Here is a 108745-nt window from a genome sequence, read left to right as displayed (position 1 = left end):
TGCAGCGCATCGCCCGGGCCAATCCCCGTGGTCCTGTCTACGTCATCGCCGATAACCTCTCCAGCCATACCAGCGTCAAGGTCCGCTGGTGGCTGGCCCGCCACCCGCGCATCCAGCAGGTGTTCATCCCGAAGAGGGCGTGCTGGCTCAACCTGGCCGAGGGCTGGTGGCGGCTCCTGCGCAAGCAGGCGTTGGCCGGGCAGTCCTTTGCCGACACCGCCGAGATCGCCTACGCCGTGCAGACCGCCACCGCCCAGCTCAACGCCCACGCCCGGCCCTGGATCTGGGGACGGCCACCGCCACCGACCCGCAAACTCCGCCGCAAGTTCGTGTACCGCCTTTGAGGAACCGAGCATTAGAACTCCTAACGGAATGGTCATTTGCTGAGTCGGCGGTAGCAGATGATGGCGCAGGCCAGCGTCAGGAAGGCTTCGTGGATGTCGTCGCGGATCTCCCAACGGATGCGCAGCCGTCGAAACCAGTGCAGCAGCGCGATGGTCTGCTCCACCACCCAGCGATGGACGCCCAGACCGGAGCCGTGCGGGGCGCCACGGCGGCCGATGACCGGCCGCACGCCCTTGCCGCGCACCTGCCGGCGGTAGCAGTCGTGGTCGTAGCCGCGATCGGCGTACAACCGGTCGGGCCTTCGCCGGGGTCGGCCCCGCCGGCCACGTACCGGTGGAATCTGGTCGATCAGCGGCAGCAGCTGAGTGACGTCGTTGCGCTGAGCGCCGGTCAGGCCGACCGCGAGCGGAACTCCGGCCGCGTCGGTGAGGACGTGGTGTTTGGAGCCCGTGCGGGCGCGGTCGACCGGGCTCGGCCCGGTTTTGGGCCGCCCTTGAGCGCCCGGACCTGCGAGCTGTCGATCACCGCCCTCGACCAGTCGAGGCGGTCGGCGCCGTGCAGTTCGGCCAGCAGCAGTTCGTGCAGCCGCTGCCACACGCCGGCCCGGTTCCATTCCTCCAGACGCCGCCAGCAGGTCATCCCGGACCCGAACCCCAGCTTCTGGGGCAGGAACTCCCACGGGATCCCGGTGTGCAGCACGAACAGGATCCCGCACAGCGCCTTGCGGTCATCCAGGCGTTTCCGGCCGGGGTACCGGTAGCGGCGTGGGTGGGTGGGCAGGAGCGGTTCGATGCGCTGCCACAGCCCGTCCGGCACGATCCACGGCGGCTGTTGGCCCTTCCTCATGCTCGAGCCGACTACCCCCGGGCTGGCTCGCCAACCTCATTCCGTTAGCAGTTCTTAGCCGCTTGCATCGTCTCGCCGTGACCTGTGGTCCCTCGTATGTGTACAGGTCAGCGCAAGATCGGATTTTCTTTCTTTTGACACGGAAGAGGTCACTGGTTAAAACCCAGTATCGCCCACCAGAGAAACAGCAGGTCAAAGGCTCGTTACCGAAGGTTCGACAAGGAGCCTTTCACTTTGTGCCCATTACATTGGGAGCAAAATGGGGGCACGTGATCGTCTACTTCTCTGGGATCCCGATGGGCGTGCGTCGGTGGCGGTGGGCGGGTTTGCCGCGCGTCGGCGCGTGTGGCCGCCGGTGAGGGTGAACGGCGGCGGGGCGGCGCCGTGCTGGCGCCGGCCCGCAGAACCGGTGCCGAGGGTTACGCGGCGGGCAGGTGCCGCACCGCAGCGGCGGGGGCGGGTTGGGTCGATAGTCAGCGGTCCTGGAGCGCCTCGGTGATGCGCCGGCGCATGGCGGGGGTGACGTGGCTGTAGCTGCCGCGGACGCCGGGCAGTCGGAGGCCGAGTCGTTGGGCCTGGGCGGCTTCCGGGATGTCGTCTTCGATGAGCCAGGTCTTGTGCGTGTGCCGGAGGTCGTGGAAGTGCATGCCTTCGATGACCGGCCCGGTGTGGGCGCGCTCGCTGCCGGTGACGGCTGGCCCCCAGACGCGGCGGGACATGCTGGATCGGCGCAGGAAGGCGCTGCGGGCGCCGCAGAAGACGATGTCGTGGTCGTGGCTGTCGGGCACCTCCTGCAGCAGGCCGATCAGGAGCGGCGGTAGGTGGATGTCGCGGACGGAGTTCGCCGTCTCGGGTGGGCCGAGGTAGAGGCGGCCTTGGACCTCGTGCAGGGCGCCGACCTCGGGGTGCACGCGGATGAGTCCTGTCCGCGTACTACTTGGCGGTGCATGGCCCGGTTCTCAGCATCGACCGGGCGAGCCTGTGCATTCCGCCGGCTGACCGCGACTGCTTGTTCATCAATACTCGCGCACGTATAGTCGTATACAAGTAACCGCAGGCGAGGACAGGTGAGTGGCATGGCTAAGCGACGCAAGGTCAACAACCTGTTGGCGCTTGCCGTGCTGTCCGCTCTTGCCCAGCGACCCATGCACCCCTACGAGATCGCGACGGCGCTACGCGGCTGGGGTAAGGACCAGGACATGGGGATCAAGTGGGGGTCCCTCTATACGGTTGTGCGCAACATGGACAAACACGGCATGATCGCGGCTGTGGAGAGCGTTCGCGAAGGTCGTCGGCCCGAGCGCACGGTCTACCGCATCACCGATGCCGGCCGTGCGGAGCTGGTCGATTGGACGCGCGAGTTGGTCTCGACTCCCGTGCACGAGCATTCGCGCTTCCGGGCCGGCCTGTCGGTGCTCGCCGTGCTTCACCCGGACGACGCCACGCATCTCCTGCGGCAGCGGCTGGACCTGCTGGAGGGCGGCATGACGGCCGCACGCGACGCGCTCGCGCAGTATGCGCAGCACGTCCCGCGGCTGTTCCTGGTCGAGTCGGAATACGACCTGGCCATGCAGGAGGCAGAAGCGGCCTGGATTCGCACTCTGCTCGCCGAGCTCACCTCGGGCGCCTACCCGGGGCTGGACGTGTGGCGGGCGTTCCACGAAACCGGCGAGATACCGCCGGAGCTAGCCGAGCTCGCCGAAAGGGCCAGCTCTACGGAGTAATGGACGGCCCTGGCGCGGTGCGCCAACACCACACCAGGGCCCTTACCTCGAACCACGCCTGGGAAGGCGCTCGGCCCGAAGCGGCAACTACGAGGATAGCCGGGTTGTCTCCCAGGTCGGTTCGCACGTACGAGAACCGATCACCAAGGGAGAAGACCGTGACCGAAGTAAAGACAGCCATCGTCATCGGCGGCGGCATCGCCGGCCCGGCAGCGGCGTTGGCGCTGCGCATGGCCGGCATCGAAGCCGCCGTCTACGAGGCGCACCCGAGCACCGCCGATGGCCTCGGCGGTACGCTCGCGCTCGCACCGAACGGCGTCGCGGCCTTGCGCGTCGTCGGCGCCGACGAGGCCGTGACCGCGATCGCCACGCCGATCTCGCGCCAGGTCATGGCCGTGGGTGGCAAGCGCATCGCGCTACCCGGACTGGCCGGCCTGCCACCGCTGCAAGTGGTCAACCGCAGCGATCTCTACCGCGTGCTGCACGACCAAGCCGTCGCCGGTGGCGTGGCCATCGAGTACGGCAGGCGCCTGGTTGGTGCCGAGGAGACCGCAACAGGCATCACCGCACGGTTCGCCGACGGCAGCACCGCCAGCGCGGATATCCTCGTCGGGGCGGACGGCGTCCACTCGACCGTGCGTCGCCTCATCGACCCGAACGCGCCCGGACCGCAGTTCACTGGACTTCTCGGCTTCGAGGCGGTCGCGCGGCATGAAGTGGACGCCCAGCCCGGCACGATGACCTTCGCCTTCGGCAAGCGCGGCTTCTACCTGTACTGGCCGGAGCCCGGCGGCGGCACGCGATGGGGCGTCAACCTGCCCCAGGAGCGGCCGATGAGCATCACCGAGGCCCGCGCGGTGCCCTCAACCGACTGGATGCGTACGCTGCGCGCCGCCTACGCCGACGACGATCCCGGTCGCGATCTGATGCTGACCAGCAGTGCGGACGAACTCCAGGTGGTGGGGTCGCTGCACATCATGCCGCCCGTCCCGCACTGGTACCGCGGCCGCATGGTGCTGGTCGGCGATGCTGCGCACGCACCCTCCAACAGTTCGGGCCAGGGCGCGTCGCTGGCGATCGAGAGCGCGGTGCAGCTGGCCCGCTGCCTGCGCGACCTACCCGACGTCCTGTCGGCGTACGCCGCCTTCGAGCGCATGCGGCGTGGCCGCGTGGAGAAGATCGCCGCCCGCGCGGCGCGGATCAACCACGCCAAGGCCCCCGGCGCGGTGGCCAGAGCGCTGATGTCGCTGCTGATGCCGCTCATGGTGAAAGTCGCCATGAACCCGGAGAAGAGGCTCGGCCCCGAGCTGCGCTACGTGATCGACTGGGACGCCCTGGTAACGGCGGAGTCGACGCTGCGCTGAGCTCGCGGTGCCGCGGCCCGTGGTGGCGGTGGGCGGGGGAACCTTGCTGCATGACTACCAGCGCCGCCACGGGCCGAGCGTCACCGGCGAGCGCGTCAGCTTCTGCGTACCGCCGCCCCGGCTCGGATCACGCGGGGGATCTCAGCCACCTCGTCAACACGATCCAACAGCCGGGCAAGTTCCTCAGTCGACGCGGGCGAACGCAACTCGACGTGGTACGTGATGCCGGTCGATGTCCAGGTCTGAGTGTCGAAGCCTCCCGAGGCCGTCACTCGCGCGCCGTCGATCTGGATGCCGAGTTCGCCCGCCTCCCGGTAAACGTCGTTGAGGACGCAGCCGGCCGCAGCAAGGTGCAACAGGTGCGCCCCGGTGAAGTCCGTCTCGACCGTGACGCCCTCGGGCGTCCACTGATGGGGGAGCCGGACCGCGCGGCTGTTGTCCGATCTGAAGGAGCCGGCGCCAACCACAACTCCGAACCGGTCCACCGGCCGCCCCTTTTCCGCTTCCGCCCTACCCGACCGGATCATTGTGGCCCCGAATCATGCTGACCACCAGGTGTCCGGCCATCCACATCAAGCCGTGAGCCGCGTGGTCCGTGGTGACGACATGGTGGCTCGTTATCCCTTGTCGGTTAGCCGTTGTCGGCGCGCTGGCGTCAATCGGTGGGGGAGCAGAGTGGGAGCAGCGGGGCGCGTCCAACGGCGCTGAACCGCGTCCGACCGGGTTGAGCCGCTCGTGCGGACCCGGACCAGGCGCGCGCCGCCCGGACCCCGGATCGGTACGCCGACATGGAGGTCCATAACTGGGCGTTTGGCGGGCGGCCGTCATGACCCGAGGATGGCTTGGGACTGCCACGGTGCGTCGAGAGACGTGGATGCGACCACCGCCGGGTAACCGTCCATCGTCGAGAAGCGGGTAGTCTGGCGGTGGCTGCGGCGCTCAGCGTGGTCGTTGGCGGCCGGGTGCGGCCGGGTGCGGCCGGATTGCGCAGTTCGCGTCGGGTTTCGCGCGGATCGCGGCGGGGCTTGTCGAGCTGGTGCTGCAGGACGGTGAGCCGGTGACGCCGTGCGGGAGTGTCGACGTTCTTGTCCACGTCGCTCATCGGCAGCGTCCGGTGTCGCAGCATGGCTGATCTGCTCAATTTTGTGCTGGCCCTGCCGATGTACGCGCCGTGGGTGGTGCGTTCGACCGGGTGGCGGTGCGACGGCGAAAAATGCTGACCGGCGCGGCGTTGACCGTGCTCGGTGATGGCTTCGCCGTCGCCTACTGTCTGATGACCTGGTCGGAGCCGAACCGGCCGACCATGCTCGTCGGCTATAGCCTCGGAATGGCGATTGGCGTCGTCGGCGTCTGGGCAGCGGTGCGGGGACCCGCGAAAGCCACGGGATACGGCTACGCATTCGCGATGCTCTGCAGCGCCCTCGTCATCATGGCGCTGGGAGCGTACTGGGACGGTGGCGCGCGCTCGCCGCTCACCCTGGGATTCCTGCTTCCGGTGTTGTTCGTCGCCAGCTCCACGGCACGTGTAGGCATGATGGCCGGCCTCGAGACAGTCGTCATCGGCACGTATCTCACGGTCGTCGCTACCGGACGGCTGGCATCGCCGGGCTTCGTCTTTCTCCTTCTCGGCAGCATGCTAGGCGTGGTCGGGGTGTGTACCACGCAGGCACGGGCCATTGCACGGCAACGCTCCCAGCTGCGAGCCCTCGCGGAGGCGGACCCGCTCACCGGTGCGCTGAACCGGCGCGGCTTGAGCGCGTCCGCTGAACAACTGTTTCCCGGGACGGACGCCGGCCCCGCTGTGCTCTGCCTGGACCTCGATGATTTCAAGTCTGTCAACGACAACCTCGGGCACGCCGCCGGTGACGAGTTGCTGCAGTGGGTGGTGGCGACGACCCGCAGCGTGGTGCGTCCCACTGACATCATCGCGCGCACCGGAGGTGACGAGTTCGTGGTGGTCCTCGTCGGCGCCGACCCGACTACGGCAATGGTGCTCGCCGACCGAACCGGCCAGGCGCTTCGTGAGCGCACAGACGTGAGCATCGGCTGGGCCTGCGCACCACACGCCGGCAACGACCTCGACTCGCTGATGCAGGCCGCCGACCGGTGCCTCTACCAACAAAAGCAGGAACGCCGCCGCGTCGGCGGCCGATACATTCCCGACGTTGCTCCTGATCTTTTCGACGCTCGGCCTCCCGGCCAGGCCGGAAGGATAGCTGGCCTGGGAAAGGAAGGCTCATGATCAACGGTTGCAGCGAGGGCGATCCAGCGAGGGCGATCCGACGACACCGCAGTGTGCTCAGCGCTGCGGTTTGAGGGGTGGGCCGAGCCCGGGAACGGCAGCGCCGGCTGGCAGCTGTCGTCGGTCCGGGATGTCTGAGGATGCTGCCGCAGCATCAGTCGCGATACACGGCGACGGCGTCGGCGGTGGTCATCGGGCTTCCGCATGGAAGGCGGCGACAAGCTGGTGGAGCAGGTCGGCGCGGGTGGCGGGGTGGTGGCGACTGCAGGTCGCGCAGTAACGGTCACTGGCCTGGTACATGAGGCAGCAGGTGCGGCGGGCATGGCCCTGCCAGGTGCGCCCGGCGTGGTCGACTGGCTGCGGGTCGCACAGGCCGGTCAGCCTCGGGTCGGCCAGCAGGTCGCGGGTCACCCGGGTCAGGTCCGGGTCAGGCCGTGACCAGGCGATGCGGTGCATCGCGGTCGAGATGGCGGCCTTGCCGCCACCATTGGGCGAGGACGGGGCCGGTGAGCCGGTTGGCGTACTGGCAGAACAGCAGCGACGCGGCCGCCGCCGGCTTGCCGATCCCGTGAACTGCCCGGTACGCCTCGATCGCGTCGGCCAGCCCGACGGCGAGGAAGTCGACTGCGGGGATACCGTCGCCGGCGAACGTGCCGACCTGGTCAGGACGCCGCCGCGGGCGCCCCGGGCGAACTGCTACGCCGAACGGTTCGTTCGCAGCGTCCGCGCCGAGTGCACGGATCGGATTCTGGTCTACCACGAGCGGCACGCCCGCACGGTGCGTGGCGGATACGCGGCCCACTTCAACGGGCACCGCCCACACCAGAGCCTTGCCCGACATCCACCCACCCATGATCCGGCCGTTGTCGTTCCGATCGATGCCCCGGTGCGGCGGCGACGAATCCTGGGAGGCGTGATCAACGAGTACCGGCGAGCGGCGTGACCCGGTCAATGAAGCCCAAGGTCAGAGGCCATGCATCGAGTTCTGGCACGCTACAACGGATCGGCCGAGGTAGGGGCTTGGCGCCAGGCGGCGGGAAGGTGCGAGTCAGTCTCGGTCGAGGAGCGCCAGGAAGCGTTTGGCAAACAGGTACGCGTCGCCGGGCCAGCGAGCGGACAGGTAGTTGCCGTCTTCGACGACGAAGGCGGGACGATCATCGGTCATCGTTCCACGGGTGGTCGTGCGGGGTCCGCGGTGGAATTGGGATGGGTCGTCCAGCGCGGCGGTGACCTCGTCCTCGACGTACTCGGGGTAGGTGCGGTAGTACCGGCCGAGTCGCCAGGCGGTCAGATAGTAGGCGCCGCGCTCCAGGTACTTCGGTAGGCACGTCGTGCGCCGGTCGGCTATGACGCTGCGTCCGGTGGCGGGGTCCTGGGTCCTGGCCAGAACCAGTACTCCGTGACAAATGGCGCCCATCGGTCGACGCAGCGCCCAGAACCGGGCGACCTTGTCGCGTAGCACCTTGCTGTCGAGGTATTGCCGCATGCCGGGCGCATGCCCTCCGGCGAGGATCATTCCGTCATACTCGTCGGGTTTGAGATCTGCCCAGGCGATCGGCGACCGGAATGCCGCTGTCTCGGTCAGGTCGCGGTAGTACTGCTTGGGTTCGGGTTCGGCGCCGAGTTGGCCGAGGATGACGCCCGTGAGCAGCTTGGGGTCAGCCGTCAACGGTGTGCCGGCCTGCTCGCTGGCGAACACGACGTCGTGCCCTGCCGTAGTCAGTAGCTGCCAGGGCACGGCCACTTCGGTGACGTCGAAGTCGCGGTCCGGCAACGGCAGGAGAACGCGCATCGCCACAGCCTAGCGGTGATCGATGTCCGCCTCTGCCGCGATCCGCGTCCGCCCCTGCCACGATCCGCGTCCGGTTCGCCGGACCAAAATTGGAAATCGTCTTTACAGTCAACCCTATTTTAGGGTATGAACTAAGTCACCAATTCGAAGTTTCTCGATTTAGTGTCGCCTTCCGGCGCCCCCACCTGCAGGAGAACCCATCATGGACGCTCGACGACCGGCGCACCTGCGCCGGATGCTCGTGGCAGCAGCTGTCGTACTCGGCGCGGTCATCGCCTACCCGGGCGCCGCGACCGCCGCCGGCACGGGCGTCATCGCCGGCTACGGCGGCAAGTGCGTAGATGTCTCGGGGGCCAACAGCGCGAACGGTACGCAGGTGCAGCTATGGACCTGCAACGGCACCAACGCGCAGAGCTGGACCGTCGGCAGCGACGGTACGATCCGCGCGCTCGGCAGGTGTCTGGACGTTTCCGGCGGCTCGACGGCCAACGGTGCCAAGGTGCAGATCTGGGACTGCAACGGCACCGGCGCGCAGCAGTGGACGTACACCGCCGGCCACGACCTGGTCAATCCACAGGCCAACAAGTGCCTGGACGCCACCAACGTGAGCTCGGCCGACGGCACGCCGCTGCAGCTCTGGGACTGCACCGGCGGCGCCAACCAGAAATGGACCGTCCCCGGTGGCCCCAGCGGCGGCACGCCGGGCGTGATGGCCGCGCCGTACTACTACAACGGCTGGGGTAACCCGCCGAACATCACCACGGTGATGAACGCGAGCGGGATCAAGCAGGTCACCATGGCGTTCATGCTCTCCGGTGGCGGCTGCGTGCCGATGTGGGACAGCTCCCGACCCCTGACCGGCGGCGTGGACCAGGCGACCATCAACACCATCCGCGCCAACGGCGGTGACGTGGAGATCTCCTTCGGCGGGTGGAGCGGCAACAAGCTCGGTCCGAACTGCTCGTCGGCGAGCGCGCTGGCGGGCGCGTACCAGCAGGTGATCAACGCCTACAACCTGAAGTACATCGACATCGACATCGAAAACACCGACGAGTTCGAGAACGCGGTCGTGCAGGACCGGATCCTCGGCGCCCTTAAGATCGTCAAGCAGAACAACCCGGGCATCAAGACGATCGTGACCTTCGGTACGTCGACGACCGGCCCGAGCTCCTGGGGTACCCGCCTGATCAACCAGGCCGCCGCCCTCGGCGCGAACATCGACGTCTTCACCATCATGCCGTTCGACTTCGGGGGCGGCGCCGACATGTACGGCAACACCGTCAACGCCGCCAACGGCCTGAAAAACCAGCTGAAGACGGCCTTCGGCTGGACCGACGCGCAGGCGTACGCCCACGTCGGCATCTCCGGCATGAACGGCTACTCAGACCAGTCCGAGATCACCACGACGGCGGTGTGGACCAACGTCCGCAACTGGGCAAACGCCAATCACATCGCCCGGCTCGCGTTCTGGTCGGTCAACCGCGACCGCGGGTGCGCCGGCGGCGGTGTACAGGAGACCTGTTCCGGCATCGCCCAGCCCGACTGGGCCTTCGCCCAGATCACGGCCGGGTTCACCGGCTAGGGCCGGCCCGATCGCCGCCAGGTCATCACCACACCACGGACTCGGCCCGGCCGAGCGCAGACCCGGTCGGGCCCCGTCGCCCCAGCTCAGGCGAGGACCTGAGCGCGGCGAAGGCCTGACACGCCCGCGCCCGCCGGTCGCTCCACCCCCTACCCGAAGGAAGATAACGTGCGACTCTCCGCGTCACCCCCGCGACGTCGACGCGCCACACTCATCGCGGTCGGCGCATCCGCCGTTGTGGTGGCCGCCGTCGGCGCGTTCAGCGTCACGGCCGCCCTCGCCGCCACCACCGGCCCGATCGTCGGGTACGGCGGTAAGTGCGTCGACGTCGCCGGGGCCAATTCGGCCAACGGCACCCAGGTCCAGCTCTACACCTGCAACGGCACCGGCGCGCAGGCCTGGAGCGTAGGCAACTCCGACGGCAGCATCCAGACCCTGGGTAAGTGTCTCGACGTCACCGCCGCCGGCACGGCCGACGGCACCAAGGTCCAGCTCTACGACTGCAATGGCACCAACGCCCAGAAGTGGACCAGCGCGAACGGTCAGCTCATCAACACCGGCTCGGGTAAGTGCCTGGACGCCACCGGAGTGAGCTCCGCGGACGGCACCCCGCTGCAGATCTGGACCTGCACCGGTGGCGCCAACCAGCAGTGGACGCTGCCCGGCGGCGGCACCACCCCGCCACCCACCACCCCGCCGGGCACCGGCAATCCCGACCTCGGCCCGAACGTCACCATCTTCGACCCCTCGATGTCGCAGGCGACGATCCAGAACAAGCTGAACGCGGTGTTCAACCAGCAGGTGACCAACCAGTTCGGCGACCAGCGGTACGCACTGCTGTTCAAGCCCGGCGCCTACAACGTCGACGCCAATGTCGGCTTCTTCACCCAGGTCGCCGGCCTCGGCCTCACCCCGGACCAGGTGACCATCAACGGCCACGTACACGTCGAGGCCGACTGGTGGCCGGACGGCTCGCAGAACGCCACCCAGAACTTTTGGCGCTCCGCCGAGGGCCTGTCCGTGGCCCCGCCCGACGGACTCGACCGGTGGGCCGTCTCCCAGGCCGCACCGTACCGGCGCATGCACCTGCGGGGGAGCCTGGCACTGTCGGACGGCGGCTGGTCCTCCGGCGGCTTCATCGCCGACAGTCGGATCGACGGCCAGATCGACAACGGGTCGCAGCAGCAGTTCCTCTTCCGCAACACCCAGATGGGCAGCTTCACCGGCCGGAACTGGAACCAGGTCTTCGTCGGCGACCAGGGCGCGCCGGCCAACAGCTTCCCGAACCCGCCGTACACGACGGTGGGAAGCGCGCCGGTGATCGCGGAGAAGCCGTACCTGTACGTCGATGGCAGCGGCGCCTACCAGGTCTTCGTGCCGTCGGTCCGCACCAACGCCACCGGCACCACCTGGGTGAACGGTGCTCCGGCCGGCACCTCGCTGCCGATCAGCACGTTCTACGTCGTCAAGCCCGGTGACACCGCGGCCGCCATCAACGCCGCCCTCGCGGCCGGCAAGAACCTGCTGGTCACCCCCGGCGTTTACCACCTCAACCAGACGCTGAACGTGACCAGGGCCAACACGGTCGTACTCGGGCTGGGCCTGGCCACCTTCGTCCCCGACGGCGGCATCGACGCGATGCACGTTGCCGACGTCGACGGGGTCCGGATCGCCGGCCTGCTGTTCGACGCCGGCACCACCAACTCGAACATCCTGCTGCAGGTCGGCCCGTCCGGGTCGACGGCCAGCCACGCCGCCAACCCGACCGTGCTGTCCGACGTGTTCGTCCGCGTCGGCGGCGCCATCGCCGGCAAGGCCACAGTCAGCGTGCAGGTCAACAGCAATGACGTGATCGGCGACCACAGCTGGATCTGGCGCGCCGACCACGGCAACGGCGGCACCGTGGGCTGGACCGTCAACACCGCCCGCAACGGCCTGGTCGTCAACGGCAATAACGCGACGTTCTACGGCCTGTTCGTCGAGCACTATCAGCAGTACCAGACCATCTGGAACGGCAACAACGGGCGCACGTACTTCTACCAGAACGAGATGCCCTACGACCCGCCCAACCAGGCCGCGTACTCCAACGGCGGCACCCAGGGCTGGGCCGCGTACAAGGTCGCCGACTCGGTGACCAACCACGAGGCCTGGGGCCTCGGAAGCTACTGCTTCTTCAACGTCAACCCCTCGGTGGTCAACGCCCACGCGTTCGAGGTTCCGGTGAAGCCCGGCGTGAAGTTCCACGACATGGTGACCGTGTCACTGGGCGGCACGGGCACGATCTCGCACGTCATCAACAACACCGGGGACGCCGCCAACAGCGGCCACCAGGTCACCAACCTGGTCAGCGGCCCGTAACCCGTCCGCACGTGGTGGCCCGCCCCGTGCGGGGCGGGCCACCACCTGGACCACCGGCCGCCGGCTCCGGATCGGAACGGGTCAACGGCAGGGGAGCGGGATGGAATCAGCGGGGCAGGTGGCCAACGGATTTGGACCGCGCCGTACGGGGTTGAGCTGCCCGCATCCTCTCGGCGTTCGTGTGGTTGCGCATCAGATGGGCGGTGCAGCGCGCCGTGCTCCCCGGCGAGGCCCATCAGGGACCGGCGGTCCAGGTCGCCGTGGATCAGAAATCCGTGCTTCTCGAGTGCGTCGGCCACCTCGAGCACGGTTTGCCATCTGCCGGTGTCGGCTTCGAGTTGGTCGAAGCGTGCGGCCGGGTACCTGGGCACAGCGGCCTCATACCGCGTGATGGCGTCGTCGAACGAGTCGTCGACCGCGATTGCCAATCGGCGGACCCACCCAGTACACCGGGGCGGGCTGCGGTTGGGTCACGGCGTCCGCCCGACGGTTGGCCGCGCGAAGAGCGTGGCGTGATCGGCGACCCAGTCGCGGACGCTGGTCGGTTGCCGTCCGGTGACGGCCTGGACGTCGTGGGTCAGCCGGTCGTAACGGTTCTCGCGGTGCAGACGCGCCATGGTGGTCAGGTGCTCGCGCAGGTGTTCCGGCAGATTGAGCGGGTTCAGCTCCTGGGCGACCCATTGCTCGAGAGGAACGTCGACGTAGGTGACGGGGCGGCCCAACGCGCCGGAGTACTCGGCGGCCATCGCGGTCATATCCTGCGACCGCGGCCCGGTGAGCTCGTAGGTCTTGCCGAGGTGCGATGCGGGGTCGGCGAGCACGGTGGCGATCACCTCGGCGACGTTTCCGGCGGCGATCGGTGACGTGCGTGCGGAGCCGAATGGCAACCGGAGGGTGTCGCTCCTGGTGATCGATGAGGCGGCGATCGTCATGAAGAGGGGGTTTTCGAGAAAGACGGTCGGCCGTATGTCTACGACCGGAAGGCCGGACCAGTTGAGCACGTGCTCGCCGAGCCAGTGCTGGCGCTGTTGGTCCGACTCCGTCGTGCTCGTCAGCGTCATCTGGGAGACCGTCATCTGCGACATGTTGACCAGGGCTGCCAACTCTCCGTACTCGCGGGCGGCGGCCGCCACGGTTACCGTCGCCTCCAGATAACGAGACGACACGCTCATGCCGAAATACATGCGGCGGCAACCGGTCATCGCGTCGATCACGTCGGATGCCTTGGTCAGGTCGCCGATCACGACCTCGGCGCCGGCCGCGCGTAGGGCCTCGGCACGTTCGTCCTCGCGGTGCACGAACGCACGGACCGGCACGTCCCGGTTGCGCAGGATTTCCACCGTGGCCCGGCCGACGGCACCAACGCCTCCGGCCGCACCGGTGACGAGAACGGGTGACCCATCCGGCATCGACACGTCCCTCCGCTGGGTTTGCGTCGGTGCAATGCCTGCCCGATCCACCGGGCGCTACACGTTCTTTTAAGTAGGTCAGCCACTGTCGCGCCAGCCGCGATCACCGCCCCGGCGTTCACGGAGAAGAACGCGGGGCCGAAGGCCAGCCGGCGGTACACGGTGATCAGTCGGAGCCGGACGATGGCGGCGAGGGCGGCGGTGAAGCCGCCGAGCGCCAGGCGACGGCGTCGACCCTGCCACGGGTGATCGCCAGGTAGGCGAGGCCGGCCACGCCACGAGCTGTACGTCACCCGGTCCGACCGTCGCCGCACGCATCGACCCTGCAACGGCTCACCAGCGAACGCTTCGGATGACGTCCGGAGCAACCGTAGCCGGCAGGTAGGACGCCTCCCCGCTGGGCGACCTAAACTGGTAATTGACGACGATCTGTCAGAATCAGTGACTTTGTTCTGATCCTCTGCCGGAGCGCCGGGCGACCGGCTTCCCGGCCCTGGTTATCCAGGGAGGACCCGATGCCCGCGAACAGGTTCACCGAGCGGCTCACCCGCGACAACACCGCCGTGGTGATCATCGACCACCAGGTCGGCCTGTACAGCGGCGTGCGCGACATCCCCATCGGGGAGCTGAAGCACAACGTGGTGGCTCTGGCCAGGGCCGCCCAGGTCCTGAGCTTGCCGTTGGTGGTGACCACCACCGCGGCGGACAGCATGTGGGGACCGGTCATCCCTGAGCTGGCCGCGGTGCTGCCCGACGACCTCGACATCATCGACCGGTCGACGGTCAACGCCTGGGACGACCCCCGGGTGAACGCCGCGATCCGGGCGACCGGCCGGAACAAGCTGATCATCACGGGCATCTCCACCGAGGTGTGCCTCGCGTTCCCCGCCATCAGCGCGACGGCCGAGGGGTTCGACGCGTACGCCGTGATTGACGCCTCCGGTACCTTCTCACCGGCCAAGCGCGAGGCGGGGCTGCTGCGCCTGCAGCAGGCCGGCGTGGTGCCGATCGACTACTCCAGCGCCATGGTCGAGATCCTCGCCGACAACGCCGACCCCCTCGCCAACGCCGTCTACGCCGCGCTCGACATGCCGTTCGCGGTGCTCGTCGGCCAGATCACCTCGGCGCTCACGAAGACCTGACCACACCCGCGATCGGACGGGTCCGCGCGCCTCGCCGCCCACGCTCAGGCCGATGATGTCGACGCCGATCGGCTGGTGCCAGGGGGCGCCGGCTGATGCCGTGACCGGATCCGTTCACTCGTGGTGGCACCGACTGTCGTCGGTGTCTCGACTCCGTCTGGGGGAGCGGTCTTGGCCTGGATGTACCCAGCGATGTCCCGGGTCGGCGCGTGCCCAGCCGGGCATCGGCACCGTCTGCTGCCGTCGGGCACCGCGGAATGTCGGGCTGGGCGACCGAGCGGTCCCCGGCACGCGTCGGTCAAAGGCCGCCGGAGACGGTGATGTCTGTGCCGGTCACGTACGATGCCGCAGGCGAAACCAGCCACGACACCGCTGCGGCGATCTCGCCGGGCCGGCCCGCGCGACCGATCGGGCTGCTCGCGGCGGCCTGCTTCGCTCCGGGGGTCGCCGCCGCCATCTCCGTGTCGATGACGCCCGGCGAGACGCTGTTGACCCGGATCCCTTCTGGGGCGACCTCGTTGGACAGGCCACGGCTGAACGACACCACGGCGCCCTTGGTGGCCTCGTACGGCACGAATCCATTTATGCCGGGGGGCGCCTGGGCGCCGATCGAGGCGATGTTGACGATCGAGCCACCGGAGCCGCCGTGCGCGGTGGACATCGCCTGCACGGCGTGCTTGGCGCACACCATGGGGCCCACGACGTTGATCTGCATCAGCCGGGCCAGGTGGTCTGCGTCCTGCTCGTCGATGCGGCCCCGCTCGCCGGTCGTCCCGGCGTTGTTGACCAGCGCGGCCAGCGGCCCCAGCTCGCGTTGCGCCCGGTCGAACAGGCCCGCGACGTCGTCCGGTGCCGTCACGTCCGCGCGCACGGCCACCGCCCGACCGCCGCGGGCGCGGATGGTAGAGACCACCGACTCGGCGCCCTCGGCGTCCGTCGCGTAGTTGACCACCACGCCGTACCCGTCCTCGGCCAGCCTCTCGGCGATCGCGGCGCCGATACCCCGACTGGCGCCGGTGACGATCACCGCGCCTTGTCCCTGCTCAGCTGTCGTCATGTCGACGACCTCCCGTCGTCAGCTTGTTCGCCGCCTTGATGAATGCCTCCAACTCGCCCGCGATGTCGGGCCCGGTCGGTTGGTAGACGATCTCCGTGATGCCGTCCTCGGCGAACGCGGACAGGCGCTGCCGGAGCTGTCTCGCCGACCCGGTGACCGTCGTGGTCGGGATCGCGGTCCAGCTTCCCGCCGCCCAGGCGGCTTCGTCGGCGGCGTTGAGCGTGACGAGGTGCTGATCGTGAACCGCGAGATGCCTGTCGCGCTCCGGGACCCGCTGGATCACCGCCAGCCACGCCTGCCCGTCGGGCAAGGCCGCGACGTCGGCACCGGCCTCGTAGGCGAAGTGGAAGGCCAGCGCGTTACCTGGGCCTGCGGCCGCCTGTACCCGAGGTGAGTCCAGCGCTTCGCCGTCGGCCAGGACGGCGCCGTGCACGCCCAGGGCGGCCCAGGTGAACTCGCGGGCGGACGCCGTCTCGCCGTTGACGGTGAACAGGCCGTCGGTGAGCTCACGCGTAACAGCGAGTCCCTTCGGTCCCAGCGCCGAGATCAGCACCGGCACCTCGACCGATCGGGGCGCAGCATGACCGGTGGGGTGGAGCATGCGCATTCGACCGCCGTCCCACTCGACGGTCTTGCCTCGCAGCAGGCGCCGGAAGGCGTCGATGTAGTTGCTCATATACGACCACGTGCTGGGCTTGGCGCCCATCGCCCGGGCGCCGGTGGAGTCGGTACCGAAGGCGACCGCGGTCCGCCCCGGCGCCAGCGCCTCCAGCGCCGCGGCGCCCGCCGCGTTGACCATCGGATGCCGCAACGCGGGCACGAGCACCCCGGGGCCCAACCCGATCCGCTCGGTGTGTTCGGCCGCCAGCGCCAGCATCATCCACACGTCCGGATTTTGCTGCGGGGTGTCGAACAACCACGCCCGCGCGTAGCCCAGTCGTTCGGCGACAGCGATATGCTCCGGCGAGTCCAGCGAGGTCGCAAACTGGGCAGAGATCTTCACTGGTTACTCCGCTGTTCGAACGTCCGGATGGCCGACGCGGTACGCCGCCGCACGAACGCACCGACCGGCGCGTCCCGGTGCCGCGGGAGTTCCATCGTGCTCCGGCCGGCCGCTCCCACACCTCCCGCTGTACCGGTGGCGAGAACGGGTGACCCATCCGGCATCGGCACGTCCCTCCGCTGGGTTTGCGCCGGTGTAATGCCTGCCCAATCACGTGGGTGCTACACGGCCTTTGGGCAGGTCCGCCAGTGTCCCGCCAGCCGCGGTCACGGCGCCGGCGTTCACTGAGAATGTGCAACGGCAACGCCCGCTGCGCGTGCCCTACCGCAATCAAGAACTGGCATCCCGCCGCCGCGCCGACGGTGAAACGGCTGGTACTCACGGCGCGGGCGTCGAGCATGACGGTGTCGACCTGGTCCAGGCGCCGCAGGACGTTGCCGTCGAGCGGCGTGGTTCCCCGACCATCGACCGGGCAATGTGCCGCCTAAGCGTGTTCACCATATGTTCACCGAGCGAAGGAGCGCGCTTGCTAAGACGCGCCCAGCAGCAACCGATCCGTGTTGACGCGCAAGAGACCCAGGGTCAGTCGAGTCGGTGAGAGAGGCATGAGCGAGCAGGCGCGATGCCCGAACCTGAACTGCGGTGAGGCGTTGGCGGTGACAACAATGCCCGTGAACCGCTCCGGAGGGTACACGGCGAGGTTTGTCGTCGTCTGCGGCCCCGATGGGACCGGGCACATCGTCAAATAGGGTGATCATGTGCCGGCTACCGGGGCTCACGTGAAGTGCCGTGCTGTCGCTGCAGGTCGCGCCCCACGGCCATAATCGAGCGCTGACCTGGCTGCCGTCGGGCGATCCTCACCGGGCATGGGTTTGCGTTCTTGTTCGCAATGGGGGCGGCAGGCTGAGCTGACCGGGCGTGGTTGGGCACCGCCGGCGTAACGCGAATCCGCGTGGTCGAGGTGGACGCTGCGTTTCGGTCGTGCCCGTTGCGTGCCCGATGTGGCGGCCAACGGCGATAACCACGGTGACCGGGTCGTGACCGGCGGGGAAGCGGGTCACCGGGTCACCGCCGGCTGTTGATCGGCAGTTCCTAATGCCGTGTGTCGCAGGTGCTGAGCCTGTGGGGGTCACCTATTGGGGTTAAGGCGACGAGGGGTCGGGTAGAACTCACGTCTTCGAGGCACAGCTGGTGGCCCCGAAGGGAGCGGGAGTGCACGCAGTACAGGTGCCCAAGCCTGGGGCGGACTTCGAGCTGGTCGAGCGGGCGGTCCCGCAGCCCGGACGCTGGCAGGTCCTGGTGCGAACCGCTGCCTGCGGCGTCTGCCACAGCGACGCTATGGCCAAGGACGGCATGGCCAGCACCTACCCCCGGGTGCTCGGGCACGAGGTAGCGGGCACGGTCGAGGCCGTTGGTGAGGGCGTGACGCAGTGGCACGTCGGCCAGCGTGCCGGTATCGGGTGGTTCGGCGGCGCCTGCTTCACGTGTACGCCCTGCCGAGAAGGCGACTTCATCTCCTGCAGCGCCGGGAGGGTCACCGGGCTGTCGGCCGATGGTGGCTATGCCGATTACGTTCTCGCTCCGGCCGACGCTCTTGCGGCCGTGCCGGACGAGCTATCCGACATCGAGGCCGCGCCGCTGATGTGCGCCGGGGTCACCACTTTCAGCGGGCTACGCGAAAGTGGCGCGCGGGCGGGCGACCTGGTCGCCATCGTCGGGTTGGGTGGGCTCGGCCATCTCGGCGTGCAGTTCGCCAACAAGATGGGCTTCGAGGTGGTGGCCGTCGCCCGCGGCGAGGAGAAGGCCGAATTCGCCCGGCAGCTCGGCGCGCATCATTATCTGGACAGCAGGCGTGTCGACGTCGCTGTCGACCTGATGCGGCTGGGCGGCGCCCGCACCGTGCTGTCCACGGTCACCAGCTCCGTGGCCACGACGGCGGTCGTGGGTGGCCTGCGGCCACGCGGCCGGCTGGTCGTGGTGGGCGTTCCCGCCGAACCGCTGCAGATTTCCGCGGGCGACCTCATCCAGGACAGTCGGATGGTCGCCGGCCACGCGTCCGGCACCGGCAAGGACAGCGAGGACACGCTACGCTTCGCCGCCCTGACGGGCGTGCGGCCGATGGTGGAGACGATGCCCTTGGAGGAGGCGGACCGTGCCTACGAGAAGATGATGGCCGGGCAGGCGCGTTTCCGGATCGTGCTCACCGTATAACCTGGATCTTTCGTTCCGCCTGAGTACGTTTCATTCGGACGGGTGGACGGTGACGCAGCGGGCATCCGAGAGGTGCGACGGCAAGGTCCGCCGCTTCCGGGAGTTTCCCGACACCCCTACCGCAGGTGAGGCGTTGCGGACGTAGGCCGTTGAACAAGAACCGGTGCGGCCGCTCGGATCCCCGCCCGGTCGCCACCGTTCACGGCCGCTGGCTTGGCTACCACATCCCACTCCCTGGTCACAGCCCGCATCATCCCCAGCGGCATGAGGCCGTGGAGAGCCGGATGCGGTGAGAGTCGCATGTCCGGTTCGGGCGGGCGGCCTGGGGAAGCGGGCGGGCAGCAATGCGGCACCGCGCCCCAGGCCGACCCCACCGACACACGATCCAGCCGGCTGGATCGGCGGCAATTCCGGTAACGGCACCCGCGCCAGGACCGTGCTCACCGAGGTCCGGCCAATCGGGTGCCCAGATCGAGTGGATCCCGTCACGGCTGACGGCCTGAGTCGGTTCTCTGAGGTCTGGCTGACCGTCGTCATCGGTACGGACAGACGCAGGGTTCCGCGTGACGCGGACCACCGCAGGTATTTCGACATACGGAGTTGTCGGGTCTCCACAACTTCCGCTCTCCTCAAATGGTGGGTCCAACGGTTTCCATACCGGGCGGTAGTGGTGAAGGTTGTTGACGGGGATCCCTGCCCGGAGGTGGTCCCCGTTCAGTTGTGAACGAACCCTGTGGAGGCTTACTCGGTGTTCAGCCGCATCGCCATCGTCAACCGGGGAGAGGCCGCGATGCGGCTGATCCACGCCGTCCGCGAGCTCAACGCCGAGACCGGGGCCCCGCCGATCGAGACCGTCGCGCTCTACACCGACGCCGAGAGCACCGCCACGTTCGTCCGCGAAGCGGACCACAGCTACTGCCTCGGGCCCGCGTCGGCGCGCCCCTACCTGAACCACGACCTCCTCGAACGGGCGCTGGCGGAGACGCGTGCGGACGCGGCGTGGGTGGGCTGGGGCTTCGTCGCCGAAGACCCGGCCTTCGCTGAGCTCTGCGAGAAGATCGGGGTCACTTTCATCGGCCCGAGCGCCGACGCGATGCGCGCGCTCGGTGACAAGATCGGCGCGAAACTGATCGCCGAGGAGGTCGGCGTCCCGGTGGCGCCCTGGAGCCGCGGCGCGGTGGAGAGCCTGGAAGCGGCCAGACGCGCGGCAGCCGAGATCGGCTACCCGCTGATGCTCAAGGCGACCGCGGGCGGTGGCGGGCGGGGCATCCGGGTCGTCCGCAGCGACGAGGAGCTCACCGACGCCTACGAGCGCACCAGCCTGGAGGCTGAGCGTGCGTTCGGCAGCGGCGTCGTGTTCCTGGAACGCCTGGTCACCGGCGCGCGGCACGTCGAGGTGCAGGTGATCGCCGACGGCCAGGGCACCGCCTGGGCGCTCGGGGTGCGGGACTGCTCGGTGCAGCGGCGCAACCAGAAGGTCATCGAGGAGTCCGCGTCCCCCGTGCTCGCCCCCGAGCAGACCCGCGAGCTGAAGGCGGCGGCCGAGCGGCTCGCGCTGGCCGTGGACTACCGCGGCGCGGGCACCGTCGAGTTCCTCTACCACCCGGGCGATAAGCTGTTCGCCTTCCTCGAGGTCAACACCCGGCTGCAGGTCGAGCATCCGATCACCGAGGCCACCACCGACTTCGACCTGGTCAAGGCCCAGATCCACGTGGCCGCCGGCGGTCGGCTCGGCGACCTGCTCGCGCAGCCTGCGGAGCGAACCGGCTGGCAGGGTCCGGCCGAGGCCGGACATGCCGTCGAGGCCAGACTCAACGCCGAGGACCCCGACCGCGACTTCGCGCCGTCGCCCGGCCGGATCGTCCGGATGACGCTACCCAGCGGCCCTGGCATCCGGGTGGACACCGGGGTCAGCGAGGGCGACGTGATCCCGGCCGACTTCGACTCGATGATCGCCAAGATCATCGCCTATGGCCGCACCCGCGACGAGGCGCTCGGCCGGCTGCGTCGCGCGGTCGCCGACACCACCGTGATCATCGAGGGTGGCGCCACCAACAAGAGCTTCCTGCTCGACCTGCTCGACCAGCCCGAGGTGATCGACGCCAGCGCGGACACCGGCTGGATCGACCGGGTCCGCGCGCAGGGCCGCCTGGTCTCCACCAGGCACTCCGGCATCGCGCTGGCCGCAGCCGCGATCGAGGCGTACGAGGACGAAGCAATCGTCGAGCGGCAGCGGCTGCTGTCCACCGCGCACGGCGGCCGCCCGCAGGTCCAGCACTCCAGCGGCCGGCCGATCGACCTCAAGCTCCGCGGCGCGAGTTACCGGGTGACCGTCGCGCAGACCGGACCGCGCCGCTTCCGCGTCGGCATCGGACAGGCATCCACCGTGGACGCCGAGCTCGAGCGGTTCGACGAGCACACCGGCCGGATTCTGGTCAACGGCCGGCGGTACCGGCTCGTCACCGACACGCACGGGCCCATCCACCTGGTCGAGGTGGACGGCGTCACGCACCGGGTCAGCCGCGACGAGGGCGGCGTGCTGCGCTCCCCCGCGCCCGCGCTGGTCGTCGCGACCCCCCTCCAAGTGGGGGACGAGGTCGAGGCGGGCGCGCCCGTGCTCGTCCTGGAAAGCATGAAGATGGAGACCGTGCTGCGCGCGCCGTTCAAGGCGCAGCTGCGGGAATGTCTGGTCTCCGTCGGTAGCCAGGTGGAGACCGCCGCGCCGCTGCTGCGCCTGGAGCCGGTCGGCGACGCCGCCGCTGGGGCCACGGGCGGAGCCACGCAGAACGCGGCCGTCGACCTGGCGCTGCCGCCCGAGCCGACCGGCCTGTCCGCCGAGGCCCGGGTCGCGCGCGGCATCGCCGACCTGCGCAGCCTGCTGCTCGGCTACGACCTCGACCCCCGCGACGAGCGCCGGACGCTGTCGGACTACCTGGCCGCGCGGGCCGAGCTCACCCACCGTCCGTTCGAACAGGAGGTCGAGCTGCTGCAGGTGTTCGCCGACCTGTCCGAGCTCAGCCGCAACCGGCCGGCAGGCGAGGAGACCAAGGCCGACACCCGGGTGCACAGTCCGCGCGAGTACTTCCACACCTACCTGCAGAGCCTCGACGTCGAGCGCGCCGCGCTGCCGGACGCCTTCCGCAACCGGCTCGCCCGGGTACTCGCCCACTACGGGGTCGAGGACTTCGAGCGCGCGCCCGCGCTGGAAGAGGCCGTGTTCCGGATCTTCCTCGCCCAGCAACGGACTTCGGCCGATGTCTCCGTGATCGTCGCGCTCCTGCAGCGGTGGCTGACCGAGCCGCTGCCCGGCGGCGGCCTGCGCGAGTTGGTCGGCCAGGCGCTGGAGCACCTGGTCTTCGCCACCCAGCGCCGGTTCCCGGTGGTCGGCGATCTGGCCCGCAGCATCGTGTTCCGCTGGGCCGCCCAGCCGATGCTGCGCCGCAAGCGTGCCGAGGTGTACGCGGACGTCCGTCGCCACCTTCGCTACCTCGACGCCAACCCCGGCGCGGCCGACCGCGCCGAGCGGATCGCGAAGATGGTCGCCTCGCCCGAGCCACTGGTCCGGCTGCTCGGCCAACGCATCGGCCAGCCGGGCGCTGACCACGGCCCGATGCTCGAGGTGCTCAGCCGCCGCTACTACGGCAACCGCGGCGCGGGCGACACGCGATCCGTCGAGGTGGCCGGGCATGCGTTCTTCACCGCGGAGTACGACCTACGACCATTCCGGCTCGGCTCTCGACTGCTCCGACCCGGAGCAGTCGCTGACGCCGCGCCGCGACCCGGAACGGTCGACGGCGAGCGCATCCGGCTGATCGTGACGGCCACGGACTTCGGCGAGTTGCCAGCGACCCTGGAAACGGTCGCCGGACTGGCCGGTGACCGCTCCGACGCGGAGCCGTCGGTCGCCGATGTGTACCTGACCTGGACCGACCAGCCCGATGCGGACACGATGGCCGCGACCCTGCGGGAGCACCTCGACCGCGCCGGGCTGCTGGACGGGCTCCAGCGGGTGACGATATCGGTGGCCGGGCGAAACGGCGCCGAGATGCACCACCACTTCACGTTCCGGCCGGGCCTGGGGGAGGACCGGGTCATCCGCGGGCTGCACCCGCAGATCGCCGAGCGCCTGCAACTGCCGCGGCTGCGCAACTTCGACCTGACCCGGCTGCCGTCGGCGGACGAAGAGGTCTACCTCTTCCACTGCGTCGCCCCGAACAACCCGGCCGACGAGCGGCTGGCGGCGATGGCCCAGGTCCGCGACCTGACCCCGCTGCGCGACGCCGACGGCCGGATCCTCGCGCTGCCCGCCGTCGAGGGCGCGCTGGAGGCGTGCGTCGACGCGATCCGCAAGGTCCAGGCGCAGCGGCCGACGAAGAAGCGGTTCGACACCAACCGGATCACCATCTACGCCTGGCCGTCGAACGAACTGAGCATGGAGGAGCTGGACGCGGTCGCCCACCGCCTGCTGCCGATCACGGCCGACGCAGGTCTGGAGGAGGTCCTGTTCCTCGGCCGCCAGCGCGACGTGGCCACCGGTGAGCTGACCGACATCGCGGTCCAGGTCTCCTACGACGCGGGCATGCAGATGTCGGTCACGCAGCCGTCGACCGAGCCGATCCAGCCACTCGACGACTACCGCCAGAAGGTGCTCTCGGCACGGCGGCGCGGCACGACGTACCCGTACGAGCTGACCGAGATGCTCGCCGGCCAGCACGGCAGCTTCACCGAGTACGACCTGGACGACACCGGCGAACTGGCCCCGGTCGAGCGGCCGAAGGGGCAGAACAAGGCGGGCATCGTCGCCGGTGTGGTGAGCACGCCGACCGAGCGGTACCCCGAAGGCGTCACGCGGGTGGCGCTGCTCGGCGACCCGACCAAGGCGCTCGGCGCACTGGCCGAGCCGGAATGTGCACGGGTGATCGCCGCGCTCGACCTGGCCGAGCGGATGCGCGTACCGGTCGACTGGTTCGCGCTGTCGGCGGGCGCGCGGATCTCCATGGGTTCGGGCACCGAGAACATGGACTGGGTGGCCGCCGCGCTCAAGCGGATCGTGGAGTTCACGCAAGCCGGCGGCGAGATCAACATCGTGGTCGCGGGCATCAACGTCGGTGCCCAGCCGTACTGGAACGCCGAAGCCACGATGCTCATGCACACCAAGGGAATCCTGGTGATGACCCCGGACTCGGCGATGGTGCTGACCGGCAAGCAGTCGCTGGACTTCTCCGGCGGGGTGTCCGCCGAGGACAACTTCGGCATCGGCGGCTACGACCGGGTGATGGGCCCCAACGGCCAGGCCCAGTACTGGGCGCCGGACCTGCGGGCCGCCCGCGACCTGCTGATGGCGCACTACGACCACACCTACATCGCGCCCGGCGAGACCCGGCCGCGCCGGGCGGCCACGTCCGACCCGGTCGACCGCGACATCTCCAGCTACCCGCATGCGGTGCCGGACAGCGATTTCACGACCGTCGGCGAGATCTTCTCCCGTGAACACAACCCCGATCGCAAGAAGCCGTTCGACATCCGCACGCTGATGCGAGCCCTGGCCGACCAGGATCATGTGATCCTGGAGCGCTGGGCGGGCATGGCCGACGCCGAGACCGCCGTCGTGCAGGACGTGCACCTCGGCGGCATCCCGGTGTGCCTGCTCGGCATCGAGTCCCGGCCGGTGCCGCGGCGTGGATTCCCGCCCACCGACGGCCCGGACACCTACACCGCGGGCACCCTGTTCCCGCGCTCGTCCAAGAAGGCCGCGCGGGCGATCAACGCGGCCAGCGGGAACCGGCCGCTGGTCGTGCTGGCGAACCTGTCCGGGTTCGACGGCTCGCCGGAGTCGATGCGGAAGTTGCAGCTGGAGTACGGCGCGGAGATCGGCCGGGCGATCGTGAACTTCGACGGGCCGATCGTCTTCTGCGTGATCTCGCGGTATCACGGCGGCGCGTTCGTGGTGTTCTCCAAGGCGCTCAACCCGAACATGACCGTACTGGCCGTGGAGGGCTCGTTCGCGTCCGTCATCGGCGGGGCGCCCGCGGCGGCCGTGGTGTTCGCGGGCGACGTCAACGCGCGCACGGCGAAGGATACCCGGGTGGCCGAACTGGAGGCGCGCGTCGCCGCGGCGACCGGCGGGGAGCGGGCGGCACTGGTCACGCAGCTCATGGATGTCCGGGCCACGGTCCGGGCGGAGAAGCTGGGCGAGGTGGCCGCCGAGTTCGACGGCGTGCACAGCATCCAGCGCGCGGTCGAGGTCGGCTCCGTGGACGCCATTATCCGGCCTGAGGAACTGCGCCCGCAGATCATCGCGGCCATCGAGCGTGGCCTCATGAATGCGTGACGCTGTCAGTAGGGCAGTGACAGCCGTGATCCAGGTGTACCGGTGAATGGGCGGCCGAGGGGGCATCCATGCCCCCTCGGCGCTCACACTATCCAGAACCTCACGAGTCGATAGCTGACGTCCCCCGATGTCGGCCACGTGCCGCAGCCGTCAGTCGCGGCGCCGGGGACGTCGCCGGGCGGTTGTCGACACTGGCCTGTGGGGTGTCAAAACCCTGGCATCGAAGGCGGCGGCGAACCCGGCGGCCAGGCGGGTGTAGGTGGCGCCGTTACGCGAATGCGCGAGGGCGAGCAGGGCGTGGCGGCCGGGTGGGAGGCGCCGCCACCGGGTGCGGTCGTAAGACTCGGGCGTTCAGGTCACCAGCCCTCGACGATACGCATAGACGACCGCCTGCACGCGATCCCGCAGATCCAGCTTGGTAAGAATCCGGGACACGTATGTCTTGACGGTCTCCTGGCTGATCACCAGGGCCGCGGCGATCTCGCGGTTGGACAGGCCGTTGGCGATCAGTCGGAGCACCTCGAGCTCGCGAGGAGTGAGGGAGGCGTCGGTCGACATCGGATCGGCGGGGCGGATCCGGGCCGCGTACCGGCCGACGAGCTGACGGGTAACGTCCGGATCCAGCAGCGCGGCTCCGGAGGCCACGGTGCGGATGCCGTGCAGCAACTGGGCCGGCGGGGCGTCCTTGAGCAGGAAACCGCTGGCCCCGGCGCGCAGCGCGTCGTAGACGTACTCGTCGAGGTTGAACGTGGTCACCACGAGCACCTTGACCGGGTCGGCCACCCCGGCGCCGGCCAGCAGACGGGTGGCGTCGATGCCGTCGAGCACCGGCATCCGTACGTCCATCACGACCACGTCCGGGCGCAGCCGGGCGGCCAGGTCGACCGCGGCCCGGCCGTCCCCGCACTCGCCGGCCACCTCGAGGTCGGGCTGGGCGTCGATGATCGTCGCGAACCCGGTCCGGATCAGCGCCTGGTCGTCGCAGACCAGGACCCGGATCGGCGCCGTCACGACGCGCTCCCGACGGGGATCCGAGCGGTCACGACGAAACCGCCGCCTTCCCGCCGGCCGGCGCTGAACTCGCCGCCGAGCACCGCGACCCGTTCCCGGAGCCCGGCCAGGCCGCGACCACTTCCGCCGGGCGACGCGGCGTGCGTGCTCGACCCGTCGGTGCTGACCTGCACGCTGATCTCCCTTGCGCCGTGCTGGAGGTGGACGGTGGTGCGGCTGCCGTGGGCGTACTTGAGCGCGTTCGTAAGGGCCTCCTGCACCACCCGGTAGATCGTCGCCTCGGCGCTGCCGATGTGCTCGGCCGGCCCACCCTCCTCGACGAACTCCACCGGCTGCCCGGCCCGCCGGGTCTGCTCCACCAGGTCGTGAAGCTCACCGACCGCCGGTGTGCGTGGCTCGGTTCCATGGTCGGGGTTGAGCAGGTCGAGCAGGTGCCGCAGGTCGGTGACGGCCCGCCGGCCGGTGTCGGTGATCGCGCTCAGCGCCTGGTCCAGCCGTCCCGGGGCGGCGGTCAGGTAGCGCGCCGCCTCGGCCTGCACGACCATCGCCGTCACGTGGTGGGCCACGACATCGTGCAGTTCACGCGCGATGCGGGTGCGTTCGGCGGTCCGAGCGGCCTCGGCGACGTGGCTCCGGCGCTCGGCTTCGGCGGCCCGGGACAGCCGCAGCCAGGCCCCGGCGCCCCAGGCGATGGCGAGCGCCAGAAAGAAGGTCGTGAACCCGGCCAGGCCCTCCGACGAGCCGCGGCGGTCGAGAGCGACCGCCAGCAGGACGTACGCGGCGGTGGCCAGGACCATCGTGCGCCGCCGGTGGCGTTCCGCGTGCAGACCCGCGTTCAGCAGCGCGATCGGTAAGGCGATCGTCGCCACGGTGTGGTAGCCGCGGAGTTGGTCGACCGCGAAACCGATCGACACCAGGGTGAGACAGACGACCGGCCAGCGCCGGCGTAGGGCGAGCGGGAGCGCCTCCAGCGCGACCATCCAGACCGCGAGTGCGTCCAGCGGCCGGGTCGGCAGCTCGCCGAGCTGGGTCCCGTGACTGTTCACCGACGGCATCAGCGACGCCACGGCGATCAGCAGGGCAAACGGGAGATCCCGGACCGTGACGTCGAACTGCCGCCACCGGTCCGGGATGTGCCGGAGGCCGATCACGCGACGAGAGTAGCGTTCGCCGGGGCTGGAACCGCGCGCTTCCGCAGCGGCACCACGTGGCCACGCCGACGGGCCAGCCACATGAAGGCGACAGTCAGCAGTACACCGGCCACCAGGGTGTACACGCTCGCCTCGGGCCCGAACTCGCCACCGCTGAGCGCCGTCGGGCCGGAGAGCGCGCCGTGCAGCAGACCTTCCGGGGCGCTTTTGCCGGAGACATCGGTGCCGAAGATCGCACCCTCGGCGAAGTTCCAGCCGAAGTGCAGGCCGATCGGCACCCACAGGTTGCGGGTGGCGGCGTACGCGGCGGCCAGCATGCCGCCCGCCTCGATCGCGATAGCGAGCGCGCTCCAGATCGTCGCATGCGGGTTGAACAGGTGCGACAGCCCGAACAGCAGGCTGGTCAGGACCAGCGACAGCCAGGTGCCGAAGCGTCCCTCGACGATCCGGAACAGGATGCCGCGGAAGATCAGCTCCTCGGTCACCGCCGCCCCGGCGGTGAAGCCGAACAGTGCCACCGCTCCTGCCGCCGACCCCCACCCGACCACCGTGTAGTCGCCCAGGAACGCGATGTTGACGATGACTGCCAGGAACATGCCGACGCCGACCAGCAGGCCACGGCTCAGGGCGCCGAGGGCGCCCTTTCGCGAGACTTCGACCGGGTCACGGCGCTCGGTTCGGCGCACGATCCAGGCGTACGCGAAGACCGACAGCACCGCCGTCGCCGCCCCCAGCACCAGGGTGAGGGGAGTGTTCCAGTGGGCGGCGGCGACGGCCTGGCTACCGATGAGGGCGACCACCGCGACGGCCGCAAGCTGCTTCACCAGTCGCATGACAACTCCTTCGTCCGAATTCCCCGCGGCGCTTGCGCGGACACGTCGAACGCTATGGATCAGCGGACCGGATATCGTCACCACGCGGTGGACACCTGCAGGTAGCTCGCACGGGGGACCGGCTGCATGTGACAGCCCCGCTGGGCGGCGATAGCGCTGGTGCGGGCGCCGTGGGGTCGACGGCAGTTGTAGCCGAGGTGGCATCGGGGATGATCGCTTGTGCAACGGTGAGCCACCGTTGCACGCGCTCGCTCTGGCCGCCGGGCCGCACCACGTGCTGCGGGAAATTCTGAGCGCGACCCGTCATCGACACCGGCGGGAGTTGAGCCGGGCGGCCTGGCGCGTCAGGTGGTCGCGCTCGGCGAGGTTAGGTGACTTCTGGGCCGCCTCGGCGTACAGCCGTGCCGCCGTCGCCAGGTCGCTGTCGCGCTCGTGGAGGTACGCCGCCACCGCGGTGTGGCGGGGCAGTGAGTCGTCCAGCGCCGCGAGCGCGGCCAGGCCGGCACGCGGTCCGTCGGCCTCGCCGACAGCCACCGCGCGGTTGAGCCGGACGACCGGGCTGTCGGTCAGGCGCGTGAGCTCGTCGTACCACTCGACGATCTGCACCCAGTCGGTCTCTTCGGCGGTGGGCGCGTCAGCGTGGAGGGCCGCGATGGCAGCCTGGGCCTGGAACTCGCCCAGCCGGTCCCGGGCGAGAGCCGTCTGCAGGACGTCGACGCCCTCGGCGATCAGCTGGGTGTCCCACCGGCTGCGGTCCTGGTCGGCGAGCGGCACGAGGCTGCCGTCGGGCGCGGTTCGGGCGGCGCGCCGCGCGTGGTGGAGCAGCATGAGGGCGAGCAGCCCCGCGACCTCGGGGTGGTCGATCGCGGCCGCGAGCTGCCGGGTGAGCCGGATGGCCTCGGCGGCGAGGTCGACGTCGCCGGAGTAGCCCTCGTTGAAGACCAGGTAGAGGACGCGCAGCACGGTGGCGACGTCGCCGGGCTGGTCGAACCGCACGCCGGAGACGGTCCGCTTGGCCCGGCTGATGCGCTGCGCCATGGTCGCCTCGGGCACCAGGTAGGCCTGGGCGATCTGGCGGGTGGTCAGCCCGCCGACGGCGCGCAGCGTGAGCGCGACCGCGGACGACGGCGTCAGCGACGGGTGGGCGCACAGGAAGTAGAGCTGGAGCGTGTCGTCGGCCGCGGGCGCGGGCCCGGGTGCCGGCTCCGCGTCGACGAGGTCCTCACGCCGGCGGCGGGCGGCGTCCGTTCGGGTCGCGTCGAGGAACTTGCGCCAGGCCACGGTGACCAGCCAGCCCTTCGGGTCTCGCGGCGGATCGGCCGGCCAGACGCGCACCGCCTCGACCAGCGCGTCCTGCACGGCGTCCTCGGCCGCCGCGAAGTCGGCTCCGCGGCGGACGAGGATTCCGAGCACGCCTGGCGTGAGGCTCCGGAGCAGGGCCTCGTTCACCTGTGGAGTCACTCCGTGATGGTGGGCGGCGCGGTCAGGAACGGGCGCAGCTCGAGCCACTCGTGGATCGGCTTCCCGCCCGCCCCAGGAGCGGCCGACAGGGCACCGGCCAGTTCGACGGCGCGTTCGTAGCTGTCGACGTCGATCACCATCCAGCCGGCGATGAGGTCCTTGGTCTCAGCGAACGGACCGTCCGTGACCGGCGGGCGGCCCTCGCCGTCGTACCGGACGAACGTGCCCTCGGGGGCGAGTGCCTGACCGTCGACGAACTCGCCGGTCGCTTCGAGCCGGGCCGCGAAGTCGTGCATGTACTGCACGTGGGCCGAGATCTCCTCCGGCGTCCACTGGTCCATCGGCACGTCGTTGACCGGAGCCGGAGCGCCGCGGTAGTGCTTGAGCAGCAAGTACTTAGCCATCTTGGTTCTCCTCGATGCTGGTGCGACCCATTGTGGTCGCGTTCACCGCGGGGACGGAGCCAGTCACGGGTTCTCGACATCACCGTCCGAACTTTTTTGGGGCTCTGATGGATGAGCCCGGGCGAGCCATCTCGTGGTGTCCGGGTCCACCGCCTGGCGCGAAGGGTGAGGGCGGTTTCAATCCGTCGTTGCAGCGCTCCCGCTGAGAAGCGGTTGAGCTTCTCAGCGGGAGTCTGCCATCCCAGGGTCTGGCGGGGCGGCCGTTGAGTTCGACGGCGACGGCGTCGAGTTGACGCTGGGTGACGGCGCGGACGTCGAATTTGCCTTTGGGTAGTACTGGCGCAGGAGGCCGTTGGTGTTTTCGTTGCTGCCGCGCTGCCAGGGCGAATGGGGGTCGCAGAAGTAGACCGGGCAGCCGCTGGCGATGCTGAATTGGGCATGGCGGGCCATCTCGATGCCCTGGTCCCAGGTCAGCGACCGGCGCGGTTGGTCCGGCAGGCCGGCCATCGCCGCCGACAACTGGGCGATGCGCGATCGTCCGGGTCGCGTAGGCGCACGCGGCCGCCGGGCGCGGGGTCTGCGTCGTCACCGGCCACCCGCCGCCGAGCAGCAGGAAGCAGCCTGCACAACGGCAGCCCGGGCGTCCGCGCCGGCCGGCGGGCGTCGGCCGCGGGAAAATTTTGCTACGAATCTCTTTCGCTGCGCAACAAAAGTGTGGCAGGTTTGGAGGGTGCACGTACGTCTCAGTGGGGGATGGTCATGACTGCGTCCAGCGCCTTGTTGCTCGGTGGAGCGGGCGGTATCGGCGCTGCGGTGAGCCACCGGCTGGCCCGGACCCATGCGGTCGCCATCGGCTACCTGCAGCACCCGGACCGCGCCGAGTCCCTTGCTGCGGAGATCCGTGCGGACGGCGGAGTGGTCGCGCCGGTCAAGTCGGAGGCCACCACCGAGGAGGGCGTCCTCGCCGCGCTCGCCCCGACCAGGCACAGCACGTACGCCGCGGCCAAGGCCCACGCCCTGCTCGTACGCCTCGTCGAGCAGGGCCATCTGGGGCGAAAGACCGGCAAGGGCTGCTATGACTGGAGCGAATCGTGAGCATCGAGACGTTGCCGAGCTACCTCGAGGGCACCTGGCGCAGCGGTGGCGGCGAGGGTGCCCCGGTCGCCGACGCCGTGACGGGCGAGCGCGTCACCCGGGTCAGCAGCGAGGGGCTCGACCTCGCCGCGGCCGTGGCGTACGCGCGCCGGACCGGCCTGGCGGTGCTCGGCGAACTCACCTTCCCCCAGCGGGCCGCCGTACTCAAGTCGGTCGCGATGGCGCTGCAGGAGCGCAAGCAGGAACTGTACGACCTGTCGGCGCGGGCCGGCGCGACCCGGCGCGACGCAGCCGTCGACGTCGACGGAGGCATCGGCACCGCGCTGGTCTACGCAAGCCTCGGCCGCAAGGGCCTGCCCGACCACACGCTGATCGTCGAGGACGACCCGGTGCCGCTGGGCAAGGGCGGCGCGTTCGCGGGCCGGCACATCCTGACCACCCCGCGCGGGATCTCGCTGCAGATCAACGCGTTCAACTTTCCGGTCTGGGGCATGCTCGAGAAGCTCGCCCCCGCGCTGCTCGCCGGGCTGCCGACCATCGTCAAGCCGGCGACGCCGACGGCGTACATCGCCGCGCACGCCGTGCGGATCATCGAGGAGTCGGGTGTGCTTCCGCCGGGCGCGCTCCAGCTCGTCAGTGGCGGCATCTCCGGCGTGTTCGACCTGCTCGGCGGCCAGGACCACATCGGGTTCACCGGATCGGCGGCCACGGCCGCCCGGCTGCGCACCGACCCCACGGTCACCGTCCGCTCGGCGCGCTTCAACGCCGAGGCCGACTCGCTCAACTGCTCGATCCTGGGCCCCGATTCCGTACCGGGACAGCCGGAGTTCGAGCTGTTCGCCGACGCCCTCGTCACCGAGATGACGGTCAAGGCCGGGCAGAAGTGCACCGCTATCCGCCGCGCGTTCGTACCGGCGAACCTTCTCGACGCCGTGTCGCAGGCCGTCGAGGCCCGGCTCGCGACGGTGGTCGTGGGCGCGCCGGGCGCGCCGGGCGTGACCATGGGCGCGCTCGTCGGCCTCGCCCAGCGCGACGACGTGCGGGCCGCGGCCGCGCGGCTCGCCTCGGCGGGATCGATCGTGTACGGAGACCCGGACAAGTGCGACGTGGTCGGGGCCGACGCCGAGCGCGGCGCGTTCCTCTCACCGCTGCTGGTGCGGGTGGACGACGTGGCCCGCCCGGAGCCGCACGAGGTGGAGGCGTTCGGGCCGGTGAGCACGCTCCTGCCGTACCGCGGCGTCGGCGACCTGCTCGACCTGGTCGCCCGCGGCGAGGGATCCCTGGCCGGCTCGGTCGTCTCCTACGACCGGGACTTCGTCCGCGAGGTCGTGCTCGGGGCGGCCGCCCACCACGGCCGCATCCTCGTACTCGACCGCGACAGCGCGGGGGAGTCCACCGGGCACGGTACCCCGATGCCCCAGCTCGTCCACGGTGGACCAGGCCGTGCCGGTGGCGGCGAAGAGGAGGGCGGCCTGCGGGCCGTCTACGCCCACCTCCAGCGCACCGCCGTACAGGGCGGCCCCGCTGTCCTTGAGGCGATCGCGGCGATCGAACGATAGCCGACGTATTACGTGCACCACCGCCAACTGATCGTAGAACTTTTTCGTACCTCCAGTGACAGGAGAGCAACGATGAGCATCGACTCCCGTACCGGTGCCGCTCCCACGCCTACCGGTCCGCTCAGCCGGGTGGACTACAGCGAGCGCATCCCCAACAATGTCGACCTCGCCAGTGACCGGCGCCTGCAGCGCGCGCTCGAAGGGTGGCAGCCGAAGTTCCTCGACTGGTGGAAGCAGCTCGGGCCGGCCCTGCCGACCAAGGACGTCTACCTGCGCACGGCCATCGCCGTCGGCCGGGACGGCTGGGCACACTTCGACCACGTGCCCATGGACGAGTACCGCTGGGGCATCTTCCTCGCCGAGCGCGACCCCGACCGCAAGGTCAACTTCGGCAAGCACAAGGGCGAGCCGGCCTGGCAGGAGGTCCCGGGCGAGCACCGGGCCGACCTGATGCGGCTGATCGTCGTGCAGGGCGACACCGAGCCCGCCTCGGTCGAGCAGCAGCGCATCCTCGGCCGTACCGCGCCGAGCATCTACGACCTGCGCAACCTCTTCCAGGTCAACGTGGAGGAGGGGCGTCACCTGTGGGCGATGGTCTACCTGCTGCACGCCTACTTCGGCCGGGAGGGCCGTGAGGAGGCCGAGCAGCTGCTCAAGCGCAACTCCGGTGACCTCGACGCGCCGCGCATCCTCGGCGCGTTCAACGAGGAGACCACCGACTGGCTGCAGTTCTTCATGTTCACGTACTTCACCGACCGGGACGGCAAGTACCAGCTCGGCACGCTCAAGGAGTCGGCCTTCGACCCGCTGGCGCGCACGTGCGAGTTCATGCTCAAGGAGGAGGCCCACCACATGTTCGTGGGCACCACCGGCGTGCAGCGGACGGTGGAGCGCACCGCCGAGCTGATGAAGGAGCACGGCACCACCGACATCTTCCCGTACGGTGGCATCCCGCTGGACGTGATCCAGAAGTACCTCAACTTCCAGTTCTCGGTCTCGATGGACCTGTTCGGGTCCGAGCAGTCGACCAACGCGGGCAACTACTACACCTCGGGGCTGAAGGGCCGCTGGATGGAGACCCGGCGCAAAGACGACCACGTGCTGCTCGACGCCACCCGCGAGATGCGCTACGTCGACGGCGGCCAGATCAAGACCAGGACCGTGCCGATGCTGAGCGCGCTCAACCTCGACCTGCGCGACGAGTACGTCGCCGACTGCGCCAACGGCGTCCGCCGCTGGAACCAGGCGCTCGAGGACGCGGGCCTCGACGAGCGGCTGTACCTGCCGCACGAGGGCTTCAACCGCAAGGTCGGCGGCTACGCCGGGCACCGGGTCACCCCGCAGGGCGAGGTCGTCGACGAGGCAGCCTGGCAGGCCCGGGTCGGCGGGTGGCTGCCCACGCCGCAGGATCGCGAGAACGTGGCGGCGCTCATGGTCCCCGAGTACGAGTACGGCAAGTTCGCCGGCTGGATCGCCCCGCCGAAGACCGGCATCAACGACCAGCCGGTCGAGTTCGACTACGTCCACCTGGCCGAGGAAGGGCTCGTCTGACCCTGCCGCTGTGGTCTCGCCCCCCTGTGCCGACGGCGGCGCAGGGGCGGCGGGTCGGTGCGCCCGAAGCGGGCATGTCTTCCCCGGCGGCGGGCGTGGTCGCCGGCTATGGCGCCCGCAACGGGTCAGTTCCGGGCGGCCGCGCTGTCGTCCATGCGGTTCCACTCGTCCTGGGCGCGCCGGTGCCACCGGTCGTGCAGGTCGTGGAAGGCGGCCGCCGCCCGCGGGCCCGGCCAGTCGTGGTCGAGCAGTTCGGCGGGGAGGTCGGGGTCGAGGAACGGGAAGCGCCGCCACTCCTGGATGAGCAGCACCTGGTTGACGAACGCCTCCCGGTCCGACGACACCGTCAGCCCCTCGAAGCGTTCGACGAAGCTCAGATACCGCTTCTCCACATCGTCGAGATCCCAGGCGTCCGTGATCAGCTTGGCGGCGTCGCCGATTCCGGCGGACGGGCCCGTCCAGGCGTACGCGCGGTCGGTGAGATCGAGTTCGCGGATGATGTCACGGACCGCGGCCTCCTTCGACGCGTCGGGCACCACCCACAGACTGGGGGCGGGCGAGCCCAGGCCGAGCCAGGTCAGTCGGGTGCGCAGACGGTGGCGGAGCTGGCGCTGGGTCTCCGGTACGCCGACGGTGAGGACGAGCCAGCGGCCGTCCCACGTGTGCGGGCCGCGCATGAAGCCGTAGATGCGGTCGGTACCCTCCCGCAGTAGCCGGTCGCCGGCGGGTGTCAGGTTCCAGCGCACCCTCCGGCCGTGCCGGGTCGAGGTGAGCAGACCCTCGGCGGCGGTGCGGGCGAGGGCCTGCCGTGCGGACTTCTCCTCGATGTCCAGGGCGCCGAGCGCGTCGACCAGCGTGCCCGTCCAGACCTCGCCCCCACGTGGAAGCACGAACTCGCCGAGGACCGTCAGCAGGATCGAGCGTGCACTGGCGGACACCTTCTCGCGTTGGCGTTCCGCCGGCTCGGCCGCCCGGCCGGTCGCCGTGCGCGGTGGGCGCGAGGCCACGTCTGCTCTCCTGTCGTTCGACATTTTCGTGACGCGCATTCTTCCAGGTTAGGTCGCACCTGTGGGTAAAGGGCGCGGATCGGTCCCTCCCGAAAGGTGGGCCACCCATAAATGCTACAAACTCTTGACGCACCACTGAGATTGCGTCGAACATAAGGGCCGGAACCCTCAATCCATCCATCGCCCACGGAGTGCACATTGACTGTCACCGAGAGTCCTGGAACTTTGCGGAGCACGGCGAGTGCGGAGGCTTCACCGGTCACGCCTCCAGTGGTCCACTTCGCGACCTCGCCAGATCGCTACCGCCACTGGAAGCTCGAGGTGGACGGAGAGGTCGCCACCGTCACGCTGCGTGTCGACGAGCAGGGTGGCCTGGTCGGAGGCTACGAACTCAAGATGAACTCCTACGACCTCGGGGTCGACATCGAGCTGTACGACATCGTCCAACGGCTGCGGTTCGAGCACCCGGAGGTCAAGGCGGTCGTGATGACGGGCGGTCTGGAGCGGATGTTCTGCGCCGGCGCCAACATCAGGATGCTGGCCCAGTCCTCCCATGCCTGGAAGGTGAACTTCTGCAAGTTCACCAACGAGACCCGCAACGGCATCGAGGACGCCACCGCGAACTCCGGCCAGACCTGGATCGCCGCGCTCAACGGCACCGCCGCCGGCGGCGGGTACGAGCTGGCGCTCGCCTGCGACCAGATCGTCCTCGTCGACGATGGCTCCTCGGCCGTGTCGCTGCCCGAGGTGCCACTGCTCGGCGTGCTCCCGGGTACCGGCGGCCTGAGCCGCGTGGTGGACAAGCGCCACGTCCGAAAAGACCGCGCCGACCTGTTCGCCACCAAGGCCGAGGGCTACCGGGGCAGCACCGCCGTCGAGTGGGGCCTGGTGGACGCGACCGTGCCGCGCAACGCGTTCGACGCCGAGATCGACCGGCGCGCCCGGGAGGCGGCGGCGTCGTCGGAGCGCCCGTCCGGGGCCACCGGCGTGACGCTGACGTCGCTGGACCGCAGGGACTCCGGCGACACCATCACCTACCCCTACGTTTCAGCGACGATCGACCGTTCGGGTAGGCGTGTCGAGATCACCGTCGAGGGTCCGAACGCGGCCCCGCCGGCCGACGCTGCGGCCGTGCTCGCCCAGGGCGTGGAGTACTGGCCGCTCGCCGTGACCCGCGCGCTGGACGACCTGATCCTGCACCTGCGCACCAACGAACTCGAGCTCGGCATCTGGGTCCTGCGCGCCGTCGGCGACGCCGAGCGGGTGATGGCCTACGACGCCCAGCTGCGGGAGCTGGCGGACGACTGGTTCGTCAACGAGGTGCGGCACAACTACAAGCGCACGCTCAAGCGCCTCGACGTGACCAGCCGCAGCCTCATCGCCGTCATCGACCCGGGCACGGCGTTCGCAGGCCTGCTGCTCGAGCTGGCGCTGGCCGCCGACCGGCAGTACATGCTCGACGGCGTCTACACCGACTCCGACTCCGACGCCGATCCGGCCACCATCCGGCTGAGCGAGTCGAACAACGGCGACTTCCCGATGGGCAACGGCCTGTCCCGGCTGCAGTCGCGGTTCTGGGGCAATGACGACGACCTCGCCGCGGCCCGGGCCAGGATCGGCGAGCCGCTCGACGCCGCCGCCGCGGTCGAGCTCGGGCTGGTCACCATGGCCCTCGACGATATCGACTTCGAAGACGAGCTGCGCATCGTGCTGGAGGAGCGCGCCTCGCTGTCGCCCGACGCGCTGACCGGCATGGAGGCCAACCACCGCTTCGTCGGCCCGGAAACGCTGGAGACGAAGATTTTCGGACGGCTCACCGCCTGGCAGAACTGGATCTTCATCCGGCCGAACGCGTCCGGTCCTGACGGCGCCCTGCGCCGCTACGGAAGCGGCCGCAAGGGCGACTACGACCTTAAACGGGTCTGACCATGAGCGAGCGAATCGACGAGCACAGCCTGTTCACGCGCACCCATAAGCACGGCACGCGCGCGTACGCGAGCGACGAGCCGCTAGGCGAGGAGCTGCTATGAGTGACACAGAGTTCAATGCCGGTACCTGGCTCGTCCACCGCCACGTGCGTGACGGCCTCGGTGACCGGGTGGCGGTCCGCAGGGGTGCGGTCACGCTCACCTATGCGGAGCTGGAGGACCTCGTCGGCACCGTCACCGCCGCCCTGCGCACCCTGGGCCTGCGGCGCGACGACCGCGTCGTGTTCGCCGCCAACGACGACATTCCCCTCTTCGCCGGCATCCTCGGCGCCTTCTGCGGCGGGTTCGTGGCCGTGCCGGTCTCCACGATGCTGGGAGCGAAGGAACTCGGTCAGATCATCGCCGACTCCGGCGCCGCGGTGGTGGTGGCGAGCGCCGAGTACGCGCCGCAGTTCCAGCAGGCGGTCGCCGCAGCGCCTGAACTGCGGCACCTGGTGTGCGATGGCGACACGGTGCTCGCGGCTCCCGCCGGCGTCACGTCCTGGACCTGGGCCGAGCTGTTAGCGGCGGGGGAAAGGCAACCGCAGCAACAGCGCGAGCCTGCCAACACCGGAGAGGACGCCTGGGCGCTGTGGCTCTACACCTCCGGCACCACCGGATCGCCGAAGGGGGCGATGCACCGCCACGCCAACATCCGTTACGTCTGCGAAACCTACGGCCGGCAGGTCCTGGGCATCCGGCCGGACGACGTCTGCTTCTCCATCGCCAAGCTCTTCTTCGCCTACGGCATCGGCAACTCGCTGTTCTTCCCGCTGTCCGTGGGAGCCTCGACGGTGCTCGAGCCGCGTCGCCCGACACCCGCCGTGACCGCGGAGCGGATGGCCGCCGACAAGCCGACCCTGTTCTTCGGCGTCCCGACCTTCTACGCGGCGCTGCTCGGCAGCGCCCTGCCCGACGACACCTTCGCCTCCGTGCGGCTGGGTACCTCTGCCGGGGAGCCGCTGCCCGCGCCGCTGCAGCAGACCTTCACCCGGCGCTTCGGCGTCGAGGTCATCGACGGCATCGGCTCCACCGAGGCGCTGCACATCTTCGTGTCCAACCGACCCGGCGAGATCCGCCCGGGCACCACCGGCCGCCCGGTGCCGGGCTACGACATCGAGCTTCGCGACGGTACGGGCGCGTGTGTGGCCGACGGCGAGCCCGGCGCGCTGTACGTGCGTGGAGAATCGATCGCCCTTGGCTACTGGCGCCGTGCCGGCGCCAGTCGCACCGTGTTCGCGGGGGAGTGGCTCAACACCGGCGACACCTACGTGCGCTCGCCGGACGGCTTCTACACCTGTATGGGCCGCAGCAACGACCTGCTCAAGGCGGGCGGCATCTGGGTGTCGCCGGCCGAGGTCGAAAGCCGCCTGCTGGAGCACCCGGCGGTCGCCGAGGTGGCCGTCGTCGGCGTCACCGACGCCTACGGTCTCGACAAACCGGTCGCGTGCGTCGTCGCCCGCGGTGAGGTCACCGCCGAGGAACTCATCCAGTGGTGCCGCGACGGGCTGGCCGCGTTCAAGCGGCCCCGGCAGGTCGTCTTCGTCGACGCGCTGCCCAAGACCGCCACCGGCAAGCTCCAACGCTTCCGGGTCCGCGAGCTCGTGACGGACCTCCCGACAGATCAGCAGTCCACCGTCATGCAAGGAGCGGGCGGATGAGCTCCCTCGACGTCGACGTGCTCATCGTCGGAGCAGGGCCGGTCGGCCTCTTCGGTGCCTACTACGCCGGCGTTCGGGGCCTCAGGACAGCGGTCGTCGACTCGCTGAGCCAGGTCGGCGGCCAGGTCAGCGCGATGTACCCGGAGAAGCAGATCTTCGACATCGCCGGGTTACCCGCGGTCTCCGGTCGGCGGCTCATCGCCAATCTGGTCGAGCAGGCCGCGCCGTACGACCCCGGGTACCTGCTGGGCCAGGAGGCACAGCAGCTCGACCGCGTGCCCGCCGACGGGCGGCCCGACCTGCTCAAGGTCAAGACCAGCGCCGGGACCGAGATCACCGCCGGGGCGATCGTGGTCACCGGAGGCATCGGCACCTTCACGCCGCGCCCGCTGCCGGCGGGCGAGGAGTTCCTCGGCCGGGGTCTGGAGTACTTCGTACCGGACAACGCCGACTACGCAGGCAAGGACGTCGTCGTGGTGGGCGGCGGCGACAGCGCGGTGGACTGGTCCCTCATGCTCCAGCCGATCGCCAAAAGCGTCACGCTGGTGCACCGCCGCGCCGCGTTCCGGGCTCACCACGGCTCGGTCGAGCGGCTCAAAGCGTCCCCGGTGGAGATCATCACCAACGCCCAGGTCACCGCGGCCCGTGGCGACGGCCGGCTCGAACGGGTAGAGATCAGCGTGACCGGCGAGGAGAGCCCGCGCATGCTGCCGTGCGACAGGCTCGTTGCGGCCCTCGGCTTCACCGCCAACCTCGGACCGTTACGCGAGTGGGGCCTTGAGTTGCACGACAGCCGCCACCTCGTGGTCGACTCCGCGATGCGCACCAACGTGCCCGGCATCTTCGCCGCCGGCGACATCACCGACTACGACGGCAAGGTCCGCCTGATCACGGTCGGCTTCGGCGAGGTGGCCACCGCGGTCAACAACGCCGCGGTGCACCTCGACCCCGATGCCCAGCTGTTCCCAGGCCACTCGACCGACAGCCCGGCGTCGGCCCCGCTGCCCGTCCCGGCCTAGGCCGCACATCGTCCATCAGGAGATCCACATATGCCGTACGTCATCGCCGAACCATGCATCGACGTCATGGACAAGTCGTGCGTGGAGGAGTGCCCGGTCGACTGCATCTACGAGGGGGAGCGCAAGCTCTACATCAACCCCAAGGAGTGCATCGACTGCGGTGCCTGCGAGCCCGTCTGCCCGGTCGGGGCGATCAGCCAGGACCGGCGGGTCGCCCCGGAACACGTCGACTTCGTCGAGGACAACCGTCGCTTCTTCATCGAGGTGCTGCCGGGCCGCGACGCGCCGATCGGCGCACCCGGAGGCTCGCACAAGACGGGCCGCATCGGCGTGGACACCCCGATGGTCGCGGACCGGTAGGAGTACGACGACATGCTCGACGGCACCCCGCTCATCGATGCGCACGTCCACGTGCCGATGCTGGACACACTGCGGCCGGCTTGGCTGCGGTGGGCCCGGGACTTCGGCGCCGACGGCATCCTGGAGGACGTCTGGGACGGCGATGGCGTGCCGCGCCCGGCGCGCCTCGACGAGCTCTTCGCCGCCCAGGGCGTCGACGTGGCGCTCCTGTTCTGCGAGTACAGCCCCAAGGCGACCGGCATGCAGACCTTCGAGGACCTGCTACCGATCGTCGAATACAACCCCGCCAGGTTCCGGCCGGTAGCCAACGTCAACCCGCACCTGCATTTCCCGATCGCCGCCGAGCTACGCCGGCAGCTCGACCTCGGAGCAGCCGCGCTGAAGCTCCATCCCGTGCACGGCGGTTTCCGCTGCGACGACGCGGCGCTGTATCCGGCGTACCAGGTACTCCAGGAGCGGGGCGTCCCACTCGTCGTCCACTGTGGCACGAGCTCCTTCCCCGGTGCGGCGAACGAGAACGCCGATCCGCAGTTCATCATCCCGGTCGTACGGGACTTTCCCGGGCTGAACGTCGTGCTCGCACACGGCGGGCGGGGCTGGTGGTACGACGCGGCCGCCTTCCTCGCGCTGTCGAACGACACCGTGTGGATCGAACTGTCCGGGCTGCCACCCAAACGGCTGCCCGAGTACTACGCCACGTACGACCTCGGTCGCCTGGCCCGCAAGTGGATCTTCGGGACCGACTGGCCTGGTGTGCCCGGCACGGCGGCCAACGCCCGCGCCGTCGCCGGACTGCTGCCCGACGAGACCGCCGCGGCCGTACTCGGCGGGAACGCGCTGAAGGTATACGCCGGCTTGTCGATGGGGGAGTGAGGAATGGCCGTCTACGCGCTCGGTGACCTGGTGCCCCGCATCCATCCGGACGCCTATGTCCATCCGGACGCCGTCGTCATCGGCGATGTCACCATCGGCGCCGGGTCGTCGGTGTGGCCGACGGCGGTGCTGCGGGCCGACTTCGGGCGCATCGAGATCGGCGAGCGTACATCCATTCAGGACGGCACGATCCTGCACACCACCGAGCAGTGGCCGACCGTGGTCGGCAGCGACTGTGTGGTCGGGCACAACGCTCATCTGGAGGGGTGCACGATCGAGGATCGCTGCCTCATCGGCTCGGGCTCGGTGGTTCTCAACCGTGCCGTCGTGCGCGCGGGATCGGTGATCGGCGCGCAGGCGCTCGTACCCGAGGACCTGGAGGTCCCGGCCGGGCACATGGCGCTCGGCGTACCCGCCCGGCCCCGGCCGATGGACACCGCCGTGCAGGCCGAGTGGATCGACTACGGAGTGCGCGAGTACGTCGGCAACGCCAAGCGCTACCGGCACGAGCTGCGCAGGCTCGATCGGTGAGGATCGACCTCTGAGGAGAACCTGACGGCCAGCGCACCCTCGGCGGACACCGTCTTCCCAGCAAGCAGGATCTCCTTCGCGAGGGGGCTCGCCGACCAGCTCGCCCAGGCGCCGGCAGGCACCGGCGGCGGCCATGATGCCGAGCCCGCCCCAGGATTGCCGGCCGCGGCGACCCGGTCGCCGCGGCCGGTGTCGCGGTCGTTCGTCGCTCCCGGATGGCCCGGCCGGCCAGGTTTGTCGCGGGATGTCCGGTGATTTTGTCGCGGGCTGTCCGGTGATCAACTGGGAGGTCGTCCCGCCCGGGGGATCAACGGGGATTGACTGCCTGTTGCTTCCATCGCTCGTTGTTCACGCCGGCCACGAGCAGCCACAGGCACAGCGATCCTTCGCCGAGGAGCGCAGGCAGCTGGATCCAGGGGACCAACTCGGCGGCAAACCCCGGTGCCAGGATGTCGGCGAAGCTGTAGATCAGGTAGGCGAGGCCGTCGATCGCCAGCAGGACACCGATCGTCGTGGGCAGGAACCTCGACCGGAGGAGCAGATAGCCCATGCAGAGGAGGTCGAAGCCGAAGAACACCGTGTGGATGGTGTAGTCGATGCCCGACAGGTCGCCGGGCAGGTACGCCAGCGCCTGCAGCTGTGCCGCCGGAAGAGCCTTGCCGTACGGTCCGCCGCTCAGCAGGACCAGCGGAGTGAACTGGTTGACCAGGCCGGCGGCCTCGATGGCGGTGCCGACCAGGATGAAGAACACATCCAGCTGGGCGATCCGCCGGTTCACCACCTTGAGCAGGTCATAGAAGATGATTGCCAGGCCGACGTTGGTCACGGTGACCACGACGTGGGCGGCGAGGCCGGACCGGTAGAGCAGTTCGTGGGTCGCGATGTTGTGCGCCGTGGCCGCCGGATCGGCCGTGACCAGCATGGCGGGAACGACGGTGATGGCGAAGGCGCCCCCGACGATGTTCATGAGGTAGAGCAGGCCGGCGATCCTGGCCAGCCGGCGCGGTGAGGTGCCCGCAACAGAGTTCATCACAGACCGTCCTCCACACGCGGGGATGACGATGGTTCGACGGTCGGTGTCGACTGCAGGGTGATGACCTCGTGGCCGCGCAGCGCCTCGAGGAACGGTTGGAAGCTGCCGGTGACGAGGCAGCGCACGACCGGACCGGCGGTCTCGACGGCGCTGACTCCGGACGCCGCTTCGATCTGCCGCACGGGGGGTGTGCCGACAAAGCCGACCTCCACGCGCCAGGTGGGATGTTCCGTAGTCATGATCAAAATCTAGGGAGCGCATGACGCGCCGCCATCAGTGCAACCACTGAGCCGGTACTGAGTGTTTGCGCCGTGAAGATCACGGCGCGTAGTACGGTCGGTCGGTGCCCAAGCCCACCGACCGATCGGGCAATCTGCCCGCCCAGGCGACCAGCTTCGTCGGCCGTCGCCATGAGCTGGCCGAGGCCCGCAAGAAGCTGGCCACCGCGCGGCTGGTCAGCCTGGTCGGGCCGGGCGGGGTGGGCAAGACACGCCTGGCGGTCCGCGTCGCGACCGACCTCCAGCGAAATTTCGGCGACGGCGCCTGGCTGGTCGAGCTCGCCGAACTGGCCGATCCGGCGCTCGTCGGCCACGCCGTCATGACCGCCCTCGGCCTACGCGACCAGGCCGCGACCGAGCCGGTGGCCCTGCTCCGTTCGTACCTGAAGGACAAGCAACTCCTACTCGTCGTCGACAACTGCGAGCACCTGCTCGACGCGGCCGCCCGACTCGTCACCGACGTGATGAAGGCGGCGCCGGGGGTGCGCGTGATCGCGACCAGCCGGGAGCCGCTGTCGGTTGCCGGTGAGCACGTGCTGCCCGTTCCTCCGCTCCAGCTGCCGTCACCGCACGCCGACGAGTCTCTCGCCCAGCTGCGCCAGAACGAGGCGGTCACGCTCTTCGTCGAGCGGGCCGCGGCGGCGTCGGGCAGCTTTGACCTGACCGCCGACAACCAGGCGGCGGTCGTCGACGTGTGCCGCCGGCTCGATGGGCTGCCGCTGGCAATCGAACTGGCGGCGGTGCGCACGCGGGCGTTGAGCCCCGAGCAGATCCGCGACCGGCTGAGCAGCCGGTTCGACCTGCTCACCGGCGGTAGCCGGGCCGCGCTGCCGCGCCATCAGACGCTGCGCACCGCGATCGGGTGGAGCTACGACCTGCTGGCGCCGGCCGAGCGGACGCTGCTGGCGAGGTTGGGCGGGTTCGCCGGTCGGTTCACCCTCGACGACGTCGAGGCGGTGTGCTGCGGCGACGACCTGCCGGCGACACATGCGCTCGACCTGCTGTCGTCGTTGCTGGACAAGTCGCTGGTGACCAGGGAGGACGTCGCCGGCACCGCCTGCTACCGGCTGCACGAGACGATGCGTGAGTACGCCCGCCACAAACTGCGCGAGGCGGGCGAGGAAGAAATCGTCGAGGAGCGCTGCGCCGATCACTACCTGGCGCGGTGTCGGCAGTTCGCGGCGGAGGGACGCTTCCGGCTGCTCGACTGGCTGGCCTGGGCGGAACTGGAGATAGACAATCTCCGAGCAGTCCTGCACAGCTGCGCCGACCGCAACGACTCCCGGCGCGGAATCGACCTCGCTACCGCCCTGATCTGGTACTGGCTCACCCGCGCGACGACCGAGGGGGTGCGGTGGCTCGACGAGCTGCTCGCCCGCACTGCCGAGCCGGTCGCGCACCCGTGGGCGTACTTCGTCCGTGGGTTCCTCGCCGTGCTGCAGAACGACCCGTCGGCGGCTCTGCCGGCGCTCGACCGCGCTGTGGTGGCGGCCCGTTCGGCGGGGCAGCCGGATGCGCTGGCGCAGTCGCTGGGCATGGCGTCGATCGCGGCGAACCTGGCCGGCGACCGCGCGTCCGCCAGGCGGCTGCTCGACCAGGCTCGTGTCGCCGCCGCCGACCTGGACGACCTGGGCACCGCCCTCATGCTGCACCAGGCCCCGGCGCTCAACGGTCTCCTCGACGGCGACCTCGACACCGTCAGGTCCGCCGCAGCCGAGGGTGCCCGGCTCAGCCGCGAAGCGGGCGACCTGTACAGCCTCGACATGATGCTGATGAACCAGGGTTTCGCCGCGCTGCTCTCCGGTGACCTTCCCGAGGCCGAGCAGCGGTTCACCGAAGCGCTGCGCATCGCCCACCAACTCGACGACCGGGTGGCCCAATGCCACCTGCTCGGCGCGCTGGGCTGCTGCGCGGCCGCCTCGCGCGAGTCACGGCTGGCAGCACGGCTCCTCGGGGCGATGGAGAGCCTGCGCGGCGAAGCGGGCGCCCGCATCAACGCGGGAATGGCTCCGGCCCTGACGCAGGCCACCACATCGGTGACGGCCGCACTCGGCCCGGCGACATTCGGGGCGGAGTTCACCGCCGGACAGCAGTTGAGCCGCGAGGCCGCGGTACGGCTCGCTCTCCGCGAGCTCCCTCCTCCGGCCGCCGCAGCCCCGGACTATTCCAGCGTGGGCATCCTCGGCCAACGCGAAACCGACGTCGCGCGGCTGGTCGCTGACGGTCTGAGCAACAAGCAGATCGGCGCCCGCCTGTTCATCTCCGAACGCACCGTCGAAAGCCACGTACGCAACATCCTCAACAAGCTCGGCTTCACCTCACGAGCCCAGATCGCCGCCTGGATGGCCACGCCGGACCACGAATAGCAGGACTGGACTTCCGCACATACTCCCGACCGAGTGGGTCGTGCCGAGGCCCGGCTCCGTTATCGTTGGCGTTCGATGCCCCGCCATCACTGAGCCTTTTCATCATGGGTAGCGGTTGGCGGCCTTCTGCCGGCGGGACAGCCGTGGACGCGGGTGGTGACGCTCGAACGGGAGGTCGCTGAGCAGCATCGCGAGGTGGTGTGCTCGTTGCACCTGGGTCTGATGCGTGGGGTGTTGGCGGAGGTGCGGGCCCCGAGGGGTGTCGACCAGGTGGAACCGTTCGTCGAGCCGTCGCTGTGCCTGGCCCGTCTGGGTCCCGCTCCGCGCCGGCCGGCCGGCGCGGACGGCACGTCCTCCACGACAGCCGTCGGCAGACCCGACGTCCGCGGTGACGAGGGTCGACGACAGGGCGTGCCCGCGACCGTTCCCGTTGATGACGGTGAACATCTGTCTGGGCTGCCGCAACGCGGCTGATGCGGACCTTCCGGACCTCCGGGCCTTCGTGGCGGTAGTTCTCGTGTCCTGCGCCTGAAATTCGCCTGGTGCTGTGCGTGGACGGTTCAGGCGCTCGGCCGATCTCAGGTTGGCGATCAGCCGGCCCAGGTCGGCCGCGTCCCAGGTTGAGCCCGCGCCACCGCGCCGGATTGTCGGCACGCGGCTGTCGTCGTCTCCGGTCGGCTGTTCAAAAAGGTGCTCCCCGTCCGTCTCGATCGTCTGGGTTCATGCCGTCAACAGGCCTCGCACCGGCCCGGATGCCGCGCAGCCGCATCGGTCACGGACCTGCCCGGCCGGCACCGCCGTCTCCCACCCGTGTGCGGCGTTGATTGATCTGTCGTCGCAGAGGTTTCGGTCAATCAATGCGGCCCGTAGCAATAGGGGCCGACACGTGGTCGACCCGCTGGTCCCCATTGCGGGGATGGCGCTGCACCGCAGACACGCGACGGCCGCAGACACGCGACGGAAGAGAGGCCGAGCGACATGAAGCCAGCGAGCGGTTACCTGGCGGCTCTGATCGCAGGTCCGGTCAAGGCACCGGCGACGGGCTAGCCCCGCCGGCGCGGCACCCGGGTGTCCGGGCGCCGTCCAGATCGGCAGCACGGCCTAGGTGATGGTCGGTGGCCAGACCGCGGCGTCGATGAAGCAGTTCAAGGGATGCGGCAAGAACGACGGCTACACCGACGTCCGGCAGTCATCACAGCACGCACAGCGGATGGACCGGGTGCGCGGGCGTCGTGAATCGCCACGACAGCCGGTGCTGGCCCCCGACCGCGGCCGGGGTGCGGCAGACCGTCAGCCCGACGACGTACGGAGGAAGCAAGGCATGACGATGACAAGGATCCGGGCCGCCGTCACGGGGTTGCTCGCGACCGCCGCGGTGGTGGGTGGCGTGGCGTCGAGTGCGGCGTCGGCGTCCGCCGCGACCTCCGGACCGGTGTGGTCCACCGCCGCGGCACTTCCGGCCACGGCCGCTGCGCTGCCTACCGTCGACATGGAGGCGACCGTGCTGGCCGCCCAGATCGACCCCCGGCGCGCCGACCACACGCTGACGCCGGGCGCGCGGGTCCCGCGCGACGGGTACGTCGTCGACGCCCGTACCCAGGCGATGCTCACCGAGGCCGAGCGTGTGCTCGGCTTCCGCCTCGTGCTCGAGCAGGGCTCGTACAACCCTGGCGGCGACCCGACCTCGGCCGGCACCCACGACGGCGGCGGCGTGGTCGACGTCGCCGTCACCGGGATGTCCGCCGCCACCCGTACCGCCGTCGCCCGCGCGCTGCGCCAGGTCGGCTTCGCCCCTGGGTCCGTGACCCGAGCCAGGGCGACTGGCCGTGGCACATCCACGCCGCGGCGATCAGCGACACCGACCTGTCCAGCCAGGCCCAGCACCAGACCGGTGACTACTACCTCGGCCTGAACGGCCTTGCGAACCGGGGCCCGGACGACGGGCCGCGGATCCCGATCCACACCTGGGAGGAGTACCAGCGCACGCACTGACCCCGGCGCCCGCGGAACACCGACAGGCGCACCCAGTCACCGATCACCGATCACCGCTCACTATCCGAAGAGGACACATGCTGAACCTACGCAAGGCTCTCACCGTCGCCGGCGTCGCGCTGGCCATCACCACCTCGTCCTTCCTGACCACCGGTTCGCCCGCGCTCGCGGCGTCCCGGGACGGCGTCTGCGACAGCGGCGAGTTCTGCTACTACTACAACAGCGACGAGGCCGGTTCGGTCTCGGACTTCACCGACTCCCTGGACGACTACGGCACGACCCAGCCGTCCTGCTACGAGTTCAAGGGCGCCGGCAACGGCCAGGGCGTGTGCGTGAAGAACAACGCGGCGTCGGTGTGGAACCGCAGCAGCAAGACGGTGCGGGTCTACTACAACAGCAACTTCGCCGGAAGCTACCAGGACTTCGCGGCCGGCGCGAAGGGCAACCTCAACGCCACGCTGAAGAACAACAACGCCTCGCACGAGTTCCTCGGCAGTACGGGCGGTGGGCAGACCCCGCGCGACGACTACGACGGTAACGCGCGCGGCTTCGTGCAGGACAACTGCACCGCTTTCGCCGCGTGGCGGATCGCGAGCCGGCTCGGCGTCCCGAACTTCAGCAACAGCTGGAAGACGACCTGGGGTAACGCCGGTACCTGGGACGACGCCGCCCGCCGGGTCGGCGTGAAGGTCGACACGACACCAACGGTCGGCGCGATCGCCGTCAACGACGTCCACAAGGTCGGTCACGTCGCCTACGTGAACAAGGTCTACTCCGACGGCTCCTTCGACGTCGAGGAGTACAACTGGAACAACCCGCTGCACTACGGCACGCGTTCACACGTGCACGTGAGCAGCGCCCAGGCCGACTTCCAGCACATGCTCCACTTCTGATCGGGACGTGGAGATGTTCTTCCGCAGGAAGGTACTCGGCATTCTGGCCGTGGTTGTGGCAGCGCTCGCGGGAGCGACGGTGGTGGCCGGTCCGGCCTTCGCCGCCGGCCGTGACGGGACCTGCGACAGCGGCGAGTTCTGCTACTACTACAACAGCAACGAGGCAGGTTCGGTCTCGGACTTCACCGACTCCCTGGACGACTACGGCACGACCCAGCCGTCCTGCTACGAGTTCAAGGGTGCCGGCAACGGCCAGGGCGTGTGCGTGAAGAACAACGCGGCGTCGGTGTGGAACCGCACCAGCAAGACGGTGCGGGTCTACTTCAACAGCAACTTCGCCGGGGCGAGCCAGGACTTCGCACCCGGCGCGAAGGGCAACCTCAACGCCACGCTGAAGAACAACAATGCCTCGCACGAGCTACTGGATGGGACACCCCCGACGGGGTGCAAGACCGACGGCACCAACACCACCCTGCCGACCTCGATCCTGGTCTACCGGGTCGGCCTGGGGCGAGTGGACCGGGTCGATTTCAAGACGTACGTCAAGAACGTCCTCCCGAACGAGTGGGTGCCGAGCTGGCCGAACGCCTCATTGGACGCCGGCGCCGTCGCCGTCAAGAGCTACGCCTGGTACTGGGCGCTGCATTCGACCCGCAAGACCCCGGGCGGCCAGTGCTACGACGTCCGGGACGACACCGGCGACCAGGTGTACAAGCCGTCGTCGGCGCAGTCGTCGACGTCCGCCGCCGTCGACCGGACCTGGTCGACCCGGATGACCCGCAACGGAAACATCCTGGCGGCGCAGTACTGCTCGACCACGACCGCCTGCGGTGCCTGGGTGGACGGGAACTGGATGTCGCAGTACGGCTCGCGTGACCTCGCCAACGCCGGCCACGACTTCCGGTACATCCTGCGCTATTACTACACGGACATCGCTCTGTCCTGACGGTCACCTACCCCACCGGGTGGTCCGCCGTTCATCTCGGGGTGCCGGTACGCCTTACCGGCACCCCGACCTCGCTATCTGTCTACCCGAACCGCATCTCTCATCCTGTACGGACGTTAGAAGGGATACCTGGCGGGCTCGCCGCGCATGGTGATCCATCGGGTCTCGGTGAACGCCTCGATGTTGGCGGGGGCGCCGCCGAACCGTGATCCGGTGCCGGATGCCCGTACGCCACCGAACGGGGCGTTGGCCTCGTCGTTGACGGTCTGGTCGTTGATGTGCACGATGCCGGTGGGGATCTGTTCGGCGACCGCGAGCCCGCGCATCACGTCACGCGTGACGATGCCCAGCGAGAGCCCGTACTCGCTGGCGGTGGCCAGCGTGATGGCTTCCTCCACTGAGGACACCCGGGTGACCGGCGCGACCGGGCCGAACACCTCCTCGGCGAAGGCCGGGGCGGTGAGCGGTACGTCGGTCAGCACCGTGGGTTTGTAGAACAGCTCCTCGTAGGAGCCGCCGGCCGCGAGCGTCGCGCCCTGGTCGACGCTGGCCGTGACCATGCGGTGGATCTTGTCACGCTGTCCCGCGTCGATGATCGGGCCGAGCGCGACCTCCTCGGTCGCCGGATTACCGACCGGGAGTTGCCCGGCCTTGTCCGCGAGCCGCTCGACGAACTCGTCGTACACCCGGTCGGAGACGAGGTGCCGGCCGGTGGTCATGCAGATCTGGCCCTGGTGGAAGAACGAGCCCCAGGCGGCCAGGTTGACCGCCGCGTCCACGTCGGCATCATCGAGCACCAGCAGCGCGGAGTTGCCGCCGAGCTCGAGGTGTGCCCGCTTCAGGTGCTTGCCGGCGAGCTCGCCGATCCGGCGGCCGACCGGGGTGGAGCCGGTGAACGAGATGACCCGGATGTTCGGGTCGGTGACGACCGCCTCGCCGACGTCGGCGCCGCCGGGCAGCATCTGCAGCACGCCCGGCGGCAGCCCGGCCTCCTCGAAGATGCGCGCCATGAGCGTGCCGCCGGTGACCGCGGTGCGCGGGTCCGGCTTGAGGATCACCGCGTTGCCGAGCGCGAGCGCGGGAGCCACGGACCGGATGCCCAGGATGATCGGCACGTTGAACGGCGAGATGACGCTGACCACGCCGGCCGGCATACGGCGCGCCATCGACAGCCGCGGCTGCTCGGACGGCAGTACCTCCCCGAGCGCCCGGCCGGGCAGCGAGGACGCCTCGTAGCACTCCTCCGCGGCGACGTGCAGGGCGAACCCGGCCATCCCGGGGACCGCGCCGACCTCGCGGATGTTCCAGCCGCTGATCTCCGCGGCGTGCTGCTGCCACAGATCGCCGGCCTTGCGCAGCACCGCGGCCCGAGCGGTGTGGGGCAGGGCCGCCCACTCCTTCTGGGCCGCGACGGCGCGGACGCCGGCCTCGGCGACATCCTCAGGTGTCGCCAGACCCATCCGGCCGAGCTCGGCACCGGTGGCCGGCTCGACGACCGGGTAGTCGCCTCCCCGGCCGGCGGTCCACTCGCCATTCTTGAAGATCTTTCCCTGCCAGTCGACGCCGTCGAGCAGTCCCACAGCGTGCTTCCTTCCTCGTGTCCTTGTCAGTGGTTCATCCGCAGAACGGGCTTGAGCACGCTGCCCCGGTGGCTGTCCTCGAGCGCCTTGTCGATGTCTGCGAGGTCGTAGAACCGCACCAGCCGGTCGAACGGGAACCGGCCCTGCCGGTGCAGCTCGACCAGGGTGCCGATCAGCGTCTCGCTGCGGCCGCTGCCGCCCAGGGTGCCGACGATGCGCTTGCCCCACAGCGTGGTCAGGTGGTCGACGCTGAACTCCGCGCCGGCGGGTGCGCCGCCGATCAGCACGCAGGTGCCGAGCATGCCGACACTGTCGACGGCCTGACGCACGACGGAGATCACGCCGGTGCATTCCAGGGAGAAGTCGGCCGGACCGCCGCAGCGGCGGTGTACCTCGGCGACGGGGTCGACCTCGGCGGCGTTCACGGTGTCGGTGGCACCGAGTTCTTCGGCGAGCTTCAGGCGCTCCGGGTGCCGGTCCACGGCGATGATCCGGGTGGCCGGGGAGAGCCGGGCCGCCATCACCGCGGCCAGACCCACCGCGCCGACGCCGTACACCACCAGGCTGGCGCCGGGACCGGGGCGGAGCGTGTTCATGACGGCTCCCGCCCCGGTGGAGATCCCGCAGGCGAGTGGGCCGAGGATCTCCAACGGAGCGTCGTCGGGTACGACGACGAGGGCGTCGGCCCAGGTGAGGGCGTAGGTCGAGAAGGACGACTGTCCGAAGAAGTGGCTGTGTACTCCCGATCCGTCCGGGCGGCGCAGGGCGCTCTCACCGGCGCGCGGACCGAGCAGACGACCGCCACCGCAGAGCGCCTCGCCGAGGCGGGCACAGTAGCGCGGCTCGCCGTCACGGCAGTTGCGGCACTGTCCGCAGGACGGCCACCCGATCACCACGTGGTCGCCCGGGCGTACGGCCGTGACGCCTTCGCCGACGGCGACCACCTCGCCCGCGCCCTCGTGGCCGAGCACGCTAGGGAACGGCATCGGGAGGTCGCCGTGCCTGGTGATGGAGTCGGTGTGGCAGATACCGGACGCGACGATCTTCACCAGGGCTTCGCCCGGGCCCGGCTCGTCGAGCTCGAGTTCCTCCACGCGGAACGGGCCGTCGAGCTCGTCGACGACGGCGGCGGTCACCTTCATCGAGATCCTCCCTGGCTGATGGGTTGGGGAATGGCGGGCCGGGGCAGCGGGGGACACAACTGCTCCACCAGCCGGGCCGCCTGGAGTACGAGAGCGTCGCCGCGCGCGGGTCCGGCCAGCTGCAACCCGACCGGCAGACCTCCGGCCAGCGCCACCGGCAGGGACAGCGCGGGCAGCCCGGCGGCGTTGAACGGTGAGGTGAGCCGCGTCAGGACGAACTCGACCGGCCAGTCCTGGCCTGCTACGGACAGCGTGTGCGCGCCGATCTGCGGCGCCGTCACCGGCACGGTGGCGCTGGCCAGCACGTCGTATGAGCGCAGCGCCGCCAGCAGGGCGGCGACCAGCCGGCTCAGGGCAGCTTCGTTTCGGTCGACCTGCTCCTCGCCGGGTGCCGGCAGTCGCATGAGCTCGGCGATGTCCGCACCGAACAGGGTCGGGTCCTGCTCGAAAGCGGCGCGGTGGAAGGAACCGGCCTCTCCGACGATCCGGGCGAGCAGCGCCTCCGGCATCAGCGGCTCGTCGGGAATCGTGACGTCGTCGACGTGCAGGCCCTCGTTTTCGAGGAGGGCCCGGGTCGTGGCCAGGGCGGCCCGCACCTCGGGGGCCAGGACCGCGTCGTACCAGCCGCCGAGCCAGCCGATCCGCAGCGGCCTTCCCGGCTCTCGCTGCGCCGCCGCAGGTGTCGAGGCGGCGAGCCCGTCCATGAGCAGCGCGGCGTCGTCGACCGTCCGCGCCAGCACGCCGAGGTGATCCAGCGACGGTGCCAGCGGCAGCACCCCGTCGAGCGGGATCCTGCCCCGGCTGGGCTTGAAACCGACGCAGCCGCTCAGCGCGGCGGGAATCCGCACACTGCCGGCGGTGTCGGAGCCGAGCGCCCCGAGGGAGCTGCCGGCGACGACGGAGGCGGCCGAACCGCCGGAGGACCCACCGGGGATGTGGCCGTGCCGGTACGGGTTGTGGGTCGGCCCGAAGAAGGCGCTGTCCGTGCGGCCGCCCCACGCGAGTTCGTGGGTGGTGTGCTTGCCGAGGATCACCACGCCCGCGTCGCGTAGCCGCGAGACGGCGGTGGCGTCGGAATCCGGAACGTGCCCGGTGAAGCGGGGCGAACCGTAGCTCGTCGCGATGCCGGCGGTGTCGATCAGGTCCTTGATGCCCACCGGGATGCCGTGCAGCGGGCCGCGGCGGCGGCCCTGTGACAGTTCCTCGGTGAGCTGGTCCGCCTGCTTACGGGCCGGGTCGGCGGTGACGGTGGCGTACGCGTGCAGCGACGGCTCGGTGGCCGCGATGCGTTCGAGTAGAAGCTCGGTCAACTCGACCGGTGTCAGCTCACCGCTCGCGATCGCCGCCGCGGCCGCCGTCGCGGTGTCAGTGGGAGTCGGCATTGGCGGCCCGGGTCCGGACGAAGTACCCGACGGGGAACAGGCTCAGGCCGGTACGGTCGCGCACCACGCCCCACAGCCCGCGCGGCAGCCAGAGCGCGGCCGCCATGCCGACGGCGCCGAGCAGCACCAGGTACCACGACCCGTAGTCGGAGAGGAGTTGCTGCAGCGCGAAGAAGACCACCGCACCCAGCAGCGGGCCCTCGATGAACCCGATACCTCCGATGACGACGATGAAGATCATGTACGCCGACCACTGGACGCTGAAGATGGCGTCGGGGTTCACACTGAGCGAGCTCACGGTGATCACGCCGCCGGCCGCGCCGCAGCCGGCCGCGGAGACCAGGTACACCAGGAGTTTGGCCCGGCGTACGTCGATCCCGACCGAGCTGGCCGCGGTCTCCTCGTCGCGGACCGCCATCAGCGACAGGCCGAGCCGGCCTCGCAGCAGCAGGTAGCCGGCCGCGATCGAGGCAAGGGCGAGCCCGAGCGCGATCCAGTACGTCAACGCGCCGCGCAGCGTCTGGTCGATGCCGGACAGTCCGGACAGGCTCTTGCCGCTGGCGCCGCCGAGGCTGTCGACGCGTACCACGAGCAGCCGGTAGACCTCCGCGATCACCCAGGTGCCGACGGCGAAGTAGTCGCCGCGCAGGCGGAAGGCCAGCCACGACGTGGGTACCGCGAAGATCGCGCAGGTCACCGCGGCGAGGACCACCGCAAGGTAGGGCTGGACGCCCTGATCGGCGAACGCGATCACGCTGTAGGCGCCGATCCCGATGTAGGCCTGCTGGCCGACCGAGACCAGGCCGCCGAAGCCCGCGAGCAGGTTCCACATGCTCGCCAGCGCGATCAGCACGAACAGGTTCACCAGCGTGTCCGTCACCTTGGCGAACACCAGGAACGGCAGCGCGCACAGGACCGCGACAGCGGCCAGCATCACCAGCGCCGACAACTTCGACGACCGTGCGGCCCGGCTCACGTCGACCGCGGCGGCGGCCCGTGAGGTCAGCGTCTCGGAGATGGTCATGCTTTCCGTCCTGCGATGAGGCCCTGCGGCCGGAAGGCCAGCACAGCGAGGAAGATCAGGTGGCCCGCGAGCAGCGTCAGGGCCGGATCGATCTGCGCACCGACCGACTGGGTGACGCCGAGGACGATGCCGCCCAGCAGGGTGCCCCACAGCGACCCGAGGCCGCCGATGACGACCGCCTCGAAGGCGAAGATCAGCCGGGAGGGACCGATCGACGGATCGAACGACGAACGCATCGCGAACATCAGCCCGGCGATCGCGACGGTCGCGAACGCGATGGCCGTGGCGATGCCGTAGATGTGCCGGCTGTCCCCACCGACCAGGTTGGCCGTCTCGGGGTCGTCGGAGGACGCCCGGAGCATGCGGCCCAGGCCGGTGCGGGACAGGAACAACTGGATCCCGGTCAGCACTACGACAGCCAGTCCGAACGTGGCCAGCGACAGGTACCCGATGGAGATGGAGCCGGTGAGCTTGAACGAGCCGGTCGCGAACGATCCGCCGTCCAGGGTGCGGGTGTCGGCGGAGAAGATCTCCAGCAGTACGTTCTGCAGCACGATCGACAAGCCGAAGGTGACCAACAGCGTGGCCAGCGGACCCGACTTGAGGCTCTTCTGAAGAAGTACCCGCTGGGTCAGGTAGCCGAGCACCGCGAACAACGGAACCGTCACCACCAGCACGAACCACAGGGGTAGGCCGGTGCCGCTGATCAGCGCCACCGCCAGGAACGAGGCAACCACCGCGAGGTCGCCGTGGGCCAGGTTGACGATCCGCATGACGCCGAACATCAACGACAGGCCGGTGGCGAACAGTGCGTAGAGACCGCCGATGAGCAGCCCCTGGACGAGGGCGTTGAGAAAGTCCATGTCAGTGTTGTCCCTCTCGTGCGCCCCCGGCGGGGAGCGCCTCTCCAATGCCGAAGTAGGCGTGCTCCACCTGCTCAGGGGTCAGATCCTGCGGCCGTCCCTCGAGCACCGACCGGCCCTCCAGGAGGCAGTGCACCCGGTCCGCGACGCGCATCGCCTGGGATACGTCCTGCTCCACGATCAGCGCCGTCGTCCCGTTGCCCACGATGCCCGGCAGGACCTCGTAGATGCGGCGCACGATCACCGGTGCGAGGCCCAGTGACAACTCGTCGATCAGTAGCAGGTCGGGGTTCGACAGCAGGGCGCGGCCGATGGCCACGGACTGCTGCTCGCCACCGGACAGCTGAGCGGCGTTCTGCTTGCGCCGCTCGGCCATCCAGGGGAAAAGCTCATAGACGCGGGCCAGCGTCCATGGGCCCGGACGCTTACGGTAGGTGCCGGTCAGCAGGTTCTCTTCTACCGTCAACGAGCGGAAGAGCCGCCGTCCCTCCGGTACGAGCGCGACGCCGGCAGACACCCGCTTGTGGGCCGGCAGCCTGGTGATGTCGCGGTCGCCCAGGTGGATGCTCCCCGACGTGGGCGGGTTGAGCCCGGCGAGGGCACGCAGCAGTGTCGACTTGCCGGCCCCGTTCGCCCCGATGACGGCCAGAACCTCGCCCTGTTCGAGCTCCAGGCTGAGTCCGTCCACGGCACACAGCTGCCCATGGTGGACGGTGAGGTCGCGGATCGAGAGCAGGGTCATGACGCCACCTCCTCGGGCAGGTCGGTTTCCGGCCCCGCACCGAGATACAGCTCGCGTACCTTGGGGTCGGCGAGCACCTGGGTCGGTTCGCCGTCGGCGACCACGTCTCCACCGGCGAGACAGACCATCCGGCCGACGGTCTTCACCAGCGCGTGCACGACATGCTCGATCCAGACGATGCCCAGACCTTCGGCGTGCAACTGCTTGACCATCGTCACCAACTCGAGTACTTCGGGCTGGGTCAGACCACCGGCCACCTCGTCGAGCAGCAGCAGTCGCGGATTGGTTGCCACGGCCCGCGCCACCTCGAGGCGCTTGCGCTGCAACAGTCCGAGCCGCCCTGCCGGGGTGTTGGCGAGGTCGGCGAGACCGGTGCGTTCGAGCACGCCCATGGTGTGCTGCCAGGCCTGTCTGCCCTTCAGCGCGGCGCCCTGGTAGCCGCACACCAGCACGTTTTCGAAGGCCGTGAGATGCTCGAACGGGCGTGGCACCTGGTAGGTGCGGCCGATGCCGGCCCGGGTCCGGGCATGGGGCGGGACGTCGGTGACGTCCCGCCCCTCGAACCACACCGCGCCGCTGTCCGGACGAAGGTCACCGGAGATCATGGCGAACAGGCTGGACTTGCCGGCTCCGTTCGGGCCCACGATGCCGAGCGCCTCGCCGGGGGAGACGGAGAGCGTCAGGTCCTTCGCGACGGTCACCCGGCCGAAGCTCTTGGTGACGTCTTCGAGGTGCAGCAGCTGGTTCATCAGGCGTTGGTCGCAACGAGGTCGCCGCCGACCGGGACGGACTTGTTCGGCGTGTTGTCGACGATGACGACGTCCCACGGGAACTTGCTGCCCTTGCGCCACTGGCCGCCCACCGGGTGCTGGATGGCGATGCCCGGCTCCGGTCCAGCGGTGAAGTCCAGGTCACCGCTCATGCAGTTGATCTTCATGGTGCGCAGCTTGGACGCGACCTCATCGCGGTCCTTCGGGTCGCTGGCGTCCTTGAACGCCTGGATCGCGATCTCGAACAGCGAGTACACGGAGCCGAGCGCCTGGGTCCACTGCTTGCCCGTCGAGGCGGCGAAGTCGTCGGCGAGCTGCTTGGCGCTGCGCCCGTCGAGGATCGACTTGTACGGGTGCGCCGGGCTCCACCAGAAGTCGGTGGCGATGTTGTTGGCGAGGGGGCCGAGCGCCTCGGCCTCCGACGGGAACAGCATGACCTTCGCGACCGTGGCGAGTTTCGGCCGGAATCCCTGCTGCTGGGCCTGCTTCCAGAAGGTCTGGAAGTCCGGCGGGATCGGCGTGCAGGTGAACAGTTCGGCGCCGGAGTTCTTGAACTTCGCGATCTGCGAGGTGAAGTCGGTGGCCACGTCCTGGTACGCGCCGCCGTCGACAGGGGTGTAGCCCGCCTTGCTCATCATCGGCGCCAGTCCCTGCCGGAACGCGTTGGCGTCGGTGTCGTTGGGCCACAGCGCCGCCACGTTCTTGTTGGAGACGCCGATCCGCTCCCACATGGGGAAGAAGCAGTCGGCGAACTGCTGCATACCGAAGAAGAACAGCGTCGTGTACTTGAATCCCTGGCCGGATTTGCCGTTACGGCCGTGAAACCAGGCCTCCCAGGGCGCGATCGTGGTGACGTTCGGGATGCCGTTGGCCTCGCACTGGTCGGCCACCGGGTTGGTGGTGTCCGGCGTGGACGAGCCGACGATCAGGTCCACCTTGTCGCTGTTGATCAGCTGCCGGGTGACCTCGGTGGCGCGGTTCGGGTTGGACTGGGTGTCCTTGACGACGATCTCGATCTTGCGCTTCTTGCCGCCCGCGGTAAAGCCGTTCTTGACGGCCTCCTGGATCTGCTTCACCACGAAGTTGTCGGCGGTCGCGAATCCGGCGAGGGGGCCCGTCTGCGGGCTGACATAGCCGATCTTGAGTACGTCGGACGAGGAACTTCCCGCGCCCTTGAGGCCGCCGCAGGCACTCAGCAGGGGGGTGCTGCCGACGGCGGCGGCTCCCAGGCCCACCGCCTTGAGGAGGGAACGACGGTTGATACCGCCCATGGAGGTGTCGCTCACGCCCGACTCCTTTTATCGACCCGGGTAGGTCAGGTCTGTCGCATGACCTGCCCGGGGTGTGGATGAAGCGGTCCGAGACCGCGCGCCGCCCTTCGCAGCGAGCAAGTGGGCGCTGGCGCGGGAGGAATGTAAAAGGCCCGGTGTGACGCAGGCAACAATGCGTTCGGTTTTCCGGAACGGAAGTTCAGCAGTCCGAACGATCACTCCGGGCTTCGGTACCCGAGCCTGCGTGAGATCTCCCGTGCGGTCCGCCTGAGGTGGGGCTCTATCCGGGCGGCGAGCGACTCGATCGAGCTCGGCGCCGCGCTCAGGTGAACCGCCACATTCAGGGCGGCGACCACCTCGCCGGTCCTGTCCCACACCGGTGCGGCGAATGACCGCAAACCGGGGGTGAGTTCCTCATCATTGACGGCCACACCGCTCTGCCGGACCTTGGCCAGGGCCGTCATGAGCTGTTCGCGGTTCGTGATGGTCTTCGGACCGCGGCGGGCCAGGTCCGAACGCTCGAGGATCTGCCGGAGGGTCTGGGGGTCCTTATGGGCAAGGATCGCCTTGCCCATCGCCGTGCAGTAGGCCGGCAGCCGTGAACCGACCTGCAGGTTGAGGTCCATGGCGAGGGCGTTCCGACGCCCGCTGCGCCGCCGGTCGACGTACACCACGTCCGGTCCGTCGCAGATGGCCATGCTCACGGTGAAGCCGGTCTGGTCGGCGAGGCTCTGCAGCAGCGGAGCCGCGACCCGCGTGAGGTCCATGGACTCGATCGCGGAGAAGCCCAGGTCAACCACTCGTGGACCGAGGAAGTACTTCTTCGTCTCGGTGTCCTGCTGCAGGTAGCCCAGCTTCGTCAGGGTCGTGACATACCGGTGCGTGGTGCTCTTTGTCAGGTCGACCGCCCGAGCGAGATCGGCGATGCCCAGCACGGACCGGCTGCCGTTGAACGCGGACAGGATCTTCAGGCCGCGCTCCAGCGAGACCGAGAAGTCCCCGGACTTCGAGGCCTCCCCTCCCGGCTCACGTACGGGCTTGTTCTGGTCAACCATCGATCCAGAATAAGGGGGTGCGTTCGAACAGATCGAACGACACGTTGACCATACGGAGGATAGAGGAAACTCTTCTTTCGTTCCTGGCAATCTGTCACAAGGCGGCGGCCTACTGCGGCTCGACGCACCGGTACCGATCAGAAAGCGAGTGTCATGGCGGGGGAGAAGCCGGTCGACGCGTTCGCCGGAGTACGGCGACCCGTGCGTCACTTCATCGGCGGGTCCTGGGTCGACGCCGTCTCGGGGCGTACCTATGACAACCGCTCACCGTGGTCCGGGGATGTGCTGAGCCAGGTATCAGCGGGTGACGGGGAAGACGCCCGCCGGGCGATCGAGGAAGCGCAGTCCGCGTTCACCGGGTGGTCACAGACCGGGCCGGCACAGCGCCAGGCGGTTTTCCTGAGGGCCGCCGACGTGCTCGAGGCCGAGCGGGGGCGGGTCATGCAGGCGCTCGCGCTGGAAACCGGCTGCGGGGTGCATTTCGCACACGTCCAAATCGACTTCGCCGCGAACCTGCTTCGCCAGGCAGCGCAGCTGGCCTACCGGCCGACCGGCGAACTCCTGCCTTCGGACATACCGGGGACTCACGCAATGGCGGTCCGCCGTCCCGTCGGGGTCGTCGGTGCCATCGCCCCGTGGAACGCCTCCCTGACGCTGAGTGGTCGTGCGATCGTCGGGCCGCTGGCGCTGGGCAACACCGTGGTCCTGAAGCCCTCGGAGGAGTCCCCCTACACGGGCGGTGCGCTGTGGGCCGAGATCCTTCACGAGGCGGGCCTGCCCGCAGGTGCGCTGAACGTGGTGACCCACGCTCCCGGTGACGCCGGTCTGATCGCCGACGCGATGCTCGCCAGCCGCTCGGTCAAGCGCCTGAACTTCACCGGTTCAACCCCCACCGGCAGGCGCCTTGCCGAGAAGGCCGGCACCTACCTGAAGCGCATCGTGCTTCAACTCAGCGGTCAGAACCCGATGATCATCGCCGAGGACGCCGACCTGGACTACGCCGTTGACGCCGCGGCCTACGGCGCCTTCCTGCACCAGGGACAAATCTGCATGTGCGCCCGCCGCATCTACGTGGCTCGGCCGATCGCGGAGCGGTTTCTGGAAAAGTTCGCCGCCAAGGTGGCGTCTCTTCCCACCGGGGATCCGACCGACCCGGCCACGGTGGTCGGCCCGGTGATCAACGAATGGGCGTTGGCGCTCCTCGAGCGTCGAGTCAAGGAGGCAGTTGACGCCGGAGCCCAGATCCTCGCGGGTGGAGAAGCCCGGCCGCCGTGCTATCCCGCAACCGTGCTCATCGACGTGCCGGCCGAAACGGAGATCGCCCAGGGTGAAACCTTCGGGCCCGTTGTCACTGTGGAGATCGTCGAGTCCGCCGAGGAGGCGGTCGATCGAGCCAACCAGTCGGATCTGGGTCTGGCCGCATCCATCATCTCCCGGGACGTTCCGCGAGCCCTGCGGCTGGCATCGCGACTGGAGGTGGGCATCGTGCATGTCAACGACCAACCGGTCAACGACGAGCCGCACATGCCTTTCGGCGGCGTGAAGGACACCGGCTGGGGACGATTCGGTGTGGGTGTCGCCGCCGAGGAATTCTGCGAGCTCCAGTGGGTCTCCGCACGTGAACAGAACCGGAGCTTCCACTTCTGAACTCCCGTGCTGCTCAACCGGCGGGCCGAGAAGATCCAGGCTCCCGATCGTCGTCCAACCCTCCCAGGCTTCGACGGTCGGAGAGGGACATCTCTACTGATGGTGCGCCCGACAAGCCGCACCGCCCAGCGGACACCCCGTCACGGCGTGACGGGGTGTCGCGGTCCCGTCCGCCGGACCGCGTCGCTGCTCGGCGGGGTCGTAGGAGCTGATACGCACTGTCCTTAGTGGCGCACATCGCGTTATTCGGGCGCTACTCCCTGAAGTTTCAGCCACTAGACTCGTTTCGGTGTTGCGGTGGGAAAAGCCACGATCCGGACTGGCACGGCCATCTCTGGAATCATGAGCCACTTCATGCATTCCGCGCCCCGACTGCTACCCGGACGCGGACGCGGACTCATGGCCGTCACCGACCTCCTCGACGCCCTGTCCACGGGCCGTGGCGCGGCGCTGCTCGTGGAGGGGGAGCCCGGGATAGGCCGCAGCGCGCTGCTGGCGAGCGCCGCGGACATGGCTGAGGTGCGCGGGTACGCCGTCGGGCGTGCCGCGGCCGACGTTCTGGAGCAGAACGCGCCGCTGGCCGCCGCGCGGCAGGTGCTTCAGTCTCTGCCCGGGGACGGGTTTGACCTGCGCTGGGGCTGCCCCTCCGGTGCCCTGGAAAGCAGTGATCCGGACAGTGGTGCCCCGGACAGTGGTGCCCCGGACAGCGGTGATCCGCAGGGTGGCCGGCTGTATGCGATCTTCGACCGGTGGCAGGCGGTGGTGGCCCGCCGCGCGTCGGAGCGTCCGCTGCTGGTCGTGCTCGACGACCTGCACTGGTGCGACGTACTCTCCCTGCGCTGGGTCGCCTACCTGCTGCGCCGGTGCTCGTCCATGCCGGTCGGTGTGCTCGCCGCGGTACCCGCCGGGCAGCGCACGGCGACACCGGTGCTCGGCGAGTTGATCGCACGACTGCGCCGGCTGCCGCTGACCGGCCTGGACCGCGAGGCCTGCGCCAGCGTCATCCGGGACGTCCTGGCCGCATGGCCGGATGACGCGTTCGTCGAGGCGTGCCGGCACGCCACCGCGGGAAACCCCCGGCTGCTCCATGAGCTGCTCGGCGAGCTCGCGGCCCGGGGCGCCGGGCCCACGGCCGGAACGGCCCGACGGATCGGCGAGTTCGCCACGCCGGCGATGGCGCACGCCTTGCTCACCGAGGTGTACCGGACCGACCCGGCCGCGACCTCGCTGGTCCACGCCATCGCTGCGCTCGACGGCGCCGCCGAGCCAGACCTGGCGGCGGAGCTGGCCGACCTCGACCCGGCCCAGGCGGTGAAGGCCGCGGACGCGCTCGTGCGCCAACGGATCCTGCGGGACGGGCCACCGCTCGCGTTCGTCCACCCGCTGCTGGCCTCGGCGGTCGCCCGGGAGATGGGGGCCGGTGCCGTCCGCCGCGCCCGCGTCCGTGCCGCCGAGTTGTCGTACCGGGCGGGGCGCGACGAGTCGGAGGTCGCCGACCATCTCATGCGCGCGTCGCTGGCCGGTGAGCCCTGGGCCGAGCAGGTGCTGCGTCACGCGGCCCGGTCCGCCCTCGCCCGCGGCGACGCCGGGACGGCCGTCGGATACCTGGAACGGGCGCTCCGTGAGCCGCGGGCGGCGCGAACACGCCCGGCGGTGCTCGCCGAGCTGGGCACCGCCCTGCTCTTCGTGGACCTGCCCGCCGGCATGGAACGGCTGACCGCGGCGCTGGCGGCGGCCGACGACGACACCGTCCGGGGCACGGTGGTGTCCGGATTGGCCAACGGACTGCTGGCAGGCCGGGTCGACACGGACACCCTGCGGTTGCTCGACGAGGCGGCCGAGCGGGTCGGCAGACGCGATCCCGACCTCGCCCGGAGGCTTCAGATCCGGGCCCTGTCCGTCACGCTCCTGGACCTGTCCCGGGCATCGGAAATGGACCGCCGACTCGCGACACTGGCGCTCGACGAAGACAGCCACCCGGCCGTGCGCCGGGCGATCCTCGCAGCCCGCGCCGAGCAGGAGGGGCGCTTGGGCGCGTCGGCGGCCCGTACCGCGGCCCTGGCGCGGGAGGCGGTCGCCGCCGGGCCGCCCCGCACCTACGAGGAGGTCGTGCCGTACTGGGCCGCCGCCGTGTCGTTGACCCGGGCCGGGCACCTCGACCCGGTACCGGCGCTCTGTGCGGCCGCCGACGGGACGGCGAAGGCGCTGGGGTGGCGGCTCAACCAGGCGGCAGCCGCAGCCGTGCACGGCCGGGTCTCCTACCTGGCCGGACGGCTGATCGAGGCCGAGCAGCACGCGCGCCGGGCGTTCGCGTTGTTGACCGAGATCGGCGCGGACCCGGACCAGTGCTCCTGGCTGCTGCCGGTGTCCATGCTCGTGTACGTCCTGATCGACCGTGACCGGCTGGATGAGGCGCAGGCGCTGCTTGACCGGGCGGGCGTGGCCGACAGCCCGGTGGTGGCACCGCGTCCGGTGGAGCTGCTCGCGGCGCGGGGCCTGGTACGGCTGGCCCGGGACGACGTTCGCGGTGGGCTGGCCGACCTGCACGAGTACGGCAAGGGGCTGGATGACGCCGGAGTTCGAAGCGCCGGGTACGACCCGTGGCGCGCCTGGGCCGCGCTCGCCCACCACCGCCTGGGCCAGGAGGCCGAGGCCCGGTGGCTGGCCGCCGAGCAGCTTGAGCTGAGCCGGCGCTGGGGTACACCGCGTGCGCTGGGAGTGGCGCTGCGCGCCAGCGGGATCGTGACCGGTGGCGCCGAGGGGCTGCGGCTGCTGGGGGAGGCGGTGGCGGTGTCGGAAGCCGCGCCGGCTCGTCAGGACCTCGCGCGGGCGCTGATCGACCAAGGCGTCGCGCTTCGCGACACCGGGCAGCGGGCCGACGCGCGTGAGCGCTTCAGTCGGGCGGCCGCGCTCGCCACCGCGTGCGCGGCCGAGTCCCTGGCTGGGCGTGCCCGGCACGAGCTGCGGTCCACAGTCTCGGCCCAGGCGGCCGGCCACGCCCGGCCGGCGCGGGCCACATCCGCTGAGCCCACCCTCGTGGTGCGCTGCTTCGGCGGCTTCCGGTTCGAGTTGCCCGACCGCCAGTTGGAGTGGGCGGCGATCCGGCCCCGGGTACGGGCGCTGCTGCGGTTTCTCGCCGTGCACGCCCAACGGCCGGTGCACCGGGAACGCATCCTCGCGGCGCTGTGGCCGGACCTGCCCACGCAGGCCGGCATCCGCAACCTCCACGTGGGAGTCTCCACGTTGCGCACGTTCCTCGAGCCGGGAGTGGGCCGGGGCGCTTCGCGGTTCATCCGTCGGGACGGCGAGTCGTACATGCTGGTCATCCCCGACGGGGGCGGGTGCGACGTGCGGGCCTTCGACGAGGCCGTGGCCGGGGCGCACCGGGCCCTCGCCGCCGGCCAGGCCAGGGGGGCGGCGGAGGCGCTGCGTCAGGCGCTCGGCCATTACGCGGGCGACCTGCTGCCGGAGGACGGCCCGGCCGAGTGGATCGTCGCGGAGCGGGACCGGTACCGTGCCGTCGCCGCGGAGTCGGCGGCGACCCTCGCCGGCCTCGAACTCGACGCCGGCCGGGTGGAGGCCGCGGTCGACGCGGCGCGGCGCGGCGTGGAGCTGGACGGTTTCCGCGACGATGCCTGGCGGACGCTCGCGTCGGCGTACCGGCGCATCGGGGACGCGGCGGCCGCCGAGCAGGCGTCGCGGGCGTACCAGGCGATGCTGTGGTCTCTGGGAGTCGACCAGGCGGCCGGCGTCGACCAGGCCGCCGGAGCCAACCGGGCGGCCGAGGTCGACGGTGCGGAGCGGGCGCGGCGAGCCGGGGGCGCTCCCCGGCGGTTGCTGGGCACTCACGGACGCTTGAAGAACTCGACCTCGCCGACAGCCACCCGTCGGCCAGGCGCGTCACCGTAGGCCGCCGCGATCGTGAGGCGGACACCGACCACGTCACTGACGGCCCAGCGGAACTGCTGCGCCCCCGGCCGGTCCGCCAGCTGGAGCGTCGTGTGCGCCTGCTGTCCGCCGCTGGTCCAGACGGTGAGCTCCAGTCGTGCCGGGCGTGCCTGGCTGAGGAACACCTCCTGCTCCGGCGCGGCGCCGGCGTGCACGATCAGGTCGAGCAGCCGGATCGGCGCGGCGAACGTGAACTCGACGTTCTCGCCCGTCGCCGGGCCGGTCGCCGCCGGCGCCCAGTACCGGTTGCTCAGTCCGTCGACGGCCGAGGTCGCCGGGTGCCCGGGCGCCTCGCTGGAGGCACGCGTCGAGACCGGGTGCACCGGCTCCGGCTTGGCGAGCCGGTCGCGCACCGCGTCGGTTGCCCGGCGACCGACCACGACCGCCGCGTACCCCAGCCCCGCGACCAGCGCGAGGACGAGCAGCCAGGTCAGCAGCCGGCCGAGCGGGCCCCAGCGGCGACGGCGTCGAGGCAGGCGGAAGCGCCGCCACCACGGTGGCGCGGGCGCGGCCGTGGTGGCGGCGAGCGCCGCGCCGCATCGGCGGCAGAAACTGCGGCCGGGCATGGTGGCGGTCCCGCACGCCGGGCAGCGCACGCCGTCCGCGCCGGGATCCGGCTGGTCGGTGTAGCCGCGCACGGTGGGCCGGCGTGCGACCGGACGGCCGGGCTGCACCGCCCGCGGCTGGTCGGCCGGTCCGGCGTCCGGGTCGGCCGGCGCTCCGCCCGTGCGGTCCGCCGGTACGGGGCTGGCCGCCGGCGCCGAGACGGGCCGCGTCGACACGGTCGCGGCGGGTGTGGCCGCCGGGGGAGTGGTCGCTTGAGGTGGGGCCGCGGGAGGAACGGGCGCCCGCGCGGGAGCGGGTGTGGCCGCCGGGAGGTCCGCGGGCGCCGGGCGCGGCGAGGCTGCCGGAGGTTGGCCGTCATCCCAGGCCAGGAATGCGCCGCAGGCGCCGCAGAACGAGTCTCCGGCGGTCACCTGGGCGCCGCACTCCTCGCAGACAGTTCGGGACACGCTCACTCCTCGGTGGGATCGGGATCGGCCGGCAGCACCTCGACGGTGTACGCGACGTGCGCCGGGCGGATGGCGTCGACGAGCTCCCGCAGCCGGGCCACGGACACCTCCCGGCCGGCCTGCGGCCTCACCCGTACGGTCACCGCGGGCTCCGGCGAGCCGGGCAGGTCCGCGCCCGGAGTCTGTGACCACGCCGTACCTCCGGTGTCGGTCACCTCGACCGTCACCCCGAACGTCATCCGCACCTGTGCGGCGAGACCGCGCAGGGTGCCGCGCAGCCGGTGCTGCTCCACCGCGCACGCCACCGCCTCACGGCGGCGTGCCACGGGCCAGTCCACGTCCGAGTCCGCGGCCACCCAACCGGCGAGCCAGTCGACGAAGTCGTCGGGGGCGAGCGCCGGATCCAGGTACGCGGCCAGATTGTCGAGTGTCGCGTAGACCGGAGCGACCACCTCGTCCAGCGCGGCCAGCAGGCGTTGGGCGAAGTCGTCGTCGGCGTACATCGCCGGCAGCCGGAGCCCCAGCGGATGCGGTGTGCCGAGCCCCGGCACGGCCCTGCGCATGGTGTCGACCCCTTCCGTCAGCGCTCGCGCACGCGGACCTGGTGCTCGTACGAGAACACGAGCGCGTGCCGGTCCAACTCGATGCGGGGCACCGGCTCGCCGCGCCGCCCGGTGAGCGGGTCGGCGGGGAAGAGCCGGACCTCGTCCACCAGGTCCACCCCGGGCAGGCGGTGCAGCACCCCGAACACCTCGCCGGAGTGCACCGGCCGCCCGAACGGCCATCCGGTACCGTCCGGCCCGCCCCGCAGCGGGTCGAGGTAGGAGTACAGGGCCGCGAGCGCGTCGGCGCGCAGCCGTTCGGCGGCTACGTCGGGGTGGGCGACCAGCCGGGCCACGACGGTGACGCCCTGGTAGTACGGGGGCTCCACGACCAGCCGGGCGCCGATCGGGCGGCGCTGGTCGAGCTGCCCGGCGATGGTGGCGAGCATGTCGTCCGGCGGGACGAGCTGCTCGAAGCGCAGCGGTTCGCCCGCGTCGGCCGTCGCCTCCGGCACGACGAGCACCCGTACCCCACCGGCCTCGGTGCCGTCGTCAGCGGGCAGGCACCTGATCCGGGCGGCGGCCGGGCACGCCTGACGGGCGATCAACTCGTAGTCGCGCGCGGTGACCGCCCGGTCCTGGGCCCGCAACTGCACCGGGCCACGTAGCTTGGCGCTCTCGACCGTCTCGCCGTCCACGCCGCCCGCGGCAGCCTCGCGGTTCTCCACCCGGGTGATGTACGGAACGGAGGTGCGCAGCACCGAGAGGGCACCGCGAGCGACGTTGCCGTCGCGGCCACCTCCGGTGCGGTAGCGGCGCACCCGCAGCCGGGCGCCCTTCGGCGGCACCGCTCCGTACCGGCGCAGCCCCCCGTCCGGCAGCCGGACGGCGGGGCCGAAGGCGACCTCGCCGGCCGTGCGGTCCACGACCACGCGCCGCTCATCCGGTCCGCAGTGGCCGAACGCGTCGGTCTCGGGCCACTCCTGCCATCCCTCGCCGTCGGAGACCTCCACCACGAAGGGCTCGTCGTCGGGGATGACCGGTGGGCGGGCCACCGCGAACCGTTGCCCCGGCACACCTTCCGACTCGCCCAGCTCCTCGCCGACAATGATTTCGGCGTGGACGGCGTCGACCGTGCCACCGATGGTGAACGCGGCGGCCGACCGCACCGTGGGCGAGGCCGAGTAGAACGGCTGCCCCGGCCGGGCGGGTACCACCCGGCAGCGCAGCCACCCAGCGTACTGGCCGGCGACGATCGACGTGGTGTGGGTGGCGGGCACGTGCAGCACGACGTCGCCGGGCCGGTTCAGCCCGCCGGTGTCGTCGTGGTCGACGTCGCACGCCGTCCAGTCCGCGCCGTCCCACGCCTCCCACACCAGCGGCGGCTGGCGCGGGTCGACGCCGATGCCCTCGACCCGGCTGTCCAGGCTCAGCACGACCACGCACGACGGCACGGCCGCGGACAGGCCGATGAGCATGGCGTCGCCGACCGCTGGCTCGGGGGAGAAGCACCCGACGTCGCGCTCGTCGAGCAGATCCTCGGTACGGTCGGCCGGGTGGCCGTCGGCGGGGTGCGTCCGCAGTCGGGTGAGCTCGCACGGCACGATGGTGAGGTCGGTCGAGGTGGCGAAGACGACGGCCTCCTCGGTCTCGGTGCGCTCGGTGCCGACCTCGGTGCCGGCGCGCAGCACGACCGGCTGCGGCTGCGGCGCGGACAGCCAGAACGTGACGTCGGCGCGGGCCGCCGTCGGCGGGAACAGGGTGACGCCGATCAGGTCGAGGAACGCCAGGTAGTTCTTGTCGGGCACCCGGTTGAGCCGGTAGAGCAGCTGGTCGACCATGTGGGCGAAAGCCTCGATCAGCGTCACGCCCGGATCGGAGACGTTGTGGTCGCTCCACTCCGGACAGCGCTGCTGGACGAAGCGCTTGGCCTCGTCGACGAGCTGCTGGAATCGGCGGTCGTCAAGGTTCGGGGCGGGCAGGGGCATCAGGCGGCACTTTCCTCGGCGGGCTCGTCGTGCGAGGGGATCACGTAGAACGGGAAGACCAGGTTGCGCGGGTCGTTGGTGCCGCGGATGACGTACCGGATGTCGATGTACAGGGTCCCGGCGTCCTCGGCGTCGAAGTCGACGAGCACGTCGCGGACCTCGATGCGCGGCTCCCACCGCTCCAGCGACTCGCGCACCTCGAAGGCGATCTGCCCGGCGGTGTTCTCGTCCGCGGGAGCGAACACGTACTCGTGGATGCCGCACCCGAACTCCGGACGCATCGGCCGCTCGCCCGGCGCGGTACCGAGGATGAGCCGGATCGCCTCGATGATCTCGCGTTCGCGGGTGACGAGTGCGATGCCGCCGGTGGCGTCGGTGCGCAACGGAAACCCCCAACCCGCCCCGATGAACTGTTCGGCCACGGCTAGCCCCCGATGGTCACGTTCGGGGTACCGGTGCTGATGGTCGCCTGGCAGGTGATGCGGTCGCCCTTGCGTGCCGCGGGGTAGCCGCCGATGAGCACGGCGCCGGTCAACGGCGGCGGCACCGGGGCGATGACGACGTTGCCCGGCCCCAGCTCCGCGTGCAGGGCGCACACGCACAGGCTGCCGACGACGGCGGCGGGCTGGCCGGCGATCCGGACGCTCGGCACGCCCATCAGCGGCGCGCCGGCACCTGGGGGCAGTCCCGGCACGGCCGCGCCGCCCGGTACGCCGACCGTGCCGTTGGGTACCCCTGGGGTCAGCGGCGTGGCGGTGTGGCTGATCTGGTCGTTGATCCGGGCCGCTGGTGGCATGGCGCCCCCTTTCGCTGCTAGAGCGGTGAGTTGATCCGCACCATCGGCGCGTCGATGTCGACATCGGTCTTGCCTTTCACGGATACCGACCGCCCGCTCAGCTTCAGCGGGCCCGTGCCGGCGTCGAGGGTGATGCCGTTACCGCTCACCACCACCTCTTTCTTCGCCTCGATCACGACGCTGCCGTCGCTGCGCACCACCACCGACGTCCCCGCCCGGTCCAGGTGGACGACCAGCGTGTCGGCGCCCTTCTGCGTGGTCAGTCGGATGCCCTGGGGGGCCTGCGGCGAGCTGCCGTCGAGCAGTTCCAGCCAGTTGCCCCGCCTGCCCCTGGCACCCCGGGACCTGCCGCCCCGGGAGGCGAGCGAGCGCCGGTTGACCGTGCCGTCGGCCGGGTTGACCAGCGGCAGGTCGTGCCGGCTCGGCCGGTCGACCCCGTTGTACAGGCCACCGATGACGTAGGGTCGGTCCAGCAGGCCCTGCTCGAACCCGACCAGCACCTCGTCGCCGACCTCCGGGCTGATCACCCCGCCGCCCCCGACCCCGCCGAGCTGCACGGTGCGGACCCAGTCGGTCACGTACTGGTCCGACAGCCACGGGAAGCGCAGCTTCACCCAACCCTGGTCACGGCGCTCGGGGTGCCGGTCGTACCCGGCCTTCGTGTCGGTCACGATGCCGATGGCCAGGCCGGGTACGCGGGCGGCCCGCGCGGGCGCCGACGCGCCGCTCGCCAACCCGAACGACGAGCGGTCCTGCCGCCCGCTGACGGTCAGCCAGGTCTCGTAGAAGCTGGCCGGGCCGAAGACGTGCCGGCTGGCGGTCGTCGTGTACTTGCCCTCGAAGGGCGGCCCGACGTCCTCGAGGGTCAGCGGGGTGCCCGCTCGCAGCCGCGGGTTGCCCCGGATGCCGACCTCGAGCTCGGCGAAGGCCGACGTCACGTCCGCCGCCAGCGCGGAGGCCACCGCCTTCACCTCGGCGTCGGTACGGTAGGGCACATCGGCGACCAGCAGCGCGGCCTTCCCGAACGGTTTCACGACCTCGCGCGGGGTGACCGACAGCGCGAGCTCGTCGCTGGCCACCGTCGGGGCCGCGCTCACGAGTGGCTTGCGTCGCTGGACGTCCCAGCCGCGCACCGTCACCCGGGAGAGCTGGCCGACCGACGTCACCGTGGACCGCACAGCGAGGAGGTTCTCGTTCATCTGTACCACGAACGGGCTCTGCCGGGCCGGCGTCGCCGTGCCCGGCGCCGTCGCGGCCCGCACCGGCCGCCGGAACGAGAACTTCCCGTCGACCATGACCACCTCGGCGTCGTTGTCGACGGCGAGCATCCGCAGGAACTCCCAGTCGGTGATGTTCGGCTGGGTCACCATCTCGTACACCGTCTTGGTCGGGTCGATCCGCCCGATCGGCAGCTTGGCCTTGCTGGCGATCTCCGTCGCGATGTCCGACGCCTTGGTGTTGACGTAGCTTTTGACCTGCCGGCCGCGCATCAGCCGGTGCGACAGGTCCAGAGCGCGGATCGTCGTGAAGGTGCCCGTACCGTCGAACTCGGTCTCGATCGTGACGACCTCTCCGGTGAACAGGCGCACCGGGGCCGGCTGGTCGCCCGTCCGCACCGACGCGGTGAGCTTCGTGCCGATGGTGATGCCCGTGTCCCGCAGCAGCCGGCTCTTCTGGTCCCGGTAGCGCAGCGTCGCTGCCGCGGGCAGGTTCGTGCTGTCCTCGATAGCGGCGTGTTCCAGCCGGTTCTCCCACAGTCGTGGCAGCTGCCTCGGCGCCGCGACGACGAGGGAGTAGGTGTAGTTGCCTTCGGACACTGCGCTCTCCTACCCGAGTACCGGCAGTTCGTCGGCGGCGGGCAGCAGCAGTTCCGTGCCCGGCCGCAGCCGCATGGGGTCGTCGATGTCGTTGGCCTCGGCGATGACCCGCCACATCGTCGGGTCGCCGTATTCGCGGTGCGCCAACAGTTCGAGGCAGTCTCCGTCCACCACCCGGTGCACCCGATTCGCCGACCGGCTCCCGGACGTCGGGTTCTGGCCGGGCGTGCTACCGCTGATCTCGGTGAGTGTCAGTGAGCACGTGGCGCGCAGCGGCGTGCCGTTGGCCTCGAACAGCGTGTACGAGGCGTTGACCTGGCTGACGTACGCATAGAAGGAGACCGTCCGGAACTGGCCCCAGGCGAACTTCACCCACGGCGGCGACGGCGCCTTCGCCGCGATGCTCGGCGCGGTCGGCACCAGGCATGTCAGCAGTTCGTCGACCCGCTGCTGCACGGTGCGCGCGTGGGTGTCGGTCACGTCGAGGAAGACGTCCAGGCTCAGGGTCCGGGGCCCGGAACCGCTGAACTCGGGGATGCCGACCTCCTCCGCACCGCGCACGATGTGCGGGATCCAGGCCGCCGACTTGGTGAGCGTGAGCTGGTTGGGGTTGAACATGAACGTGATCGGGCCGCCCAGCGGCCCACCCGGCCGGCTGCCGCCGTTGGTCGGTGGCTGGTACCGCTGGAGGAACGCGGCGACCTTCCCGGACGGTGCCTTCACGCGCCCACCTCCAGGAAACCGTGGTACGCCAGTTCGATGGCCTCCGTCGCGACCTCGGAGCGGCTCGGGTCGAACGACGGCCCTTCCCAACTCGCGAGCACCACTTCGGACAGTCCCCACTGCACCAGCACCGCCCGGTCCGGCCGTAACGCGGCGATCTGGGCGGTGCCCCGCTTCACGCCGCGGGGCAGTTGGGTCAGGAACCGCGCCACCTTGGCGGTGTCGGGAGTGAGTGGCCTGGTCAGGCGGACGTTCGAGTACGTGATGCGCGACGGAAGCTGCCATACGAAGCTGTTGTTCCCGCCTTCGGAGTGCTGCTCGACCTCCACCGAGCAGCCGAGCCCCTGGCAGCTGTTCCAGTCGCCCAGGTCGATTCCGTCGATCTTGAGACGAAAGTGGACGCTGGTGCCGGGATCGACGTTCGCCATGATCTTCCTTCCGTATGCTGCGTGCCAGTCGCGCCGCGTGGGCGGGCCGTGCCGGCTGTGCCGGCCGTGCCGGCCGTGCCGGCTGTGCCGCGCCGCGCTGCCCGGGTCCGCCGGTCACCGGCCACCGTCCAGGAGCCGCCCGGCCCGTTCCCGGCCGAGCCGCAGTTCGGCGCGCAGCAGCCGACCGAGCGGGTCGACCAGCCGGTGGGCCAGTTCGTCGAGGTGGCGTCGGTCGAGCGTGCGGATCCACTCATCGATGTCGCCACCCGCTCCGGTGGAGTGCGGGCCGGTGGCGGACGGCGACGCAGCCGCCCCGGAGCGCTGCACGGGTACGGTGCTGGCCCTTGCCGCGCCGCCTGCGGTTCCCGCTGGTGCTGCCGTGCCGTGGGTGGACCGCCTCGGCGGCGCAGGGGGCCCCGGCTGCGCACCGCCGGTCGCTCGGATCGCCGCGCCCGTCGGCGCTGTCGAGGTGGTGCTCGGCGTCGGCGGCGCGCGGTGCACCGTGGGCCGCGGCCCCGTGGCCGCCGTTCCAGACGTCGCAGGCGCGGCGGCACGCTGTACGGGTAACGGCCGAACAGGGCCCTCCGTCGGGACTCGGGTGGGCGGCTCGGTGGGTGGGCGCGAGGGGAGCGTCGATGCGGGCGGGATGCGCGGGTGTGGCACCGGTGTCGGACCCGGTGGGCGGCCTCGACCGCCGGCGGCGCTCCCGGCGTTCCCGTTGCCGGCGGCGGGGTGTGGAGAGGCATGGGCAGGGGTGATGCCGACCGGCGCGGGCGTCTGGACGTACCGCGTCGTGCCTGGTTGCCGTGTGGTGCGACGGCCGTCGGTGCTGCCGCGCCCCTCGCCGGATGTCGTGGTACCGCGCTCCGGCCACTGGATCGGCACCGCGTGGGGTGTGGCCAGGGCGGTCGCAGATGCCGCCGGGAGGGCTGCGGTTCCGCCCGTCGTACGCAGTGGGCGCTCGGCGAGCGTATGTACCATGTGGACGGTTCGTCCAGGTGGCGGGACCCGGGAAGCGGTGCGCTGGACCACGCCGGCGCTACTCGGTGTACGTGTCCGCGTCGAGGCCGGTGCCGATGGGGCGCCGGTGGCCAAGGGCAGGTTCGGTCCCGGTGCGGGGGCCGCGGTTGCGGGCATGGGAGCCGCGCGGGGCGCTTCGGCAGCGGTCGCGGACCCAGGGGTACCGGACGGGACGGCACCGTCCGGCGGCGCGATGTCGGTCTGGGAGTTCCTGCCACGCGCCAACCGCTGCACGGTTGGCGCCGACGGCATGGCGGGTACGGACGGCGGTACCGGCGCGGCTGGTCGGGTGGGGCTTGGATCGGACAGGCTCCCGGCCTTCGTGCGGGTGTCCGGCGCGGTGGACCGTTGCGCCGTCGGCCGTTGCGGGGTCGGCGTCGCGGCGGGGGGTCCAGCCGCCGCGCCGGCCAGGGGTAGTGCGGGTACCGGGCCCTTCCCCGCCAGGAGCGGTGCGACGCGAGTCGTGGCGTCCGCGCCGGCGTCGCCCGTGGCGGACGGCTGAGCCGCGGGTACCTGCGGCGCCGGCGCGACGTGCGGCGGCGGTGCGACGCCCGGCATGCCGATCTCGGCCGGCGAACGCTGCGCCCGCACAGGTGACAGCCCTGAGGTGGAACCTGGGGTGCCGGAAGGTGAAGGGGCCGGACTGGACGGCGGCCGCGCGGGCACGTCCGCCGTGGACGGCGTGGGCGGTGAGGGTGTCCTGGACGCGGCACCGCGGGGAGGTGGGACGGGCCCGACCGCCGTGGTGCGGGGCCGCGCACCGGCGCTGCGTGTGGTCGGCGGCAGGGCCGCAAGTGGCTCGCCCAGCCCCAACCGGACGGCCGGACGGGGGGATGGCGCCGGGTCAACGGCGGGCGGCGGTACGGGGGTTGTCGCCGAACGCCCCGGTTGCGGGGGCGGCGCTCCTGTCGCGAGCCGCTGTACCAGATGTGGAGTCGTCGCCGTCGAGATCGGTGCGGCACGTGCCGGGACCTCGGCCGAGGCGGTGGTGGCCGGCGATCGCTCGCCGACGGTGGGCCGCTGCGGCTCCGCAAAGCTGTCCGGTGACGGCGCGACCGACGCCTGCGGCTCCGGTACCGAGGCGTCGGTCCCGACTGGGGACCCGGCCGTGGTCCCGGCGGCGGGTCTGGACCCGGTCGGCGTGCCGGGCAGGGTCCGCCCGGTGCCTACCGCCCGCTGGACGGCAGACAGCCGCCGCGCCGACTGACTTACGCGAGCGGTGGTCAGGTCGGCGTGCCGTAGCCCGGTCGCTGACCTCGGCGCGGGGGACCTACCGGCCGGCGGCGCCGTGTCGGCCTCGGCAGCGGTGAGCGACGCCGTGTCGGTCCCGGCAGCGGCGAGCGGTGCCGTACCGGTCCGGGCGTCCGCCGGTGGCGCTGCCGGCCGGGGCCCGGCCAGTGGCAGGCGCGGCACCGCCGGTGTGGCAGTGACCGGATACCCGGCCGGAGGAGACGCGGCGCGCAGCACGCCGTGCACCAGCCCGGCCGGTGCCTCGGGGCTGACCAGATGGCCGGGCGCGGTGTACAGCGTCGGATCCTGACGGGTGCTCAGCCGGGCCTGGAACCGGTACGGCTCGGTGAGCAGTGCCGGCGCGGGGTCGACCGTCCGCTGCAGCGGTGGCAGCGAGCGCCAGCCGGGGTCGGCGGGCGTGTCCCCCGACGACGGGCTGCCCGCTGCCGGGCTCTCGTCGGCCGGGGACGTCTGCGGACGCCTCCGGCGTAGTCGGTCGCGCAGCCCCACCGTCAGTCACCTTCGTTGATACGTGTGTTGATCCGTGCTATCTGCTCGACGTAGCGCAGCCGTTCGGAGTGCGTGAGGTCGATGATCTCGTCCTTGGGCCAGTGGAAGTGGTAGGCGACGTACGCGACCTCCTCATAGAGACGGTCGGCCGCGTACGTCACGATTCCCCCGGGCGACCACCGGCGATGTCCACCTCGAAGCTCGCGTCGCACTCGGGACAGGTCACGGCGGCCCGGGTGTGCCCCTCGGCGTTGATCCGCCGGTAGAAGTCCTGCAGGAACGCCAGGTCCGAGGCGAACAGCTTCTCGACCAGCTCGGCGCGCACCTCGGTGATCGTCCCGATCCGGGTGATGACGAGACTGAGCAGCACGATCGAGAGGTACGCCGGGTTCTGCTTGACGCGCAGGTCGATCAGCGGCGCAAGCTCGTCGCGGGCGGTCGCCAGCCGCATGCTGCCGTACCGGTGCACGGCGCCGGATTCGTCGACGTACCCGCGCGGCAGTTCGAACTCGAACTCGGTCTGCAGCCTCGGCGGCTGCGCGGCCGGGACCGGCGCCGCGCCGGACTCCGCGTCCGGACCGAAGTCGCCCTCGAACGGTTCGCCGAGCGCGACCCCGGATACCGTACGTCGTCTCATGAGGTCGTGATGTCCTCGAACACCACGGTGACCTTCTCGGTCGCCGCTGAGGGGTCACCGGCCTTGAGGCTCGGCCCCTCCCACCTGCTCACCCAGGCGTTCTTCATGTCGAAGCGGCGCTGGTTGGTGTTCTCGGCGTCGACGAGGATGACGCTGATGTTCTTGCGGGCGGCCGAGATCGCGCCCTTCTTGAACACCTGCTCGATCCACTTCGTGAACGCGCTGCTCTTGTCCAGCCCGCGGGTGATGGTGACCTCGCCGCCCTTACGGGCGCCGGGGAGCTTGCGGATGATGTACTCCCCCTTGGGGGTGACCTGGGTGACCTCGATCGCGTCCAGTTCCACGGTCAGGCCGCTGACCTCCTGGACGGATTCCACCTGGATGCCGCCCAGTTCGACCTGGAACTTGTGGACGATGAGGGTGTCGCCGGTCTCGGCCATGTGTCGCTACCGCCTTTCGGGAGTCATTCGCTGACGAGGCTGGTGCTGTCGGAGAACTGCGCCAGCCGGAACACGACGAACTCGGCGGGCTTGACCGGGCAGATCCCGATCTCACACACGACCTGGCCGCGGTCGACCACCTCCGGCGGGTTGGTCTCGCGGTCGCACTTGACGTAGAACGCCTCGTCGGGGGAGCTGCCGAACAGCGCGCCCCGCCGCCACTCCTCCATGAGGAAGGCCGAGATGTTGCGGCGGATCGTGCCCCACAGCCGCTCGTCGTTGGGTTCGAAGACGACCCACTGGGTGCCCAGCAGGATCGACTCCTCCAGGTAGTTGAACAGGCGGCGGACGTTGACGTACCGCCACTCCGGGTCGGAGGAGAGGGTACGGGCGCCCCACACCCGGATGCCACGACCGGGGAAGGCCCGCAGACAGTTGACCCCGGCCGGGTTGAGCAGGTCCTGCTCGCCCTTGGTGACGTTGTTCTGCAGCTCGATCGCGCCGCGCACCACCTCGTTGGCCGGTGCCTTGTGCACGCCGCGCTCGGTGTCGGTGCGCGACCACAGGCCGGCGACGTGGCCGCTCGGCGGCATGAACCGGTTCTGCCCGGTGGCCGGGTCGAACACCTTGATCCAGGGGTAGTACAGCGCCGCGTACTTGGAGTCGTAGCCCGCCTCCTCCTGCCGCCACGTCAGTACCTGCCGTGCCGTCAGGCCGGGCAGCGGGTCGAGGATGGCCATCCGGTCGCCCATCTGCTCGCAGTGCGAGATGACGGCCAGCTGTACGGCCTTGACGTCCTCGGCGGTGATGAGCCCCTGCTCGTACCCGCTCATCAGGTCGGGCACCGCGACCATGGTGATCTCGTCGATCGCCTCCAGCCCGCCGAATCCGGTGCGCGCGTCGGCGTCGCCCACGTACTCCTCAGTGGACAGCTTCGCCGGCACGACCTCGGCGGGCGGCAGTGGCGCCGCCAGGGTCACGGTCTGCTTGGCGGGGCGGGCCAGGGCGTTCGCCGGCGTCGCCTCCTCGAGGGTGATCAGGCGGGACCGCTCCTTGACCTGCGTCACCACGTACGACTTGGTGTTCTTCTTGAAGGAAACGTCGTCGAACGTCTCCACCACCTTGCCGTTCTGGTGGACCAGCAGCCGGAAGCGGTCCTCGCCGACGCCTTCGCCCGCGGCGTCCGTCACCTCGACGGTGATGTCCCCGGTGGCGCCAGGTAGGGCCGCGACCTTGAACGTGCCGAGCGGAGCCGGCTCAGCGGCGGGCAGTGCGCGGGGGTTGCCCTTGCCGGCCGTGGTGCCGTTGCCGTTGCCGTTCGTGTCACCTACCCGGACGACGTAGCAGATGCCGCCGCCGTTGGCGAAGTAGCCGTACACGGCCCGCGACAGGTAGGTGCCCTCGACGACGTCCCCGAAGATCTGGACGTACTGGCTCCACGTGGTCACCAGGGTCGGAGTGTGGAACGGTCCCTTCTCCGCGAGGCCCACGAAGGCGGCCACCGAGGTGCCCACGCCCTCGATGGGGCGGGAGCCGCTCGGGACCTCCTCGACGTAGACGCCGGGGGACAGGTACGACGGCATGAATGCTCCTCTTCGCGGAAGGTCGGTGCCCGTTCAGGCTTCCGGTAACCGGGTGGGCATGGAAACGGTCCGACGGGCCCGGGGCCGGGCACGATCGCCTTCCCGAAAGGGCAGCCGCCGGCACGGCTGGAGGTCGACCGCCCTCCGGGCCCGTGTCTATACCTGACAACTCGTCCCGGTAGACGGGCCCCACCTGGTTGCCCAGGCACCGGATCACTGGCGTTGGGGGCCCGCCTCGTGACACAGCCCTTGTCCCCGGGGACAGGATGGTCAGGGCGCCGCGCCGACCGTCCGGCGCCCCCCGGTGACAGTGGTCTGCAGATGCTCCGGGCGCAGGAACCGCCGCAGCCAGTCTTCCATTTGGGCGATGACGGTGTCGAAGTCGGACGGCAGTTGATTGTCGCTCATGGCCAGCACCTCCTGGGCGAGGCCGGTGGCCAGGACGTTGCGGACGACGGCGGCCTGGTCCGCCAGGCTGCCATACGTGCTGGAGGTCTCGTCGCCGCCGGTCACCGGGATGTCGACGTCGAACGAGTCGGCGATCGACTGGATGAACTTCCGCGCATCGGACGCCTGCACATTCTCCAGCGTGTCTCGCACCCGGGTCCACACCATCTGATCTTCGTTTTGCGTCTCAGCGCCCTGCTCTGCCCGTGCGCGAGCCTGGTTGAGCAGTTCGCTGTCATCGCTGTACTCGCCGAGCCGGGACACCAGCTGCTGCCGCACCCGATTGATCGACTGGTTCGCGAGGGACTCACCGGCCCACAGGTTGAACGGATTGTTCGACAGCAGGTTCAGCACCCGGGTGACGGTCGCCGTCAGGTTGCTGCGCAGCTGCTCCGAGGTCGTACTCCCGGTGTCCGACATCGAGTCGACGGGGCTGTTCGGCACGGGACTTGCCGAACTCGCCCGGGGCGGTGTGTCGAGGTCCATCGCACTGGTCGACGGCGACGGCTGATCAGCGCCGATGACACCGCTCATGGTGTCACTGCCGCCCGTGCTGGCCGTATCACCCTCCTCGGCCTCATCGAGGCTCGCCCAGGTCTCGGTTCGCTCCAGAACCTCGATGAGGCGACGCATCCGTCCCCTGATGTCCTCGCCGTCGGCCAGGGCGGTGTTGAAGACGTTCAGGAATGCGTCGCGCATCGTGTGCCAGGCGATGATGTGCCGGCGGTCCTCGTCGTAGCCGGTGACTATCTGGTTGGCCCGATCGTCCCAGCCGGGACGCCCGCCAATGGTGATCCGTGTTCCGGAGCCGTCGTCGGACGTCGTCGCATGCGTCGCAACCTCCACGTTTCCACTGGAGTTGCTCCGTTGCCGCACGAGCCACTGCATGAGGGCTGTGGTGAAACCACCCAGATCCGGATCGTTGGTGACCTCAGAATCACTCATCAGGCCACGCAGGTCGTCCACTGCAGCGCCGAGGACGGAACCACTGTGAGGCCGCACGTACACATCGAGGGAACCGTACGCCATGCGGATCACGTCGCCGCGGATCAGCTGATCCCAGGTGATCTCGGCGAAGCCTTCGCGGTCATTGACGGGGTGCAGCCGCGAGTCGATCTGCCGGCCCGCGTTCCGTGCCTGGCTTCTGGTGGGCATGCTGCCCTCGGGCAGCACTACCGGCACGATCAGCGACAGGTTTTGTAGGCGTTCCATGATCCTGTTCACCTGAGCGCTGTTCAGACCGGATTGGATGTCCGTGATCCTGGCGCGTTGAATCGGCCGGCCGTGCCGATGCCCGCCAACCGAGTGTTCCGCATGCGGGTGTACCTCCGGCGCCAGAGCAGCCTGTACGGGCACGGGCTCGCTGAGTGCCTGCCGGGCCGACTCCTCAGCGGCGCGCTCGAAGGAATCGGACGGATCGCTGACTGCCAAGCCGGCGCCGTTGTCGGTGCCGGCCACCGGCCCGGACCGTTGCTGAATCACGTGGTGGAGCTCATGTGCCAGGGTGTGGCGATCGCGGCCGCCCGCGCCGAGCACGATGTGCTCTCCGGAGGTGTATGCCCGCGCACCCAGCTCAGTGGCCGACTCCTCGGCTTCCGCGCCGGTGTGTACCCGTACGGTGGAGAAGTCGGCACCCATCCGGGCCTCCATCTCGGCGCGGATCGGCCCTGCCAGCGGCTGACCCGAACCGCGGAGCACTTCCTGCGCGGTCGAGCGTTGCACCTCCGGTATATCCGAGCGTTGCGCCACCGGATCCCTTGCCAGCAACGCCGCCATAGCCGCGTTACCGATCGCCCGCTGCAGGGCCAGCACCTCGGAGGCGGTCCGAGGCGGCACCGACAGTGCCGCCGCGGCATCAGACGACCGCGGTCGCGACGGGTTCGACGGAGCTTCCACGGTCTGAGGCGGTGCTTCCTGGGTCTGGTCGCGATGCTTCGCTCGACGCATCAGCATCCCTTTCCACGCGAGGCGACATTGCTGCTCCTGCCGGTCCCTTGACGATCTCCCCGCAGCCGACGCCGTACAAGGGGGCATATGGACCTCACCGCGGGCATTCCATATGGCCGTAAGGGCAGGAGACCTCAGCGACGACGAACGAACAGCCGCCGAGTACCGCGTCGCAGGACGATGGACATCGTCGTGGTACACAACGGGCCGGGCGACCGCGGCATCACCGGGTGCGCGCGTACAGCCCGAACTCGCTGTCCAGCAGCAGTCGTCCGAGCTTGCGGTACTCGCTTCGCACGGCGTCCGCCAGGTCACCGGTCGTCACCGGTCGGCCCGCCTCGGCGGCGAGGTACGCGGCCGTCACCGCGCACGCCCGGATGCTGCCGCCGGCCAGTTCGAAGGTGCGGGCGCAGAAGTCGAGGTCGAGGTCGTCGGCGCGGGGTAGCGCGGTACCGAGGCACCGGTCCCACAGGGCACGCCGCTGCGCCTCGTCGGGAACCGGGAAGTCCACGATCAGGTCGAGCCGGCGGATGAACGCCTCGTCGAGGTTGGCCCGCAGGTTGGTGGTGAGGATCGCGACGCCGTCGAAGGACTCCATACGTTGCAACAGGTAGGCGCTCTCCAGGTTGGCGTACCGGTCGTGGGCGTCTTTGACCTCGGAGCGCTTGCCGAAGATGGCGTCGGCCTCGTCGAACAGCAGCACCCCGTTGACGCCGGCGGCTTCGGTGAAGATGCGCTCCAGGTTCTTCTCGGTCTCACCGACGTACTTGTCGACCACGGTGGACAGGTCGACGACGTACAGGTCGAGGCCCAGGTCGGCGGCGACCACCTCGGCCGACATCGTCTTGCCGGTACCCGAGTCGCCGGCGAACAGCGCCGTCACGCCCCGGCCGCGCCCTCCGCCGGGGCGCATCCGCCAGCCGCCGAGCACCCGGTCGCGGTGGCGTACCCGCAGGGCCAGCTCGCGTAGCTGGGCCAGGGCCGGCTCGGGCAGGACCAGGTCGGCCCAGCCGACCGCGGGTTCGACCCGGCGGGCGAGTTTCTCCAGCCCGGCGGCGTTCTGCGACCGTACCCCGGCGCGCAGGTGCGCCGTCCCGACCCGGGCCGCGCCGTCGAGCAGCGCCTGCTGGCCGGCCGTCTCCGCCGCGCGCCGGACCTGGTCGGGGGTCAGCAGGTACGGGGCGAGTTCGCGGTCGGCGTCCAGGCCCGCCGCGCCCGGCCGGTCGCCGAGCCCGGCCCGCCACAGCGCGGCCCGATCCCGGGTATCCAACGGCTGCGCCGATAGCAGCAGCGGGGAGCGGTCGGCCCAGTACGGGTCCCAGCCGGTCCGTCCGGTGAGCAGGACCGGTACGGGCAGCGCGGCGAGCCGGCGCAGCAGCCGGGCATGCGCCGGCGCTCCGGCCGGGTCCAGGACGTCGACGGGGCCGGCGACCAGCCCGCCGCCGCGCAGCCGGGCCTCCCGCGCGGCCGCCGCCAGCGCCTCCTCCGGCGCGGGGTCGGCGGCCAGCGCGTCGAGGTCCAGCCGCAGTGCCGGCGCGCCGCAGGCGGCCAGCGCCGCCGTGGCGAGCGCGGCTCCCGCTGCGCCGGGGCGCTCCCGCAGGTACACCAGCCGGACGCCGGTGCGGATCGCGGCGGCGAGCCGTTCGGCGCTCGCCGGCCGCCACCGCGGATCCGGTTCGTCGTAACGGGCCAGGTCGGCCAGGCGGGCGTCGCACGTGTCGTCGCCCAGCAGGTGGGCGACGACCCGGTCGGGCACCCGCAGCCCGCGCGACAGATACGGCCGTTCGGGCTCCTCCACCACCAGCAGGCCGCCCGCCACGAGCGGCGCGGAGGCGGCGAAGCGGCCCCGCGCGGTGGCCGAGGACGCTGCGGCCCCGCACAGCTCCAGCGCCAGCCCGATCGACGGCCGCCGCCGGGTCACGTCGTCGTTGAGGTAGCCGTAGAGCCGCTCGAACCGTGCGTCCACATCGGGCAGCAGGGCGACCAGGAGCAGTTCGACGTCCAGCGGCGCGAGCGCGAAGTCGCGGGCCAGCCGGCGCAGTCGGGGCTCGGTCGGCTCCCGGTCGGCGTCCGCCTCGACCGCCGCCAGCCACTCGGCGTCGACCTCGTCGGGGCCCGGCAGCGGTGGCACGCCGTCCAGCAGTCGGACGGTGTCCTCGTCGGACACGTACAGGCCCCGGAACGCGTCGTCGGGGGACGGATCGGTGCGGCGGCGTTCGTCCACCGCGCGCCGCACCCGCCGCTCGACCAGGGCGAGCCGGGCGAGCAGGTAACCGGTGCCGGTCGCGGCCACCGTCGCGGCGGTCACCGTCGGTGTCCCCGGATGGGGGTGCCCGACGCGTCGCGGTCCCGGCCTGCGCCCCGGGTACGGCGTACGCCGACCGTCGTCACCGGGGCGTCCGGTTCGGTTTCGGCCGGGCCGGCTGGCGCGGGAGCCGGGTCGGTGTAGCGAAGGGCGCTGGTCTCGGCCGGATCGGTGGTCCGCAGCCGCAGGCCGTCGACGACCGGCGGGGCGGCGGCCACCCGCCGGGCCGACAGCGGCGCGACGACCACCAGGTCCAGCGACGGCTTGAGCTCGCCGCCGAGCGCGCTCCACACGTCGGCGAGCGCGCGGTTGTCCCCGGGTGGGCCGGCGACGGTCATCGGTACGGTCAGGTTGAGCGTCGCCAACGAGCCCGTCAGCCGCGCAGCCGGCAGCGCGTCGTGCCGCAGCAGGCCGGCGAGCAGCACCGACAGCAGCCGGTGCTCGTCCTGAGTGTGGTTGGTCCAGGCGGTCACCAGGTACGACAGGGCGAAGAAGCGCGGTGGGTCGTGCAGCGCCACGGTCGCGCCGCGCTCGTCGTACTCGGCGACGCTGCCCTGCCGGCGGCGCGCGACGTCCTCGCGGATGTCGTACAGGAACAGGCTGACCGTCGGAGCGTTGCGCCGGGCGGCCCACTCCTTGGTGGGCGCGTCGAACGACACCTCGACCCCGGTGCCGGCCAGCGGTTCCTCGGTGACCAGTCCGCGCAGCGCGTCGTCGACCTCGTGGATCACCGGTCACCACCTCCGGTCGTGGTGGCCGGGGGGCTGCTGCGCCGGCAGGACGACCCGGAACGGGGTGGTCACCGGTGAGAACCCGGCGCCGGACGCGACGATCAGGCGGGGCCCGAGCCGATCGTGCGGCAGGACCAGCAGCTGCGCCGCGAACGTGCCGTCGACGGCGGGTACCACCGGCGCGGCGGCCGCGGTGATGCCCACGCTCCAGGCGAGGGCCACCGGCGCGCCGGGCGGGAAGTCGGTACCGCGCACCGACGTGACGAAGCCGGGCGGCCCGATCGCCGGGACGGCGACGATGCGCGGCTGGAGTACCCGCAGCGGCGCGGTGGCGGTGTCGTTGCCCGGGTCGGCGTCGGCGCCCGTGGTGGTGACCGTGCCGGCGACGGTCGTCGCCACGGCCGCCGTGGGCGCCAGTGTGAACGTCACCGTGGCCGCGGCGCCCGGGGCCAGGTCGGGTACCGGGCAGCCGGTGACGGCCTGGCAGCCCGGCGGCGCGGCCGCGACCCGGACGCCGGCCGGCAGCGCGGGACGCAGCCGCAGCCCGGTGGCCGGCTGCCCGCCCGCGTTGCGTGCCGTGTACGTCACCGTCGCCGGGCCGCCGACGTAGGCCGGCGTGGGGGTGACGGTGACGGTCACCGTCGGGTCGGCCGGCGCGGTCGGCGGCGGTTCGGTGACCCGGACGTCGGTGCCGGCCCGGTTGTCCGCCGGTATGGCGTCGATGACCCCGCCGTCGACCGACCAGACCAGCGGGAAGGCGCCGGCGGCCAGCCCGGTCAGTTCGACCCGTACCGTGACCGTCCGGCGAACGCCGACGGCACCCAGGTCGCAGCCGGCCGGGTCGAGCGCACACGTGCCCTGCTGGGCAACCAGGCCGGTGACCTGAAGACCCGCCGGTACGGTGAGCGCGAGCCGGACATCGGGCGCCGGACTCGGCCCCCGGTCGGTGACCGAGAGCGTCAGCGTCGTGCGGCCGCCGACGGTCGTCGCCGGGGGCGGGGTCACCAGGGCCGTGGCCACGTCGACCGAGCGCTGCCACGTCGGCTCCTTCTGCCGCCCCGGCAGCCTGTCGGTGAGCGGCGTGACGGCGCGGGTGGCCAGGTCGTAGCCGTACAACGCCTCCAGGGAGTTCTGGTCGCGGTCGCGCCGGGCGGAGAAGACCAGCCGCTTGCCGTCCGGCGACCAGCTCACGTCCCGGGGCTGGAACGGGCCGGTCGGCTGTGGCGGCACCGGGGCCGCGCAGGAACCGCCGGAGGCCGGGAACAGCAGCCGGCAGCGCGCGCCGGTGACCTCGGTGAGGACCAGGCCGTCGTCGCGGCGGTTGAACACGATCTGACGGCCGTCTCGGGAGAACGCCGCACTGTCGTCGACGACGTCGCAGTCCCGGCCGCACACCGCGCGGGTCAGGTCGTGCTGGTCGAGGCCGTCGGCGGCGGACGCGGTCCAGATGTGGCTACGGCTGGAGTCGCCGTTGTATCGGCCGCGGGTGAACGCGAGCACCGTGCCGTCGGGCGACCACGCGGGCTGGCTGTCGCCGAGGTCGGCCGATTCCGGCGGTACGGGCAGGGCCAGCAGTTCCGCGCCGGTGTCGGCGTCGACGACCACGATCCGCGAGGGGCCACCGGCCCGGCTGCGCACAAGTGCGATCCGGTGGCCGTCGGGCGACCACTCGGGGTCGGTCTCCCGGTCGTCCGGGCCGCGCCCGGTCACCGGCAGCAGGCGCGGCGACGTGCCGTCGGCGCCGACCGTCCAGATGCGCTCGACGCGGCGGCCGTCGACCGTCTCGAACCGGCTCACCGCGATGCGGCGCCCGTCCGGCGAGTACTCCTGGCGCTCGGTCCACGGGTCGCCGTCGGTCGGCAGCCACATGAACCGGGAGTCCTGCTCGGCCTTGGGGTCTTCGCGCAGGATCGGCAGGCGCAGGTCGCGCGGGTCGACCCCGTCGGGCCGGATGTCCTGCAACGTGGCGGTGCGGCGGTCGGGCGCGCTGTCGCGGATGACGATCAGGGACGGCGTAGACGCGCCCGGCGGCGTGTAGAAGCCCGGGAAGCTGACCTGGCGGTCCTCGGCCAGGCGGAGCTGCGCCGTGCAGGGGCAGGGGTCGTCGCGGGGTGCGCCGCTGTAGACGAGGTCGACGGCGCCGAGCGCGCCGCCGTCGGGCGGGGTACGGCTGACGAACGCGAGCGTGCCGCCATCCGGCGACCAGGCCGGCTCGCGGCTCTGCCAGTTCGCCGGCAGCAGCAGGTGGTCGCCGGTGCCCGTCGAGCTGACGAGGTGGATCTTCTGATCGGTCGCGCTGTCCGGGTCGCAGGTGAACGCGATGCGGTCGTGCGCCGGGTTGGGGTCCCAGGCCGGCTCGCCCGCGCCGGTCGGCTCACTGGTCAGCGGCGTGATCGCGCCGCCGGCGGCCGGTACCCGGTAGACCTGCGGGACCGTGCCGCCGCGCCGGCCCTGGAAGGCCAGGGTGGCGCCGTCGGGCGACCAGGTGGGCCACCGGTTGTCGCCGGACCCGTCGGTGACCCGGCGCAGCCCCTTGCCGTCGACGCCGACAACGAAGATGTCATGGTCCGACCCGCCGCGGCCGGCCCCGGAGTCGAACGCGATCTGTCTGCCATCCGGCGAGAGCACCGGGTGCGCCTCGCTGGATGTGTTGGCCGTGACCCGGACCGCTGGGCCGCCACCTCGGCTCAGGTACACCTCGGTCGTGACCGCGTCGCGCAGGCTCACCCAGGTGACCGTGTCCCCCCGCGCCGATATCTCGTCGTCGAAGTGGTCCGGCCCGGTGGGGAAGAACGGCGTCGACACCGCCGCGGCGCCGTCGCCGCTTACGACGCCGATGCTGCGGTGTTTCGTGCCGGCGTACGCGATGCGCTCGGCCGCCACCGGTGCGACGGCCGCCGGGGAGCGGCCGGACGGACCGGGCCGGCCGCCCGGTGGATCCGCCGCCGACGCGACCAGCCCGGGGAGCAGCGCGGCGACCGTTGCCGTCGTGGCCAGGAGCACGGGAATTCGGGTCTTACGTCGCAACGGGACCTCAACAGGCAGGGCGGTGGTCGACAGGGGAGCGCGGTGGCCGCCGGTCCAGCCGCGGGCTTGCGGGCGCCGCGCGGGTACCCGGCCATCCTCGGCCGGGTCCAGCCATGACGCAGTGGCCGCATGGGCACCGGCACGGGCACGGCCGACCGCCCGTTCGGGCAGGGGCCGAGGTCGGGCCGGCGCGGGCGGCTCAGATGAGGCCCTGCCGTAGCGCGTACGCGACCGCGTGGGTGCGGTTGCGCAGTTGCAGCCGCGTCGTGACCTCGTGCAGCACGTTCTTGACCGTCCGCTCCGAGTAGGACAGCTTGTCGGCGACCTCCCGGGTGTCGAGCCCGTCCGCCAGCAGGCGGAGGACGTCGACCTCGCGGGTGGTCAGGCCCGTGAGCGTCAGGCCGCGGGGGTCGAGGAGCTGGCGCTGCAGCCGGTTCATCTGGTCCAGCAGGCGTCCGAGGAGATCCGCCGGCATCGCGCCCTCTCCGCGTACGGCCGCGGAGATCACGTGGGTGAGCTTCTCGGCCGTCGCCTCGCCGCGGCGTACCACGCCGACCACGCCGCACTCGACCGCACAGGCCAGGCCGGCGTCGTCGATCCTCGCCGGCACCAGGACGAGTTTCGCGGTGCCCGTTCTGCGCAGTCGGCGTAGCTCACCGGCGGCCGTGTCGTCGAGGCTGTCCACCACCACGAGCGCGACCGTGGCATCCCGCTCGTCCCCCGGTTCGAGCACGCGGAGTTCCGGGCGGGACCGTAGCTGGCTCACCACCCCCTGCCGCAAGATCGGATCGTCGGCGTGGACCCAGACCGGTACCCGGTTCATATCGACCTTCCTGTCGGCGGTGCCGACCGGGTGGCCCGTCGGCACCCGGTCAGGTATCGGTAGCCGAGCCGAACCGGCGCTCGTGGCGTCTCTACCGGCTGCCGGCTGCCGGAGGTGAGTGTGCCGGGCGCCGCTTTGCGTGCACCTAACGCCGGTACGGACGGGCACCGGTTCTGCCCGTGGTTGTTCCCAAAAGGCCAGTTTGCGGGTTCATGCGTACGCCTACAGTCGGCCGGCATGAGCGCATCCGCCAGCCTGGCCCAGACCGAGGTGACCGTCGCTCCCGGCGGAGAGGCACAGGCGACGGTCACGGTCCGCAACACCGTCGACATCGTCGAGGCATACCGGTTCGAGGTGGTCGGCGTACCGGCGGAGTGGGTGGCCGTCGAGCCCGAGGTGCTCTCGCTGTACCCGGGTGCGTCGGACACGGTGACGGTCGCCTTCCGGCCGCCACGGTCGTCCCAGGTGCCGGCCGGCGAGCTGCCGTTCGGAGTCCGGGTCCTACCGTCCGAGCACCCCGGGGCCGCGGTGGTCGAGGAGGGCACCCTCATCGTCCTGCCGTTCTCGGGCGTCGCGGCGCAGCTGCGGCCGCAGGTGCGTGGCGGGCGTCGGCGCGCCCTGTTCCACGTCGAGACCGACAACCGGGGCAACGTCACCGAGGATCTCGCCTTCGGCGCCACCGACGCCGGCGAGCAGCTGAGGTTTGCCTTCCGGCCGGCAACGGCGACCGTGGCCGCGGGGGAGCGGACCGACCCGGCCCTCGTCGTGCGTTCGCGGCGGCTGCTGTGGCGGGGCAAGCCCAGGCACCTGCCGTTCCGGGCCCAGGTGTTGCGGGAGGGCGGTGTCGCCGTCGCCCTCGACGGTACGTTCGTGCAGCGGCCGATCTTCTCCGCCTGGCTGCTGAAGCTGCTGGCGCTCCTCCTCGCGCTGCTCCTGGCACTGCTCGCGCTGTGGTTCGGCCTGCTGCGCCCGGCCGTACGCTCCGCGGCGCGGGAGGCCGTCGACGGCACGGTCGACCGGGCGGCCGTCAAGGCTGCCGATCGCGCTGCCGATCAGGCCGTGGCGAAGCAGCAGCAGGCGGGGGCGGCGCCGCCGGCGGCCGCCCCGTCCGCCGACGGCGGGCGCAGCAGCGGCGGCCAGGCCGTCGGCCAGAACGGCGGGACGGGAGACCAGTTCTCGACCGCGCTGTCGTTCCGTACCAACCCCGGTGGCGCGGCCGAGCAGCGGTTCACGGTGCCGGACGGAAAAACCTTCCTGCTCACCGACTTCCTGGTGGACAACGCGCAAGGCGACGAGGGCACGCTGACGGTGAGCGCCAACGGCGTGAAGGTCGTCACGTACGGGCTGGAGAACTTCCGCGACCAGGACTACCACTCGGTCACTCCGATCCGGGTGCCGGCAGGCTCCCAGGTGACCCTGACGGTCGCCTGTCGCAAGCCCGGCACTCCGGCCGACGCCAGGCCGGCGAGCACCTGCTCCGAGTCGCTGTACCTCAACGGCATCATGGTCGGTGCCGCCGGCTGAGCCGGGTCGAGGCGGGGCCGGGCAACCTGTGCGCCTACGAGGCTGGTGGGTCGACGCGCCTGCCTCGTCACCGTAGTCGGACCGTCAGCTGAGACCGCGGTGGGCGGCCCACAGCGCGCCGGCGCGGCTGGCAGCGTTGGCGACCAGGGCCGCCAGCTCGGGCCTGTCGGGCACGGGGAACGAGACGTATGTGCCGCGGCCGCCGCCGGTCGGTCGGCCGTAGGCCTTTGCCGCGAGGCGCCCGTCCGGCAGGAGCCGGACGTTGAGTGTGGTCAGCGTGAACTCCTCACCGCGTCGGGTGGCGGTCCAGCGGAGCCCCTCCGGGATCGTGACGTTGATCGCCAGGGCGCTCACATCGAGGGCGACATCGCTGCTCATGGACGCATGGTCGCACGGGAGCCGGCGCCCGCGCATGAACTGCTCGGCCGGCGGGTGCGGGACGTGCAGCTGAAGCGGGGGCAACGGTACGAGCTGATGCGCGGCGGCCGCGTCGTGCCCGGTGCTCAGCGGCTGGCCGCGTCGGCGAGGGCACGCTCCACCGGGACCGGACGCCCCAGGTAGAACCCCTGCCCGAGGGGCACGCCGCACGCGACGAGCGCGTCGCGTTGCTGTGCCGACTCGATCCCCTCGGCGATGACGGTGCAGCCGTGTTCCCGTGCGAACTCGACCAGCGAGCGGATCGAGGCGCGGCGTGCGTTCTCGGCCTCGACACCGGCCAGCGTCGCCCGCCCCAGCTTGAGGAAGCCCGGCTTCAGTGACTCCATCCGAGCCAGGGAGTCGTACCCCGCACCGGCGTCGTCGACCGCGATCCGCACCCCGGAGGGCAGGTGGTCGAGATCCGCCCGGTCGGCTTCGGTGACCTCCAGCACCAGGGGCCGGGAGCTCTCCGCCAGCAGCGGTTCCAGCTCGCGCGGCCGCCGCAGCAGGTCGCTGGAGACGTTGACCGCCAGCCATGTGCCGTGGGGCAGGGCATTCGCGGAGGCCATGGCAGCGCGGATGAGGGCGGCATCGAGGTCGATATGCAGGCCCTGTGCCTGCGCGGCCTCCAGTCCACGCTGAGGGCTGCTGCCGTCGGCGAACCGGGTGAGGGCCTCGTAGCCCACGACCTCCCCGGACTCCAGCTCGAAGATCGGCTGGAAGACGGTGAAGAAGGTGAACTCCTCGAAGGAACTCGACCGGGACAGTGGAGTCTGCAGTGCTCGGCTGGATCGGCCCGCGGCCGCCAGCTGCGTCGACCGGACCGCGACCAGGCCGGAAGCGCCCCGCCCGGAACGGTAGTGCAACACCGACGCCCAGTCGCCGATCGCGCCGGTCGGTGCCACCGCGCGGCCTTCGGCAGCGGCGGCCGAGGTCGGCCGCAGGGCACTGTCCCCACCGCGGGAGGGCGTCTTCGGGTGCACCGGGCGGTACAGCCAGTTCCGCAGGTGGGTGAACAGGTCGACCACGGTGTTGCCCACCCCGACGAACGCCACTATCGCGTACGTCGACAGCACCAGGTTCATCCCGGCGAAAGCCAGGTTGGCCCACTGGTGCCGCTGCACATCACGGACCGCCGTCCAGGCGCAGAGCGCGATCAGGGCGAGTGGTGCGACCAGGTACGTGGTGGCCGCGGTGGTCCGGTTGCGGACCTTCGGTGTCCGCTTGAACGCGCTCTTCTCCCCGGTCAGCAGCTGGAGGATCGAGGCGAAGCTGCCGGAGAGATTTACCGGCAGCAGGATCAGGTTGAAGCCATAGATGCGCAGCACGTCCAGGCGCTTGTAGCCGAGGTACTTCAGGTCCGCGCTCATCATGAGGAAGTACGGCACCGACACCAGCAGCAGGATCGGGTTGAGCAGGTTGGCGTTGAACGGGTACGCGAGCATGATCACCAGGCACACGGAGCTCCAGAAGATGGAGGCCATGTAGTTCACCCGCAGGAACAGCTCACCGAACCGGTTCTTCTGCTCCCGGGCGGCCCGGGCCCGGAACTGATCCTTCAACCGGGACAGGATCAGCAGGCCGCCGTTCGCCCACCGCTGGCGCTGGATGCAGAGCGAGCCGAAGTCCGGCGGGGTGGCGCTGTACGCCAGTCGCTCCGGGTAGTTGTAGAGCGTCCAGCCGCGGACCCCGAGGTCGATCGTCGACTCGGTGTCCTCGATGACGGTCCGGTCCTGGATGTAGCGGCGGATCTCCCAGTCGCCCTCGTAGGAGACCTCGCAGATCTCGTCCAGCGCCTTCTTGCGCAGCACGGCGTTGGCCCCGACCCAGAACGTCGCGTCGTAGTGCGTCATGCCCTGGTGGACGATGTGCTGGACGTCGGTCGTTGCTCCGGAGATGCGCTCGATCCGGGTCGCCGCACCAGGAAAGGCGCTGTACGGCGTCTGCGCCACCGCGTCCCCCGCGTGGGCGCCCTGCTCGAGCAGGTGCACCAGCCGCAGGCAGTACTCCGGCATCAGGACGCTGTCGGCATCCAGGGTCAGTACGTAGTCCGGGTCGGGGATGGTCAGCTCGGCCCGGCCCGGCCCGGCCGGCACCAGGGCGACCCCCAGCGGCGTGCTGACCTCCTGGTAACCGCCGCCCATCAGCCCGATGTAGCTGTTGAGGTTCATCGCCTTGTTCGGCTCGCTCGACAGCGAGACGTACCGCTTGCGTTCGAAACTCGTCACGGAAACGTCGAAGATGGCGAGCAGTCGGCGGTACAGCTGAACGAGTCGCGCCTGTGGCAGGGTGGCTTCCTCGTCGGCGCCACGCTCCAGCGCCTCGGCGATAGTGCCCAGATCCTCGGCGAGCGCGTGCAGGATGTGCTCGACGAAGAAGACGTCGGTGTGGTCCACCATCTCCTGCCGGCGGCCCAGGCCGTAGAGCCAGCCGGCGGCGAACCGGTACTCGGCGGCGAGGTCGCGCATGTCGTCCGCAGTGGTGGCGCGCTCGTCGCGCTCGCCGAGGGAGTCCTCGAACCGCTCGTACGCCGCCTGCACCCGTGCGTAGGGGCCGGCGAGCTCGGCCTCGATCGCGGCCGGCAGCGCTCGGGCAGCGAGCAGCAGGTCGCGGGCGGCCCGGGTCCGCGGCCGCTGCGGATCGTCAATGAGCAGGACGACCCGCAGGCCGGGGTACTCCTGCAGCGCCGCCGAGAGCAGGGTCGTGCGGATCACCCGCTCGTCCTCCTGGTACGACGGTACGAGGACCGTCACCGACGGCGTCGGCCCCTGCAGGAACGTATCCAGCACGATCCGCGGCGCCCGGTGATGCGCCCGGCTGCGGTAGAAGAAGCCGATCCGGGTGATCAGGTAGGCCGTCGCGGAGCCCGCGAGCGCGGTAACAACGACCATGTAGACGATCGCCTCGACGGCCAGCCGTGCGGTGGAGGCATGCCCGGCGATGAACTGGTCGATCACCGTGCGGACGATGTAGCAGGCCCAGACGGTGATGGTCAGCACGACCGCGAGCCGCCCCCGGGCGATGCGGCCCTCGGAGACGGGGGGCGGCACGAGAGGGTGGGGTGCCGACCGGCGGTCGGCACCCCACTGGCGCTGGGCGTCCGGCCTGCGCTGGTCCACCGAGTTGCGCTGCATGGTTGCCCTTCACTGTTGTGCGACACCGGCCGTACCTGCGCGACCGTCGAGCCCGGCGCGGCTTGTCCGCGCCCATTCGCCTCCCCATCGGCGGTTTCGCGACGTACCTTGAAGGTTTTTCTGTCGCCGGCCTTCAGATGTCGTGGAACCTGCCGATCCGAGAGCAGAGGGTCGAGCCCCGCCGACGACCCACGAAGGAGAGAGCTGCCATGCTGACCGACCGCGCCACCCCGCAGGCCGTGCGGCAGGAGCACGACCCCCTTGCCGACCCGGACTGGCAGGAGCCAGAGGCTCCGGTCGAGCGGTTGTCGTGGCTCAGGCTCGGCATCCTGGTCCTGGTGCTGGCCGGGCTCGGCGCCGGCAGCGCCGCCGCGGTGCTGCACCTGCGGCACACTGCCGGCCCAACCGCGAAGTCGTGGGCCGTGCCGTACGTGGATGTCACGCTGACCCCCACGTTCGCGTTCCAGGACCCGAAGGTGAACCCGGCGAACGACGTGGCCCTCGCCTTCGTGGTCGCCGATCCCAAGGACGGGTGCTCGCCCAGTTGGGGTGGCGCGTACAGCCCTGACGAGGCGGCTGCCTCCTTGGAACTGGACCGCCGGATCAACCAGCTGCGTTCCGCCGGTGGGAACATCATGCTCAGCGTGGGCGGGCAGATCAACACCGAGCTCGCCGTGGCCTGTACCGACCAGGCGCGGCTGACCGACGCCTACCGGCAGCTGGTGCGGCGCTACGACGTGAAGACCCTGGATCTGGACATCGAGGGGGCGGCCGTTGCGGACCAGGCGTCGTTGCGGCGGCGCGCACACGCCCTGGCGGCGCTGCAGGCTGAGCGGCAGTTGGCGGGCCAGCCGCTGGCTGTGTGGCTGACCCTGCCGGTGACGCCGGACGGCCTGACCGCCGACGGGCTCGGCGCGGTGCGGACGACGCTGGAGGGCGGTGTCTCGCTGCGCGGTGTCAACGTGATGACGATGGACTTCGGGTCGAAGCAGGGCTCCAATCCCGACATGTTCGAGTTGACCACTCGGGCGCTGGAGTCGACCCACCAGCAGCTGTCCGCCCTTTACCTGCGGCTCGGGGTGCAGTTCACGTCACCACAGGTGTGGTCCAGGCTCGGGGCCACCCCGATGATCGGCCAGAACGACGTGGATGCCGAGCGGTTCACCCTCGACAACGCGCGCAGGCTCGCCTCGTTCGCCGTCGAGAAGGGGCTCGGCAGGGTGTCGATGTGGTCGCTGAACCGGGACGCCCGGTGCCGCGGGACCTTCACCAACGTCGTCGTTCATTCCAACACGTGCAGCGGGGTGGCCCAGGAGGCGCTGGCCTTCTCGTCGGTCTTCGCGGGGCTGCCCGGAAGCGCGGTGGGCGCGTCCGGCAGGGAATCCGTCGCGATCCCGAACCAGGAGCCGATCGTCGACGATCCCCAGAAGAGCCCATACCCGGTGTGGCGTCTCACCGCCCAGTACGTGAACGGGTACAAGGTCGTCTGGCACGGTGTCGTCTACGAGGCGAAGTGGGCGAACCAGGGCGTCGATCCCTCGGCGGCGGGGGACGCCTCCAGCCCCACGCCGTGGTCGGTGATCGGCCCGGTGGGCCCGACCGAGGCCGCTCCCCGGCCGAGCCCGACGGTTACCGGGGTGACCGCGGAATGGAACCCGGCGACCGTCTACGCCCGCGGGGACCGCGTGCTGTTCGACGGGCTGCCGTACGAGGCTCGATGGTCGACGAAGGGCGACGCTCCCCCCACCGAGTACCCGATCAGCTCGAACGAGCCGTGGAAACCGCTCTTCACGGTCCCGGGTGAGCCGGTGACCAGCTGACGACGTGGGTGACCAATAACGGTGTATCGATGTTCACCGGCGAGCGGGAGCCTGACGAGGAGGTCGGAATGGCGGAATCGGCCGCGATACGGCCGCGCCGGACGCGTACCGAACATCGTCGATCGTGCGAGCGACCGCTGCTGATTGCTCGAGCGGGACTAGCCACGTCGATTCGTCGCGGATCGCCTTGCCGAACGCTTCGACCATGAGCCGGTACGGGTCGGTCGCCGGATAGTTGATCTCGCGTGGGGATTGTCCGTCGACAGCCAGGTGCAGTGCGGTTGGATGGGTGCCGGCCGTGAACGCGGGGTGGGGCAGCCGGAGGAGGCCTTGGGAACCGCGAACCTCCAGGAATTGCTCGTCGCGACCGTCGAGCGCGGCGGTGATGTGCGCCGTGGCGGTCTGTCCGAAGGCGAGCCAGGCTTCCGTGGCGACGTCGGCGTCGCCGCCGTCGCTGCCGGCCCAGTAGGTCATCGTGGCGCGCACGGCTGTCGGTGTCTGCCAGCCCATCGCCGGGAGCGCTCCGGCGATGGCATAGCATCCGACGTCCCACAACGCGCCCCCGCCCAGGGCGGTATCTCGGCGGTAGTTGCCGACCGCTGGCGTCGCGCCGTTGAAACGGGCGGTGACGTGCTGGATTTGTCCGAGAACGCCGGCCGCGAGAAGCTCTTCGGCCGCACGCGTCCGTGGGTGCCATCTGTTCCAGGCCGCTTCGACGAGAAGGCGTTGCGAGGCGGCGGCCGCAGCAGCCATGTCGGCAACCTCGGCTTGTGTGAGCCCCAGGGGTTTCTCGCACAGGACGTGTTTGCCGTGTTCCAGCGCCGCGACGACCCACTGGAGGTGGGCGTTGTTGTGAAGGCAGACGTAGACGGCGTCGACGTCAGGGTCTTCGAGCAGGTGAGCATATTCGTGGTAGGTCCGCTGCGGGCCCAGGGCGGCCGCGCGGCGCTCATCCCTGGACGCCACGGCATGCAGGGCGTTGCCTCGTGCCGCACGGACCGCGGGGCCGAGGCTCGAAGAGGCGATCGATCCGGCACCGAGGAAACCCCATCGGATAGTCACGGCTGCGTCCTTTCGGCGTGAGCGGCGAGGTCGAGCACGAGGCTGCTCCAGCCGAACGATTTCGCCCCGTGTCCGGCGCCGTCGAAGGGTCCGTAGCATTCGCGCATGCCCGACAGCGCCGTCATCTCCAACGTGCGGTCGGCGAGGTGGTCGGCGATGTCCGCGTATCCATGGGTGCGGAGTCCCCCGCACAGGTACCAGTTCAGGTTCACCCAGCTCGAGCCACGGAAGATGGCGCCAGTGGTGAAGTCGGGGTCGAAGGTCGGCTCGTTGATCGCGACGCTCGGAACAGGATACGGCGTCCAGAATTCACGTTCGTCGAGGAGATGATCCTCGACGAGCCGTCTGGCCGCCGGTTTGGGCAGGTCGTCGAGGATGAGCGGGAACAGGCTGCTGGCCGTCAGGCACCGTGCCGCCGTGCCACGAATAACGTCGATATCCCAGAACACCCCGCGTTGGTCGTCCCAGCAATGGCGAAGCAGCGCGGCCGTGATGGCGTGGGCGCGGTCATCGAGAACGTCGGCGACTCGTCGGGTACGTTCGGACAACCTGCACAGACCCGCCGCCGCGCGTAGCCCGTCCGCGTAGATGCTGTTGACGAGCACGTCGTGCCAGACGAACCGGCGGGCGGCAGCGATGTCGGCCTCACTGGTGGCTGTCGCGTATGCGTCGAGCAGTTCGCGCATCGACTGATGCCATTGTCCCGCCACGATTGCGGGCGTCGTGTCCAACCCGAGGGCCTCGTCGTATTTCGGGCTCATGTCGAGACCCGATTCGTCAGGTTGGAACGTGACGAGTAGGCCGGTACGCGAGTCGGTCCGATGGTTGTGCAGCCAGTCATAGAACGCCACCGTGCGTGGCAGTGCCGTTGCCAGGAAACGTCGGTCACGGGTCGCGAGGTAGACCCGCTCCACGCTGCGGGCGAGTACGGGTGGCGCGATAGAGGTCGAGGTCCAGCCCCTCGCCCGGATTCGGAAGTCGTCGACGGCGTGTGGGCGGAGATCGTCCTGCCACAGCAACATGTGTGGCAGGAACCCCTCCGACGTCACGGCCGAGAGCAGTGACTCGAGCTCAGCCTGCGCTCTGGACGGGTCGACGTGCGACAGCGCGATGGCATGGAAGGCGCTGTCCCACGCCCATTGGAACGGGTACGTGTCAGGGGATGGACAGGTGTAGCAGAAGTCGCGGCCGGCCCCGGCGGAGAACCCGGAGCGCAGATTGCTCCGTAGCACCCCACCGGCAGCGGCGGTCGCGGCCGCGACCGGCGAGGAGTTCACGCTCATGAGTGGACCACCCGACGCTCACCGGCCTCGGCCGCCGCCATCCGGGAGTGCCGCCGTCCGCCCCGCATGAGTAGCAGCAGCGCGGCCACCACCAGGAGGACCAGATCGACGCCGAACGCCGGACCAACGCCCAGTCCGTCGGCGAGCGCACCGAGCAGCAGTGGTGCGAGCATGATCCCCACTCCCACGACGAGTTGCGTCCGCGCGGTCGCGTCGTCGCTTCGATCCGGCGCGGCCGCGACGGCGAGTGACAGCGCCAGCGGAAACAAGTTGGCCATGCCGAGGCCGAGGACGAACAGCGTCACGACCGCGGGCACGAGGCTTGGCGAAAGCCAGACACCGACGAAGGCAGCCGCGCTGAGCGCGAGTGCCGCCAACAGCAATGGCTGCGTCCGACCGGCGCGCGATGTCAGCCGGCTGCCGACGAGCCGGCCAACGAGTTCTCCCACCGCGAAGACGGTCATGATCGCGGCGGCGGTACCGGCGTCGACACCGATGTCCTGCCGCAGTAGTGAAGCACCGTAGAAGACGACGCAGAACTCGGCGCCGACGAGCAGCCCGCACACGGCGCACAGCACCCAGAACGCTTTCGGCAACGCGAGTCGCGTACCTGCCGGGGCGGGCGTCGTGTTCGTGCTCGCTACGGCCGTGATGGTGTCACGGCCGTAGCGAAGATAGAGCACGAGGAGGGCGGCGACGGGCAGCGCGAGACTGAACTGCCAGCCGGCAGCAACCGCATCCAGCGTCCCGACCAACAGGGGGGCGACCACGGCGGCGGCACTGGCACCGGCGTTGGCTTCCACGATGGCGCGGTCCCGGCGTTGGCCATGCCGGTCGGCCAGCAGGGCCAACGCCATGATCTGAAGGAAGACGCCTCCGACGCCGAGCACTGCCACGGCCGGCAGGGTGAGGCCGGGGCCGCGGCCCGCAGCCAACATGACCGAACCGATGGCGACGGCAGTCGCGGCCGTCCACAGAAGACGCCGTCGCCCGAATGCCGTGACCAGCCTGGAGAAGAACAGTCCGGGTACGAGTACACCCGCCGCGAAGATCGTCGAATGGACGCCGATCATCGCGTAGGGAAGGTTCAGGTCCCGGCTGAGCAGAGTCAGCATCGGACCCAACGCGTACAGCACGTACGCATAGACGGCCAGGACACCGAATGCCAACCACGTGACGCGGTCACGTGCGTACGGTGTCTCCACCGTCATCGACGATCTCCGAGCAGGCTGTCGGCACCGGACAGCGCGTTGGCAACCGGTGCCGCCCGTAGGCAGGTCTTCATGGAACTGCCCTGTCCGTAACTGTGGAACGCATCGAGCACCGCGGCCGAGTCATAGAATGAGATCCGGTTACTCATGACCGGCGCCGCGTCGACCAGCCCGGATTCGAGCAGTCGTACGGCGATGTTCGCGACATGAGCTGACCGGGCCATCGGGAAGAGTCGGACGTCGAATGGCGTTGCCCGAATGTTGAGGCCTTTGGCGAGAACGAGCCAGGTGTTGATCTGTTGGCGCACACCGGTGGCACCGTAGATAACGTATGTGCCGCCCGGTCGCAGTAGTCCCATCGACAGCTCGCGTACATCTTTGCCGTGGCCGTCCACCGCCACATGTGGAAGTGCGTCGAAGACGTAATCGGCGTACTGGTCGTGGTTGTCACGCACGAACTGCTCCAGCAATTCGGCATCGGTCGAGGTATTGAATCCACGCTCCGCGCCGCAGTGCAGGGCGATCTTCAGCCGGCACTCGTTGCGGTCGACCACGGTGACTGAGCTGACGCCCATGTAACGGATGAGAACCTGCGTCGCGAGCACGGCACTCGGTCCGCAGCCGAGGACGACGCACACGTCACCAGGGCGGGGTGGGTTCACGAGAATCGAACGCAACACCGATGTCAGTGGTTCGATGATCGTCGCCGTGTCCCAGGGTAGCGACTCCGGCACGACAACCGCCGCTGCCTGATTGGCGTCGTAGAAGTTCCGCCCGGTGTACCAGGCGGTTTCGGTCGCCGCTTCGCCGCCGAAGATCGGGCGGATCACGCGGTATTCCGCCAGGCCCCCGAAGTCTGTCTGCCCCCAGTAGCAGAGTCGTTGCCCCGGCTCCACTCGCCCGCGCAGCCTGGCGCCGACGCCGACGACCTCGCCGACATATTCGTGCCCGGGAATGATCGGCCAAGCTTCCGGGAACAGATGCCCGCGAAAATATGAGACATCCGTCGAGCAAATCGAAACCGATTCGGTCCGGAGTAGCACCTCATCATCTCCGTGAACGGGGTCTCGTTGTTCATTCGGCTCCAGGACACCCGGTCCATACATCACGTACGCTCGCACTGAGCCTCCCCAGACTAGGCGCGCACCAATGCGCCGGAATTGTGGACGGCGCATTGGTGTTGACGGATTGATGACTAAAGCCTAGAGTGGTTCTTCCGAATGGCGCCACCCGGTAATTTGTGGGGCAGACCACATGCCAAATTGTGCAACGAAAGTGCATTTTGAAGCGCTGACGGTGTTTGCGTCAGCGCATCCGGCAGCGCCGGCCCGTAGCAGGTTCGACGGCGTAAGAACTGCAGGACACAATCGTGCTCTGCGGATTTGTCGGCAGTGTTGGAAGTGTATGTCGGAACGATGAATTCAGGCTTACCTCGGCTGTCCACACAGCCGGGCGTTGAGATCATCAAGTATGCCGGCGGTGGCCGTTGCGCCGAACCGGGTCACGCCGACGCCCGCCATCTGCAGCAACAGGTCGAGAGTGCGAACCCCGCCGGCGGCTTTCACGCCCATCCGGGCGGGGACGGCCGTTCGCATCAGGCGGAGATCTTCCAGGGTGGCGCCGGTGGGGGCGAACCCCGTCGAGGTCTTGACGTAGTCCGCGCCGGCCTCGTCGGCGAGACGGCACGCCCGGAGTTTCTCGTCCGTGGTCAGATAGGCGTTCTCCAGAATGACCTTGACGAGTGCGACGCCCGCAGTCTCTCCGATGATCGCTTCGATGTCGGCGCGCACGTCGTCATCGCGCCCTTGTCGTAGCCACCCAATATTGATCACCATGTCGATCTCGCGGGCTCCGTCAGCCAGAGCAGCGGCCGCTTCCGCTGCCTTGATCCTGGTGGTGCTACCGCCGTGGGGAAAACCGACCACCGTGCCGACCGCGACGTCCGTGCCGGACAGCACCGTGGTCGCGAGAGCCACGTCGCACGGCTTGACGCACACAGACGCGACGTCGTAACGCAGCGCCAACTCACAACCCCCGCTGACGTCATCGGTCGTGAGTTCGGGTCGCAGCAATGAATGGTCGATCATCTTCGCTACCTGGCGGACGGTTACGTCGGCTGGCGTCAGGGATCGGGTCACGATGGGCCACCTCTCGCTGTTTCGGACAGACGCGTGACGACCGGCTACGGCATGGTCGTCGAGGGTGCGTGCGAGTTGTCGTGATCTACGGAGAACGCCACCTGCAACGAGTACCGCGAGCCCACGTACCGGGACTGGGTCAACTCCAGCGGACCGCCGTCCTGATCGAGGATCAAGCGACGCTCCACCAGCAGGGCAGTCCCGGCTGGCACGTCCAGCAGTCGACAGTCGTCCTCATCCGCGGTCTGGGCCTCCACCGACGCGTACCCCCGCGCCGGCACCCGTCCCAGGCGGATCAATGTCTCGTGCAGTGAGTGACGGGCGAGGTCCACGTCGAGCAGTCCCCGGACGGAGGGCGGGAAGCTTGACCGTTCCAGGACGACCGGTACGGCATCGGCCAGTCGCACCCGGGAGACCGCGACCACCTCGGCGTCCGGCGGCAGCCGTAGCCGGCTGACCTCCTCGCTGTCGGCCCGTCGCACGGTCGCCGAAATGACCCGCGACGACGGGATTCGTCCCTGCCGGCGCATCTCCGAGCTGAACCGCACGAGCGTGTCCGCTCGCCGCTGAGTTACCGGCGGCGCCACGAACGTCCCTTTGCCCGGCTGCCGGTAGACCAGTCCCTCGGCTACCAGGCGCTGGACCCCCGCTCGGGCGGTCATCCGACTGACGCCGAACTGCTCACACAGCTCAGCCTCGGACGGTAGCGGATCATGCGGTCGCAACGCCGAGATGCGTGCCCTGAGCTCCTGTTCGATCCGGTAATACCTCGGCGCGAACTCCACTCCCGACAGCGCTGTTCCCGTCACGATCAGTACCTTACCCCGGCTAGATGTATAGTCAACTAGTCTTATGGCCGAACACTCGCCCGGACGTCGTTCGGCACCGGCCAGCCGCACCGGTGAGGGCATGGTGGTGACGTGACCGGCCGCGCGGGTGCGGTGGCGGGGCGCGACCGCCACGGGAGACTCGTCGCGGCGTCCGGCTCAGGCTCCGTCCGTCACGTGGGCCGTCGCGGCCCGGTCGACCGTCGCCGACCAGCTCGCGAGGAGATCCAGCGCATCCTGCGACGTGGAGCCGGGCTCGGCGCTGTACGCGATGACCGTCAAACCGGTGTCCGCGGTGAGCTCCATCGCCTCGAACGTCAGGCTGAGATCGCCGACGACCGGGTGGTGCATGTGCTTGGCCCCGGTGCGGTGGAAGCGCACGTTGTGTGCGGCCCAGCGGGTACGGAAGGTTTCGCTGCGGGTCGACAGCTCCCCGACGAGGTCGCACAGCGCCCGGTCGTACGGGTTGCGCCCGGCCTCGGCGCGGAGCAGCGCCACAGTGTCGTTGGCCAGCCGTTCCCAGTCGGGATAGAACTCCGTCGCGTGCGGGTCGAGGAAGATGAACCGGGCCTGGTTCGCCGGCCGGGTCGGGTAGGCGAACAGCGGTTCGAAGAGGGCGTACCCGAGCCGGTTGGCGGCGAGGACGTCCAGGCGCCCGTTCCGCACGTACGCCGGTGCCGTGGTCATCGCGTCGAGGATGCGCTGCACGCTCGGGCGTACCTGTTGCCGGGCCGGGTGGCGGCGGGCGCGGGCCGTGGTGTTCGCCGCGCGCGCGAGGTGGAACAGGTGGGCGCGCTCGGCCTCGTCGAGTTGCAGCGCGCGGGCCAGCGCTTCGAGCACGCTCTCGGAGACACCGTTCGCGTTGCCCCGTTCCAGTCGGGTGTAGTAGTCGACGCTGACCCCGGCGAGAAGCGCGACCTCCTCCCGGCGGAGTCCGGGAACGCGCCGGTTGCCGCCGTAGACCGGCAGGCCCGCCTGCTCCGGCGTGATCCTGGCTCGTCGGGAGGTCAGGAAGTCGCGGATCTCGTTTCGGCTGTTCACGGCTACGACGGTACGTCGATGCGGGTGCCGCTGGGAGGTTCTGCCAGTACCCGGAACGACAGGCTCTCCCGCACCGGCACCGTCCGGAGTTCCATGGCTGTTGCTCCCGATCACGATAGGGGAGTGCCCCGGCGAAGGCCGGGGATCGGAGACGGGATGCGGAAACCTTGTCACCGGAGCACGACGCCCGGCGAGCGCACCCTGACGGAAAGGCTGGACGACATGAGAACCACCACACTCGGCACCATGGGCCCTGAGGTCGGCGTCATCGGCCTCGGGTGCATGGGCATGACCCACGCCTACGACATGGGTACCCCGCGCGACGACGCCACCTCCATCGCCGTCATCCATCAGGCGCTCGACCTGGGCATGACGCTGATCGACACCGCCGACGCCTACGGTCCGTACACCAACGAGGAACTGGTCGGCCGGGCGCTGGCGGGCGGCCACCGCGAGCGTGCGGTGCTGGCCACCAAGGTCGGGCTGGTCACCGGCCCGGGCGCGGGCGGCAACTCGCCGGGCATGGGCAGGAACGGCCGGCCCGAGCACATCCGCAGGTCGATCGACGACAGCCTGCGCCGCCTCGGCACCGACCACGTGAACCTCTACCAGTTGCACCGGGTCGACCCGGAGGTACCGCTGGAGGAGTCCTGGGGTGTGATGGCCGAGGCCGTGGCGGCCGGCAAGGCGCGGCACATCGGCCTGTCCGAGGTGTCGGTCGACGAGATCAGGCGGGCGCAGGCGGTGCACCCGGTGGCGTCGGTGCAGTCCGAACTGTCGCTGTGGACCCGGGACGCGCTGGCCGAGGTGCTGCCGTACTGCCAGGAGCAGGGCATCGCCTTCCTGCCGTTCTCGCCGCTGGGGCGGGGATTCCTCGCCGGACGGTTCGCGTCATTCGACGACCTGCCACAGGACGACTTCCGGCGCCGGTTGCCGCGCTTCCAGCAGGACGCGCTGCGCGCCAACCTGGCCATCGTCGGGCGGGTACGCCAGATCGCCGAGCGGGCCGGAGCCACGCCGGCGCAGGTGGCGCTGGCGTGGGTGCTGGCCCAGGGGCGGCACGTGGTGCCCATTCCCGGTACCAAGACCCCGAAGTACCTGGTGGACAACGCCGGCGCGGCGGACGTCGAGCTGAGCGCGGCGGACCTGGCCGAGCTCGACGCCCTGCCCGCGCCGGAGGGCACCCGCTACTGACCGGCCGGGTGGCGCCGGGGCCCGTCCGTGCTGAGCGGCGGGGCCCGGCGCAGCCGCGGCGGGATCCGGGTCCACCGGTTCGCTCACGTTGTGTCACGCGGCACCTCCGACGGGTCGGCCTGCCGGATGCGGCGCTGGGCGTAGCCGGTGGCGCCGAGCGCCACCACGGCGACCGCGGCGACGATCCGCCCGAGCGGCCCGTACGGCACGTCGACGACGGTGCCGGGTTGCGCGGGGGCACGCAGGTCCGCATCGCTGGGCTCGGACATGGTGTCTTCTCTCGGGCTTGGCTGCATCCGGTCTCCTCTCACGCCGGCGGACAATGCCAGGAGCAGGGGCCGTCACGAGATCACAGACGGTTCAACGCTGGCCGGGGCTGCTATACGGTGGGCAGGTGAGAATCGAGCGCCACTGGTGGAATGGCAACCGGACCCTACGTGGCCGTCGCGACGTGTACATCCGTAGTGACGGCGAGCGATGGGAAGTTGAGGCGCAGACGGGCGGGGAAGCGGGACCCTCGAAGGTGCAGCAGTGCCCCGGTAGGGCGTCGGCGGAGATTCTCGCCGACGCCTGGTTGGGCGGTCGACCGGAGTGGCGGGAACTGGCGCCCTGAGTGGGTCTCCGCAACAGGAGACCCGTGAATGGCCCCGGCTTGGCCTGGTCGTCCAGCGGAAGTGCCGCTCGCCTCGTCGGGGGCATTCCTCCCAGACGTTCCAGCCGTCGCGTTGCCCGCCGCGTGCCCTGGGCACCCTGGGCGCGAAGCCCGACGTCCGTCAACGAGTCGATGAGTTCACCGTTTGTGCGGCATGCTGTGCAAGTGATAAATCGGACGGCGCACGCCCTGACCGACAACGACCGTTCCATCCTCGATCCCTTCGTGGCGCCGGACGCAGTGGGTACCGACGGACTTCGCCTCGCGGAGGTGCCGTTCGTGCCCGAGATCCGTCTGCACCTCGCCGAGGACGCGATCGTGCTGCGGGCGAGGCTGGAGGCTCAGGTGGGGGCGGCGTTGCCGCCGCCGTTCTGGGCTGACGCCTGGGCCGGTGGTCAGGCGGTCGCGCGGTACGTCCTGGACCATCCCGACGTCGTTGCCGGTCTGCGGGTGCTCGACGTGGCCTCCGGGTCGGGTCTGGTGGCTGTCGCGGCGGCGGTGGCCGGTGCGGCGGCCGTCACCGCCAACGACATCGATCCCTACGCTCTGGCCGCGATAGCGCTGAACGCCCATGCCAATGACGTGGCTGTCGAGGTAAGCCGGGGCGATCTGCTCGACGGTGACGGTGATGACGCCGAGGTGGTGCTCGCCGGAGATGTCTTCTACAGCCGGTCCATGGCCGAGCGGATGTTGCCGTTCCTGCACCGCGCCGCCGCGCGCGGTGCCCGGATCCTGATCGGCGATCCCGGCCGGGTCTACCTGCCGCACGACAGCCTGGAGGTCGTCGCGAGCTACCCGGTTTCCATGCTCGGAGCGCCCGAGGATGCGCAGATCAGACAGGTTTTCGTACTCACGTTGCGGCGCTGACGGTACGGGCCGCAAAGGGGTGGCCGGTGTCTCGATCCCGGGGGAGTCACGCGAATGCGGCGTTCCGTCGGGATCCCTGCTAGGGTGAGGGAGGTTTTTGGATAGGTGGTTCGCCTTATCCCGGCCGGTTGGCAGAACGCAGGTGCGCTGCCAGTGGGTTGGGCGATGTGGGGCCGCTAGACCAACGGCTTCCGGATCTGCGTGGTGCAGATCCTCGCCTAACAAGGGAGAACAGCAATGGCACAGGGCACCGTGAAGTGGTTCAACGCCGACAAGGGCTTCGGTTTCATCAGCCAGGACGGGGGCGGCGACGACGTGTTCGTCCACTTCTCCGCCATCCAGTCCGGCGGTTACCGGTCGCTTGAGGAGAACCAGCGGGTCGAGTTCGAGATCACGCAGGGCCAGAAGGGCCCGCAGGCCGAGAACGTCCGCCCGCTCTGATCAAAGCTCGCGTGCGGCCGGCACCTCAGACCCGAGCGGCCGCATCAATGAACGACGGGATGGTCGACCCCACATAGTCGACCCACATCGGTCCCCGCATCCGTCTCACCGACGATGCGGGGACCGATGCTTTTAAGGCTGTCCGGCCTCGCGACTATCACCGCGGGTTCGCGTCACGCGGGCGCGTTCGGGTGAGCGTTGGATCTCCTGTGCGGTTCCAAAACCCTGGCCTGGTGGGTGACCCGGGCTGCTATGCGGCTCGTTCGTACTCGGTGATGAGCCCGCCGAGGATGGATCGACGTCTGATCCGGTCGTGGGTCGGGTCAACGGCGGGGTGGTCGGGTCCTGGCGACTGCAGTTGTAGGGCCTTCGCGACGGCGACGGCCGGCTGGGCGCAGTTGGCCAGCTGTGCGTTGAAGCCAGGGTCTGGCTGTGGTCTTTCGTCTTCATGGTCAGGTGGAGCAGCAGCGCGCACAACAGGAACGCAGCCCAGCCGGCGGTGACGGCTAGGTGGCGGGAGATGTCCTGGCTGAGGTAGTAGGCGGTGATGAAGGCCAGGAGGGCGAGGCTGTTGCGGGTGAAGTGCGCGCGGAACTCGACGAGGTCGCGTCGGGTCTCGATGACGACCAGGACGCCAGAGTACGGGAACGTCACGACCATTCCTTGGAGGAGTTGCCCGAGCCCGACCATGAGGAGAGCGCCGAGGGCGAGTATGACGATCTTGCCGACAGTCGGTAGGGCGCGCCGCCCGGGTGGGGTTTGGGCTTGCCTGTGAGTCGCTGCCTGCTGTCGCCGGGTCGTTGTCCATTGGTGTAGGGCGGCGACGATGACCCAGGCTGCGAGGGTGGTGGCGAGGATGGGCGCGAACGGCAGGCGGCCGGCTTGCAGGAGGGTCCAACTGCCGGCGATGTAGGCGGCGATCCCGGCGAGGTCGGCTAGCAGGATGTGCCAGCGCAGCCGGTGGTGCAGCCAGGCGACGGTGGCGACGAACAGGTTGAGCAGTACCACCCCGAGCAGTTGTTGGGCGCCGACCGGGATGCGGGTGGTGACCAGTACCAGTGTGATCGGCAGCGGGAGGCTGTAGATCAGCGCACGTAGTCGCACTGATCGGACCAGACTGACAGCCCAGATGACCAGGGTGACGACCGCGCCGGTGAGCAGCGTCATTGTGGCGTGCCCTCGCGGGTCACGGCGACGTCGCCCCGTGCCCGATCGCGAGGCCGGGCGGCCCGCTCGCAGATCTGGAACGTCTTGCTCAGCCGGGTCAGGTCAGCCTCGTTGACGGTGAAGATGTTGCCGACGATCTCGCCGCCAGCGTTGAGTCTGGCCTCCCACGCGCTGGTGCCGTCCCAGATCGTGAAGTTGTGCCACAGCACTGGATCGAGGGCATCCGCCTGCACCAGCCCGACATGAACGCCGGCGCTTTCCTGCTCGGCCACCATTTTGTCCAGTTCCGTGGTCATAGTGGTGTAGACGAAGATTCGCTTGATCCGCACGCCGTTGTCGAGGGCATCGAGGTTGGCCTGCCAGTAGTGCCGGCCGACGTCGCTGGTCCACCAGCCCAGACCGTGTCCGGGAAGCTGCGCCAGGACGTTCGTCACCGCCTGCAGGGTGCGTCCGCACGCGCGGGTGGCTGCCAGCAGATGCTCGTAGTCGCCACGCGGGCGCACAATGCGGCCGTGACTCAACTCGTCAAGTTGCTCACCGAGCCGTACGTACCGTCTACGCGCCTCCGCTACGACCGAGGTGCCGCCGTACCGGCGTTCGATGTCGGCGGTCGCCGTTGCCAGGGGTACGAACACGTCGCCCAGCCACGGCGTTGCCTCGATCATGTCGCGCATCCGGAACCTGCGTTCAGCGCGGACGGTCGAGTCGAGGATCAGCGAGATCGTGATCCCCATCAGACACGCCAGAAACGACTCGACGCCGCTGGCGGCGTTAGTGAGGTCCAGCACGATCGATACCACGATCGACAGCGCGATCCCGACCAGCGCGACCGGATCGACATAGGCGCTGATCCGCAGCGCCGAGCCAACGCCACGGTGCCGCTTGCTCTCGCCCTTCCGATCGGCCATTCGGAGACTCCTTCACCGACGAGTCCGCGAAGTACGGTGGAATGCCACGGCGCCTGTCAGGGTAGGCGTGGCAGGCAACTCGGGATCGATCAACATCGGGATGGGGTGCTCGCCGTGCGGTTCTCGATCGGGACTCCCACCGGCACACCGCCGCGTCAACGACCGAGCCTGCTGGCACCGAGGGGGTCGACAGCGGCGCCACAGCTGCCCGGCGATCATGAGAAGCGCGCCCCGTTGTCGCAACCCCGGCATCTCCACGGCGCCTTCACCAACTGGGCATGGTCATGTGCTTGGGTTGGCGAATGGATCAGTTCACTGCGGCAACGGCCGCACCGGACAAGATCTCGTACATGGACACCGCCGCTGGCACCGCGGTGGGCATGGACTACAAACAGCGCTTCGTCGACGCCCTCGACGTGGGGCCAGGGCAAACGCTGGTCGATATCGGCTGCGGCCCGGGGACCGATCTGGGCCGGCTGGCTGACGCGGTAGGCGCCGACGGTTCCGTGATCGGTGTCGACCAGGAGCCTCGGATGCTGGACGAGGCCCGTCGGCGACTGGGTGACCGACCGAACGTCGAGCTGCTTCTGGGCGACATCCATGACATTCCACTGGCCGACGGCAGCGTCGACCGGGCGAGGGTCGATCGGGTCTTGCAACACGTGCGGGACCCAGCGAGGGCGCTGACCGAGGTCCGTCGAGTGCTGCGACCAGGCGGACTGTTCGGCATGGCAGAGCCAGACTGGGACACCCTCGCGGTCGCCGACGAAGACCTCGAGACCAGCCGAGGCTTCGCCACGTTCACGGCCGGTCAGGTGCGCAACGCCACGATGGGCCGCCAACTGGTACGCCTATGCTCCCAGGCAGGCTTCCGCGTGCGGTCGGTCGGTCCCATCGCCGTGATGTTCCGCGACTTCGACACGGCGGATTACATCCTGGGACTCCGACGGAACTCGGCGCGTGCCGTGCGCGTTGGGAAGCTGGCCGAGGCGGACGCCGAGGTATGGCTGCAGCGTCTGGCGAGCGGACCCCTCGTCGCTGGCTTCACGTTCTACCTCGTGATCGCCGAAGCCTGACGCAATGGCCGGAACAGGAGTCGAAGCCGGCCCGACGCATGGGCCGTACCCGAAGCGGGGCGAGCAATGCCGGTCACCGTGACCCAGTGGCCGTGGAGACTCCAGTGGCCGTGGAGACTGCGGTTCACCGGGCGGACGTGGAACCGGCCCGGTGGGACTTGCCGAAGCCCGGACGTTCGCGGGCCGTCAGTCGCCACTGAGGTGTGGCGCTCATCGGGAGCGGCTCCAGACGACGCTTAGCGCGGAGCGCGGCGGTCTGCTGCGGCGTACGAGGCTGCGGCGGTGAGCGCCGAGACAGCCAGCACGGCGGGCCAGGCGCCGATGCGCTTGGCCAGCGGGTGCGACAGGCCGAAGGCCCCGACGTAGGTCGCGACCAGCGCTGCGGTCACGGCCGGGCTCGTCCGCCGGGTCCACTCGCGTCCCGCCAGCACACCACCCGCGGCAAGGACCACGCCGCCGAGGGACCGGTTACCGGTCCGGCGGGCGAGCTGCCATCCGCTGATGAGGGAGCCCGCGGTGATCGCTGCGGTGGGGAGGCGCATTCCACGACCGTACACCGCTGGAGGATCGCCATCTCGTACACGTCCCTGCACGATTGACTGACCAGCCTGATATCTCCCCCGTTACGGAGCCGGTCCGCGCAGCCTGACCCGCTCCCACCGTCGGTGGTCATTCCTCCCGGCACCATCCCTCATGCGCAGAGGCCACCGGGCAGGTCGCGCCGCGGTTCAACCGGCTGTCGCCGCGGCGTTGCCGCGCCTGGGCAAGCCACACCGTGCCTTGCCTGCGGGACGGCCGGCCGCCCGTCGGTCGTCCCGCCAAGCGGGTGACCCTCGTGGTACCACGGCGGGAACGGTCCCGGCCGTCGCTACGTCGGATGTTCGTCATCGGCGCGGTCACGCAGTCGGCCGGCGATCCCCGACAGCGCCTGACCGATCTTGTCCGGAATGACACCGGCGGGGCTGGCCTCGAAGCTGGCCTCGTCGAGGAGGTCCTTGACCATCTGCAACGCGATCCGGTTGCGGTTGTGAGGTGTACTAAGGATCTTGGACACGTCCTCCGACCTGAGAGGATGAGTCCATGCCCGAGCAGCGTCGCCGGTACAGTCCACAGTTCAAAGCCGAGGCCGTGCAGATGGTGATCGAGACCGGCAAG

General features: G+C 70.3%; 89 protein-coding genes and 2 pseudogenes. 31 read left to right on the top strand and 60 right to left on the bottom strand.

What is annotated here, in order from left to right; all coding sequences use genetic code 11:
- A partial coding sequence (locus ACNTMW_RS26550; RefSeq protein ID WP_426636553.1) for a transposase occupies positions 1-344 on the top strand: 344 nt, incomplete at its 5' end.
- Between the two features lie 32 nt (positions 345-376).
- Here the strand turns inward: ACNTMW_RS26550 and ACNTMW_RS26545 are convergent.
- Positions 377-1191, bottom strand: a protein-coding gene (locus ACNTMW_RS26545; protein WP_426636552.1) for an IS5 family transposase whose coding sequence is annotated in 2 segments (ribosomal slippage) — positions 377-831 and positions 831-1191 — 816 coding nt in all. Because the reading frame shifts where the segments join, the coding sequence is not laid out codon by codon here.
- Between the two features lie 473 nt (positions 1192-1664).
- On the bottom strand, positions 1665-2102 hold the full coding sequence (locus ACNTMW_RS26540) for a hypothetical protein (protein ID WP_426636551.1): 438 nt from the start codon (positions 2100-2102) through the stop codon (positions 1665-1667).
- 165 nt (positions 2103-2267) lie between these two features.
- Here ACNTMW_RS26540 and ACNTMW_RS26535 point away from each other — a divergent pair, with 165 nt between their 5' ends.
- A complete protein-coding gene (locus ACNTMW_RS26535; RefSeq protein WP_426636550.1) occupies positions 2268-2915 on the top strand; it encodes a PadR family transcriptional regulator in 648 nt (215 codons plus the stop codon).
- A 104-nt stretch (positions 2916-3019) separates the two neighbouring features.
- Positions 3020-4279 (top strand): FAD-dependent oxidoreductase, encoded by a 1260-nt coding sequence (locus ACNTMW_RS26530; protein WP_426636549.1) that lies wholly within the window; start codon positions 3020-3022, stop codon positions 4277-4279.
- Between the two features lie 95 nt (positions 4280-4374).
- Here the strand turns inward: ACNTMW_RS26530 and ACNTMW_RS26525 are convergent, their stop codons facing one another.
- On the bottom strand, positions 4375-4764 hold the full coding sequence (locus ACNTMW_RS26525) for an OsmC family protein (protein WP_426636548.1): 390 nt from the start codon (positions 4762-4764) through the stop codon (positions 4375-4377).
- A 686-nt stretch (positions 4765-5450) separates the two neighbouring features.
- On the opposite strand from ACNTMW_RS26525, the gene ACNTMW_RS26520 reads away from it, so the two are divergent.
- On the top strand, positions 5451-6521 hold the full coding sequence (locus ACNTMW_RS26520) for a GGDEF domain-containing protein (protein WP_426636547.1): 1071 nt from the start codon (positions 5451-5453) through the stop codon (positions 6519-6521).
- 189 nt (positions 6522-6710) lie between these two features.
- Here the strand turns inward: ACNTMW_RS26520 and ACNTMW_RS26515 are convergent, their stop codons facing one another.
- The gene (locus ACNTMW_RS26515; protein WP_426636545.1) at positions 6711-6977 is read right to left on the bottom strand and encodes a hypothetical protein; all 267 of its coding nucleotides are present in this window, start codon (positions 6975-6977) and stop codon (positions 6711-6713) included.
- Here ACNTMW_RS26515 and ACNTMW_RS26510 point away from each other — a divergent pair.
- A complete protein-coding gene (locus ACNTMW_RS26510) occupies positions 6967-7464 on the top strand; it encodes an integrase core domain-containing protein (RefSeq protein WP_426636544.1) in 498 nt (165 codons plus the stop codon). The two genes, ACNTMW_RS26515 and ACNTMW_RS26510, sit on opposite strands and share 11 nt — an antisense overlap.
- Before the next feature lie 105 nt (positions 7465-7569).
- Here the strand turns inward: ACNTMW_RS26510 and ACNTMW_RS26505 are convergent, their stop codons facing one another.
- Positions 7570-8313 (bottom strand): type 1 glutamine amidotransferase domain-containing protein, encoded by a 744-nt coding sequence (locus ACNTMW_RS26505; protein WP_426636543.1) that lies wholly within the window; start codon positions 8311-8313, stop codon positions 7570-7572.
- Between the two features lie 202 nt (positions 8314-8515).
- Here ACNTMW_RS26505 and ACNTMW_RS26500 point away from each other — a divergent pair, with 202 nt between their 5' ends.
- Together ACNTMW_RS26500 and ACNTMW_RS26495 are read left to right on the top strand one after the other, a co-directional pair.
- Entirely contained in the window at positions 8516-9895 is a 1380-nt protein-coding gene (locus ACNTMW_RS26500; protein WP_426636541.1) for a ricin-type beta-trefoil lectin domain protein, read from the top strand.
- A 168-nt stretch (positions 9896-10063) separates the two neighbouring features.
- Positions 10064-12253, top strand: coding sequence for a ricin-type beta-trefoil lectin domain protein (locus ACNTMW_RS26495; RefSeq protein ID WP_426636540.1), 2190 nt, complete (start codon positions 10064-10066; stop codon positions 12251-12253).
- Between the two features lie 470 nt (positions 12254-12723).
- Here the strand turns inward: ACNTMW_RS26495 and ACNTMW_RS26490 are convergent, their stop codons facing one another.
- Positions 12724-13662: an NmrA family NAD(P)-binding protein gene (locus ACNTMW_RS26490; RefSeq protein WP_426636559.1), complete on the bottom strand. Its 939-nt coding sequence runs from the start codon at positions 13660-13662 to the stop codon at positions 12724-12726.
- Between the two features lie 515 nt (positions 13663-14177).
- Between ACNTMW_RS26490 and ACNTMW_RS26485 the strand changes: the two genes are divergently transcribed.
- A complete protein-coding gene (locus ACNTMW_RS26485) occupies positions 14178-14804 on the top strand; it encodes an isochorismatase family protein (protein ID WP_426636539.1) in 627 nt (208 codons plus the stop codon).
- Between the two features lie 298 nt (positions 14805-15102).
- On the opposite strand, the gene ACNTMW_RS26480 is transcribed toward ACNTMW_RS26485, so the two are convergent.
- Complete coding sequence (locus tag ACNTMW_RS26480) at positions 15103-15861, bottom strand: SDR family NAD(P)-dependent oxidoreductase (protein WP_426636538.1); 759 nt, start codon at positions 15859-15861, stop codon at positions 15103-15105.
- Positions 15848-16864, bottom strand: coding sequence for an LLM class flavin-dependent oxidoreductase (locus tag ACNTMW_RS26475; protein WP_426636537.1), 1017 nt, complete (start codon positions 16862-16864; stop codon positions 15848-15850). The genes ACNTMW_RS26480 and ACNTMW_RS26475 overlap by 14 nt, the downstream gene beginning before the upstream one ends.
- Before the next feature lie 1212 nt (positions 16865-18076).
- Here ACNTMW_RS26475 and ACNTMW_RS26470 point away from each other — a divergent pair.
- Together ACNTMW_RS26470 and ACNTMW_RS26465 are read left to right on the top strand one after the other, a co-directional pair.
- The gene (locus ACNTMW_RS26470; RefSeq protein WP_426636536.1) at positions 18077-19075 is read left to right on the top strand and encodes an alcohol dehydrogenase catalytic domain-containing protein; all 999 of its coding nucleotides are present in this window, start codon (positions 18077-18079) and stop codon (positions 19073-19075) included.
- A gap of 748 nt (positions 19076-19823) precedes the next feature.
- Positions 19824-25406, top strand: coding sequence for an ATP-binding protein (locus tag ACNTMW_RS26465; RefSeq protein WP_426636535.1), 5583 nt, complete (start codon positions 19824-19826; stop codon positions 25404-25406).
- Positions 25407-25640: 234 nt separating this feature from the next.
- On the opposite strand, the pseudogene ACNTMW_RS26460 reads toward ACNTMW_RS26465, so the two are convergent.
- The 7 genes and pseudogenes from ACNTMW_RS26460 to ACNTMW_RS26430 form a co-directional block, all read right to left on the bottom strand.
- Positions 25641-25739, bottom strand: a pseudogene (locus ACNTMW_RS26460) (IS5/IS1182 family transposase); the annotation flags it as partial.
- An 18-nt stretch (positions 25740-25757) separates the two neighbouring features.
- Entirely contained in the window at positions 25758-26417 is a 660-nt protein-coding gene (locus ACNTMW_RS26455) for a response regulator (protein ID WP_426636534.1), read from the bottom strand.
- Positions 26414-27568, bottom strand: a complete 1155-nt coding sequence (locus tag ACNTMW_RS26450) for a sensor histidine kinase (RefSeq protein WP_426636533.1) — start codon at positions 27566-27568, stop codon at positions 26414-26416. The genes ACNTMW_RS26455 and ACNTMW_RS26450 overlap by 4 nt, the downstream gene beginning before the upstream one ends.
- Entirely contained in the window at positions 27565-28401 is an 837-nt protein-coding gene (locus ACNTMW_RS26445; RefSeq protein ID WP_426636532.1) for a CPBP family intramembrane glutamic endopeptidase, read from the bottom strand. The genes ACNTMW_RS26450 and ACNTMW_RS26445 overlap by 4 nt, the downstream gene beginning before the upstream one ends.
- Before the next feature lie 303 nt (positions 28402-28704).
- Positions 28705-29850, bottom strand: coding sequence for an RNA polymerase sigma factor (locus tag ACNTMW_RS26440; RefSeq protein ID WP_426636557.1), 1146 nt, complete (start codon positions 29848-29850; stop codon positions 28705-28707).
- 8 nt (positions 29851-29858) lie between these two features.
- Positions 29859-30266 carry a YciI family protein gene (locus ACNTMW_RS26435; RefSeq protein ID WP_426636531.1) on the bottom strand — a complete coding sequence of 136 codons (408 nt, stop codon included), beginning with the start codon at positions 30264-30266 and terminating at the stop codon, positions 29859-29861.
- A gap of 200 nt (positions 30267-30466) precedes the next feature.
- A pseudogene (locus tag ACNTMW_RS26430) lies at positions 30467-30785 on the bottom strand (IS30 family transposase); the annotation flags it as partial.
- Positions 30786-31025: 240 nt separating this feature from the next.
- On the opposite strand from ACNTMW_RS26430, the gene ACNTMW_RS26425 reads away from it, so the two are divergent.
- The 3 genes from ACNTMW_RS26425 to boxB all read left to right on the top strand — a co-directional run bounded on the left by ACNTMW_RS26425 (position 31026) and on the right by boxB (position 34471).
- Positions 31026-31361, top strand: a complete 336-nt coding sequence (locus ACNTMW_RS26425; RefSeq protein ID WP_426636530.1) for a hypothetical protein — start codon at positions 31026-31028, stop codon at positions 31359-31361.
- Entirely contained in the window at positions 31358-32920 is a 1563-nt protein-coding gene (gene paaZ / locus ACNTMW_RS26420) for a phenylacetic acid degradation bifunctional protein PaaZ (RefSeq protein ID WP_426636529.1), read from the top strand. The genes ACNTMW_RS26425 and paaZ overlap by 4 nt, the downstream gene beginning before the upstream one ends.
- A gap of 72 nt (positions 32921-32992) precedes the next feature.
- Complete coding sequence (gene boxB, locus ACNTMW_RS26415; RefSeq protein ID WP_426636528.1) at positions 32993-34471, top strand: benzoyl-CoA 2,3-epoxidase subunit BoxB; 1479 nt, start codon at positions 32993-32995, stop codon at positions 34469-34471.
- 125 nt (positions 34472-34596) lie between these two features.
- Here boxB and ACNTMW_RS26410 read toward each other — a convergent pair whose 3' ends face one another.
- A complete protein-coding gene (locus ACNTMW_RS26410) occupies positions 34597-35517 on the bottom strand; it encodes a PaaX family transcriptional regulator (protein WP_426636527.1) in 921 nt (306 codons plus the stop codon).
- A 231-nt stretch (positions 35518-35748) separates the two neighbouring features.
- Between ACNTMW_RS26410 and boxC the strand changes: the two genes are divergently transcribed.
- From boxC to ACNTMW_RS26380, 6 genes are all read left to right on the top strand, one after another.
- Positions 35749-37404 (top strand): 2,3-epoxybenzoyl-CoA dihydrolase, encoded by a 1656-nt coding sequence (gene boxC / locus ACNTMW_RS26405; RefSeq protein WP_426636526.1) that lies wholly within the window; start codon positions 35749-35751, stop codon positions 37402-37404.
- Between the two features lie 100 nt (positions 37405-37504).
- Positions 37505-39106, top strand: coding sequence for a benzoate-CoA ligase family protein (locus ACNTMW_RS26400; RefSeq protein WP_426636525.1), 1602 nt, complete (start codon positions 37505-37507; stop codon positions 39104-39106).
- Positions 39103-40125, top strand: a complete 1023-nt coding sequence (locus ACNTMW_RS26395) for an NAD(P)/FAD-dependent oxidoreductase (RefSeq protein ID WP_426636524.1) — start codon at positions 39103-39105, stop codon at positions 40123-40125. The genes ACNTMW_RS26400 and ACNTMW_RS26395 overlap by 4 nt, the downstream gene beginning before the upstream one ends.
- Before the next feature lie 30 nt (positions 40126-40155).
- Positions 40156-40485 carry a ferredoxin gene (fdxA, locus tag ACNTMW_RS26390; RefSeq protein ID WP_426636523.1) on the top strand — a complete coding sequence of 110 codons (330 nt, stop codon included), beginning with the start codon at positions 40156-40158 and terminating at the stop codon, positions 40483-40485.
- Between the two features lie 12 nt (positions 40486-40497).
- Positions 40498-41358, top strand: a complete 861-nt coding sequence (locus ACNTMW_RS26385) for an amidohydrolase family protein (protein WP_426636522.1) — start codon at positions 40498-40500, stop codon at positions 41356-41358.
- 3 nt (positions 41359-41361) lie between these two features.
- Positions 41362-41889 (top strand): gamma carbonic anhydrase family protein, encoded by a 528-nt coding sequence (locus ACNTMW_RS26380; RefSeq protein WP_426636521.1) that lies wholly within the window; start codon positions 41362-41364, stop codon positions 41887-41889.
- A 307-nt stretch (positions 41890-42196) separates the two neighbouring features.
- Here ACNTMW_RS26380 and ACNTMW_RS26375 read toward each other — a convergent pair whose 3' ends face one another.
- The gene (locus ACNTMW_RS26375; RefSeq protein WP_426636520.1) at positions 42197-42919 is read right to left on the bottom strand and encodes a DUF4386 domain-containing protein; all 723 of its coding nucleotides are present in this window, start codon (positions 42917-42919) and stop codon (positions 42197-42199) included.
- Positions 42919-43161 (bottom strand): hypothetical protein, encoded by a 243-nt coding sequence (locus ACNTMW_RS26370; protein ID WP_426636518.1) that lies wholly within the window; start codon positions 43159-43161, stop codon positions 42919-42921. Before ACNTMW_RS26370 ends, ACNTMW_RS26375 begins: the two co-directional genes overlap by 1 nt.
- Positions 43162-43265: 104 nt before the next feature.
- Here ACNTMW_RS26370 and ACNTMW_RS26365 point away from each other — a divergent pair, with 104 nt between their 5' ends.
- A complete protein-coding gene (locus tag ACNTMW_RS26365) occupies positions 43266-45566 on the top strand; it encodes an ATP-binding protein (RefSeq protein ID WP_426636517.1) in 2301 nt (766 codons plus the stop codon).
- A gap of 1192 nt (positions 45567-46758) precedes the next feature.
- Here ACNTMW_RS26365 and ACNTMW_RS26360 read toward each other — a convergent pair.
- A complete protein-coding gene (locus ACNTMW_RS26360; RefSeq protein WP_426636516.1) occupies positions 46759-46884 on the bottom strand; it encodes a hypothetical protein in 126 nt (41 codons plus the stop codon).
- A 3-nt stretch (positions 46885-46887) separates the two neighbouring features.
- Between ACNTMW_RS26360 and ACNTMW_RS26355 the strand changes: the two genes are divergently transcribed.
- The 3 genes from ACNTMW_RS26355 to ACNTMW_RS26345 all read left to right on the top strand — a co-directional run bounded on the left by ACNTMW_RS26355 (position 46888) and on the right by ACNTMW_RS26345 (position 49397).
- On the top strand, positions 46888-47478 hold the full coding sequence (locus ACNTMW_RS26355; RefSeq protein WP_426636515.1) for a hypothetical protein: 591 nt from the start codon (positions 46888-46890) through the stop codon (positions 47476-47478).
- Positions 47479-47635: 157 nt separating this feature from the next.
- On the top strand, positions 47636-48451 hold the full coding sequence (locus tag ACNTMW_RS26350; protein ID WP_426636514.1) for a CHAP domain-containing protein: 816 nt from the start codon (positions 47636-47638) through the stop codon (positions 48449-48451).
- Positions 48452-48464: 13 nt separating this feature from the next.
- Positions 48465-49397, top strand: coding sequence for a SpoIID/LytB domain-containing protein (locus tag ACNTMW_RS26345; RefSeq protein WP_426636555.1), 933 nt, complete (start codon positions 48465-48467; stop codon positions 49395-49397).
- A gap of 116 nt (positions 49398-49513) precedes the next feature.
- On the opposite strand, the gene ACNTMW_RS26340 is transcribed toward ACNTMW_RS26345, so the two are convergent.
- The 9 genes from ACNTMW_RS26340 to ACNTMW_RS26300 all read right to left on the bottom strand — a co-directional run bounded on the left by ACNTMW_RS26340 (position 49514) and on the right by ACNTMW_RS26300 (position 59226).
- Positions 49514-50977 (bottom strand): benzaldehyde dehydrogenase, encoded by a 1464-nt coding sequence (locus ACNTMW_RS26340; RefSeq protein WP_426636513.1) that lies wholly within the window; start codon positions 50975-50977, stop codon positions 49514-49516.
- Positions 50978-51003: 26 nt separating this feature from the next.
- Positions 51004-52119, bottom strand: a complete 1116-nt coding sequence (locus ACNTMW_RS26335) for an NAD(P)-dependent alcohol dehydrogenase (protein WP_426636512.1) — start codon at positions 52117-52119, stop codon at positions 51004-51006.
- Entirely contained in the window at positions 52116-53501 is a 1386-nt protein-coding gene (locus ACNTMW_RS26330) for an amidase (RefSeq protein ID WP_426636511.1), read from the bottom strand. Before ACNTMW_RS26330 ends, ACNTMW_RS26335 begins: the two co-directional genes overlap by 4 nt.
- The gene (locus ACNTMW_RS26325) at positions 53485-54525 is read right to left on the bottom strand and encodes a branched-chain amino acid ABC transporter permease (RefSeq protein ID WP_426636510.1); all 1041 of its coding nucleotides are present in this window, start codon (positions 54523-54525) and stop codon (positions 53485-53487) included. The genes ACNTMW_RS26330 and ACNTMW_RS26325 overlap by 17 nt, the downstream gene beginning before the upstream one ends.
- On the bottom strand, positions 54522-55388 hold the full coding sequence (locus ACNTMW_RS26320) for a branched-chain amino acid ABC transporter permease (protein ID WP_426636509.1): 867 nt from the start codon (positions 55386-55388) through the stop codon (positions 54522-54524). Before ACNTMW_RS26320 ends, ACNTMW_RS26325 begins: the two co-directional genes overlap by 4 nt.
- A 1-nt stretch (position 55389) precedes the next feature.
- Positions 55390-56130, bottom strand: coding sequence for an ABC transporter ATP-binding protein (locus ACNTMW_RS26315; RefSeq protein WP_426636508.1), 741 nt, complete (start codon positions 56128-56130; stop codon positions 55390-55392).
- Entirely contained in the window at positions 56127-56879 is a 753-nt protein-coding gene (locus tag ACNTMW_RS26310) for an ABC transporter ATP-binding protein (protein WP_426636507.1), read from the bottom strand. Before ACNTMW_RS26310 ends, ACNTMW_RS26315 begins: the two co-directional genes overlap by 4 nt.
- On the bottom strand, positions 56879-58186 hold the full coding sequence (locus ACNTMW_RS26305) for an ABC transporter substrate-binding protein (protein ID WP_426636506.1): 1308 nt from the start codon (positions 58184-58186) through the stop codon (positions 56879-56881). The genes ACNTMW_RS26310 and ACNTMW_RS26305 overlap by 1 nt, the downstream gene beginning before the upstream one ends.
- A gap of 200 nt (positions 58187-58386) precedes the next feature.
- Positions 58387-59226, bottom strand: coding sequence for an IclR family transcriptional regulator (locus tag ACNTMW_RS26300; protein ID WP_426636505.1), 840 nt, complete (start codon positions 59224-59226; stop codon positions 58387-58389).
- A gap of 153 nt (positions 59227-59379) precedes the next feature.
- Here ACNTMW_RS26300 and ACNTMW_RS26295 point away from each other — a divergent pair, with 153 nt between their 5' ends.
- Both ACNTMW_RS26295 and ACNTMW_RS26290 read left to right on the top strand, forming a co-directional pair.
- A complete protein-coding gene (locus ACNTMW_RS26295) occupies positions 59380-60873 on the top strand; it encodes an aldehyde dehydrogenase family protein (RefSeq protein ID WP_426636504.1) in 1494 nt (497 codons plus the stop codon).
- A gap of 342 nt (positions 60874-61215) precedes the next feature.
- A complete protein-coding gene (locus ACNTMW_RS26290) occupies positions 61216-64782 on the top strand; it encodes an ATP-binding protein (RefSeq protein ID WP_426636503.1) in 3567 nt (1188 codons plus the stop codon).
- Here ACNTMW_RS26290 and ACNTMW_RS26285 read toward each other — a convergent pair.
- The 18 genes from ACNTMW_RS26285 to ACNTMW_RS26200 all read right to left on the bottom strand — a co-directional run bounded on the left by ACNTMW_RS26285 (position 64719) and on the right by ACNTMW_RS26200 (position 86828).
- Positions 64719-65603, bottom strand: coding sequence for an NADase-type glycan-binding domain-containing protein (locus tag ACNTMW_RS26285; RefSeq protein WP_426636502.1), 885 nt, complete (start codon positions 65601-65603; stop codon positions 64719-64721). The two genes, ACNTMW_RS26290 and ACNTMW_RS26285, sit on opposite strands and share 64 nt — an antisense overlap.
- Before the next feature lie 233 nt (positions 65604-65836).
- Positions 65837-66397 (bottom strand): phage tail protein I, encoded by a 561-nt coding sequence (locus ACNTMW_RS26280; RefSeq protein WP_426636501.1) that lies wholly within the window; start codon positions 66395-66397, stop codon positions 65837-65839.
- A gap of 17 nt (positions 66398-66414) precedes the next feature.
- On the bottom strand, positions 66415-68364 hold the full coding sequence (locus tag ACNTMW_RS26275) for a putative baseplate assembly protein (protein WP_426636500.1): 1950 nt from the start codon (positions 68362-68364) through the stop codon (positions 66415-66417).
- The gene (locus ACNTMW_RS26270; protein WP_426636499.1) at positions 68364-68786 is read right to left on the bottom strand and encodes a GPW/gp25 family protein; all 423 of its coding nucleotides are present in this window, start codon (positions 68784-68786) and stop codon (positions 68364-68366) included. The genes ACNTMW_RS26275 and ACNTMW_RS26270 overlap by 1 nt, the downstream gene beginning before the upstream one ends.
- Positions 68787-68788: 2 nt before the next feature.
- On the bottom strand, positions 68789-69160 hold the full coding sequence (locus ACNTMW_RS26265) for a PAAR domain-containing protein (protein WP_426636498.1): 372 nt from the start codon (positions 69158-69160) through the stop codon (positions 68789-68791).
- A 17-nt stretch (positions 69161-69177) separates the two neighbouring features.
- Positions 69178-70977, bottom strand: coding sequence for a VgrG-related protein (locus ACNTMW_RS26260; RefSeq protein WP_426636497.1), 1800 nt, complete (start codon positions 70975-70977; stop codon positions 69178-69180).
- A 9-nt stretch (positions 70978-70986) separates the two neighbouring features.
- Entirely contained in the window at positions 70987-71700 is a 714-nt protein-coding gene (locus ACNTMW_RS26255) for a CIS tube protein (protein WP_426636496.1), read from the bottom strand.
- A complete protein-coding gene (locus tag ACNTMW_RS26250; RefSeq protein ID WP_426636495.1) occupies positions 71697-72128 on the bottom strand; it encodes a phage tail protein in 432 nt (143 codons plus the stop codon). Before ACNTMW_RS26250 ends, ACNTMW_RS26255 begins: the two co-directional genes overlap by 4 nt.
- A 114-nt stretch (positions 72129-72242) precedes the next feature.
- Positions 72243-72455 (bottom strand): hypothetical protein, encoded by a 213-nt coding sequence (locus tag ACNTMW_RS26245; RefSeq protein WP_426636494.1) that lies wholly within the window; start codon positions 72453-72455, stop codon positions 72243-72245.
- A 2435-nt stretch (positions 72456-74890) separates the two neighbouring features.
- Positions 74891-75049, bottom strand: coding sequence for a DUF6760 family protein (locus ACNTMW_RS26240; protein ID WP_426636492.1), 159 nt, complete (start codon positions 75047-75049; stop codon positions 74891-74893).
- The gene (locus tag ACNTMW_RS26235; RefSeq protein ID WP_426636491.1) at positions 75046-75525 is read right to left on the bottom strand and encodes a hypothetical protein; all 480 of its coding nucleotides are present in this window, start codon (positions 75523-75525) and stop codon (positions 75046-75048) included. Before ACNTMW_RS26235 ends, ACNTMW_RS26240 begins: the two co-directional genes overlap by 4 nt.
- Positions 75522-75965 (bottom strand): phage tail protein, encoded by a 444-nt coding sequence (locus ACNTMW_RS26230; RefSeq protein WP_426636490.1) that lies wholly within the window; start codon positions 75963-75965, stop codon positions 75522-75524. The genes ACNTMW_RS26235 and ACNTMW_RS26230 overlap by 4 nt, the downstream gene beginning before the upstream one ends.
- 23 nt (positions 75966-75988) lie before the next feature.
- A complete protein-coding gene (locus ACNTMW_RS26225) occupies positions 75989-77548 on the bottom strand; it encodes a phage tail sheath family protein (protein WP_426636488.1) in 1560 nt (519 codons plus the stop codon).
- A gap of 270 nt (positions 77549-77818) precedes the next feature.
- Positions 77819-79807 carry an eCIS core domain-containing protein gene (locus ACNTMW_RS26220; protein WP_426636487.1) on the bottom strand — a complete coding sequence of 663 codons (1989 nt, stop codon included), beginning with the start codon at positions 79805-79807 and terminating at the stop codon, positions 77819-77821.
- Positions 79808-80165: 358 nt separating this feature from the next.
- Positions 80166-82250: an ATP-binding protein gene (locus tag ACNTMW_RS26215; protein ID WP_426636486.1), complete on the bottom strand. Its 2085-nt coding sequence runs from the start codon at positions 82248-82250 to the stop codon at positions 80166-80168.
- Positions 82247-82978, bottom strand: a complete 732-nt coding sequence (locus tag ACNTMW_RS26210; RefSeq protein ID WP_426636485.1) for a Pvc16 family protein — start codon at positions 82976-82978, stop codon at positions 82247-82249. The genes ACNTMW_RS26215 and ACNTMW_RS26210 overlap by 4 nt, the downstream gene beginning before the upstream one ends.
- Positions 82979-82981: 3 nt before the next feature.
- A complete protein-coding gene (locus ACNTMW_RS26205; RefSeq protein WP_426636484.1) occupies positions 82982-86005 on the bottom strand; it encodes a hypothetical protein in 3024 nt (1007 codons plus the stop codon).
- 199 nt (positions 86006-86204) lie between these two features.
- Positions 86205-86828, bottom strand: a complete 624-nt coding sequence (locus ACNTMW_RS26200) for a helix-turn-helix transcriptional regulator (RefSeq protein ID WP_426636483.1) — start codon at positions 86826-86828, stop codon at positions 86205-86207.
- Positions 86829-87065: 237 nt separating this feature from the next.
- On the opposite strand from ACNTMW_RS26200, the gene ACNTMW_RS26195 reads away from it, so the two are divergent.
- Positions 87066-88352: a COG1470 family protein gene (locus ACNTMW_RS26195; RefSeq protein WP_426636482.1), complete on the top strand. Its 1287-nt coding sequence runs from the start codon at positions 87066-87068 to the stop codon at positions 88350-88352.
- 84 nt (positions 88353-88436) lie between these two features.
- Here the strand turns inward: ACNTMW_RS26195 and ACNTMW_RS26190 are convergent, their stop codons facing one another.
- Positions 88437-88730: a hypothetical protein gene (locus ACNTMW_RS26190; RefSeq protein WP_426636481.1), complete on the bottom strand. Its 294-nt coding sequence runs from the start codon at positions 88728-88730 to the stop codon at positions 88437-88439.
- 125 nt (positions 88731-88855) lie between these two features.
- A complete protein-coding gene (locus tag ACNTMW_RS26185; RefSeq protein ID WP_426636480.1) occupies positions 88856-91903 on the bottom strand; it encodes an EAL domain-containing protein in 3048 nt (1015 codons plus the stop codon).
- Between the two features lie 209 nt (positions 91904-92112).
- Here ACNTMW_RS26185 and ACNTMW_RS26180 point away from each other — a divergent pair, with 209 nt between their 5' ends.
- Positions 92113-93723, top strand: coding sequence for a chitinase (locus tag ACNTMW_RS26180; protein WP_426636479.1), 1611 nt, complete (start codon positions 92113-92115; stop codon positions 93721-93723).
- A 33-nt stretch (positions 93724-93756) separates the two neighbouring features.
- Here ACNTMW_RS26180 and ACNTMW_RS26175 read toward each other — a convergent pair whose 3' ends face one another.
- The 7 genes from ACNTMW_RS26175 to ACNTMW_RS26145 form a co-directional block, all read right to left on the bottom strand.
- Positions 93757-94785 carry a Gfo/Idh/MocA family protein gene (locus ACNTMW_RS26175; RefSeq protein ID WP_426636478.1) on the bottom strand — a complete coding sequence of 343 codons (1029 nt, stop codon included), beginning with the start codon at positions 94783-94785 and terminating at the stop codon, positions 93757-93759.
- Positions 94782-96062, bottom strand: coding sequence for an amylo-alpha-1,6-glucosidase (locus ACNTMW_RS26170; RefSeq protein ID WP_426636477.1), 1281 nt, complete (start codon positions 96060-96062; stop codon positions 94782-94784). Before ACNTMW_RS26170 ends, ACNTMW_RS26175 begins: the two co-directional genes overlap by 4 nt.
- Positions 96063-96064: 2 nt before the next feature.
- Complete coding sequence (locus ACNTMW_RS26165; protein WP_426636476.1) at positions 96065-97279, bottom strand: MFS transporter; 1215 nt, start codon at positions 97277-97279, stop codon at positions 96065-96067.
- Positions 97276-98322: a zinc-dependent alcohol dehydrogenase gene (locus ACNTMW_RS26160; protein ID WP_426636474.1), complete on the bottom strand. Its 1047-nt coding sequence runs from the start codon at positions 98320-98322 to the stop codon at positions 97276-97278. Before ACNTMW_RS26160 ends, ACNTMW_RS26165 begins: the two co-directional genes overlap by 4 nt.
- Positions 98323-98706: 384 nt before the next feature.
- A complete protein-coding gene (deoC, locus tag ACNTMW_RS26155; protein ID WP_426636473.1) occupies positions 98707-99417 on the bottom strand; it encodes a deoxyribose-phosphate aldolase in 711 nt (236 codons plus the stop codon).
- A gap of 44 nt (positions 99418-99461) precedes the next feature.
- On the bottom strand, positions 99462-100226 hold the full coding sequence (locus tag ACNTMW_RS26150) for a GntR family transcriptional regulator (protein ID WP_426636472.1): 765 nt from the start codon (positions 100224-100226) through the stop codon (positions 99462-99464).
- A 177-nt stretch (positions 100227-100403) separates the two neighbouring features.
- On the bottom strand, positions 100404-101285 hold the full coding sequence (locus tag ACNTMW_RS26145) for a helix-turn-helix transcriptional regulator (protein ID WP_426636471.1): 882 nt from the start codon (positions 101283-101285) through the stop codon (positions 100404-100406).
- 222 nt (positions 101286-101507) lie between these two features.
- Here ACNTMW_RS26145 and ACNTMW_RS26140 point away from each other — a divergent pair, with 222 nt between their 5' ends.
- Complete coding sequence (locus ACNTMW_RS26140) at positions 101508-102479, top strand: aldo/keto reductase (protein WP_426636470.1); 972 nt, start codon at positions 101508-101510, stop codon at positions 102477-102479.
- An 83-nt stretch (positions 102480-102562) separates the two neighbouring features.
- On the opposite strand, the gene ACNTMW_RS26135 is transcribed toward ACNTMW_RS26140, so the two are convergent.
- The gene (locus tag ACNTMW_RS26135) at positions 102563-102748 is read right to left on the bottom strand and encodes a hypothetical protein (RefSeq protein ID WP_426636469.1); all 186 of its coding nucleotides are present in this window, start codon (positions 102746-102748) and stop codon (positions 102563-102565) included.
- 551 nt (positions 102749-103299) lie between these two features.
- Between ACNTMW_RS26135 and ACNTMW_RS26130 the strand changes: the two genes are divergently transcribed.
- Positions 103300-103998, top strand: coding sequence for a class I SAM-dependent methyltransferase (locus tag ACNTMW_RS26130; RefSeq protein WP_426636554.1), 699 nt, complete (start codon positions 103300-103302; stop codon positions 103996-103998).
- Between the two features lie 237 nt (positions 103999-104235).
- A complete protein-coding gene (locus tag ACNTMW_RS26125) occupies positions 104236-104439 on the top strand; it encodes a cold-shock protein (RefSeq protein WP_168075220.1) in 204 nt (67 codons plus the stop codon).
- 132 nt (positions 104440-104571) lie between these two features.
- On the opposite strand, the gene ACNTMW_RS26120 is transcribed toward ACNTMW_RS26125, so the two are convergent.
- Positions 104572-105606 (bottom strand): DUF2339 domain-containing protein, encoded by a 1035-nt coding sequence (locus ACNTMW_RS26120; protein ID WP_426636468.1) that lies wholly within the window; start codon positions 105604-105606, stop codon positions 104572-104574.
- Positions 105603-106514, bottom strand: coding sequence for a hypothetical protein (locus ACNTMW_RS26115; RefSeq protein WP_426636466.1), 912 nt, complete (start codon positions 106512-106514; stop codon positions 105603-105605). The genes ACNTMW_RS26120 and ACNTMW_RS26115 overlap by 4 nt, the downstream gene beginning before the upstream one ends.
- 302 nt (positions 106515-106816) lie before the next feature.
- Between ACNTMW_RS26115 and ACNTMW_RS26110 the strand changes: the two genes are divergently transcribed.
- On the top strand, positions 106817-107590 hold the full coding sequence (locus ACNTMW_RS26110) for a methyltransferase domain-containing protein (protein ID WP_426636465.1): 774 nt from the start codon (positions 106817-106819) through the stop codon (positions 107588-107590).
- 236 nt (positions 107591-107826) lie between these two features.
- Here ACNTMW_RS26110 and ACNTMW_RS26105 read toward each other — a convergent pair whose 3' ends face one another.
- Together ACNTMW_RS26105 and ACNTMW_RS26100 are read right to left on the bottom strand one after the other, a co-directional pair.
- Entirely contained in the window at positions 107827-108132 is a 306-nt protein-coding gene (locus ACNTMW_RS26105) for a hypothetical protein (RefSeq protein ID WP_426636464.1), read from the bottom strand.
- Between the two features lie 326 nt (positions 108133-108458).
- Complete coding sequence (locus tag ACNTMW_RS26100) at positions 108459-108644, bottom strand: hypothetical protein (RefSeq protein WP_426636463.1); 186 nt, start codon at positions 108642-108644, stop codon at positions 108459-108461.
- Between the last annotated feature and the right edge of the window lie 101 nt (positions 108645-108745).

The organism is Planosporangium spinosum, from assembly GCF_049999945.1.
In the GTDB taxonomy this organism is placed as follows: Bacteria; Actinomycetota; Actinomycetes; order Mycobacteriales; family Micromonosporaceae; genus Planosporangium; species Planosporangium spinosum.
Note: the sequence above shows the minus strand (reverse complement) of the source record. Positions and strands in the feature narration are given on the sequence as shown.

What these genes read in the sequence shown, in the direction of transcription:
- ACNTMW_RS26535 (WP_426636550.1), top strand. Translation starts at nt 2,268, where the DNA reads ATGGCTAAGCGACGCAAGGTCAACAACCTGTTGGCGCTTGCCGTGCTG.
- ACNTMW_RS26510 (WP_426636544.1), top strand. Translation starts at nt 6,967, where the DNA reads ATGCGGTGCATCGCGGTCGAGATGGCGGCCTTGCCGCCACCATTGGGC.
- ACNTMW_RS26515 (WP_426636545.1), bottom strand. Translation starts at nt 6,977, where the DNA reads ATGCACCGCATCGCCTGGTCACGGCCTGACCCGGACCTGACCCGGGTG.
- ACNTMW_RS26505 (WP_426636543.1), bottom strand. Translation starts at nt 8,313, where the DNA reads ATGCGCGTTCTCCTGCCGTTGCCGGACCGCGACTTCGACGTCACCGAA.
- ACNTMW_RS26500 (WP_426636541.1), top strand. Translation starts at nt 8,516, where the DNA reads ATGGACGCTCGACGACCGGCGCACCTGCGCCGGATGCTCGTGGCAGCA.
- ACNTMW_RS26490 (WP_426636559.1), bottom strand. Translation starts at nt 13,662, where the DNA reads ATGCCGGATGGGTCACCCGTTCTCGTCACCGGTGCGGCCGGAGGCGTT.
- ACNTMW_RS26485 (WP_426636539.1), top strand. Translation starts at nt 14,178, where the DNA reads ATGCCCGCGAACAGGTTCACCGAGCGGCTCACCCGCGACAACACCGCC.
- ACNTMW_RS26480 (WP_426636538.1), bottom strand. Translation starts at nt 15,861, where the DNA reads ATGACGACAGCTGAGCAGGGACAAGGCGCGGTGATCGTCACCGGCGCC.
- ACNTMW_RS26445 (WP_426636532.1), bottom strand. Translation starts at nt 28,401, where the DNA reads ATGCGACTGGTGAAGCAGCTTGCGGCCGTCGCGGTGGTCGCCCTCATC.
- ACNTMW_RS26435 (WP_426636531.1), bottom strand. Translation starts at nt 30,266, where the DNA reads ATGGCTAAGTACTTGCTGCTCAAGCACTACCGCGGCGCTCCGGCTCCG.
- ACNTMW_RS26425 (WP_426636530.1), top strand. Translation starts at nt 31,026, where the DNA reads ATGACTGCGTCCAGCGCCTTGTTGCTCGGTGGAGCGGGCGGTATCGGC.
- boxB (WP_426636528.1), top strand. Translation starts at nt 32,993, where the DNA reads ATGAGCATCGACTCCCGTACCGGTGCCGCTCCCACGCCTACCGGTCCG.
- ACNTMW_RS26410 (WP_426636527.1), bottom strand. Translation starts at nt 35,517, where the DNA reads ATGCGCGTCACGAAAATGTCGAACGACAGGAGAGCAGACGTGGCCTCG.
- ACNTMW_RS26400 (WP_426636525.1), top strand. Translation starts at nt 37,505, where the DNA reads ATGAGTGACACAGAGTTCAATGCCGGTACCTGGCTCGTCCACCGCCAC.
- ACNTMW_RS26395 (WP_426636524.1), top strand. Translation starts at nt 39,103, where the DNA reads ATGAGCTCCCTCGACGTCGACGTGCTCATCGTCGGAGCAGGGCCGGTC.
- fdxA (WP_426636523.1), top strand. Translation starts at nt 40,156, where the DNA reads ATGCCGTACGTCATCGCCGAACCATGCATCGACGTCATGGACAAGTCG.
- ACNTMW_RS26385 (WP_426636522.1), top strand. Translation starts at nt 40,498, where the DNA reads ATGCTCGACGGCACCCCGCTCATCGATGCGCACGTCCACGTGCCGATG.
- ACNTMW_RS26380 (WP_426636521.1), top strand. Translation starts at nt 41,362, where the DNA reads ATGGCCGTCTACGCGCTCGGTGACCTGGTGCCCCGCATCCATCCGGAC.
- ACNTMW_RS26375 (WP_426636520.1), bottom strand. Translation starts at nt 42,919, where the DNA reads ATGAACTCTGTTGCGGGCACCTCACCGCGCCGGCTGGCCAGGATCGCC.
- ACNTMW_RS26370 (WP_426636518.1), bottom strand. Translation starts at nt 43,161, where the DNA reads ATGACTACGGAACATCCCACCTGGCGCGTGGAGGTCGGCTTTGTCGGC.
- ACNTMW_RS26355 (WP_426636515.1), top strand. Translation starts at nt 46,888, where the DNA reads ATGACGATGACAAGGATCCGGGCCGCCGTCACGGGGTTGCTCGCGACC.
- ACNTMW_RS26350 (WP_426636514.1), top strand. Translation starts at nt 47,636, where the DNA reads ATGCTGAACCTACGCAAGGCTCTCACCGTCGCCGGCGTCGCGCTGGCC.
- ACNTMW_RS26345 (WP_426636555.1), top strand. Translation starts at nt 48,465, where the DNA reads ATGTTCTTCCGCAGGAAGGTACTCGGCATTCTGGCCGTGGTTGTGGCA.
- ACNTMW_RS26335 (WP_426636512.1), bottom strand. Translation starts at nt 52,119, where the DNA reads ATGAAGGTGACCGCCGCCGTCGTCGACGAGCTCGACGGCCCGTTCCGC.
- ACNTMW_RS26330 (WP_426636511.1), bottom strand. Translation starts at nt 53,501, where the DNA reads ATGCCGACTCCCACTGACACCGCGACGGCGGCCGCGGCGGCGATCGCG.
- ACNTMW_RS26325 (WP_426636510.1), bottom strand. Translation starts at nt 54,525, where the DNA reads ATGACCATCTCCGAGACGCTGACCTCACGGGCCGCCGCCGCGGTCGAC.
- ACNTMW_RS26320 (WP_426636509.1), bottom strand. Translation starts at nt 55,388, where the DNA reads ATGGACTTTCTCAACGCCCTCGTCCAGGGGCTGCTCATCGGCGGTCTC.
- ACNTMW_RS26315 (WP_426636508.1), bottom strand. Translation starts at nt 56,130, where the DNA reads ATGACCCTGCTCTCGATCCGCGACCTCACCGTCCACCATGGGCAGCTG.
- ACNTMW_RS26310 (WP_426636507.1), bottom strand. Translation starts at nt 56,879, where the DNA reads ATGAACCAGCTGCTGCACCTCGAAGACGTCACCAAGAGCTTCGGCCGG.
- ACNTMW_RS26300 (WP_426636505.1), bottom strand. Translation starts at nt 59,226, where the DNA reads ATGGTTGACCAGAACAAGCCCGTACGTGAGCCGGGAGGGGAGGCCTCG.
- ACNTMW_RS26295 (WP_426636504.1), top strand. Translation starts at nt 59,380, where the DNA reads ATGGCGGGGGAGAAGCCGGTCGACGCGTTCGCCGGAGTACGGCGACCC.
- ACNTMW_RS26290 (WP_426636503.1), top strand. Translation starts at nt 61,216, where the DNA reads ATGAGCCACTTCATGCATTCCGCGCCCCGACTGCTACCCGGACGCGGA.
- ACNTMW_RS26280 (WP_426636501.1), bottom strand. Translation starts at nt 66,397, where the DNA reads ATGCGCAGGGCCGTGCCGGGGCTCGGCACACCGCATCCGCTGGGGCTC.
- ACNTMW_RS26275 (WP_426636500.1), bottom strand. Translation starts at nt 68,364, where the DNA reads ATGCCCCTGCCCGCCCCGAACCTTGACGACCGCCGATTCCAGCAGCTC.
- ACNTMW_RS26265 (WP_426636498.1), bottom strand. Translation starts at nt 69,160, where the DNA reads ATGCCACCAGCGGCCCGGATCAACGACCAGATCAGCCACACCGCCACG.
- ACNTMW_RS26250 (WP_426636495.1), bottom strand. Translation starts at nt 72,128, where the DNA reads ATGGCGAACGTCGATCCCGGCACCAGCGTCCACTTTCGTCTCAAGATC.
- ACNTMW_RS26235 (WP_426636491.1), bottom strand. Translation starts at nt 75,525, where the DNA reads ATGAGACGACGTACGGTATCCGGGGTCGCGCTCGGCGAACCGTTCGAG.
- ACNTMW_RS26230 (WP_426636490.1), bottom strand. Translation starts at nt 75,965, where the DNA reads ATGGCCGAGACCGGCGACACCCTCATCGTCCACAAGTTCCAGGTCGAA.
- ACNTMW_RS26225 (WP_426636488.1), bottom strand. Translation starts at nt 77,548, where the DNA reads ATGCCGTCGTACCTGTCCCCCGGCGTCTACGTCGAGGAGGTCCCGAGC.
- ACNTMW_RS26200 (WP_426636483.1), bottom strand. Translation starts at nt 86,828, where the DNA reads ATGAACCGGGTACCGGTCTGGGTCCACGCCGACGATCCGATCTTGCGG.
- ACNTMW_RS26195 (WP_426636482.1), top strand. Translation starts at nt 87,066, where the DNA reads ATGAGCGCATCCGCCAGCCTGGCCCAGACCGAGGTGACCGTCGCTCCC.
- ACNTMW_RS26190 (WP_426636481.1), bottom strand. Translation starts at nt 88,730, where the DNA reads ATGAGCAGCGATGTCGCCCTCGATGTGAGCGCCCTGGCGATCAACGTC.
- ACNTMW_RS26185 (WP_426636480.1), bottom strand. Translation starts at nt 91,903, where the DNA reads ATGCAGCGCAACTCGGTGGACCAGCGCAGGCCGGACGCCCAGCGCCAG.
- ACNTMW_RS26180 (WP_426636479.1), top strand. Translation starts at nt 92,113, where the DNA reads ATGCTGACCGACCGCGCCACCCCGCAGGCCGTGCGGCAGGAGCACGAC.
- ACNTMW_RS26165 (WP_426636476.1), bottom strand. Translation starts at nt 97,279, where the DNA reads ATGACGGTGGAGACACCGTACGCACGTGACCGCGTCACGTGGTTGGCA.
- ACNTMW_RS26140 (WP_426636470.1), top strand. Translation starts at nt 101,508, where the DNA reads ATGAGAACCACCACACTCGGCACCATGGGCCCTGAGGTCGGCGTCATC.
- ACNTMW_RS26135 (WP_426636469.1), bottom strand. Translation starts at nt 102,748, where the DNA reads ATGTCCGAGCCCAGCGATGCGGACCTGCGTGCCCCCGCGCAACCCGGC.
- ACNTMW_RS26125 (WP_168075220.1), top strand. Translation starts at nt 104,236, where the DNA reads ATGGCACAGGGCACCGTGAAGTGGTTCAACGCCGACAAGGGCTTCGGT.
- ACNTMW_RS26120 (WP_426636468.1), bottom strand. Translation starts at nt 105,606, where the DNA reads ATGACGCTGCTCACCGGCGCGGTCGTCACCCTGGTCATCTGGGCTGTC.
- ACNTMW_RS26115 (WP_426636466.1), bottom strand. Translation starts at nt 106,514, where the DNA reads ATGGCCGATCGGAAGGGCGAGAGCAAGCGGCACCGTGGCGTTGGCTCG.
- ACNTMW_RS26110 (WP_426636465.1), top strand. Translation starts at nt 106,817, where the DNA reads ATGGATCAGTTCACTGCGGCAACGGCCGCACCGGACAAGATCTCGTAC.
- ACNTMW_RS26105 (WP_426636464.1), bottom strand. Translation starts at nt 108,132, where the DNA reads ATGCGCCTCCCCACCGCAGCGATCACCGCGGGCTCCCTCATCAGCGGA.